Genomic DNA, 114146 nt, shown 5'->3' with positions numbered 1-114146 from the left:
TGTGCAGCTCACGCAGGCGCGCCAGCACGCGCGTGCCGATCTTGCCGACCCCGAGCAGCACCACGTGCCCGGACAGCCCGCGCGGCGGCCGGCGCAGCGCGGACCCGCTGCGGAACGTACCGAGCGCCTCGAGGACGGCGGCGAGCAGCACCGGAAGGAGCAGCAACCCGATGAGCCCGGAGAAGAGTTGAAGGACCTGTTCCCCCATCGGCCGCCCGATCGCGGGGTCGTTGATGCCGAAGAGGTCGAGCAGCGTCAGGTAGGTCGCACGCAGCGGATGGTCCCCGGTAACCAGCATCGACGCGACCGCGAGACCGACCACGCACGCCACGAGCCCGGCGAACGACCACCGCAGCCGCCGCGACATCAGTGAGCCGAACGGCACGACGCTGCGCCCCGGGGGCGAGGAGGGACCGGAGTAGGAGACGTTCTCCAGTACGACGGTTCCGCGCCCGGTCGCGGCGGCCACCGCCTCTTCGTCGGGCAGCAGCCGGGGGCCCTGCGTACCGCTGCTCTCGGACCCGTCGGCGCCCGCGGGGTCGCTGGCCGTGGTGGACAGCAGTGCCAGCGTGCACAGTCCGGGATCGGCGACCTCTCCGGGCGCGGGCGGCGGCCGTTCCACCGCGCGCAGCATCAGCCCGTCCGTCTGGACGACCTTGCTGGTGCCGGCCACGGCGGTCGCGGCCAGCGCGGGCGCGGCGGTGTCGGCGTCGGACAGGACGGTGGTGGACGCGTCGAACCCTTCGCCGCCATCGTCAGCGCCGTCGGCTCCCGCGGCGGCCAGCGCCGAGGCCTGGTCGAGGAGCGCCTCGATGTGGTGGCCGAGGCGACGGTTGTAGAGGCGCAGGACCAGCCGGATCCGCGGGTTGAGCCGCCGGGCGGTGAGCGCGGCCCGGATGTTCGTCTCGTCGTCGTCGTACACCAGCGCCAGCGCGGCGGCCCGCTCCACACTGGCCTCGGCGAGCACCGCCTCGGTGAGTTCGGCGGCTTCCAACACCCTTTCCGTGCCGGGTGGTTCGGACGTCCGGGCGGTCGCCGGGTCACCGTTCCCGGCGGCCCGGTTCACCGCGGCGGACACCCGGTCGAACAGAGCGGTGGCCCGTGTCCGTCCCACCACCGGCGGCCGCACACTCCGATGGGCGGGCGGCACGACCAGGGTCACCTGCTCCCCGTACACTCCGCGCAGTTCGGCGGCCAGCCGGTGCGCCAGGGCGTCGTCCCCGGCGACAACCATGTGTGCGGTGGCGTCGGTTGAAGCGTTCGACGCGCCTGGCGCGCTCTGAGACGGAAGGTTCCCCACGAGGGAGAAGACTGCCTCACCGGCACCGGTGGTTCCACCAGGCACGGGGAGGCGGCCGCCGTACGACCGTGATCAGTGTCGTACGTAGAGGGGTGTGCGGAAGTCCTCGGTGAACCCCGACCTGAGGTAGAGGCGTTCGGCGGTGGAGCCGACCTCGGTCTGCAGGGCGAGCTGTTCGCCGCGCTCGTGGGCCTCGGCGCTGATGGCGGTGAGGAGCAGACCGGCGTAACGGCGGCCCCGGTGGGCGGGGCGGGTGGCGACGGCGTAGATGCCCGCGAGGCCGTGGGAGTGCAGGGCCAGCGCGACGGCGGCTCCTTCGCCCTCGGACCGCAGGAGGTAGAAGGTCTGGTCGGCACGGGTGTAGTTGCGCAGGGCGTTCCGGGTGAAGTCCTCCTCCCACCAGGCGGTCTGTTCGGGGGTGTCGCCGGGCTCGGCGAATCCGGCCGCTTGGGTCAGGGCGAACTCCCGCGCCTGTCCGTCGTCGTCGACGACGGTCAGCGTGACACCGTCGGGCAGCTCCGGCCCGTCGGGCGCGGCGGGAGCGCGCAGGTAGGACAGTTCCCCGGCCCGCTTGAACCCGGCCTGCTCAAGGCGGGCCGGCCAGCCGTTTCCGCTGAAGGGGAACACCCGGACCGTCTTCGCCCCGGCCGGAATCGGCACGTCCTCGCCGAGCGGGGCCCACCACGAGAAGAACTCCTCATCGCCCTCCAGGGCAAGGGTGTCGGCGGTGATCTCCACCGATCCGCGGTGTGCCGCCATGAAGGCGAGGTGATTGGCGACGGGCGCGGGCAGCCGGTCCGCCGCGGTGAGGGAACGGTCGGGGTACGCGGTCATGCCAATCTCCTGTCGCCTGAGGGGTGCGTGGGGACGCACACCCTGTGGGGTACGCATCCTCGTACACCGCCGCCCAACTCCCGTCGCTGTCCGCATACTTCACCGGCGCGCCCGCGCCCGTGCCTCCCGCGGCGGCCGGACGAACTGCAACTCCAGCGTGGCCGGCGGTTGCGCGATCCCCGGCCCACCGGCGGCCGCCCACTCGATGAGTTCCTCGGTGCAGTCGTCCCCCATCGCGAACCCGATCCAGGTCACCTGCCCACCGCCGCGCCGCCCGGCCCCCGAGGGCTGTACGACGACGACATTGGCCTGGTCGCACGGCCCGAGACAGTCCGAGGTCCGCACGGCGAACCGCCCCCCGGACGCCTCCGCCCCGGCGCGCAGCCGCTCCAGCTGCCAGGTGTGGTCGTCGGCCGGGTACTTCCGCGGGTTGCCGCAGCAGCACCCCCGGCAGACGACCAGGGTGCAGGGGCGGGACGCGGCGGCCCCGACGGCGACCGTACGGGACCGCTGGCGCGGGGCGTTGACTGTCACCGGGGGAGACCTTTCGCAGGGGAGCCGATCATCACCGTACGAGACCCCTCGCCCACCCGACAGGCCGCCCCCACAAGGCCGCTCGCCCACCCGACAGGCCACCCCCACAGGGCCGTTCGCCAAGGCGCGGGCGACCCGGCGCGACAAACTCAGGCGAACTTCCGCTGACGTACTGCCGAACTCCCCATGACGGCATGGACAGTTGACGGACCTCTGGGCGCAAGCTTCTCCCCGCACCATCGGCATGACCTCGACATGTGGTCGATGCGTCCCGACAGTAAGGAAACGCTTGTGAGAGCGCACCGCACCCCACGGAGAGCCGCGGCCCTCGCCCTGGGCACCGCACTCGTCAGCCTCCTCGCGACGTCCCCCGCGGGGGCGGGCACGTCCGGTCTGCCGGTGGTGACCGCCACCAGCGAGGCCGCCGCGCTGTACGACGACGAGGCGGGCGGCAACTCCGACGCGGACGACCCGGCGATCTGGCGGAACGCCGCCGACCCCGGGCGCAGCCTCGTCGTGGCCACCGCCAAGGAAGGCGGACTGAAGGTCTACGACCTGGGCGCCCGCCTGGTGCAGTCGCTGTCCGCCCCGAAGCCGCCCGCCGAGGACGACGCCCCGGGCCGCTTCAACAACGTCGACCTCGTCTCCGGCCTGCGCACCTCCGCCGGCCGCACCGACGTGGCGGTGGTGACCGACCGGGGCAACGACCGCCTCCGGATCTACCGCATCGACCTGTCCCGTCCCGGCGGCCCCCTGACCGATGTCACCGACCCGGCGGCCGCGCCCGTGTTCTCCGCCGACCAGAGCGAGATCAACGACCAGCGGACCGCGTACGGCCTGGCCACCTGGACGAACAAGGCGACCGGACGGACGTACGCGCTGGTCAGCCAGCGGGAGCGGACCCGGCTCGCGCTGCTCGAGCTGGTTCCGGCGGCGGGCGGCAAGGTCGGCTACCGCAAGGTGCGCACACTGGACCTGCCGTCGTCCTTCAAGCTGCCCGACGGCACGTCGTGGAGTGCGTGCGCAGAGCCCGGCGAACTCCCGCAGGTCGAAGGCATGGTCGTCGACCCGGCCACCGGCACGCTCTACGCGGGCCAGGAGGACATCGGCATCTGGCGGCTGCGCGCCGACCTCACCGGCAAGCCGGTCCTGGTCGACAGGACGAAGGAGTTCGGCGTCCCCGGCGTCTACGACGAGGCGACCGAGGAGTGCGTGCTTGGCGCGGACCCCGGCTACGGCGGCAAGCGCCTGTCGGCCGACGTCGAGGGCCTGACCCTGCTCCAGCAGCGGGGTGGCGCCGGATACCTGCTCGCCTCCAGCCAGGGCGACAACACCTTCGCGCTGTACGACCGTGACGTTCGTAAGAGCAACGCCTACGAGGGCGGCTTCCGCGTCGGTGCCGCCTCGGAGACCCTCGACAGCGTGGAGGAGTGCGACGGCGCCGCCATCCTGAACGCCCCGCTGGGCAAGCGTTATCCGCGCGGCCTGCTCGTCGTGCAGGACGGCCAGGAGACCCCGGAGGTGCCGGACGGGGAGGGCGGCACGCGTACGGCGACGGGCTTCAAGTTCGTCGACCTGGGGGCCGTGGTGGACGCGGCCGGCCTGTGACGTAGGTACCCCGCCGGCCACCCCGGGCTTGAGAGGCTGCTGCCCGTCCCCGCCTCTCAGGCCCGGGCGCGCCCGGCCAGGGCCTCTTCGCGGTCCCGCGCGACCGACCGGATGCGTTCGCGCAGCCCCTCGGCGTACAGCCGCATGTTCTTGTACGCGATGTCCGTGTCCGGATAGCGGCTGGCGAACTGCAGGCCCTCGTGGAGCCGGGTGACCCAGGCGCACACCTGGTCGCCGTACGAGATCCGGATCAGTCCGTACGCCTTCAGGTCCTGCCACCGTTCCGACCCCGGGGTGTCGCGCGTGTCGACGAGCGAGACGATCGAGTACAGGTCGGGTGAGGTGGGCCGGAAGTCGGAGCCCAGCAGCCGCAGTACGCGGGCGATGGGCATCCGCGACAGCGGCCGGCCCTCGCGCAGCGCGGCGCGAACCATCCCCAGCGCGCTGTCGAAATCTGCCGCCCGGGCCACCGGAATCTCGATCGGCGCGCCGCCCACGTACCAGCCCATCGAGTCCGACCACTTGGACTTCGCCCTGGTGTGGAACGGCACGACGGTGCGGTACACCTCCTGCCCGCCGATCTCGCGGACGATGAGGGCGGTGGCCGCGAGGATGCCGACCAGGCTTCCGCCGTACGGCCTGCAGTACGCCTCGAAGGCGGCCGCGTCCGCGTCGTCCACGAGCATCTCGTGCATCAACTTCTGGGCGGGCAGCGGACCTTCGGGTTCGAGGCCGAGGTCGACGGGGAAGCCCGGCAGCTTCCCGTCGCACTGGGCGATGAACTCCCGCCAGCGGGCGACGATCGCGTGCGTGTCGTCGATCTCGTCGGCCTGCGCACGCTCGATCGCGCAGAAGTCGACGTAGCTGGCGATCGGTGCCGTGGCGACGGCGCGGCCTTCGAGGCCCGCTTCGTAGAGCTCGTGGATCTCGGCGGCGATGCGGTGGAGCGAGTACGCGTCGACGTTGCTGTGGTCGAACGCCATGTAGACACTCGCGCCGTCCTCCCGGACGACCGCCGTGTAGATGAAGTTCGGCCAGCTGAGCGCGTCCGCCGCGACGTCGAAACGGTCCTGCAGATACCGGGTCAGCGTGGCCGCTTCGGCGAAGTCGCCGACGTCCTCGCGGTGCAGCACGACCGCGTCGGCGTCCAGCGTGAACCGGCGCATCTCGTCACCGCTCCACCGGAAACCGCTGCGCAGCGTCTCGTGCCGAAGTGTCCAGTCCCGCAAGGCGTGTTGCAGCACGTCGAGGTCGACCTGCCCCGGGATGTCGAACGCGGTGCCCAGCCAGGTGGGCACGAACAGCCCGTCGTCCCGCACCGATCGGGCCGTCCGCACATGGGACTCCTGCACATACGCCGGTGGCCGGGAATCCTCCGGCAGGCCGGCCGCGGCCTCGACGGTCCTCGGATGCAGCGTCCACTCCACGAGACATCCGGGCCGGATCTCGCAACGCTGGATGTCGGTCATTCGCACGGGGCTCTCCGATCGCATGCCCCTGGGATGCGGGTAGGGCAGTTGAGGGGCGGATTCGCCCGGACCAACGATTCGGATGATCGGAAAGAAACGCCGTGGCGGGAAGGCGGTACCCGTCAGATGTATCCGTCACACACCGGTGAGGTACTGGTCACAGGTGCAGCATCGACATGATCTCCGGGCTTCGCACGCCCGTGGACACCTGGGGAAGGTCCTGGCCCGGCCGCATCCAGCCCGCCTCCTCGGCGGCGGCGACGGCGGCTGCCTCGGCCGCGTCCGCACTGGCGTTCAACGTCTCGTTCACGCCCAGGCCTTGGGCTCCGGCGGCCTCCGCGGCGGCCCGGGACGCGTGAACGGCGGCGCGGCAAGCGGCCACCGACAGCTCGCCGTCGCGGTCGTGGAGTTGGCCCATCTGGGCGGCCTGAGCGGCGGAGGCGGCGGCGTTCCTGGCACAGCGCGAGTCCGCCGCGGGCGCGGGGGCGCTCTCGGAGAGGACGGCGAAGGCCTGAGCGGCGACGCGGGCGGCGTGGGCGGCCTTCCAGGCGATCTCTTTCGCCGCCGGTCCGACTTCTGCCGTTCCGCCGGCTGCCGCCCCGCCTTCCGCCGGTCCGCTGGCTGCCGTTCCGCCTTCCGCTGTTCCGTCCTCCGCCGTTCCGTCCTCCGCCGTTCCGTCCTCCGCCGTTCCGGCTTCGTGTAGCTCGGCGGAGCCGTGCCGCTCGATGTAGTGGCAGATCGCGGCGGCCCGGGACGCGGCACTTCGGGTGCGTGCGGCGTGACTCGACCTGAGCGTCTGCTCGGGCTCGTTGCCCTTCGGGTCGCTCATCTCCGCCTCCTCCGTCGGGACGACAGTGCCCGGCAGGATGGCAGGTACGGCGCGAAGAGACCAGAGCCGCGCGGCCGGTTCAGGCCCGCGCACGGAGCGCCGTCAGCCGTCGGCGGGCGCCTGACGGGAGGGCGGCAGCAGGAGGTCGCGCTCGGGATGCTTCTCGCCGGTGACGCTTCCCCGGATCCCGAGGTCCTGCCGGGCGGCCTCGTGGAAGGCGTTGATGGCGCGGAAGGCGGTTCGGTTGCGTCGGCGCCAGTCGTCTAGGCTTCCATCGATCTTCCCGGTCGCCTGCCAGACGATCTCCGCGACCAGCACGTTCAGTTCGTGCCCCTCCTCGATGGCGTCGTCGCCGCCGAGAAGCATGACGCGCTCGAAGGAGCCACCCCATACGCGGCTGGCCTCCGAGAGATCCTCACGCAGCTCGTGCTCGGACCTCTCGCTCTCGGCCAGGCCCTCCCGGACCTCGTACAGCCGGACGGCCGTGGCGATCCTCGCCTTCACGGCGTCCACGTAGTCCCCGTACGCGTCGATCTTCTTGTCGTCCCACCGCGTGAGGAGCTGGTAGCGGTTCCGGCTCCTCTCCATCAGGTAGGTGGTGACGTGTGTCATCAACGCACCGAGCAGTACTGCGGCGATGGTCACGAACTGCTCGCCGGTGCTCAACTCGTCCCCCAGTCATGCCTTCCGAAAACGACTGGATGATCTTACGAGGGTGGGCGGCCGTTGGTCCGCGACTTGCCGAAGTGCCAGTGGCAACCCCCTAGTTGAAGAGCCCCAGCGCGTTGTCGAGGGACCACACCTGCCAGCTCATGGCGAAGAGTGCGACGGCGGAGATCAGGGCCATCATGAGGTTCTGCCCCTGCTCGGCCCAGTCGTGGATCATCAGTACGAGGTAGATCAGGTTGAGCAGGAGGCCGCCGACGAGGGCGATCGGCGTCAGGAATCCGGCGATCAGACCGAGGCCGAGGGCCAGTTCCGCGTAGGCGACGACGTACGCCATCAGGCGGGGCCTCGGCGCGACCACGCGGTCGAAGCCGAGCCGTACGAAGGGCCATCGGTGCTTGGCGGCGATTCCCCCCGCCCACTTGATGCCGCCGCCCGTGAACCAGTCCTTCTTGTCCTTGTGACGCCAGCTCTCCAGCCACCACAGGCCGACGCCTATGCGCAGGACCGCGAACCACTCGGCACCGCTGAGCCATGTCGTCTGCATCTCCGACGTCCCTCCCCGGAATTCCTTCTATCTGATGGATCGTCAGTTGAGCGGACTCGGTTCGAGATCGCAAGGGTTGGAAGGGGTGCTTGCTCTTGCTGTCGGGGGAGTGGTCCCCTAGCCTGAATCTGATGGATCGTCAGATATGGCGTCGGGCAGGGGCCGGAGAACCGGCAGGCAGCAGGGGGTTGGGCGTGGTCAGTACCGAGAGCGGCACCGGGGATCTTCCCAGGGTCATCAGCGTGGACGATCACGTGATCGAGCCCGCGCACCTCTTCGAGACATGGCTCCCGAGCAAGTACCGCGACAAGGGTCCGCAGCCCTTCACCGCCGGTATCGGTGACCTCCAGTACATCGGCGGGAAGTACCGGTTCACCACGGATCCCAAGGGCCAGATCACCGACTGGTGGAGGTACGAGGGCGAGGTCTTCCCGTACAAGCGCATCATCGCGGCCGTCGGCTTCTCGCGCGACGAGATGACCCTCGACGGCATCACGCGCGAGCAGATGCGGCGCGGCTGCTGGGACCCGAAGGCGCGCCTGGAGGACATGGACCTCAACCATGTGGAGGCCTCGCTCTGCTTCCCGACCTTCCCGCGGTTCTGCGGGCAGACCTTCGCGGAGGCCAAGGACAAGGAGGTCGCGCTCGCGTGCGTCCGCGCCTACAACGACTGGATGGTCGAGGAGTGGTGCGGCGACAGCGGAGGGCGGCTCATCCCGCTGTGCCTGATCCCGCTGTGGGACATCGACCTCGCCGTCGCGGAGATCAGGCGCAACGCGGCCCGTGGCGTGCGGGCGGTGACCTTCAGCGAGATCCCGACGTACCTGGGGCTGCCGTCCATCCACTCCGGCTACTGGGACCCGTTCTTCGCGGTGTGCGAGGAGACCGGGACCGTGGTCAACATGCACATCGGCTCCTCGTCGCAGATGCCCGCGGCCTCGCCGGACGCACCACCGGCCGTACAGGCCTCGCTGAGCTTCAACAACGCGATGGCGTCGATGATGGACTTCCTCTTCTCCGGGGTCCTGGTGAAGTTCCCGCGCCTCAAACTGGCGTACAGCGAAGGGCAGATGGGCTGGATCCCGTACGCCCTGGAGCGCGCCGACGACGTGTGGGAGGAGCACCGGGCGTGGGGCGGGGTGAAGGATCTGATCCCGGAGCCGCCCTCGACGTACTACTACCGGCAGATCTTCTGCTGCTTCTTCCGGGACAAGCACGGCATCGCGTCGATCGAGACCGTCGGCGTGGACAACGCGACCTTCGAGACGGACTACCCGCACGTCGACTCGACTTGGCCGCACACGAAGGAAGTGGCGGCGGACCACGTGGCCGGTCTCTCCGAAGAGGTGACGTACAAGCTGTTGCGGGGGAACGCCATCCGGATGCTGCAACTCCCCTTTGACCAGGGCAAGTAGACGTCAGGGGCACCCTTGATTCAGTTGATTGTCCGGCGGGCAGTCAAGTGGGGAGGTCGGAAGTCTGCTGGATTCCGGCCGGCTCGTCGGCCCGCTCCGAGGGACGGCGCCCTCTTGCCAACTGGAGTGCGAATGAAGGTCTCCGTCGACCGCGACGTGTGTTACGGCTCCGGTGACTGCGCCCACCGGGTCCCCTCCGTCTTCGCCCTGGCGGACTCCGGATACGGCACCGTCCTGCCGGGCCAGGAGGACAGGGGAGACGATCCACAGGTGCGGGAGGCGGCCGACTGGTGTCCGTCCCAGGCCATCGTCATCGCCGAGTAGCGCCCATCGCCGAGTAGCGCCGGAGGGCCTGGCTTCTCCGGCTCCAGTGCGCCCCGGAAGGACCGGCGCGCTACGGTTTCCGCTGGACCCGGCGGAGAGGCGAGCGGATGCGTGATCCCATTTCAGGGGCTGTTTCAGCGGCTGTTTCGGAGGCTTTGGTCACCCTCGGGCGCCGGTACGTCCGTGCGGCCCCGGGCTCGTTCGGAAAGGCGCTGCTGGCCACGCGTTTTCTGAACGCCCATCTGAGGGAGCACCCGCGCCGGCGGGTCGTCGAGACGCGATCCGGCGCCCGGTTCGCCGTCGACACCCAGGACCTGATCCAGCGCTACCTGTACCTGTTCGGCGTGTGGGAGCCGCACATGACGAACTTCCTCCAGAGCCGCTTGAGGCCGGGCGACGGTTTCATCGACGTCGGAGCCAACATCGGCGTGTTCAGCGTGCTGGCCTCACAACTCGTCGGCGATGAGGGCCAGGTGGTGGCGATCGAGGCCTCGCCGGTGTTCCATCAGCGGCTGTTGCAGGAGGCCCGGCTCAACGACTGCGGCAACCTCCGCGCGGTCAACTCCGCGGTGTCGGACAGCCGCCAGACACTGACATTCGTGCTGGCGAGCTCGCGCAACATGGGGGCGAACAGCATCGTTCCCTACGACGGCCCGGCGGAATCCACGTTCGAGATCGAGGCGCTCCCGCTGCCCGAGCTGCTCGATCCCTCGGAGATCGCCAACGCCCGGGTGATCAAGATCGATGTGGAAGGCGCGGAGGGAAAGGTCGTCCGCGGCCTGGCGCCCATGCTGGACAAGCTCCGGCCGGACGCCGAGATCTGCATCGAGGTCACGCCCGACCGGATGGCCCAACTCGGCGACTCCGCCGATGAGTTGATGAAGACGATGACGGGCGCCGGCTTCCACGTCTTCCGGATGGAGAACGACTACGCCCCGGGGAGCTACCCGCCCGCACTCAAGCGAGCGCACCGTGTTCCGATGCGCTGGCGCGGGCCCCTGCTCGGCGAGAGCGACCTGATCTTCTCCAGGCTGGATGTCGAGGCGCTGCTCTGAAGGCGGTGAACCGCCCGCTGTGGAGCTCGGGTCAGTCGGAGACGGGGAAGCGCCAGCCGAACGAGGCCAACGCCCTGGCCCTGGCCTCCACCACGGCCATACGGGCTTCCCGTTCGGCCGGATCGACGTGCGAGGCCTGCCCCGTCGCCTGCCCTTCCCACTTCCGGTAGAGAAGCCCGACCTCCGCCGAGAACCACCCGCGGCTGACGGCGCTCAGCGCGAGCAGGAGACCGGTGTCCTCGGATGCGGGCAGCGCCATCCAGCCGCCGAGGGCGAGCACCAGGTCACGCCGTACGAAGAGCGTCGCGGGGTGCACCTGCGCGCGGAAGCCGTTCGCCTTCCAGAAGTCGAGCACGGCACCGCGCTCGACGGGCCCGTTGTCGGGGTCGCCCGGGAAGCCGGCGGTGGAACCGTCGGGCAGAAAGTCCAGGACCCGGGAGGTCGCCCAGCCGATGGTGCGGTCCCCTTCGAGGGCGGCCAGGTCGCGGGCGAGCGCACCCGGAGCGAGCTGGTCGTCGGCGTCCAGCACCTTGACGTACTCGCCGTCGGCCTGGGCGAGCGCGATGGTCCGGGCGACGCCCGGACCCCCGGGCCGGCCCTGGCGGAAGGTCACGCGCTCGTCCTCGGGCACGTGCGGGGCGACGGTGTCCGTCCTCCCGTCCTCCTGGATCACCCAGTGCCACTCCCAGCCGTCCGGAAGCACTTGCTCGCACAGCGACTTGTAGGCCTCCGTCAGGAAGTGGGCCGAGGGCCCGTGGACGGCAGTGACGATGATGATGCGCCGGCTCACGGCAGCACTCACCACCTTTCCAGTGGAGTGGTGAAGAGCAGCTCGGTGCGATCGCCGGGCAGGATGATGTCGGAGAGGTCCACGACGCGGTCGTCGAGGTCGTGGGAGGTCTTGCGCAGGACGAGCACGGACGTTCCGCGCGGCAGCTCCAGTTCGTCCGCCTCCTCCGGTGTCGGCGGCCGGGCCGTGACGCGTTCCTCGATGCGGTCCAGCTCGATGCCGACGGTGTAGAGCTGGTTCTGCGAGCCCCCGGGCCACGGCTCCTTGGTCTCGTCCAGGAGATCGGGATTCCCCGCGATCATGTCGCGGACGAGGTAGGAGGTCACCAGGTTGAAGGGTGCGGTCTCGGCGGCGTAGCGCGTCCGGTAGGTGCGTTCGACCAGCGCGGTCCCTTCGGGGACGCCCATGGCCTCGGCGATGTCCTGGGGCGCCTCGATCTCGCGGTAGGACGCGTGGAAGACGAGGTCGTCCAGTACGAGGCCGGTGTCGTGTTCGGTGGCCCCGGTCTGCGCCCGCTCCGCCACCGGCTCGCGCACCCGGCCCTTCTCCCACTGGTGCCGGGAGTTCGCGCGCCGCGCCATCGTCCGGGGGCGCCGGACGAAGTTGCCGCGGCCGTGCTGCTTGTCGATCAGGCCTTCCTCGTGCAGAACCCGGAGCGCGTTCTGAACGGTGGGCACGCTTCTCTTGTAGTGGCCCGCCAGGTCCGTTTCCGACGGCAGCCTGTCGCCGGGCTTGCGCCTGCCTTCACGGATGGACCGGCGCAGGTCGTCCGCGATCACCTCGTACGCCTTTGGCACAGCCGCTCACCGATCCGTCGCGGGGGGCCTCAGCCTACGACTCCTAAAGAGGTCTTGACGAGTCGGGAGACGGCTGTGAAGGAGCCGGTCCGGTGTCGCAGGGCATGCAAGAACCCGACCGCTGGAGACGGGGGATGCACCAGCGATCGGGTCCAACCCAAGCGTAACAAGGCTGCCGGGGCGGCGGGAGTCGACTGCTCAGCCGCGTTGAGGCGTTGTGATCGGGATCACGTACCTCGGTGCGTGACCCGGGCCGGTGGCCGACGCCGGGTTCCGCCGCCGTTCGCGGGCCTCCGCTACTGGTCGCACGGAGACTCGTACGAGAGCCGGGGCAGATACTCGTGCCATTTGTCCGGTGTCAGAACACCCCGAGTGGTCGAGCAGATACGGCGAATGGCCTCGTCGACGTCGAGGTTCCAGAGCCGGACGGTATCGGCTCCGCTGGATACGCCGAGCGTGTGGCTCTTGGCGCTGAACGAAAGGAAATTGCCGGTTTTGGCGTTGGGGCTCATCGACTGGCCGATCGGGGTGGCCCTGGACGGCACGGTGACGTCCCAGAGCCGGACCGTGTTGTCGTTGCCGCCGCTCGCCAGCCTGGTGCCGTCCTGGCTGAAGGTCAGCGACACCACCGATTCGGTGTGGCCCGTGAGCGTGGACTCCAGCCGGGGCGCCCGGTCCTTGGAGGAGTCGGTGACGTCCCAGAGGCGGACCGTGTTGTCGTCGCTGCCACTGGCCAACGTACGGCCGTCCGGGCTGTAGACGAGTGCGTTGATGGGCCCCAGATGTCCCGTGAGGGGTGCGCCGAGCAGTGTCGCGTGGCGTGGGTCGGCCACGTTCCAGAGCCGGATGGTGACGTCCGCGCTGCCGCTGGCCAACGTACGGCCGTCCGGGCTGAAGGCGAGGGAGTTGACGTACCCCTTGTGGCCGGTCAGGGGCGCGCCGAGCCGGACAGGGTGGGACGGGTCACTGACGTTCCACAACTGGATGGTGCGGTCGTCATAGGCGGTCGCCATCGTGCGCCCGTCCGGGCTGAAGGTCAGCGCGGCCGCGAACCGTGTCCGCAGGGCGACGGGCTCTCCGTAGGCGACGGGCCGGGACGGGTCGCTGACGTTCCACAGCTGTACCGCGCGGTCTCCGGTCACCACCGCGAGTATGCGGCCGTCGGGGGAGAAGACCGGCTCACGCAGCTCACCCTCCCCGGGCATGAACGGATCGCCCAGCGACACGGGCCGGTCGGGATCCTCCACGTTCCACAGCCGGACCTTCTCGTCGCGCGCGGCCGTGGCGAGCACCTTCCCGTCCGGGCGGAACGCTCCGATGCGGCCGATCATGTCCGATGTCGGTATCGACCACAGGCGGACCGTGTTGTCGCCGCTCCCGGTGGCCAGGGTCCGTCCGTCGGGGCTGAATCCCAGGGCGTACATCTCACCGCTGCTCCCCGCGAGCGGCTCGCCGACCTGCGAGGGGTACGCCGGATCGCTGACGTTCCACAGACTCGCCGTACTGTCCTGGCTGGCCGCGGCGAGCATGGTTCCGTCAGGGCTGAAGGCCACCGACCAGATGGGACCGGTGTGGCCGGTGAGCGGCGCGCCGAGCGGTTTCGCGTGACGGGGGTCGGCGACGTCCCACAGCCGGACGGTGTTGTCCGCACTGCCGCTGGCGAGGGTACGTCCGTCGGGGCTGAAGGCCACGGAGTGCACCAGGCTCGTGTGTCCGGTCAGCACCGTGCCGATCCGCACCGGATGACGCGGATCGGCCGTGTTCCACAACCTGACCGTGTTGTCGTCGCCCCCGGCCGCCACCGTCCGTCCGTCCGGGCTGAACGCCACGGAGCGTACGGCGTCGGTGTGGCCGGTCAGAGCGCCGAGTTTCTTCGGCCGGCTCGGATCGCGCACGTCCCACAGACCGACGGTGTGGTCTTCGCTCGCGGACGCCAGAGTGTGTCCGTCCGGGCTGAAGGTGATCAGGTAGATCGTGCCGTCATGGCCGGTCAGGGGCGTGCCGAGCGGGCGCGGGTGGCCGGGCTCCCGCACGTCCCACAGCCGGATCGTGCCGTCGTCGGCAGCGGTGGCGAGAGTGCTGCCGTCGGGGCTGAAGACCGCGCTGCTCACCCAACTCGTGTGGCCGGTGAGGGGTTTGCCCAGCGGCTTGGGCCGAGTCCGGTCCGATACGTCCCACAGCCGCACGGTCCGGTCGTAGCTGGCGGTGGCCAGGATCAGTCCGCTCGGGCTGAACGAGGTGAGGTACACGGCGCCGGTGTGCCCGAGGAGCGGTGTGGCCAGCGGCGCGTTCACGATCGAGATCAGCCGGTTGTTCGCGCCCTCGTCGTCCGGCCGCAAACGGTGGGCCACCAGGTCCAGTTGAGCCGACAACGACGGGTCCGTGTACTGGACGCGATCGGCTTCGGCGATCACCTGCTCGAACACCGCGTCGTTCCGCTGCTGCCACGCGACCACCGCCGAACCGACGGCCAGCATCGCAAGGACGACCAGGGCCGACACCGCGCCGCGGAAGATCCAGACCGTGCGCTTGCGCAGCCTGACCGAAGCGGCCAGGAACTCCACCGCGCTCCGGGTCAGGAAGGTGTTCCCGGCGGTTTTCGCCCAGCCACGGGCCTGCTCCAGGCGGGAACCCCGGTAGAGGAGTGACGTGTCGCGGTTCGAGCCCTCCCAGGCCCTGCCGTCATCCTCCAGTTGCTGGCGCAGCAGGTTGCTGTTCTTGTCCTCGCCGATCCAGTCGCGCAGGCGCGGCCAGGCGTGCAGCAGCGCCTCATGGGTGATCTCCACGGTCTCCGCGTCGAGCGTCACCAGCCGGGCGCGAACCAGCGCCTCGAGCGATTCCTCCGTCTTGCCGGGGTCCGTCGACTCCTCCGCCAGCTGGCGCCGCGTCCCCCGCCGCCGGGTGGCCTGGGTGTCCTCGCCCAGCCGGACCAGCCGGAGCAGGAGCAGCCTCGCGGCCGTACGCGCCGCCGGATCGAGGCCGGACCAGGCCTGCTCGGCGGTCGCCGCCACCGCCCCCTGGATCCCGCCCGCCGCGCGGTAGCCGGCCAGCGTGAGCCTGCCCGCCTTCCGCCGCTGCCAGGTGGCGAGCAGGGCGTGGGACAGCAGCGGCAGCACCCCCGCGTCGTGCGCCCCACGCGGGCCGTCGGCGCTCAGCTCCCGGACGATCAGTTCCGCAAGGCCCGGCTCCAGTTCCAGACCCACGGCCTTGGCCGGCCCGGTCACCGCCTCGCGCAGCTCCGCGGTGGCCAGCGGCCCGAGCACCATGTGCCGGTGCTGGAGCGCGTCGGCCAGTTCGGGATACCCGAGACACTGCTCGTAGAAGTCGGCGCGTATGCCCAGGACCACGAGCACGGGGGCCGGGTCGACGGGGACACCGGCGTCCGCGGGGGCGGCGGGCGAGCACGCGGCGTGCAGGAGCTGGATGAAGGTGCGCCGCTGAGCCTCGTCGGAGCAGAGGGTGAACGCCTCCTCGAACTGGTCCACGATGACGACCGGAGGGTCGGCGGAGGACGCCTCGCGCCGGGCCCACGCGCTGACGGCCATCCGCACCTCGTGCGCGAAACGCGGAGTACAGGGGTCCTCGGCCGGGTGCTCCTCCCCGTCCTCCTCGTCCCTCGCGGTGGAGAGGACCTGCGCGAGTTCAGGGATCCGCCGGGTCAGCTCCGCGAGCGGATCGCCGCCCGGCACGAGCTGCAGAACCACCCTTGCCCGGCCGTCGTCGTCCCCTCGGGCCCCGTTGCGCAGCGCGGGCACCAGACCGGCGTTCAGCAGAGACGACTTACCCGCCCCCGAGGCACCCACGAGCATGACAAGGCCGCCGGTCTTCTCCGCTGCGTCGAGCTGAGCGATGAGAGCGTCCGTGCTCCGCTCACGGCCGAAGAACCACCGGGCGTCCTGCTGACGGTAGGAAGCCAGCCCCCGGTACGGACACACGGCCGGGGCCTCGACCGCGGCGTGTTCCTCCGCTTCCGCGGACGCCGGGGCACGGTCGCCGACGGGGACGGCAACCGCTCGCTCCCAGAGGCGCTGCCACTGGACCGGGTCGTACAGGCCCGGGGACACCGGCACGGGCCGCAGGCGCCGCGCATCGGGTATCAGGATCTGCAGCACCGCCGCGAGCGCGGCGAACTGGGCAGGTACGTTCTTGGCCCGTCGCCAGTCGCTGATCCGCTGGGCGGACACCCGCACGGGCCGCCCGCGTTCATCGACCCGATGCAGCCGTACGACCGCCTCGGCCACGCGACTGAGGGGAGGATTGCCGGCCTCCTTGTAGAGCAGCGCGAGACGCTCCGCGAAGGCAATGCGTGCCCCTGAGTCGGAACTCAAGGCCTCCACCCCTTACTTCCCCCGCAGCTGGTCATCCGGACCGGAAAACTCACCTTATACGGCTGACCTGCGGCTAAGCCGCTCGTCCGGCTCCGGAACCTCCTCCGCGCGACCCACAACTGGCAGGATCACGCCCCAGTAGCGAACCAACCGCGCGACGCCCGGCCAAACCACCAGCTCAGCGCTCGGAGACCAACTCATGACGCTGCGTTTTCGGTCAACTTCCACTGAAGTGACGAAACGGCGGCGACGGCCCCGTAGCGAGGCCCTGTAGAGATCCACGGAGCCGACCCCAACCGCGACCGCCATCGCACCGACAAGGGCCCGGCTCCTCCTCGACCCACCCGACCCGCCCCTGATCCACTCGATCCGCGCCGGTACGGCATACGGCACGGACCGACTCCGCCCGCACCGTTCGGTACCGGTCCCCACGTGGGGAGGGACCGGTACCGAACGGTGCGGCATGTTTCGGGGCGAGGGGACCGGCATACGCCGGTCGGGCGCGAGCAGTGATCACACCTAGCTCACACCCCCCCGGAGATGCCCCCGGAAAACACATCAGGCCCGGTTCCCGTCTCCGGAAACCAGGCCTGACCTGGTGCTAAAGCTGTCGGGGTGGCGGGATTTGAACCCACGACCTCTTCGTCCCGAATAAGGTCCGGGCAAGATCTACACCCGATGTCCGTGGCGTCCGCGCAGCTCAGGACATTGGTCTTAGCTGGTCTGGCCCTGCGCTCGGAGGCAGCTGGGAGAAGATCTTCTCCCAGTTTTCTCCCGAGGCTTTGGACGCTAGAGCGTCTGTCAGGGCCGGTCACAAGGAGCCGTCTGGGCGCCAAGATAGAGGTTGGCATGACCGAGGGCCTGGACTGGCTGTCCCTGCGTAACCCCCACCGCACCCGGCTCTAACCGGAGCGCGAAAAAACGGCCACCCGTCCGAATCTGGGTGCGCTACCAGGGCCGGACACGCGACGGTGCATCGCTGGATCCGTCGCGCGAAGGGAGTGCAAGTACGCGCTACCGGGCATGCTGGTTGGAGTTAAGCCGACTACATCTGGATCTGGTTGGCCCCGTCGATCCGCGAACAATGGCGCTTTATAGTAAGGAGTTCAGGTCATGTCAACAGGCGTGGAAGTCTCATTCGACAGCTTGGATGGTCTCCAACTCCAGGGAACCATGCTCATGCCAGATGAAATCCTTGGAAGCCCCACAGTGCTAGTCCATGGCGGGGGAGTAAATCGAGACGAGGGAGGGTTCTTTACTCGATTGGCCATTGCGCTTAAATCTTCCGGTATGCCTTGTCTGCGATTCGATTTCCGTGGGCATGGTGAGAGCCAGGGTGATCAGGAGAGTTTAACCCTCCTGGGAGTATCTAACGATATCCGCACTGCTGTAGACTACTTGATTTCCGTGACCGGGAAAGAGAAGGTGAACATCATCGGTGCGAGTTTTAGTGGTGGCATCTGTGCGTTTTATGCCGCACATTTTCCGGATTCGGTCCAGCGGCTCGTTCTCTTCAACCCACTAATGGACTACAAGAAGCGCTTCATTGACGATAAGCCATACTGGAATAATGGATATATCGACGCGGAAAAAGCGGAAGAATTGCGAAGGCAAGGGGCGATCGAGCATTCGCCCACGTTCAAGCTCGGACGCCCGTTGCTGAATGAGGTTTTCTATGTAAAGCCAAAGAATGAACTCCCCTCGATTCAGGCGCCTACATTGATCGTTCATGGTACGAAAGACACCTTCATCCCCATCCAGTCGTCTCGTGAAGTGCTAGATAATTTCGGCGGCGGCGCGCGACTTATCGAGATTGACGGGGCGCAACATGGGTTTGCTGTGCATGACGACCCTAAATATCTGAATCCCCAGACTCAGGCATGGCAAAGTCGTGTAATCCGCGACGTGGTGGAATGGCTGAAAGACTAGCCGTAGAAATGGTTCAATAACTCCCTTACGCTGTCTCGATCTTTCCAGCGATAAAGCTGCTTGACGAGTCTATAAACCTCCTCGCCTGTGCGAGCCGAGTAAGTTTCGCGCGCCAAAGAGAGCGCTTGTATCCCCATATGGGCGGCTGCATCGGGAGCTCCCGACCTCGCCAACGCACCACTCTGAAGTGCCAGAAAATAGCCGTAATCCCGGTGAGACATGTTTTCGGGTGATAGGTATCTGTCAAATAGATCCAAACATGCGTCGAGTTGCCCAGATTCCCTATAGCTGAGTGCAACTTGAAGGCTAAATAGCGCCTTGTTATAGTGTGCGCTGATCCCACTCTGCTCGCTTTCCTGGAGTAGCAACTCGCGGGCTTGGCTCAGCTTTGCAGCGATGGTCGTGGGTTTTGCGCCGGTCATTGCTAGAGCGCGAGCCTCTTGCTGCACGGCCTCAGCCTGCACCCGGAGGGGGAGATTCCATGGTCCCTCTTGGACCGCTTGCGCCATTGTCAGCATGTGCAATGCATCGCGCTCATCCCAAGCGGCCTGGCTTTTCTTGAGCAAGACGTAGCCTTGCATGGAAAAATCGCTTGCTTCTTGAGCAAATTCCAAAGCCCGGTCTCGCCAGTAGGTTGCTTGTACAGGCAACGCCAAGTCGCGATAGAGCCATGCGGCGAACTCGGAACTTTCGGCGGCGACCCTGAGTAGGCTCCGACGGAAAGCGGGCTTAACCTGCCTGATCAGTTCATCAAGAGAAGCGATCTGCCCCATGATGGCCGGAACGATGCTCTTAGGCCCTTCGGCTCCGTCATTTGCTGCACAATACTGGAGCTGGCGCTGGAAGTGCTGAGCGACCTGATCATCTGCATATCGCCTAGCGTTATTTAGAGCCGCCACGACATGCCTGAGTTCATCCATGCCAATTACTGGTGAAGAAAATGCTACCAGTCCATGCCTTAGGAATGTGCGGCGAAGCACTTCGCTCATACCTTCCAGGTCGCTGATAGGTGATGTGTAGGAGATGCGATTCGTATCGTCTCTCTGCTCCTCCATCTGGGGTAAAGAAAACCATAGCAGATGGTGTGGAACTTTGAGCTGCTGTGCCCACTGCGCAAGTCGAGTCAAATCATTTACGGGAGGGCCCGTTTCGATGCGACTCAATTGAGATTGAGTTAGATGGAACCACTCTGCTGCAACTGATTGCGGTATGGCCTTACCGTGGAAGTGGTGAGTCCGGAATGCTCGCAATATGTGCCCTATGTGATGTGATTCCAGTGCCTCCCTCATGTCTGAGGAATTCCAAAAATCTGGTGGGACATCCGGAGTCTCCCCGTTGGCTTGACGTAAAATGCGCGAACAGCTAGAGCAGAAGACTCCTTTATTGTCTCGTGCAAGTCGAGCCCGACACTTATGGCACGTGCGCACTGCTGGAGACCGACTCACGATGTGCTCCATTGAATAAGATCGGCAGATGATATCGGATTGGCCGCGAAGAAGTATGCACATCATGCATAGATTCATGCGGTAATGCATATGGGGTATCGGTAACTGGCATCAGGCTGGTTACATGTTCTTCCATCACAGCCAGGACAGAGATAATTCACGGTCGCAGGATCAGAGGCCGTTCGCCAGCTCTGGTCGCTTCCCACCGAGCGTTGTTGCTGCGCTCATCGTGACTGGTGGACTGATTGCAGCAGCTCTGCTTCTCGGAGTGGCTCTAGTTGCACAAGCTCTCCTGAGTGGGTCGATAACAGGGGCGGTGTTCATTTGGCTCCTGAAGCAGGCATTTGGAGGAGATGACCATAAGCGCGGGTAGCAGCCCACCAGGACAACTGTCCAAGTCTTGGCAGCTACTCAGAATAGGGTTTCTCGCGAACATGCATGCTGGAAACTGTTAGCCCAAGTCATCGGTGACAGCTTCAGTGCCAAGGCGGATCACGCCTGTCGAAACTCCGGTGCGGCGCAGGATGGCGCTCTGGGGGGATGTGCGCGCGTAGCCCAAAAACCTCGTCGATGGAGGGGCCGTAGCTCAACGACGCCTTCGTTCCGAACGCGGTCAGTCACTGACCTGCTCGTTCGGCTCCGGCATCGTCCATTACCGTCCGGGACCGTCTTCGTGGGGCTGCCTCGTTTGGCCCCCTCGGAGGACCCGGAGACGGACATACTCTCACGCGAAATCACGAGATCAGAGACCCGGACACAGTGTCTGGGTCTCTTTGCTTTGGGGCCGTCACGCTCGTACTGGTTCCGATGGTGAGCAAGGCGAACTACCCGCCTCACCACCGGCTCTGTACGGTGAAACCGGCCCCCACAACCAGCAGGAGGCAGCACGCAATGCGTGGTCTCGGAGATCACCTCAGCATCGGCGAGCGGATCGCGTTCTACCGCAAGCGTCGCGGCTACACGCAAGAAGTTCTGGCTGGACTGGTCGGCTACAGCACTGACTGGTTGGCCAAGATCGAAACTGGGCGCCGGAAGCCGCCCCGTATCGACATGCTCGCGGAGCTGTCGCGCATCCTGCGCGTGCCGCTCGGGGACTTGCTTGGTCAGACAATGCTCATGGAGGACGAGAGGGAACACGACGACGTTCCGGCCGTGCGCGATGCGCTCATGAGCCCGCGGCGGCTGTCTCGCTTGCTCTTCGGCCCTGAGGTGGAGGTGCAGCTCCCGACACCCGCCCCCGTGGCCGTGCGTGTGGAGCACGCGTGGAACGACTATCAGGGAGGTCGACTCGGCAGCGTCGTCGCGGCGCTGCCGGCGCTTCTGCAGACTGCACAGGAGTTGGAGGAGCGAGCGGCGCGCCGTGGCGAGGATCGTAGCGACTGCTGGGCGGTGTCGGCTCGTACGCACCACCTCGCGGCGACGACGCTCGCGAAGATCGGCGAGTCCGACATCTCATGGCTCGCCGCCGAGCGCGCGATGCGTGCCGCGGACGAGTCGGATGACCCTCTCGTGTTGGCGTCGGCCGCACGTTCTGGCACTCACGCCTTGCTGGCCAACGGCCGGTATGACGACGCGCTGGAGCTGGGCAACACGGCCGCGGCATGGCTGTCGTCTCGGGTGAGTGACAACGACCCGGCGGCACTGAGCCTGCTGGGGATGATTCACCTGCGCGCCGCTGTGGCGGCAGCACGTCACCAGGACCGACCCACCGCAACAGGCCTGTTGGACCGAGCCGAGGAACTCGCTGACGACCTGGGGTCAGATGAGAACTACTGGCAAACGGGCTTCGGACCCACGAACGTGTTGCTTCACCGGTTGTCCGTTGAGCTGGACCTCGACAACGTGTCGTACGTCGTGGAAAACGGGCGGATCAACGTGGACCACATGCCGCAGGAGCGCAGCGTGTCGCACCGAATCGACTTCGCGCGCGCCCTGTCGCTCGCCGGACAAGGCGATGAGGCGTTCGCGGAGCTGCGAACCGCTGAGCGCACATCGCCGCAGCTCGTACGCAACAATCCCAGGGTGCGCGAGACCCTGCGGGACCTCATCAAGCGGTCACCGGTCACTGGCGGCTCGCGTTCGTCCGAGGTGTTCGTGATGGCTCAACGGTGCAGGGCGGTGCAGTGAGTTCAGGCAAGCGTGGGGTGCTCGGAGTCGTAGGGTCCGCGGCTGGAGGTCTAGAGGCGCTGCGCAGCGGTCTGGTTGAGCCCGCGATGGAGCGGGGATGGCAGGTGGCCGTCACGCTGACGCCGACCGCTGGTCAGTGGCTGCGGATGAGCGGCGAGGTTGAGCGGCTGCAGAAGCTGACTGGCCTCCCCGTGCGCGATGAGCCGCGGTTGCCCGGCGACGTTCGACCGCATCCCCCGGTTGACTGCTACGTGGTCGCCCCTGCGTCCGCCAACATGGTGGCCAAGCTCGCGACAGGCCTGATGGACAACCAGGCACTGACGCAGGTGGGCGAGGCTATCGGCACCCTCGATTTGCCCGTCGTCGTCTTCCCGCGGGTGAACGCGGCGCATGCTCGCCACCCTGCATGGCAGCGCCATATCGACACTCTCAGGGCGGGAGGCGTGCACGTCGTCGATGGGCCGGACGTGTGGCCGCTGTACGAGCCGAGGGAAGCGCCGGCGGGGCGCGAACTCCCATGGGCCGCAGTGCTGGACGCAGTTGACGAAGCCACTAGATGACGAGTCGTCAACCATCCTGACCTGCAAGGAAAGAGGACCCGGACACTCTGTCCGGGTCCTCTGCCGTTCCCGGCCACATGCTCATTGGCATGTCAGGGATCACTGAGCGAAGCGGCGAACTGGAAAGCATGACTCCCGCTGAACTCGCTTTGCTCAAAGCGAGTTTGAGTGAAGCGCGCGTCAAGGTCGAACGACTGCTGAGGCGCGCGGACGAACTCACGGCTTCGGTGGAGTCTCGCTTCCCACAAGCCGCTCAAGCCGATCTAGCCGCTCGCCGAGCAGGTGGAGGGCGTCATGGATCGTGCTGAGCTCTGTCGCCAAGGCGGTGAATGCTGGGCTGCTACCCGGCTCGGTACCGAGGGGAAGGGAAGGATCGCGGACGAACGTCCCGCGACCCTGCTGAGTGAGAACCAACCCCTCGTCGCGGAGCTGCCCGAACGCGCTCTGAACAGTCATGAGTTGCACGCCAAGTTCCTTGGCGAGCTTGCGAGCTGCCGGGAGCTGGCTGCCCGGCTCGTACTCGCGGTCGGGGCCCGTGATCTTCTCGCGGTACTCCGCCGCAATCTCTTTGGCCGTGGGCGTCTGCTTGGGCGCTTCGGGGCTCTGGTCCATGGCTTCGAGAGTAGCCGGACCTAGGTCAATCTCTGATCCTTCAGCGGATCCCCTTGACAGTCAGATTGACCTAGGTCAATCTTAGGTCACGCCGGCACGCGAGGCCCGGAAGGGCTTCACCGGCTGTGTTCGCAAGTGCTTGACCTGCACGAATCGGTTCGGGATTGCCCGGCAGGAAGGCGGCTTTGGCCGCACGCCGCGGGCCCCTTATCGGCTGTTCCTTGAGAACTCAACAGTGGATCAATTCATTGGCTCAGCCGCCGTTCGCGCCGCTGAGCTGCAATGCCGCCCCGGTATCCAGCCGCGAGGGCGCGGGGTCGACTCCCGCCCGGGGCACTTACCCGCGCCGCGCTCGCGGCCTGGGGTTCTTCCGGGGCAGTCGCCGTCTCTCGAAAAGCCTGCGTCTGCCCCGGCTCCGTGTCCCTCCCACTTCAGGAGCCTTCATGCGTACGTACATCGGCCGTCAACAGGCCATCTCCCCCGAGGACTTCGCGGAACTCGCGCTCGGCACCCCCATTGAGCTGTGGCTCGGGGTCGAGGGCGAGACCGAGGAAGAGCGCGCGGCCCGCGAGGACGCGGCGCGCGACATCCTCACCGACATCCCCAACCTGCCCGATGACCTGATCCGCATCGCCGCGCAGGTCATCGAGGAGAACCCGGACCTGTTCGACGTCATCCCGCTGACCCGCACCAGCCGCCGGCGCGTGGCCCGCAGGGGGGTGGCGGCGTGAAGACCATGGCCCCCACGTCCGAGGAACTGGCCGACCACACCGGCAAGCCGCGCGCCGCAATCCATATGTCCCTCAGCTACGAACAGACGCGGCTGGGCATGGCCTTCCACGAGGCAGGTCACGCGGTGCTGGCCCTGTCCTACGGCATGCACGTCGTGACCAGCGAGGTCATCTCCTGGAACACCGACGACGACGGCGGTTGGGCGGTCACCGGCAGCACCGACCTCCGGGCAGAGAACACCTCGCCCTGGCACTTCGCCGCGCAGTGCGCGGCCGGAACCCTCGCGCAAGTCCAGTACCTCATGATCCACGGCCTGTGGACCCCCGAGCGTGCCGCCGCCTGCGCGGCCGTCCATGACCGCGAGTTGGCCGTCGACGCCCTCGCGCAGGCCGGTTACCGGCTCGGCCGCGACCACACCCCCGAGGGCGGCAAGTCCTGGGGCATGGTGCGCGGGATGGCCCGCCGCAAGGTCGCCTACCGGTGGTGGGAGATCCGCAACGTCGCGTACGCCATGAACGAGCGCGGCGTGCTCACCGGCGATGAGATCGCCGCCCTGACCGGTCTGGGCAACCCGCCGTTTCAGGGGGGTGCGGCATGACTGCCACGACCCCCGCCCCCGAGGCGCCCGTGTCCGGGGTGCCGCCGCTGACCCGCCCGGAAATGGGGCTCGCCGGTATCGGCGCACTCGCCGCGGCAGGAGTCGGCGCACTCGGTCTGATCTCCTCCTTCGACGCCGTGTCCGAGGCCGCTGCCACCTGGGGCTTCAGCTCCCCGTGGATGCTCCCTGTCGGTATCGACGTGTCCATCCCGGTGTTCACCGTCGCCAACCTGCTGTTGATCCGGATGGACATGGCGCTCGCCTGGGTGCGGTTCGTGCCCTGGATCCTCACCCTGATCACCTGCGGACTGAACGTCGCGGCCGGACACTCCCTGTCGGCCAAGGTCGCGCACGGCACCATGCCGCTGCTGTGGGTGGTGTTCTCCGAGATCGGCGCGCACATCTACGCCGTACGGATCGGCGCCGCGACCGGCCGCCGCATGGAAAAGATCCGGTTCTCCCGCTGGCTGCTCGCGTTCCCCTCTACCTTCGCGCTGTGGCGCCGCATGACGCTGTGGGAGGTCACCTCCTACTCTGAGGCACTGAGGCGGGAGCGGGAACGGCAGTTGGCCCGCGCGGAGCTGCGGCAGCGGTTCGGCTGGAAGTGGCGCTCGAAGACGCCGCGGCGCGAGCGCGTGATGCTGCGCATGGGCGAACTCGCCCCCGCCACAGAGCAGGGCACGCCCGTGCCGCCCCCGGTGGCCAAGCCGCCGGCCGATCCGGCCGACCTCAAGCCGCGCCCGCCCCGCCGGACCCCGTCCAAGGCCAAGGGCACGGCGCAGCGCACCTTCGAGGAGCTGCTCGCCGAGGCTCGCGCGGCCACCGCGGGCTGGACGGACGCCGAGCTGAACGCGGAGGCCATCCGCACCTCGGTTCACTGCTCGGCCGCCAACGCCCGCAAGCTCCGCGACCAGTTGAAGACCGAGCGCGCCGACGGCCGCCCGCTGCACTCTGTGGACACCGCCGAGGCTGAGACAGCGGACGCGGCCTGATGCCCGCCGTCTTCGGCAAGTGCTACGACCCGACCGGCGCGCTCCATGGGATCCCCACCTACCCGTGGCGCCTGGCCCCCGACGACCTCGCCACCCGCCGTCAGCTCCGCGCCAAGGGCCTGCGTCCGGGCGGTCAGCCGATCGCGGCACAGGTGATGCGGATCAACCGGCGGCGCGGCAACGTCCGCGTCGCCTACCTCTACCGCCTCGACCTGGCCAAGCCGGTCCGGCCGATGACGTCGCGCAAGTGGGGTGCGCTCGCGTTGGCGATGCTCGCCCGCCGCACTTGCCCCCGCTGCCTGCTTGATGTCGGGTACTGCATCCCGCGCTCGTACGGCATCTGCGGTCTGTGCATCAATGCCGAGGAACAGCGCGCCGCTTGACCGGCTACAGCCAGTCCAGGAAGCGGCCGACGGCTGACACTCCGCGGTACTTCACACGGTGCGCGCGGCTACAGAAACGCCGTCGACGCCACCGCCCCGGCTGCGGAACCGGCTCCTGGCACCACTTGCACGGCCGCGTCCGGATCTCTGGCTCCCCGTCCATGTCCGCACAGTAACGCCCCTCAGCGGGGTCCGTCCGCTCACCTCCTACAGCGACGGCCGGACCCCGCCCTGTCCTCCTCTTGGAAGGAACCACCTCAGTGAACCAGCCTGACGACAACGAACTGTTCAACCGGCTCGAAGCCGAGATGGCCGACGACTCCGGCGCGGAGGTAGTCGACCTCGACAAGGCCCGATCCGCCCGCGGCGGGTCGGCCGACCCGACCGCCCCCGCGTCGCCCGACTCCCGCCCGACCGAGTCGGCCGACTTGGATGATGAGGTGTCGCCCGACTCGGTCGCCCGACTCGGTCGCCCGACCGGTCGACCGGCCCGACCTTCCCTCGCCCGGCATCACCACGTACAAGCGTCGGCCGATCCTGCCGACGTGGCTGACCTCGAAGCCGGGGTTCGTGGCCACCACGCAGCGGGCCACCGCCAACGCCTTCTACGCCACCGCCTTCCACGGCATCCGCACCCCCTGGTACGCGTTGCAGCTCACGCTGAACGCGCCGCGCGGCACGGCCCGCCTGGTGAAGGACACCAACCGGTGGGTGTGGGATGCCGAGGGCGCCCCGCTGCGCGCCTACGAGGTCTACAAGGAGAACACCGCCGAATACCTCAAGCTGTCCCGGCAGCGGGACAGCCGCGTGAGGCTGCGCGTGCTGGTCACCACCGTGGCGCTCATCTTCGGCAGTGCATTCGCGCTGACCATGTACGTCATGGCACCCGGCTGGCTCGCGGTCCTGGCCTCAGCCGCGGTCCTGGTCGCCGGATTCTGGGGAGCCCCCCAGGACCACCCCGTGATCGGGCCCGCGGTGCTGAAGACGGAGATCCAGAAGCTCACCGGTCCGATCGTGCTGCGTGCACTGGACAACATCGGCAACGCGAAGCTGTCGGCCGCCCTCAAGAAGGGCGGCGACATGAACGGCATGCGCTTCACCAGCGAGATCACCCGCGACGGCCCCGGCTACCGCGCCGACCTTGACCTTCCCTGGGGCGTCACCCCGGAGGACATCATGGAGGCCCGCAAGCCGCTGGCCTCCGGGCTGCGTCGCAAGGTGGGCTGTGTGTGGCCGTCGGCCGACCCGACCGAGCATGAGGGTCGGCTGATCCTGTGGGTGGGCGACAAGCCCATGAACGAGACGACCAAGCCCGCGTGGCCGCTGTTGAAGTCGGGCACCGTGGACCTGTTCAAGCCGGTCGTGTTCGGCAACGACCAGCGCATGGGCGACGTCGCCGTCACTCTGATGTTCGCCTCGGTCGTCGTCGGCTCCGTCCCGCGCATGGGAAAGACGTTCCTGATGCGGCTGTTCCTGCTCATCGCCGCGTTGGATCCGCGCGCGGCGCTGTATGCGTTCGACTTCAAGGGGACTGGCGACTTCGGCGCTCTGGAGCCGGTCTGCCACCGCTACCGGGCGGGTGACGAGGATGAAGACATCCTCTATGTCCTCGATTCGCTGCGGGAGCTGCGGGCGGAACTGCGCAGGCGGGCGAAGGTCATCAAGTCGCTGCCGCGTTCGCGCTGCCCGGAGTCGAAGGTGACTCCGGAGCTGGCGAACGACAAGTCGCTCGGTCTGCACCCGATCGTGGCCGGGTTCGATGAGTGCCAAGTGCCCTTCGAGCACGAGAAGTACGGCGCGGAGATCGAAGAGATCGCCACCGACTTGGGCAAGCGCGGTCCCGCGTTGGGGATGACGATGCTGTTCGGCACGCAGCGGCCGGACGCCAAGTCGCTTCCCACCGGCATCTCCGCCAACGCGGTGCTGCGGTTCTGCCTGAAGGTGATGGGCCAGCCTGCCAACGACATGGTCCTCGGTACCTCGATGTACAAGGCCGGGTACCGGGCAACGATGTTCTCCCGTACCGACCGCGGCATTTGCTGGATGGCAGGTGAGGGCGACGACCCCCGCATCGTCGCGTCCGCGTTCGTCGACGCGGTCGGCGCCGAACAAGTCGTTGTCCGGGCCCGGAAGATGCGCGAGGCCTACGGCAACGTCACCGGTCACGCGATTGGTCAGGAACCCGAGAGCGGTGAGCCCGCGTTCGACCTGCTCGCGGACATCCTCAAGGTCGTGGCGGCCGATGAGGACAAGGTGTGGAACGAGAAGGTCGCCGCCCGCCTCGCCACCCTGCGCCCGGAGGTCTACGGCGGGTGGAAGGCCGAAACAGTCACCTCGAACCTGCGCCCGCACGGCGTCACGGCGCAGGACGTGTGGGGCACCACCGACAAGGGCAAGGGCACCACCCGTCGCGGCATCGCCCGCGCCGACATCACCACAGCCGTCACCCAGCGTGACGGAAAGCGGTCCGGCGACTGACCGCGCACCGCTGCTAGGTCTAGCACCCCACGGTGCTAGACCTAGCAGCCCCGCTAGCACCCCAAATCGGCTCTGATCAGCAACCTCGCACCTAGCACCCGACCTGCGAGAACGCCGGAAACCCTGCCTGGAAGGCATCCCATGACCCTCCTTCTCCTTGCTTGCACCTGCCTACTCACCGTCACTCTCGGTTACGTGAGTCTGTGTGCGTCGAGCCCGTACGGCGACTGCCGCAAGTGCCGCGGCTTCGGCTTCGCGATGAAGACCGACCGCAAGGGCCGCCTCAAGCGCGGCAAGCCGTGCCGCCGCTGCAAGGGCCACGGCAAGCGGATACGCGTCGGCCGCCACCTCTACAACCTGTGGCTGCACGTCTACCGCGACGGCAGCCACGCCCCCGCCAAGACACCTACCGCGAAGGGATAACCGATGGCCGTCACCGTCTCCCTGGTCGCTCTGTTCGGCCTGGTCCTGTTCTTCCTGCTGCGCTCCAAGTCCCTCGGCTACGGCGCCGCGTTCATCGCGACCGGCTTCGGGTTCTTCCTCGCCTCCACGGGAGCGGCCGGGCCCATCAACGAACTCGCCGTCGCCGTCATCGACGCCATCCAGCAACTGTGAGGAGCAGGCCGTGAACGAACAGATCGTGGCGCGCCACTGGCTCGCCCACATCACCCCCAAGGCCGCACCCGCTGTGGCGACGTCGACCGTGCTGATCCTGGCGCGGATCTGGAACGCCAACGGCGCCGAACACTCCGTCGGCAACGCCGTGTTGATGACCGCGCTCTCGCTCGCTGCCGCGGCGGCCGGCGCCTGCGCGAGCGTCGGCCGCGCGGGGGACCCCGTGATCGCGGGTACCGCGTTCGCCGCGTCCGGTGCGCTCGCGTTCGCGGGCGTCGCCGGATACGCCGACGGCCTGCCGCTGCCCTTGCTGCTGTGGTCGGTCGCCACCGCGGGCGCCTACGGACTCGCTGCCCGCTACTGGCGCACCGACCGCCGCGACCGCGTCACCTACGAGCGGCACGTGAGCGACCGCCGCGAGGAACGCGCCCACATCGAACGTGTCGAAACCATCCGCGGCACCACCCAAGTGGAGGTGGCCCGTACCGGCGCCGCCTACGCCGAGTCCCTCGCGCAGGCACTCACCGCCCGCGCGATGCTGCCCGGCTTCGACCCCAAGGCCCTGGAATCCGCGGGGCTTCCGGAACTGCCCGAACGCCGCGACGCGGCCTAGCTATGCCCGAGGCGGGCGCCGTCTCTCGAAAGCCTGCGCCCGCCCCGGTTCTCCGTGTCCCTCTCAGAACAGGAGACATCCAGCATGACCCAACGGACGTCATTCGGCGAGGGCCGACCGGCCCATGCCACCCCATCGAGCGCGTCGGAGGTGACGGCATGAACCGGCACCTCCTCTACGCCGCGCTGGACGCGGCAGAGCACGGCTGGGCCGTGCTCCCGCTGCGCCCTGGTGACAAGCCCCCAGCTCTGCACGGTGAAGGCGTCTGCCCCGGCCTCGGGGACTGCGCGGCCGGTCACCGCAAGTGGGAAGAGCGCGCCACCATCGACCCGGACCGCATCCGCCGTGCATGGGGCAGCCTGCTGTTCAACGTCGGCATTGCGACCGGCCCGTCCGGGCTGGTCGTCGTCGACCTCGACATGCCCAAACACAAGACCAACAGCAGTGCGGACACGCCTGACGGCGTGACGACCTTCACGGCGCTCTGCGAGCGCGCCGGACAGGCCATCCCCACCACCCGCACGGTGCGGACCGCGAGCGGCGGGTTCCACCTGTACTTCACCACCCCACCCGGCATCCGGCTCGGCAACACCGCGGGACGGCTCGGCAAGCACATCGACACCCGAGCCTGGGGAGGCTACGTCGTCGCCCCCGGCAGCATCACCCGCACGGGCACGTACGCGGTCGTCGACAACACGGCGCCCGTGCCGCTGCCGGACTGGCTGTACGCGCTTCCGACGCCCCGTCAGGCTTCGCGGGCACTAACGGCCGTGCCGTCCTCGGCTCGCGCGTCCAGTTACGCCACAGCGGGCTTCAACGCGGAAACCGCGTCGGTGCGGGCGGCTCCGGAGGGCGAGCGCAACGCCACGCTTCTGCGGGCGGCGCGAGCGTTGGGGCGGTTCATCGCGTGGGGCGACCTTCCGCGATCGGTGGTGGAGGACGCTCTTCAGTCGGCGGGGGAGTGCATCGGACTGCCGCCGTCTCAGTGCCGCTCCACCATCCGCAGCGGTCTGGACTGGTCCGTTGCCCGCAACCAGCGGCGGAGGACGGCATGAGCACCCCTCCCCGCTCCCCACTGAAGAGCCTCCCTTCCACTCCCTCCGGTCCGCGCGCCGCCGTACAAGCCGATCCCGGTCCGGCTGTGGGCGAGTCGAAGGGCGGCGCCGAAGGCGTCATTTCGGCTCTTCGTTCTGACCCGCAGCAGGGCGACGGCCGGTACCCGGTCGCGTGGCTGTACATCTGTGCACCGCGCGGCGCCGTGCCCACCGCCACCTCGAAATGCCTGTGCGGCTGGGACCGCAGCGCCGTCGGCAAAGCCCGCGTGCTCGCTCTGATCGACGACCACACCGCCCACCGCGACGCATGCCCGCTCCGCACCACCCAGGAAGGGAGGGCCGCGGCATGACCACCAAACCGCCGGCACACCCCACCGACGGCTCGGCCCTGCTCGATGAGGTCGAAGCCTTCCACCGACGCTTCAACGTCTTCCCCCTCGAAGCCGCCTACGTCGCCGTCACGCTGTGGAACGCACACGCCCACCTGCTCGACAGCTTCGACGCCACCCCCCGCATCGCATTCCTCTCGCCGGAACCCGGATCGGGGAAGTCACGGGCCCTGGAGATCATCGAAACCCTGGTGCCCAAGCCGCTCGTTGCGGCCAACGCATCCGCCTCGGTGCTCTTCCGCGCCGTGTCCACCCTGGAGACCCGCCCCACGATCCTCTTCGACGAAGTGGACACCGTGTTCGGGCCCAAGGCCGGAGACAACGAACCCCTCCGCGGCTTCCTGAACGCCGGACACCGCCGCGGAGTGGGCATGTGGCGCTGCGTCGGAGACGGAGCCAATCAGCAGGTACAGGAATTCCCCTCGTACTGCGCGGTCGCGATGGCGGGACTCGGTTCACTGCCGGACACGATCCTCACCCGCTCCGTCATCATCCGCATGCGCCGCCGCGCACGGAACGAGTACGTGGAGCCCTACCGGCAGCGCATCCACGAGAAGGAAGGCAACGCGCTGCGCGACCGGCTCTCCAACTGGGCCGAATCCGTACGCCACTTGGTCGACGGGGTGTTTCCCACGCTGCCACCGGAGGTCACCGACCGGCCCGCGGACGTCTGGGAACCCCTGCTCGCAGTGGCGGACGCTGCCGGGGGCGAGTGGCCGGAGCGGGCCCGCACCGCGTGCGTGGAACTGGTCAACGCGGCCAAGGTCGGGGACAAGGGCAGCATCGGAATCCGGCTGCTCACCGACCTGCGCGATGCCGTGTTCAACGGCATCGACCGCCTGCCCACCGTCGCCGTCCTGGACCGCCTCCACAGCCTCGAAGAGGCACCGTGGGCGGACATGAGCGGCAAGCCCCTCGATGCCCGCGGCCTGGCGCGGATGCTGCGCGAGTACATGACCGCCGACAACACCCCGGTCACGGCGCGGAACATCAAGACCGGCGGCAGCGTGATGAAGGGCTACTACGCCGCGGACTTGCACGACGCGTGGGAGCGGTACTGCCCCCCACCCCCTGAGAGTCCGCTACTTCCGCTACCTCCGCTACCGAGCAGGTCAGAGGCCTAGAAAAGGTAGCGGCAAGCCCGGATTCATCCGCTACCCGCGCTACCCCATCCGCTACCGGTCCCGCGACACCACCCGGGGCCGGTAGCGGACTTATCCGCTACCGCCACCTCTATCCGCTACTTCGATCATGCCCCTGACCAGGGCGGTAGCGGAGGTAGCGGAAGTAGCGGACCTGACAGGAAGGGGGGCGCGCTCCCTCTTCCTGCCCGCTCAACTTCACGAAGAGGAGCCATGACCTCGGGTCAGAAGAACCACCGCCTTCCCCCGACGTACTCGCCCGCCGAAATCGCTGAGGCGCTCGACTGCTCGGAGTGGTGGGTGAAGGAACAGGCGAGGCGGCGCCGTATCCCGTTCATCCGGGGTGGCAGCGGCTACCGCTTCACCGCGGACCATGTGGAGGAGATCTTCCGCATTCTTGAGGAACGCCCCGACCAGACGAACACGCAGGAGAACAGGGCCACTTCCACTCGCCGACGCACATACGCCTCCCCGGGAGCACCTGTAGTGCAGCTCCGGGCACGGCGCCCGCGGCGAGCCCGGAACGCAGCCTGACGAACAAGAAGACCGCGTTGGGGGGAGTCGAACTACGGCTCCCTCCAACGCATTTCGCTGAGAGGGAGCATGGGGTTCGTGGAGGACCGCGGCGCGTATTGGCGTGGCCGCTACAAGATCTCAACAGGCAAGTACGGAACCGTTGTTGACGACAACGGGGACACAATCCGCTTCCGCACGAAGCGCGAAGCCAAGCAAGCAGCCGATGCGGAGGAAGCGAAGGTCCGTTCAGGCAGATGGAAGGACCCAGCGTCCGGACAGATCACATTCGGCGAGTACGCCTCACGCTGGTACGCGGCGCAAGACCTTGCCGCATCAACGATGCAGAACTACCGGCGCCACCTCGAAGAGCATCTACTCCCGGAGTTCGAGGAGCGCCCGCTCGCATCAATCCAGCGCGCGGACGTCGACGTCTGGGACAAGAAGGAAAGGGCCCTGTACGCCGTATCGAGCGTGAAGACGTGGCGCGGCACCCTCCACCTGGTCCTGGAAGACGCGGTGGACGAAGAACTCATCAGCTCCAACCCGGCAACCAAACGCCGTGGCAGGGGCAAGCGCGCCGGCCGCTCGCGTGACCGCGGACCGGAAAAGGTGGTCACCGATCCACTCGGCATCCTTCTCATCGCCGAACGCGCCTCGCTCCTCTCCGGGCGCGACGACGAGTTCGTCGCCATCGTCACCAAGGGCTACACAGGTATGCGCTGGGCCGAAATCGTGGGGCTGGAGACCGAGTTCCTTCGTCCCGCAGCCGTGCGCGTGGAATGGCAGCTCTACGAACTCGACTCGGGAGAGTTCGAGCGCTGCCCTCCCAAAGACGACAGCTACCGCACCATCGACGCCCCCGCCTGGCTCCCTCGCCTCTGGGCCGGACACATAGCTCGCACCCAACCGAGCCCCTGCCCGTGCCACGGGAAGACGTACATGTTCCGTGGGCAGGGAGTCTCCCGGACGGGGGAGACCGGAGCGAAGGTGGTGGACGTTGCGAGACGCGCGGGCGTCTCCACGGGCACCGTGTCCAACGTCCTAAACCGGCCCGACGCGGTAGCCGAGTCAACCAAAGCCCGAGTGCGCGAAGCCATCGACGCACTCGGCTTCACCCGCGGCGGGGGCGCCGTCGACCAGGCCGCGCACTGGAGGCGGAACGGGTTCGCCACGTGGCTCTTCACGCCCGCTGCCTCTGGCTGGTACCCGAAGAAGGCTCCGCAGGAGGCGCGCCCCGTGCCCGTGCTCGCCGATCCCTGGCCCGGTGTGCCGGCGCGGGGGAGAGGAGCGCAAGCGCGGGCCGATGCGTGCTGGGCGCCGATTGCGAAGGGGCTGACTCCTCACGGGCTGCGGCACACGCACAAGACGCGAATGGAGGGGTTCCGCACGCCACCGAAGCTGATGGATGAGCGGATGGGGCACATCGACGGATCGGTGCAGGCGCGCTACTCGCACATCACTCGGCAGATGCGCGAGGACCTGATGGCGGCTCTCACCACTGAGTGGGAGGCAGCGCTCGATGCGCGACTGGCGATGTGCCCGACGTCTCCGGTGGCTGTGCTTAACGACCTTTTGCGTGCGCGTCTGAGAATGCGTCAGTAGGCGTCGTCTGGCAGAGAGATTCTAAGGTCCTCTCCCGGATTCCACCCAGGAGGGATCCACACAGAAAGCCGAGCACGTACTCACGTGAGCACGTGCTCGGCTGACCTGGTGTTGCACCTGTCGGGGCGGCGGGATCTGGATCCACGATCCCTTCGTCCCGAAGCAACTCGGCTGGGCACTCGACGTTGGGCTGGTGCGTATCTCATCTGCTGCGATGGCCTCTTGTCTGCGTGCCAGGCATTAGGCCCAATGCGTCCCGAGCCCCTCAACCACAGCTTTGATGCATTTTCTGCAATCTTGCGAGTGTGATACCGAAATATGTCTCAGTGCGACATCGACGGGATCCCAGTCCCCTTCATGAGCGATCTGGTTCCGTCGGTCAACCTGAAGTGTGAGTGCATTCCGCAACCGGGACTCTCGCGCTCCCGTGGCGATTCCGATATCTGTCCATACGGTGCTCGATTGAGACCCGCTGGCATCAATGGCCTCGTCGATTTTCTCCGGAGAGACAAGCGTCTTGAAGGAGAGTTTATATCTAATGAGGCTTGCCGTGGTCGGGGTTTGCAGGTCAGAGGGGGAGACTCTGAGGTAGCTCGCAATTTTCGGTACGGCAGCGGAAGTATTGGCCAGGCGATCCAGATATATTTCAACGGACTTTTCGTGAACGAAGGCGTCCAGGGACGACACCGCTAGCAGGACGCAGGCTCGAAAGATGGACTCCGCGGATTCGGCACTGCCCGTTTCTGCTTGCGATGTCGCAACGGCTTCAAGATCCTCCACTTTACTGTTGAGCAGTACGAAGAGGGAATCGGCATCCTGAATTGTCATTTCAGTGCTACCCCTGTGCCGCCGCAATCTTTACGATCTTGTCCGCGATATCTCGAAAAATTACTCGAAGGCTTTCGATCTGCCGCAGGGAACCCTGAAGTACGACTCCCGCTTGATTTAGCTGGTCAGGTGTCAACGCAAAGACCGGTACGCGATGGTCTTGAGACTTCGGCAACAGGCTGTTGAATTCCTGAATCTTTCCTAGTACGAGGTCCTCAGACATTCCAGCTTCAGAATAGACGCTCTTTGGGAGGAGGAGGCCGGAAGAGTTAAGTGCGGGAACGAAGGTGTCGCGAAGCGCGTCAGAAACCTTATCGATCCATTGCTGGAATGGGCCCGTGGGGTCGCCATAAGGGTTGTCTTGTGTGGGAGCCCTATAAAGGCGATACCTCTGGATCACTGCCCCCGCGTACCGTAGCTTTGGGGCCGGGAAGGCGTAGGTGGCAGTCCTCAGAACCTCGTTATCGCTGGCGGAGATCGCCCACCTATTCCACCGCGGTAGAACCCGTGCCAGAGAGCGGAGAGCCATAATGGAGAAGAAGTCGGGCGAGGTGGGTACAAATAGCAGGTCGCTGGAGCAGACGATATTTTGGTTGAGAGCCCCAAGGCTGGGGCTCATGTCGACCAAAACGTAGTCGATGTCAAGGGCTTCAGCGGTCTGATGAATTAGATAGTGGAAAGCGCCTGGAATATTCTTCAAAGCGACAAGGGACCCCGAGAGTTCCTGGGCAATACTCAAAGAAACTTCATACTCCCCAAGCTGAAGATGTCCGGGGAGAATGTAGAGGCCGGGTCGCTCCGGAATTTCGATACAGTCGACTGGTTCTAGAAGGCGCGGTTCGGATTCAAACGCTGGCTTCAATGCGCCATAGAGCGTCTTCTCGGTGTTATGTTCGAAGAAATCGTCTTTTTCTACCTGAGTCGCAGAGAATCGCTCGCTTTGGGCGTCATCCGAGATGTCAGGCTGAGGGGGTTCAACCATGCCGAGTGCGACACCAGTGAGATTGCTTTGCGGGTCCGCGTCAACCATGATTACGCGTTTCCCGAGTTCTGCGAGCATCCAACCCAAGTTAAAGGTCGTCGTGGTCTTACTGACCCCGCCCTTGTGGTTAAAGATGGAAATAATCTTCGTCATCGATTCGGATTCCCCCCGCGAGTCGACATGGATGCAAAAATAGAGGATCGCGAGACTCTCGAAAAGAGCTACATGTAGATCCTGGGCGGCTAGCGTAGCTCCTCCACTGCATTGTGGCACTGGAATCGCAGACTCTCCTGTGGCCGTAGATCCGCTAGTCCGCGGTGCACTCATCCGTGCCGACCGTCCCAGCCGCAGCGGGTTCTCCCACCTGTCGGCGCGCGCCCAGGTCGTGTGCGGACCTTGATGGGGAGGGAGGTTTCTACCGCTCCGCCAGTTGGTGTGCGCCATTGCGGCGCCGCGCTGAGGCCCCTGCGGGTGCACATTGGGTGCGTCGACGAACCTTCGTTGGCCAGTTGGCCATGTACCCCATCGTTTCCGACGGTTGTTCGCGCGAGCTGTTGCATGAGCGTCGTTGGGCGACGTCTGGGAGAGGGAGTCCAAGATCTTCTCCCAGATTTCTCCCAAGAGACCCCCGGAAACCACTCAGGGACCCGACCCGCTAAGCGGATCAGGCCCCTGACCTGGTACTTCACTGTCGGGGTGGCGGGATTTGAACCCACGACCTCTTCGTCCCGAACGAAGCGCGCTGCCAAGCTGCGCTACACCCCGATTGTCGCTGCCTTGGCGGCGACGTCGTTTACTTTAGCCCACCGGTGGCCGGAGACGAAATCCGGTTTTCGGGGCGTCTGACGCGGCGGCGGACCGGGTCGGGGCGGATGTGGTCGAGGGCGACGAGGAGGAGGGCGAGGGCGTAGAAGGCGAGGCCGAGGAGGAGTGCGTTGGCGAGGACGCCGGGGTAGCCGTGCTGGTCGACGTCCACGAAGGGGTAGAGGTAGCGCGCCGGGGTGCCCGGCGACATCATCGCGCCGCGGGCCAGGGAGAAGGTCAGGTACGCGAGGGGATAGAGGAGCCAGGTCGCCGCGTGGCGGAAGGCCAGCGGGGCGGGGCGGGTGAGCAGGAGCCAGTCGGCCGCGGCCGCGATCGGTACCACCGTGTGGAGGAGGTTGTTGGCCACCGCCTGCCAGCCGGTGGGCGGGGCGACGTCCCCCGTCATGGAGAAGACGCCGGACTGGTTCGCCAGGATCAGGTGGTAGACCAGGCCCGTGATCGAGATGTAGAGCAGGGTGCCGCCCGTCACCGCACCGGGCAGTGGCCGGCGGGCCGCCCACGCCCGCCGGGCCGAGGCGGCGAAGACCACCGCCACGAGCAGGCTGCTCTGGATCGTGAAGTAGCTGAGCACGCGGGCCGGGCTGCCCAGGGTCAGGTCGATGGCCACGCCCGCCGCCGCCGCGAGGGCCACGAGGATGCGGAAGGCCGCCGCCGGCCGACGGCGCGAGGGGGCCACCACAGCCGTCGCGGGGACGATGGAGGGAGGTGGCGCGGGCATACCCGGTATCGCGGGGAGGTCGGGTATGTCCTTGGGTATCGGGGCGATCATGGCCCCACGCTAGGACGGATCGACAAATCGGGCGATACGGGTCACCCGCGTGGGTTACGGCCCACTACCCCCGCGCCACCAACGTCAACAACGAAGCCTCGGGCGGGCAAGCGAACCGCACCGGCGTGTACCGGCTGGCCCCACATCCCGCCGACACGTGCATGTACGACGTCCGCCCCTCCGCCGTATGCGTGGACAGGCCCTTCACTCGGTCCGTGTCCAGGTCGCAGTTGGTGACGAAGGCGCCGTAGAAGGGGAGGCAGATCTGGCCGCCGTGGGTGTGGCCGGCCAGTATCAGCGGGTAGCCGTCCGCGGCGAACGCGTCGAGCGCGCGCAGGTACGGGGCGTGGACCACGCCCATCGAGAAGTCGGCCGACTCCGAGGGGCCGCCGGCCACGCGGGCGTACCGGTCCCGCTTGATGTGGGGGTCGTCGAGGCCGGTCAGCTCCACGGAGGCGCCCTCGATCTTCAGCTCACCGCGGGTGTTCGTCAGATTCAGCCAGCCCGCCGTGTCGAAGCCGTCGCGCAGCTCCTCCCACGGGTTGTGGACGGCGCCGACGACTGGCTTGTTGCCGTTCAGACCGTGCTTGCCCTGGGCCTTCTCGAACAAGTACCGGGCGGGGTTGCGGAGTGTGGGGCCGTAGTAGTCGTTCGACCCGAAGACGTACGCCCCCGGGAACTCCATCAGCGGACCCAGCGCGTCCAGCACCTCGGGCACGCCCTCCGGGTCGGAGAGGTTGTCCCCGGTGTTGATGACGAAGTCGGGGCGCAGGCCGGCCAGCGAGCGCAGCCAGCGCTGCTTCTTGCGCTGGCCTCTCACCATGTGGATGTCGGAGAGCTGGAGAACGCGCAACGGCCGCATGCCGGGCGGCAGCACCGGCACCGTCACCCGTCGCAGCCGGAAGGAACGGGCCTCGAAACCCGCCGCGTACAACAGACCGGCGGCGCCGACCGCCGTGATTCCCAGGGGTACTCCGTATCGCGCGCGCATACGCCCATCGTGTCAGACCCCGGCAACTCGCCGTGCCCGCCTGTGGACAACCTCGGACGCACGACGAGCACCCCCGAAATCAGCAGGCGACCGTCTCCCCACACCTGCGACAATCGACGGCATGACCACCCTTAAGTCGAAGCTCAAGGAAGACCTCAACGCCGCCATCAAGGAGCGCGACGAGCTCCGCTCCTCGACGCTCCGGCTGACCCTCTCCGCGATCACCAACGAGGAGGTCGCGGGCAAGACCAAGCGTGAACTCTCCGACGAAGAAGTGCAGAAGGTGATCACCCGCGAGGCGAAGAAGCGCCGCGAGGCCGCGGACGCCTTCGCGAAGGGCGGGCGCCCCGAGTCGGCCGAGCGGGAGAAGGCGGAGGGCGAGATCCTCGCCACGTACCTGCCCAAGCAGCTCAGCGACGAGGAGCTGAACGCCATCGTCGCCCAGGCCGTCGAGGAGGCGAAGTCGGCGGGCGCCGAGGGGCCGCGTGCGATCGGCCAGGTCATGAAGATCGTGAACCCGAAGGTGGCCGGCCTGGCGGAGGGCGGCCGCGTCTCCGCCCTCGTCAAGCAACTCCTCGCGGGCGGCTGAACGGACGGCGATACGGACGGCGATACGGACGGCTGAACAGGCAGCCGAACGACCCGTCCACCCGTACGCCGGTGGGGGCGCCCCTTGTCACAAGGGGCGCCCCCACCGGCGTATCGACATCAGACTTCAAGCAGGCAGCACCTGGTTCCCGGAGGAACTGGAGGAACTAGCCGTCCCGCCCACCGTTCCCGTTGCCACCATCGCCCTGCCCCTGGATGAAGCCCTCGGGGAGAGAGATGGTGGGCGTCGGCGTGGTGCCGCCGGTAGTGGTGCCCCCGGTCGTGAGGCCGCCGTCGATCAGACCGCCGTTGTTGCCGTTCCCGTTGTCGTCGTCCCCGTTGTCCCCGTCGTCGTTGCCCTTGTCCTTGTCCTTCTGGGGATCGGGGATGTTGACGAGGTTGAAGGACGGGGAGTCCTTGCCGTCGAGGGCGCCGGTCATCGCGTCCTTCCAGATGGGACCCGGCACCTGGCCGCCGTAGACCTTGTCGTGCCAGACGCCGCCGATCGTGATGTTCTCCATCTCGACCTTCTGCGTGGCGCTGCCGACCCAGACCGCGCCGGCGAGGTTCGGCGTGTAGCCGACGAACCAGGCGTTCTTGCGGGAGTCGGTCGTACCCGTCTTACCGGCGTTGGCGCGGTCGGTGAGACCGGCGGCCTGACCCGTACCGGAGTCGATCACGCCGCTCAGGAGGGTGTTGACGGTGTCCGCGGTCTTCTCGGACATCGCCCGCGAGCAGGTGGACTTCGGCACGTCGAGGGACTTCTGCTTGTCGCCGACCTTCTGCGTGATCGACTCGATGGCGACCGGGGTGCAGTACATGCCCCGGGCGGCGAAGGAGGCGTACGCGGTGGCCATCGTCAGCGGCGAGAGGCCCACCGCGCCGAGGGCGATGGACGGGCTCTCCGGCAGCTTTTCGCCGTTGCCCTGCGTGACGTGCAGCTTGTCGGTCATGTTGACCACGGGGCACAGGCCGATGTCGGAGATCATCTGCACGAAGTAGGTGTTGACCGACTTGGCCATCGCCTCCTTCAGCTGGTACGGCCCGACCTCGGACTCGGCCTCGTTCTCCACCGTGTCGCCCTGCGTGTTGACGTACGGATCGGTGCCACACCTCTGGACGGGGCTCGGGTAGTCCATCTCGTACGGCGACGCGTACTCCTGGGTCGCGGGCCGGCCCTCCTCCAGGGCGGCCGCGGCCACGAACGGCTTGAACGTCGAACCGGTCGGGAAGCCGAAGTTGGAGCCGCCCATGGCGTAGTTGACCGAGTAGTTGTACTCGGTCTCGTTCTTGCCGTAGCCGTACGGCGTCGCCTGGCCCATGCCGACGATCTTGCCCGTGCCCGGTTCGACCAGGGTGGCCGCCGCGGTGACCTTGTCCGTCTGGTTGACGTGGTCCTTGAGCGAGGCCTGCACCGATTCCTGTGCCTGCGGGTCGAGCGTCGTACGGATCGTCAGGCCGCCCTGGTTCCAGATCTTCGCCCGCTCCTCCTTGGTCTCGCCGAAGACCGGGTCGCTGAGGAAGACCTTCTCCACGTACTTGCAGAAGAAGGCCGCGCCTTCGACCGCCGTGATGCAGCCGTTGTTCGGCTTGCTGACCTTCAGGCCGAGCGGCGTCTTCATGGCCTTGTTGGCTTCCGCCTGCGAGATGTCGTTCGTCTCGGCCATGCGCTGCAGGACGGTGTTGCGGCGCTTGGTCGCCTCCGCCTCGTCGTTGACCGGGTCGTACCGGCTGGGCGACTGGACGATGCCCGCGAGCAGCGCCGACTCCTGGAGGTTCAGCTTCTTGGCGGGCTTGGAGAAGTAGCGCTGAGCCGCTGCCTCGATGCCGTACGCCTGCTCGCCGAAGAACGTGATGTTCAGGTAGTTCTCGAGGATCTTCTTCTTGCCGAGCTTCTCCTCGAGCTGGATCGCGTACTTGAGCTCGCGGATCTTGCGGCCGAGGGTCTGCTGGGTGGCCTGGGCGACCTTCGTCGGGTCGTCGCCGGCCTCTTCGACGAAGTAGTTCTTCACGAGCTGCTGCGTGAGCGTGGAGGCGCCCTGGGACACTCCGCCGCTCTGCGCGTTCTGGTTCAGGGCGCGCAGGACACCCTTCAGGTCGATCGCGCCGTGCTCGTAGAAGCGCGAGTCCTCGATCGCGACGATCGCCTTCTGCATGTACGGCGAGATGTCCTTGAGGGCGACCACGGTCCGGTCACGCGAGTAGACCGTGGCGATCTGGCCGCCCTCGCTGTCCAGGATCGTGGTGCGCTGACTCAGCTGCGGACTCTTCAGGCTGTCCGGAATCTCGTCGAAACTCTGGACCGAACCCTTGGCCGCGAGTCCGAGCGCGCCCGCCGCGGGCAGCGCGATTCCCGCCATGACCGCCCCCGCGAGCACGCTGACACCGAGGAACTTGGCGGCCTGCTGGAATGGCGACAGACCACCGCCCGAGCGCTTCTTTGGCATGAGGGCAGCCTAATCCCTAATTACGGGCGTCCCGAGGGGCAGGTGGTTCTCGGGATGTTCGAGTACGAGACCGTGACATCCAAGGGCAGCCGGGCGGGCTACGCCTCAACGTAGACCGGGTGCGCGGTCCAGATGCTCACTGCGCACCAGCGGCTCTACGACTGCGCCGTGTTCGGAGGCCTCATCCCGAGAACTTGACGGCATGGCAACGCGAGCTGTCTACGTTCTCAATCGCCGGACACGCGTATAGGCCTTGGCCTAAGCTGCTCTCAACTGTCACAGCAGTGCGGCTACGTATCAATACGTCCGGCGACCCCGAATCGTTCCGGAGGTTCCCTAATTTTTGTTGGGGGCGTGTCCGAATCCGCCTTGTGTGTCACCCGGCGTCCGTTGTGACTCAACTGAACTGTCCCGGTTTGCCGGGATACTCACGTATGTCCTCAGGTCACTCCCCCGGGTGATCTGCCGCTTACGCATAGTCCGTTCGGGCCATTCAAGATTGGGCCCGAAGGGGGTGTTGCGCTGTGCCCACCTTCCGTAACGTCCTCAACTGGCGGCGGTGAATATGCCGCTGCCGCCGTGGGGGAGCCTCGATTCGGGAGAGGACGGCGCCGGTATGGGCTGGGTAACCGACTGGAGTGCGCAGGCGGCCTGCCGCACTACCGATCCGGATGAACTGTTCGTTCAAGGAGCAGCGCAGAACCGGGCGAAGGCAGTGTGCACCGGATGTCCGGTGCGCACGGAGTGCCTCGCCGATGCGCTCGACAACCGCGTCGAATTCGGCGTGTGGGGTGGCATGACCGAGCGGGAGCGCCGCGCATTGTTGCGCCGGCGCCCCACCGTCACCTCTTGGCGTCATCTGCTCGAGACCGCGCGTACGGAGTACGAGCGCGGTGCGGGCCTGCTGCCTCTTGATGAGGAAGAGGTGTACGAGCGCTACTTGGCGGTGGGCTGAGGGCGTTTCCCTCAGTCCCCGCAGCAGTCCCTGTAGGCCATGGCCACGGCTGTGCATGTCACGGCTGTGCCTGTCACGGCCCCGCAGATCATGGCCTCGCAATGACCATGCAGGTCATGGAAGGCGCCGCGTCAGGCGCCGGTTTCGGGCAGCTCCGGCCTACCGGCCGCGAGCCGGATCCCGATGTCCCGCAGCCCTGCCAGGTCGTGCACGTCGCCGGGCAGCGCCGCCACTTCGGCCACCGCCACCTCGGGGTGGAGGGCGGTGAAGCGGTCACGCGTGCGCTGCTCGCGGGAGAGCAGCTGCATGCGCTCGGCGTGCAGCCTCAACAGGCCTGCGGTGAGCTGTTCGACGGTCCGGCCGGTGTCTGTGGTCCGATTCCCGTTCGTGGCGGCGGTCCTGTCCGTGGCGGCGGGGGAGCCTTCGTCGGGATCGTCGGCGGCGTCGGGAGCTGGTGCCTCGGAAGCGGGAGATTCTGAACTGTCGTACGTGTCGGGAGAGTTACGAAGTCCAGCCTTCCCGCCCCCCTGATCCACAATGCGGGCCTCGGCAAGATTTTCCGCGGCTTCCAGATCACGGTCCGCCGCGGCATCGGGTCCGAGGTTTTCCGCGGCGGCGAGTGCCCGCTCGGCCGACAGCTGAGCGGCGCCGCTGCCGTGCACCCGGTTGAGCACCAGACCGGCGAACGGCATGTCCTCGGCGGCCAGCCGCTCCACGAAGTACGCGGCCTCGCGCAGCGCGTCCCGCTCCGGGGCCGCGACCACCAGGAACGCCGTGCCGGGCGCCTGGAGCAGCTTGTACGTGGCGTCCGCGCGCGTACGGAACCCGCCGAAGGTCGTGTCCATCGCGGACACGAAGGTCTGTACGTCCTTGAGGAGTTGCCCGCCGAGCAGCTTCCCCAGGGTGCCGGTCATCAGCGACATCCCGACGTTCAGGAACTTCATTCCCGCCCGGCCGCCCAGCTTCGCCGGCGCCGTCAGGAGCCGGATCAGCCGTCCGTCCAGGAAGGACCCGAGCCGCTTGGGCGCGTCCAGGAAGTCCAGGGCCGAGCGGGACGGCGGCGTGTCGACGACGATGAGGTCCCATTCCTCCCGCGCCCGCAGCTGCCCCAGCTTCTCCATCGCCATGTACTCCTGCGTGCCCGCGAAGCCCGCCGAAAGCGACTGATAGAAGGGGTTGTTGAGGATCGCCGCCGCCCGCTCGCGGTCCGCGTGCGCCTCGACGATCTCGTCGAAGGTGCGCTTCATGTCGAGCATCATGGCGTGCAGTTCGCCGTCCCCCTCGACGCCCTTCACCCGGCGTGGGGTGTTGTCCAGGGAGTCGATGCCCATGGACTGGGCGAGGCGGCGCGCCGGGTCGATGGTGAGCACGACGACCTTGCGGCCGCGCTCGGCGGCGCGCAGCCCCAGCGCCGCCGCTGTGGTCGTCTTGCCCACGCCGCCCGAGCCGCAGCACACCACGATGCGGGTCTTCGGGTCGTCGATCAGCGGATCGACGTCCAGGAGGCGTGCGTTTCCCAGTGCACGGGTGGAGTCGTGCGCGTGGGCGGAGTCGCGTGCGCGGGCGGATTCCTGTGCGCGGGCGGAGTCGCGTGCGCGGGCCGGGTCCGAACTCATGAGATCCCTTGCTGACGCAGTTCCTTGGCCAGTTGGTACAGGCCCGCCAGATCCATTCCCTCGGCGAGCAAAGGGAGTTCGTGCAGCGGCAGGCCCTGTTCCGTGAGCACCGCCCGCTGCTCGCGCTCCAGGGTGTGCCGCTCGGCGTACTCGGCGGCCTGCTCCAGCAGCGGGTCCACCAGCCGCTCGGCGAGTCCGCCACGCCGGGCGCCGCCGAGTCCGGCCGCGGAGAGCGACTTGGCGATGGCGGTACGGGGGGCGGCGGCGGTGAGTTCCAGATCGGCGTCGTCGAGCAGCGCGGGCCGCACCATGTTCACGATGATCCGCCCGACCGGCAGCTTCGCGGCCCGCAGTTCGGCGATGCCGTCCGCGGTCTCCTGTACGGGCATCTCCTCCAGGAGCGCCACCAGGTGAACGGCCGTCTCCTTGGACTTGAGGACCCGCATGACGGCCTGTGCCTGATTGTGTATCGGGCCGATCTTCGCGAGGCCCGCCACCTCGTCGTTGACGTTCAGGAAGCGGGTGATGCGCCCCGTCGGCGGCGCGTCCATGACCACGTAGTCGTACGCGAACCGCCCGCTCTTGTCCTTGCGGCGTACGGCCTCGCACGCCTTGCCGGTCAGGAGTACGTCCCGCAGACCCGGCGCGATGGTCGTCGCGAAGTCGATGGCGCCGAGTTTCTTCAGGGCGCGGCCGGCGCCGCCCAGCTTGTAGAACATCTGGAGGTAGTCCAGAAGGGCCAGTTCGGGGTCGATGGCGAGGGCGTACACCTCCCCGCCCCCGGGAGCGACGGCGATTTTCCGCTCCCCGTAGGGCAGCGCTTCTGTTTCGAAGAGCTGCGCGATGCCCTGCCTGCCCTCGACCTCGACGAGAAGGGCGCGCTTGCCCTCCGTGGCGAGGGCGAGCGCGAGGGCGGCGGCTACCGTGGTCTTGCCGGTACCGCCCTTGCCGCTGACGACCTGGAGCCTGCTCACGTATTCGAGCCTAACCAGTCGGCCGCCGTACTACGCAGGAGGCTGTGGACAACGTGTGCGCGAGGCCTTGGACGACACCCGCGAAAGGCCGTGCCCGGCAACGGCTACAGTCGGCGACATGACCAAGTGGGAATACGCAACCGTGCCTCTGCTCGTCCATGCCACGAAGCAGATTCTGGACACCTGGGGCGAGGACGGCTGGGAGCTCGTCCAGGTCGTGCCCGGGCCGAACAACCCCGAGCAGTTGGTGGCCTACCTGAAGCGGGAGAAGGCATGAGTGGCGCCATCGAGGCCAAGCTGGCGGAACTCGGGCTGACACTGCCCGAGGTCGTCCCGCCGCTGGCCGCGTACCAGCCTGCCGTGCAGTCCGGTGTGTACGTCTACACCGCGGGCCAGCTCCCGATCGTGGAAGGCAAGCTTCCGCTCACCGGCAAGGTGGGCGCGGAGGTCACGCCCGAGGAAGCCAGGGACCTGGCCCGCACCTGCGCCCTGAACGCGCTCGCCGCGGTCAAGTCCGTCGCGGGCGACCTGGACCGCATCGCGCGTGTCGTGAAGGTCACCGGCTTCGTCGCCTCCGCCTCCGACTTCACCGGCCAGCCCGCCGTCCTCAACGGAGCCAGCGAACTCCTCGGCGCCGTCCTGGGCGACAAGGGCGTCCACGCCCGAAGCGCGGTCGGCGTCGCGGTCCTCCCGCTGGACGCGCCGGTCGAGGTCGAGATCATGGTGGAGCTCTCCAGCCCGTCCGGCGTTTGAGGACGAGCGCGTCAGCGCGATACGGGGGTCTGGGGGCGGAGCCCCCAGGTACGGGATGGGCAGGGGCGGAGGGGGCGAAAAAACTCTCGGTCCCGCCCCCGCCGCCGGGCAGAGGGATCCCCAAGGGCGGCCACTCGAACATCCGCCCGGCTCGGGATAGCCTCCGCCCATGGCGAATGGGCAGTGGTTCCCCCCGGAGTGGCCCGACCGCATCCGCGCACTCGCGGAGGGCACCCTCACACCGGTCGCCCCGAAGCGGGCGGCCACCGTGATGCTGCTCAAGGACGGGCCGACCGCCCCCACCGTGCACATGCTGCGCAGACGCGCCTCCATGGCCTTCGCCGGAGGCGCGTACGCGTATCCCGGCGGCGGCGTCGACCCGCGCGACGACGAGCACCACATCCGCTGGGCGGGCCCCACGCGCGCGTGGTGGGCGAAAAGGCTCGGCGTCGACGAGACCTCCGCCCAGGCCGTCGTCTGCGCCGCGGTCCGCGAGACGTACGAGGAGGCGGGCGTCCTCCTCGCGGGCCCCACCCCGGACACGGTCGTCGGCGACACCACGGGCGACGAGTGGGAGGCGGACCGCGCCGCCCTGGTCGCCCGCGACTTCTCCTTCGCGGAGTTCCTGGACCGCCGGGGACTCGTCCTCAGGTCGGACCTCCTGGGCGCCTGGGCCCGCTGGATCACCCCGGAGTTCGAGACCCGCCGCTACGACACGTGGTTCTTCGTGGCCGCCCTCCCGGAGGGCCAGCGCACCCGCAACGCCTCCACGGAGGCCGACCGCACGGTGTGGATCAACCCGGCGGACGCGGCAGCCTCGTACGACAAGGGCGAGCTGCTGATGATGCCGCCGACCGTCGCGACCCTGCGCCAGCTCACCGCGTACGACACCGCCGCCGACGCCCTCGCCGCCGCACCCGACCGCGACCTGACCCCCGTACTGGCGAAGGCCCGCCTGGAGAACGGTGAAGTGGTCCTCTCCTGGCCGGGCCACGACGAGTTCACCAAGCACATCCCGACCGGTGGAGCCTCCGCATGACCGACGCAGCCGCCCTCCCCGGCCAGCCGCGAGGCGGGGTGCTCTCCGGCCCCGCCACCCCGCGAGCCGTCAACGTCCTGGCACCCAACGCCTCCGCGATGACCCTGGACGGCACGAACACCTGGATCCTGGCCGAGCCGGACTCCGAGCTCGCGGTGGTGATCGACCCGGGGCCCCTGGACGACGTACACCTGCGGAATGTCGTGGACACGGCCGAGAAGGCCGGCAAGCGGATCGCGCTGACGCTGCTCACGCACGGGCACCCCGACCACGCCGAGGGCGCCGTGCGGTTCGCCGGGCTGACGGGCACGAAGGTGCGGGCGCTGGATCCGGCGCTGCGGCTCGGGGACGAGGGGCTCGGCGCGGGGGAGGTGATCACCACCGGCGGCCTGGAGCTGCGTGTGGTGTCCACCCCCGGCCACACCTCCGACTCGCTGTGCTTCCATCTCCCGGCCGATCAGGCCGTCCTGACCGGGGACACCGTCCTCGGCCGCGGTACGACCCTGGTGGCCCATCCCGACGGCCGTCTGGGCGACTATCTGGACTCCCTGAGGCGCCTGAGGTCACTCGCGGTGGACGACGGCGTCCACACCGTCCTGCCGGGCCACGGACCCGTCCTCGAAGACGCCCAGGGCGCCGTCGAGTTCTACCTCGCCCACCGCGCGCACCGCCTCGCCCAGATCGAGACGGCGGTCGAGAACGGCCACCGGTCCCCGTCCGAGGTCGTCGCCCACGTGTACGCGGACGTGGACCGCTCCCTGTGGCCCGCGGCCGAACTGTCGGTCCGCGCCCAGCTGGACTACCTGCGGGAGCACGGCCTCATCTAGGCCCCCTACGGCTGGTCGGGCCTCGGGGCCTTCACGCCATGCACGCGCGCGTACTCCTCGGCGAGCCACGGCCCGAGGTCGTCGACGTACGACCGCAGCACGGCGAGGTCGCCGCCGGGCTCGTAGCCGAGGACGGCCGCTGCCCGCATCTCGTCGGCCCGCTCCGGGTAGTACGCGGCGAACGCCTCGGCCATCTCCCGCAGGTCGCTGGTCCAGCCGTTCCAACGCGGCATGACGAGCGTGAACCCGGTCCGTACGAGATGGCGTGACATGTAGCGCACCAGCGGTCGGCGGGCCTCCTCGGTGTCGGCGGCATCGGCGATCCGCTCGCGCCAGCGCGGCAGGAACAGTGCGAGCTCGCCGTTCGTCTCGCGGGCGAGGAGGGAGTCGGGGCGGTAGCGCGGCAGGTACTCGGCCAGATCCTCGCCAAGGAGGCGCGTACAGAGGCAGGCGACGAACCAGCCGAGGTCGTACCTCTCCAGGTCGCTCAGCAGCCGCGTACGGCTGACCAGGAGCGTTCCGGACCCGTCGATCTGCGCGAATTCCTTGTCCAGCGCCTCGTCGAGGGAGCGGGCGTCCGCACGGTCCTCCTCGGTGGGCTCCTCGCGCAGCACGAGCAGCAGATCGAGATCGCTGCGCCCCACGCGCGCGGTGCCGCGCGGAATCGACCCGTACAGGTACGCGCTGTCGAGCCGCGACCCGAAGACGTCGAGGACCCGGTCCCGCGCCATGGCCACCACGGGCCGGAACTCCCGCGGGACGCGCCCGAGGGCGCCCTCGGGCGCGATGTAGCCCTGGGCGTCGAGCCCCTTGTTCTGCATGCGACCACTGTGCAACGGCGACGCGACGCCGTCAGGTCATTTCCAGCGGACGACGCGGCGATACGTGAAGGGCCCCACCTCGCGGCGGGGCCCTTCAGTAAGAAGACGTACGGCTGGTGCCGGCGCCAGTGCTAGCGCGACCGCTTCGCGAGCCGCTCCACGTCCAGCAGGATCACGGCACGCGCCTCCAGGCGGAGCCAGCCGCGGCCCGCGAAGTCGGCGAGGGCCTTGTTGACCGTCTCGCGGGACGCGCCGACCAGCTGGGCCAGCTCCTCCTGCGTGAGGTCGTGCACGACGTGGATGCCCTCTTCGGACTGCACGCCGAAGCGGCGGGAGAGGTCCAGGAGGGCGCGGGCGACGCGGCCCGGGACGTCCGAGAAGACCAGGTCGGACATCTGGTCGTTGGTCTTGCGCAGGCGCCGGGCGACGGCGCGCAGCAGGGCGGCGGCCACCTCGGGCCGCGCGTTCAGCCAGGGCTGGAGGTCGCCGTGGCCAAGGCCCAGCAGCTTGACCTCGGTCAGCGCGGAGGCCGTGGCCGTGCGCGGACCCGGGTCGAACAGCGACAGCTCGCCGATCAGCTCACCGGGGCCCAGGACCGCCAGCATGTTCTCGCGGCCGTCGGGGGAGGTGCGGTGGAGCTTCACCTTGCCCTCGGTGACCACGTAGAGGCGGTCCCCGGGGTCGCCCTCATGGAAGAGAGCGTCGCCGCGAGCGAGGGTCACCTCACTCATGGAGGCGCGGAGCTCCGCGGCCTGCTCGTCATCGAGCGCCGCGAAGAGCGGGGCGCGCCGCAGAACGTCGTCCACGAGTTCTCTCCTTGTCGACCTGCTCAGGGGATCTTGCTCCCCCTTGGTACCAGGGGACCGTGTTCCCCATCTTGCCGGACGGTCCAAACAGTGTGATCAGTCACAAGTCTGCCGCACTGGTGTCCCGGGCAGTGCGGCAGGGGGCCAATTGGGGGCTGATCTCATGGGTCCGGGGCGGATGTCAGTGCCGGGCTTTAGGCTGGCCGGGTGTCCAAAACGCCGGTGAGAGCACAGGCCAAGGGGGCTGGGCGGGTGGCTGTACGTCGCGATTCTGCTGTGGGCGAACAGCCCACGGACGGTACCAAGAAAACGACAAAGGGAGCAAAGGGGGTGCCGGTGAAGGTGACGGCTGCGACGCCCGCCAAGAAGGCGACGCCCGGGAAAGTGACTCCCAAGAAGGCGACGGCTACGACCAGGAAGTCGGCCGCCGCCAAGAAGGCCACCCCCGCCAAGCCCGCGCAGTCCGCCAAAAAGGCCACTCCTGCCAAGCCCCCGCAGAAGGCCCCCGCGCCAGACACCGCCTTGGTACGCCGAGCCCGCCGCATCAACCGCGAACTCGCCGAGGTGTACCCGTACGCCCACCCGGAGCTCGACTTCGAGAACCCCTTCCAACTGGTCGTCGCCACCGTCCTGTCGGCGCAGACGACCGACCTGAGGGTCAATCAGACGACTCCGGCGCTCTTCGCCAAGTACCCGACCCCAGAGGACCTGGCCGCGGCCAATCCGGAGGAGGTCGAGGAGATCCTGCGTCCGACGGGGTTCTTCCGGGCCAAGACCAAGTCGGTGATAGGGCTCTCCAAGGCGCTGAGGGACGACTTCGGGGGCGAGGTCCCCGGCCGCCTCGAAGACCTCGTCAAGCTCCCCGGCGTGGGCCGCAAAACCGCCTTCGTGGTGCTCGGCAACGCGTTCGGGCGCCCCGGAATCACCGTGGACACCCATTTCCAGCGGCTGGTCCGCCGCTGGCAGTGGACCGCGGAGACGGAGCCCGACAAGATCGAGGCGGCCGTCGGCGCGCTCTTCCCGAAGAGCGACTGGACCATGCTCTCCCACCACGTGATCTTCCACGGCCGCCGCATCTGCCACGCCCGCAAGCCCGCCTGCGGAGCCTGCCCCATCGCCCCGCTCTGCCCGGCGTACGGCGAGGGCGAGACGGACCCGGAGAAGGCGAAGAAGCTCCTGAAGTACGAGAAGGGCGGCTTCCCGGGCCAGCGCCTCAACCCCCCGCAGTCCTACCTGGACGCGGGCGGCATTCCGGCGCCCCCGCTGGGCACACCTCAGGGCGCTGGATGACGGCCCCCGCCGGGAACACCCCAAGGCGCTGCACGACGGCTCCCGCCGGAGACACCCCCGGGCTCCGGACGACGGAACGAACACGGCACCGGCAGGCGTTGGGAAGAGCAGAACGGGGGTGGCGATGACGCACGCCAGCAACACGCAGGGCGGTCGGTTGGCCGGCAACACAGAAGGCGGCCCGGTGGCCGTGAGCAAGGACGGTCTGCCCGACTGGCTCGATCCGGTGGTGCACGCCGCCGAGACGGTGGAGCCGCTCCAGCTGAGCCGCTTCCTGCCCCCGAGCGACGGAGCGGGGCGGCAGTCCGCCGTCCTCATCCTGTTCGGCGAGGGCGAGCGCGGCCCCGAGCTGCTGCTCATGGAGCGCGCCACCTCCCTGCGATCGCACGCGGGGCAGCCCTCCTTCCCCGGCGGCGCTCTCGACCCCGAGGACGGCGACCCGAAGGCCGACGGGCCGCTGCGGGCCGCTCTCCGCGAGGCCGAGGAGGAGACCGGGCTCGACCCGAGCGGCGTCCAGCTCTTCGGCGTGCTGCCCAAGCTCTACATCCCGGTGAGCAGCTTCGTGGTCACGCCCGTCCTGGGCTGGTGGCGCCGCCCGACACCGGTGGGCGTGGTCGATCCGAACGAGACGGCGCGCGTCTTCACCGTCCCCGTGGCGGATCTCACGGACCCCGCCAACCGCGCCACCGCCGTGCACCCCAGAGGCCACAAAGGCCCGGCATTCCTGGTCGAATCCGCCCTCGTCTGGGGCTTCACGGCGGGCATCATCGACCGGATCCTGCACTATGCGGGCTGGGAGCGCCCCTGGGACAGGGAGAACCACGTCCCGCTCGACTGGCGCGCATGACAGGGTGGCCCCTGTGCTGTGTCTTCCTGGGGGACGCCGCACCCGTCAGCGGCTGCGCCGCGGGTCGGACCCCCAGCCGAGACGGAGTGACCGCAGAGTGATGAGGCGAGGCTTGAAGCAGTGAACGTGCTGGACATCCTGTTGCTGGTCGCCGCCGTGTGGTTCGCGATCGTGGGCTATCGCCAGGGCTTCGTCGTCGGCATCCTGTCCGTGATCGGCTTTCTCGGGGGCGGCCTCGTCGCCGTCTACCTGCTGCCGGTCATCTGGGGCGCGGTCACCGACGACGCCGAGGTGAACACGACCGCCGCCGTCGTCGCTGTCGTCGTCGTCATCGTCTGCGCCTCCGTGGGCCAGGCCCTCACCACCCACCTCGGCAACAAACTGCGCCGCTACATCACCTGGTCCCCGGCCCGCGCCCTGGACGCGACGGGCGGCGCCCTCGTCAACGTCGTGGCGATGCTCCTGGTCGCCTGGCTGATCGGCTCGGCCCTGGCCGGCACGACGCTGCCGACGCTCGGCAAGGAGGTCCGCAGCTCCAAGGTGCTGACCGGCGTGTCACGGGCCCTGCCCAACCAGGCCGACACCTGGTTCGCCGACTTCTCCTCGGTCCTCGCGCAGAACGGCTTCCCGCAGGTCTTCAGCCCGTTCGCCAACGAGCCCATCACCGACGTCCAGCCCCCCGACCCGGCCCTCGCCAACAGCGCGGTCGCCATCCGCGCCCAGCGGTCCATCGTCAAGGTCATGGGCACCGCCCCGAGTTGCGGCAAGGTCCTCGAAGGCACCGGCTTCGTCTTCGGGGCCCGCCGTGTGATGACCAACGCCCATGTGGTCGGCGGAGTCGACGAACCCACCGTCCAGATAGGCGGCGAGGGCAAGAAGTACGACGCCACGGTCGTCCTCTACGACTGGGAGCGCGACATCGCCGTACTCGACGTGCCGAGCCTGGACGCGCCCGCCCTCCAGTTCACGACCGAGGACGCGAGCAGCGGCAACAGCGCGATCGTCGCCGGCTTCCCGGAGAACGGCGCGTACAACATCCAGCCCGCGCGCGTGCGGGGCCGCCTCACGGCCAACGGCCCGGACATCTACCACCGGGGCACGGTGCGCCGCGACGTCTACTCGCTCTACGCGACCGTCCGCCAGGGCAACTCCGGCGGCCCGCTGCTCACCACCGACGGCAAGGTGTACGGCGTGGTCTTCGCGAAGTCGCTCGACGACGCCAACACCGGGTACGCGCTCACCGTGGACGAGGTCCAGGAGGACATCATCAAGGGCCGTACCGCGAACCAGCAGGTGGACAGCGACAGCTGCGCGCTGTGATGCCTGAACCGTGCCGCGTGAGGCCTGAAGTGTGTCCGTGAGCCCTGGAGGGGGTCCGCGTGAGCCCTGGAGGGTGTCAGCCGCGAGGATGGCGCAGCCGCACCGAGACCCAGCGGGCCCGACGGCGCAGAATGCGCGGGATCCCCACCAGGGGATGATCCGTGCCCGGCAACTGCGGGGTGCCCCTCTGATGGGAGCTCAGGCCCGCGGCCGAGCGGCGTGTGCGTGCTGCGTCACTGTAGTCGTGCGTCCAGCCCATACCCCGACGTCTGCCCCCGCCCCAAGGTCGATAACCGCCCCCTGGCCCCCCAATTGGCCTATGCGTAAGGCATTTGGCTGTTCGTAGGACAGGCGTTCCCGTCCGGATACCGGACGCCCGGGTGGCCTGGGTGAACGGCCTCACCGATCAGGCTCGGGATCCTTCAGCCAGTTGACCAATTCGGTCGAAAACGCCACCGGATCTTCCTCGTGCGGGAAGTGCCCGAGCCCGTCGAACAGCCGCCAGCGGTACGGCGCTTCGACGTACTCGCCGGAGCCCGCGGCACTCCGCGTCCGCATCACCGGGTCGAGCGAGCCGTGCAGATGCAGCGTCGGCACCCGGACCGGCCGCTTCATGCGCCGGTTGAACTGGATCCCGTCCGGGCGGGCCATGGACCGCACCATCCACCGGTACGGCTCGATCGCGCAGTGCGCCGTGGAGGGGATGCACATGGCGCGGCGGTACGTCTCCACGGCCTCGTCGTCAGGAAGGCGCGGCCCTGACCAGTCCCGTACCAGACGGCCCACCAGCGCCCCGTCGTCCGCGACGAGTTGGCGCTCCGGGATCCACGGCCGCTGGAACCCCCAGATGTATGAACCCGCGGCCGTCTGCTTGACGTCGGAGAGCATGGCGTAGCGCCAGCGCCGGGGATGCGGCATCGAGGAGACCACGAGCCGGCGTACGAGCTTGGGGCGCATCACGGCCGCCGTCCACGCCAGATATCCGCCCAGGTCGTGCCCGACCAGCGCGGCGTCGGGCTCGCCGAGGGAACGGACGACTCCGGTGATGTCGAGCGCGAGGTTGGCGGGGTCGTAGCCGCGGGGCGTGCGGTCGCTGCCGCCGACTCCCCGCAGGTCCATGGCGACGGCGCGGAAACCGGCGTCGGCGAGCGCCACCAGCTGATGGCGCCACGTCCACCAGAACTGCGGGAAGCCGTGCAGCAGCAGGACGAGCGGCCCGTCGCCCATCTCGGCGATGTGGAAGCGCGCGCCGTTGGCCGCCACGTCCCGGTGGATCAGGCCTTTTCCGCCAGGGATGTCGAGCTTTACGACCGAAGTGGGTTGCGCCGAAGGTGTGGCGGGGTCCGTCATGAGGACGAGCGTGCCACAGCCTCGATGGCCTCGGGCACACGATCCTGTGCGGGCAGCTCGCGCGGGTGCGGCTTGGCGTTCTGCAGGACCCCCGCCGTCTCCTTCACCGAGGCCGCGACCTTCTGCGGGCCCTTGCTCTTCTTGGCCTTCTTCGCGAAGACCACGCCGATCAGCGCGAGCGCGGCGGCGACCAGCACGTTCGCCGCGAAGGAGAGCAGGAAGCAGATCGCGAGGTTCCAGTCGCTCCAGGTCCGGATGCCGTACGCCAGGGCGAAGCTCAGCATCGGCAGGGAGAAGATCAGCACCGCGCCCGCCACCGCGAACGCGCCACCGCTGATCGCCCCGCGCTTCACGTCCTGCTTGAGCTGCGCCTTCGCCAGCGCGATCTCGTCGTGCACCAGCGAGGACATCTCGGTCGTCGCCGAGGCGAACAACTGGCCGATGCTGCGTTCGGCTCCGACCGGACTGCCGTCGGGTGCACTCATCGCGTTCTCCCTCTCCTGCATGTTTTTGTACGGTCGTGTCAGATCATGCCGGACCGTCGTCCCCGTCGCTTGCCCCGCCCGTCACTTCGGCAAGCCTTCGGTGCTCGGCGGCCTTGCGCTCGTAGATCTCGGCCATCCGCAGGTGGTACGCCGGGTTGTCCTGTTCGTAGATGTCGGGGATGCCGTCGAGGTCGTCGTCGCGCTCCTCGGCCTCGACCAGCCCCCGGTACTTGGCGTTGCGTATCTTCAGCAGCGTTCCGGCGCATACGGCCGCGATGAGGGAGCCGACGAGGACGGCGGCCTTGACCTCGTCGGTGAGCGCCGGGTTCCCGTCGAAGGCGAGTTCGCCGATCAGCAGCGAGACGGTGAAGCCGATGCCCGCGAGGGAGGCCACGGCGAACACGTCCGGCCAGGCCAGGTCGTCACTGAGCGAGGCCCTGGTGAACCGGGCCGTCAGCCAGGTCCCGCCGAAGATGCCGACCGCCTTGCCGACGACGAGTCCAAGGACGACACCGAGCGTCTCGGGCCGCTGGAACACATCCCCCAGTACGCCTCCCGAGACCGCGACCCCGGCGCTGAACAGCGCGAACAGCGGCACGGCGAGGCCCGCCGACAACGGCCGCACCAGATGTTCGACGTGCTCGCCGGGTGAGTGCGCCTCGCCCTCGTGCCGGGTGCAGCGCAGCATCAGGCCCATCGCGACACCGGCGATGGTGGCGTGGATGCCGCTGTTGTACATCAGCCCCCAGATGACGAGGGCGAGGGGCACGTACACGTACCAGCCGCGTACACCCTTCCTCAGCAGCAACCAGAAGACGCCGAGGCCGACGACCGCGCCGGCGAGGGCGGCGAAGTTCAGGTCGGCGGTGAAGAAGACCGCGATGATCAGGATCGCGAAGAGGTCGTCGACGACGGCGAGCGTCAGCAGGAAGGCGCGCAACGCCGACGGCAGGGACGTACCGATGACCGCGAGGACGGCGAGCGCGAACGCGATGTCGGTCGCGGTGGGCACCGCCCAGCCGTCGAGAGAGCCGCCCCCCAGCACATTCGTCAGGGCGTAGACGAGCGCCGGAACCACCATGCCGCACAACGCGGCGGCGACCGGCAGCAGCGCCGCCTTCGGGTCCCGCAGATCGCCGGCCACCAGTTCGCGCTTGAGCTCGATACCGGCGACGAAGAAGAACACGGCGAGCAGTCCGTCGGCGGCCCAGTGCTGCAGGGAGAGGTTCAGACCCAGCGCGGCGGGACCGATGTGGAAGTCGAGGACGCTCTGGTAACTGTCCTTGACCGGAGTGTTCGCCCAGATCAGCGCCGCGATCGCGGCCACGAGCAACAGCACGCCACCCACGGTCTCGGCACGCAGCGCGTCCGCCACGAAGTTCCGCTCCGGCAGGGACAGACGGCCGAGGAACTTGCGGTTGGTGGTGTGGGGCGCGGGGGCGGGCACGGGAGACCTCCGGTCGGGCGGGCAGGACGAATCACATGCCGACCAGACTTCCCGGCGCACCTTGAGGATCTTGTCGCGTCACTGACGCGCTCTTCATCCTACCCAAGGCTCGACCGGACCTATCCGGTGATCTTCACGTTAAGTGCAAATGGGGTGCTTGGCGCGTTTGGTGGGGGCGTGAGGGTTTTTCGCCCCCACCGGCAGATCTTTCAGTCCCGGCCAGGGAGAGATCTTTCAGCCTGTCCGGCGTTTGAGGACGAGCGCGTCAGCGCGATGCGGGGGTCTGGGGGCGGAGCCCCCAGGAAGCAAGGGACGGGTAGGGGCGGAGGGGGCGAAGAAAACCCGTGATGTCCGTCGTGCGGGGCAAAGCCCGGCGGGGTGCAGGGGCAGAGCCCCGCAAGGATGGGCGTGCGGAGCCCCGCCGCCCGCCGGGGTGTGGGGGCGCGCAGGGCCCCCACACCAATCAGGGGCGGGTGGGCGGGGAGAACCCCTCAGTCCTCGCTCGGTGCCGCCGGCAGCTTCGCCTGGATCATGTTCATCACCGTGGAGTCGGTCAACGTCGTGACGTCACCGAGCGCCCGGTTCTCCGCCACGTCACGCAACAGCCGCCGCATGATCTTGCCGGAGCGCGTCTTAGGCAGCTCGGCCACCGGCAGGACCCGCTTGGGCTTGGCGATCGGCCCGAGCACGGTGCCCACGTGATTGCGCAGGTCCGCCACCAGCCCTTCGTCCTCGGCGGAAGCCGTCCCACGCAGGATCACGAAGGCCACGATCGCCTGCCCGGTCGTCTCGTCCGCCGCGCCCACGACCGCCGCCTCGGCGACCGACGGATGCGAGACGAGCGCCGACTCGACCTCGGTCGTCGAGATGTTGTGCCCGGACACGAGCATCACGTCGTCGACCCGCCCGAGGAGCCAGATGTCCCCGTCCTCGTCCTTCTTCGCCCCGTCCCCGGCGAAGTACTTGCCCTCGAACCGCGACCAGTACGTGTCGAGGAACCGCTGATCGTCCCCCCAGATGGTCCGCAGCATCGAAGGCCACGGCTCGGTGAGTACGAGGTAGCCGCCACCCCCGTTGGGAACCTCCCGCGCCTCGTCGTCCACGACGGTCGCCGAGATTCCCGGCAGAGCCCGCTGCGCGGAGCCGGGCTTGGTCTCCGTCACCCCCGGCAGCGGCGAGATCATCATCGCGCCGGTCTCGGTCTGCCACCAGGTGTCGACGATGGGCGTCCGGTCGCTCCCGATGTGCTTCCGGTACCAGATCCACGCCTCGGGGTTGATCGGCTCACCGACCGATCCGAGGACCCGCAGCGACGACAGATCGAACTTCGCGGGGATGTCGTCGCCCCACTTCATGAACGTACGAATGGCGGTCGGCGCCGTGTACAGGATCGTCACCCCGTACTTCTGCACGATCTCCCAGAACCGCCCCTGATGCGGGGTGTCCGGCGTCCCCTCGTACATCACCTGCGTCGCGCCGTTCGAGAGCGGCCCGTACGTGATGTACGAGTGCCCGGTGACCCAGCCGATGTCGGCCGTGCACCAGTACACGTCGGTCTCCGGCTTGAGGTCGAAGACGGCGTGGTGGGTGTACGAGGCCTGCGTGAGATAGCCGCCCGAGGTGTGCAGGATGCCCTTCGGCTTCCCGGTCGTCCCGGACGTGTAGAGGATGAACAGCGGGTGCTCGGCCTCGAACGCCTCAGGCGTGTGCTCGGCGGACTGCCGCTCGACGATCTCGTGCCACCACACGTCACGGCCGTCGGTCCAGGCGACCTCCTGCCCGGTACGGCGCACCACGAGCACCTTGTCGACCCCGTCGACCCGGCTGACCGCTTCGTCGACGGCGGGCTTGAGCGCGGACGGCTTGCCGCGCCGGTAGCCACCGTCGGAGGTGATGACCAGCTTGGCGTCGGCGTCCTGGATCCGGGTGGCGATCGCGTCCGCCGAGAACCCGCCGAACACGACCGAGTGCGCGGCACCGATACGAGCGCAGGCCAGCATCGCGACGACGGCCTCGGGGATCATCGGCAGGTAAATGGCGACCCGGTCGCCCTTCTCGACCCCCAGCTCGGTCAGCGCGTTCGCGGCCTTGCTGACCTCGTCCTTCAGCTCGGCGTAGGTGATGGCGCGGCTGTCGCCCGGCTCACCCTCGAAGTGAATGGCGACCCGGTCACCATTCCCCGCCTCCACGTGACGGTCCACGCAGTTGTACGCGACGTTCAGCTTGCCGTCCTTGAACCACTTGGCGAACGGCGGATTCGACCAGTCCAGCGTCTCGGTCGGCTCGGTGGCCCAGGTCAGCCGGCGGGCCTGCTCGGCCCAGAAGCCGAGCCTGTCAGCCTTGGCCTGCTCATACGCCTCCGCGGTGACATTGGCGTTCGCGGCCAGGTCGGCGGGCGGCGCGAACCTGCGCTCTTCCTTCAGCAGGTTGGCCAGGCTTTCGTTGCTCACGACATCTCCCTTTCCCAGGGTGTCCGTTGTGTCCCGGGCCACAGCTCATCAGACCCGGGGGCCTGGTGACAAGGGCCGACCGGAAATTGGTTTAGACCTATTGAGGCTGCATGCTAGCGGCCGGGCGCTCTTCAGAAGGACGCACTCTGGGGCACGTACGGCTCGGCGTTCGGGTTCACCCGCCAACGCTTCCCGGACTGCGGCCAAGAACAGCCGAAATCCCCCTGAAGCGAGGGGGACTCCGAGGGAAACGCACACGGGACGAGCCCGCCGCCCCGGCACACGACCCACACCAACATGGTGCGCGGCCCCGCCAACTGGGACCACGCACCACGCCCAGACCACCCGTACCGGCGTACGAGGATCATGTGCGCCCGCGCAGGAGATCACGCGTCACCCGGCCCACGAGGTCACGCGTCACGCCGTCACGCCGTCACGCGTGACAGGTTGGGACAGGTCGTCACGCAGGATGCCGCAGATCCTCCGCCGCGCCCACGTGATCGAACAGCTCGGCCCCCTCGCCGTCGGCCAGTAGGTACGCCTGCGCTTCGCCCACGTGGAAGTACATCCCGTGCAGTTCGAGCACACCCTCCCGCAGGGCCCGCGCCACGGACTCGTACGCCCGCAGATGCTCCAACTGCTGCACCACGTTGGTCAGACAGAGCTGCTCCACCGCGTCGGCGGGCGCCCGCCCGGCCAACCGCGCCCACGGCCGGTCCTTGGCGGCCATCCGCTCCAGGCTCGGCAGCCCGTGCCGCAGCCACCGCTTGAGCGGCGTCATCGCGCCTCCCGGCTCCGCGTTCATCAGGGCCTGCATCGCCCCGCACCCGGAGTGCCCGCACACCGTGATGGACCGCACCTTCAGCACGTCCACCGCGTACTCGATCGCCGCGGCCACCGAGTCGTCCCCGCTCTCCTCCCCGGGCAACGGCACGAGGTTGCCCACATTCCGTACGACGAAGAGGTCACCCGGACCACTGGACGTGATCATCGAAGTGACGAGCCGCGAGTCGGCACAGGTCAGGAACAGCTGGGACGGCCGCTGCCCCTCCCGTGCCAGCCGCGCCAGCTCACCCCGCACCAGGGGCGCGGTGTTGCGCTGGAACGCGCTGATGCCGCGCGCCAGTTGGTGCCCGCTCTCTCCACGCTCCCCGTCCCGCGCGAGTCGACCCGAGGAAGCCGTCGCTTCACCCGGCTCACCGGGCTCTCCCTGAGGGCTGCCCAGGGATACGGACTGCGGGCTCGCGGAGGGCTCGCAGTGGTGGTTGCGCCAGGGCGTCCAGGGCCGGCACCGGCAGTGTGCGGAGCCCGCGGGCTCGGCGATCCGCGCTCCGGCCCGTCCGGTGAGCTCGACGGTGCCACCTTGCGCGGAGTGCGCGTTCTGCCAGTCGTGCAGCGCCTCGAACGCCGCGTGGTCCATGAACGAGCCGTCCAACTCCACGACGGCGCTGGACCCTCGGGGCATCTGGTGCAGCGTGCGGCTGAGCCGCGGCACTGCGAGGAACGTCAACTGCCCTCGTACGCGTACGTAATGGACTCCTTCCCTCTCTTCGTGCGTGATGCGGGTGCGGGCGAGGCGGTGCAGGGCGACGCCGACGGCCACGGAGACCCCCAGCACCACGCCCTCGAGAACTCCGAGGACGACGACGCCGAGCGTGGTGACGGCGTACACCAGCACCTCGCGGTGGCGGGTGACCGTGCGAATGTGGTGCAGGGACACCATCTGGATGCCGACGGCCATCACCAGGGCGGCGAGCGATGCGAGCGGGATCAGCTCCAGGATCGGGACCATCAGCAGCGCGGCAACTACTACGAAAACGCCGTGCAGCATCGTGGAGTTCCGGCTCACGGCGCCGGCTTGCACATTCGCGGAACTTCGTACGGCGACCCCCGCGACCGGCAGTCCGCCGAGGGCGCCGGAGACGATGTTGGCGGCGCCCTGCCCGAGCAGTTCCCGGTCGAGATCGGAGCGGCCCACCCGTGCCTGCAGCTCGGGCCGTCCCGTCACCAGCTTGTCCACGGCCACGGCGCCGAGCAGGGACTGCACGCTGCACACGAGCGTGACGGTGAGAACGGCGGCCACGATTCCGAGCACCGGTCCCTCGGGCAGCCCGGCCAGCGCGTGACTGCTCCAGGACGGCAGTTCGGCCTTGGGCAGGGTCAGCCCGGCGAGCGAGGCGGTCGCGGTGGCCCCGGCGACGGCGACGAGCGCGGCCGGAACCTTGCGCAGCAGCCGGCCCACGCGCCCGGGAATCCGCGGCCAGGCAAGGAGAAGGAGCAGGGTCAGCGCGCTCATCGACACCGCTGCGGGGTCGACGTTCGCCAACTGGTCCGGCAAGGCACGGACGTTGTCGAGAACGGCGCTCTGCGGGGTGCCGCCCAGCACGATGTGGAGCTGAGCGACGGCGATGGTCACGCCGATGCCGGCGAGCATCCCGTGCACGATCGCGGGGCTGACGGCGAGCGCCGTACGGGCCACTCGCAGGTAGGACAACCCCAGTTGGGTGATTCCGGCGAGGACGGTGATGGCGCAGGTCGTGCGCCATCCGTAGAGGTGGATCAGGTCGGCGGTGACGACCGTGAGCCCGGCGGCGGGCCCGCTCACCTGGAGGGGCGAGCCGCCCAGTCGTCCGGCGACGAGTCCGCCGACGGCGGCGGCCACGAGGCCCGCCTGGAGTGGCGCGCCGGTGGCGAGGGCGATGCCGAGGGACAGAGGCAGGGCGATCAGGAAGACAGCGATCGAGGCCGACAGATCGGCGCCCGCGATACGGAATCGGCGGGGCGGAGTCGGCGGGGGGCTGTGGGGCTGGTGGATGCGCTTTTGCCGAGTCGAGTCGGCGGCGCGGGTGGGGACGCAGGCAGACATGGTTCCCGTCTCCTCCGGGGCAGCGCGGTCGCGGAACAGGTGATCCCCCGCCGGGGAGGCGGGGGGCGGGTCGCGGCCGTGGGTCACGGCGTGCAGCGGCGGGATTTTCAACGCTCGGTAAACGGATCGTAATGCAGAGTAAAGGCTTCGTGCGGAAAACCATAGCAAATGGGGCATTAATTCACCCCCTGGAGTGAAGCAGGCAATTGATCGGCTTGTCGTACTTATTCAATCTCGGCCTCGTGCGACCTTGGCGGCACTGTCGGCATATAGCCGTAGATCGCTGCATAACGCGCAAATCAACGTTGCCCAGACTGAAGGAAGAAGGCGGGCGGAAGATGGCCGTCACCCAGAGGATCGCCGCGGGCGTAGCACTCGCCGCGGCCTGCGCCACGGCGCTCGCCGGTTGCGCGCTGGACACCACCGGTTCCAAGGAAGGCGCGCATGGCGCGAAGAAGGCGGCGGGTGCTCCGGCGCCCAAGAGCGCGGTCCGCCTGATCGGCGACGGCTCCACCGCGTACACCGGCGCGCAGCCGCATCTGCCCCGGCCGGAACGGCTGAAGCCAGGTCAGAAGCCCCCGCAGTTCGTGATCTTCTCGTGGGACGGTGCGGGCGAGGACAGCCAGAAGCTGTTCTCGCACTTCCGGAAGGTCTCCAAGGCCAACAAGGCGACGATGACGTACTTCCTGAGCGGCGTGTACATGTTGCCGGAGGACAAGCGTGAGCTCTACAAGCCGCCGCAGCACTCACCGGGCAGCTCGGAGATCGGCTTCAACGACGAAGCGGGCATCGAGGAGACCGTGAAGCAGCTGCGCGGGGCGTGGCTGGAGGGCAACGAGATCGGTACGCACTTCAACGGCCACTTCTGCGGCACCGAAGGCGGGGTCGGTGACTGGTCGGTCGCGGACTGGAAGGACGAGATCGCCCAGGCGAAGTCGTTCGTGAAGTCCTGGAAGACCAACACGGGCATGAAGAAGGCGTCCCCGCTGCCCTTCGACTACGACAAGGAACTCGTCGGCGCCCGCACGCCCTGCCTGGAGGGGCAGAAGAACTTCATGAAGGCGGCCCGCGAACTGGGCTTCCGCTACGACACCTCAGGCGTCAACAACCAGGTCTGGCCCAAGAAGAAGGAAGGCCTGTGGGACCTGTCGATGCAGCTCGTGCCGTTCCCCGGGCATTCCTACGAGCAGCTCACCATGGACTACAACTTCATGGTCAACCAGTCGGGCACCACGACCCAGGGCGACCCCGACAAGCACGAGTACTGGGGCGACCAGATGCGTGACGGCCTCCTCAAGGGCTTCGACCGCGCCTACGACGGCAACCGCGCGCCGCTGATCATCGGCAACCACTTCGAGTCCTGGAACGGCGGCACCTACATGCGCGCCATCGAAGAGGTCATCGAGCGCGTCTGCACCAAGTCCGACGTGCGCTGCGTCTCCTTCCGGCAACTCGCCGACTGGCTCGACGTGCAGGACCCCGCCACCCTGGACAAGCTCCGCGGCCTCAAGGTCGGCGAGACCCCGAAGCAGGGCTGGGCGTCCCTCCTCTCGGGCCGCCCCGCCCCGGCCCCGAAGGGCGTCCCCGGGGCGCCGGCGGTCAAGCCCTAGCAGTCCCGCGTGGGCCGGTGCTCAAGCCGTGGCCACCAGCCCCTCACCGAGCACGAAGCCGGGGTCGACCTGCGCCGCCAGGTCCGCCCCGGTCCGCTCGTTGCCCCAACTGCCGGCGTTCTTCAGGTGGAAGTGGACCATCTGGCGCGTGTAGCGCTCCCAGTCGCGCCGTTCGTACATGGCGTCGGCGGCGCTCTGCAGGGAGTGCAGGGAGCGGCGGTTGCCCTCCTCCAGGAACTCGAACCGGGGCGAGCGGCCCTTCTCCATGGAGCGCACCCAGTCCGAGTGCCCGACCGTGACCAGGAGGTCGTCACCGACTTCGGTGCGGAGGAAGTCGATGTCGTCCTGGCCCTGCACCTTGTTGCCGACGACCTTCAGGGCGACGCCGAAGTCGCGGGCGTACTCCTTGTACTGGCGATAGACGGAGATGCCCTTCCGGGTCGGCTCGGCGACGAGGAACGTGATGTCGAACCGGGTGAACATGCCGGACGCGAAGGAGTCCGAGCCCGCCGTCATGTCGACGACGATGTACTCGCTCTGGCCGTCGACGAGATGGTTCAGGCAGAGCTCCACTGCACCGGTCTTGGAGTGGTAGCAGGCCACTCCCAAATCGGCCTCGGTGAAGGGGCCGGTGACCATCAAACGGACGGCGCCGCCGTCGAGTTCCACCGGCCGGGCGCACGCCTTGTAGACCGGATTCTCCTCGCGCACCCGCAGCAGTCGTGACCCCTCGCCGGGCGGGGTCGTCTTGATCATCGTCTCGGCGGACGTGATGCGGGCGTTGGTGCCGCGCAGGTACTCCTTGATCAGCGGCAGCCGCTCGCCCATCGCGGGCAGTCCGGCGGCGACCGTCTCATCGAGGCCCAGTGCGGTCCCCAGATGCTGGTTGATGTCGGCGTCCACCGCGACGACCGGCGCCCCTGAGGCCACGAGGTGGCGGATGAAGAGCGAGGACAGGGTGGTCTTGCCGCTGCCGCCCTTCCCAACGAAAGCAATTTTCATGTTCACCAAGGGTAGTCGGGTGATCGCCCTGGGTGCACTGCTCGCGTGAAGAAGACCACTCCATCGTGGGGCGGCGGGCAAGGGTGCGTAATGTCGTACTCATGAGTACGACAGGCGCGACCGCCGATCCGCTCGCGGCCCTGGGCTCGCTTCCCGGGGTGGCCGAATCCGTGGAGTCCGTCCGCAAGGCCGTGGACCGGGTCTACGGGCACCGGATCATGCGGCGTCGCAGCAACGAGATCACGTCCGAGGCGGCGCTGCGCGGCGCACGCGGATCCGCGGCGCTGTCCGGCGCCGACTGGGCCCTCGAAGAGGTGCGCCGTCGCACCGACTTCAGCGCGGACGAAGAGGGCCGTACGGTCGGCGCGGCCCTCCGGCTGACCGCGGAGGCGGGCCAACTGCTCTCCATCTGGCGGCAGTCGCCCCTTCGGGTGCTGGCCCGGCTGCACCTGGTGGCGGCCGCGGACAAGGGCGACGAGGTCGGTCGTCCGCGCCAGGACGGTGAACCGGTGGACGAGCCGCTCGTCGAGCTGCCACTGCCGGACGCCGACGAGGTCGCCGGCCGTCTCGAAGGCCTCTCCCAGCTGATCATCGCGGGCGGCTCGGCCCCCGCCCTGGTGACGGCGGCCGTGGTGCACGGCGAACTCCTCGCCCTGCGTCCCTTCGGCTCCCACAACGGCCTGGTCGCACGCGCGGCCGAACGCATCGTCCTGATCGGCAGCGGCCTCGACCCGAAGTCCGTCTGCCCGGCGGAGGTCGGCCATGGCGAACTCGGCCGCGCGGCCTACGCGGCAGCCCTGGACGGCTATGCCTCCGGTACTCCGGAGGGGATGGCGGCCTGGATCGCCCATTGCGGCAAGGCGGTTGAGCTGGGAGCCAGGGAGTCGACGGCCGTCTGCGAGGCGCTTCAGCGCGGGGCGGCGTAAAGCTCGTACTTCGTACGGCTTGAAAAACGCCCCCTACTAAGAGGGCGAAAAACTCCCTGAACAGGGTTGCGGCGGTACGAGGTCTCGTACCGCCGCTGGCATGTTCACCGGGTTACCAGGCGTCCTCGAATGTTGCCCATCAGGCCGGGAACTGTGGCCCGTTTCCTGGTGCGGCTGGCCCGTAATCGACGGGTCGACGTCGCGTGGGTGCTCGATGTTCATGCTCGGTCCGTGGGGCCTTGGTTGCGTTTAAAGGTGATCCTCTCGGATGTCCTTGGTCTCGCGGGCCGTTAACCCCTTTGTACTCCAGGTCCAGAGGAAGCGGAACCCCTGGCTGCAGTTCTTTACTTTTAGGTTCAAACGGGTTCGAAACGGGCGTGAGTGTGCTGCCCACGCACGCGTGACGTGAGCCGTGCCGCTGTGACGTGATCCGTGACGCGATCACACCACCGTCGCGCGCCGCCGGCTCGCGTACCAGACGAGTCCCGCCGTGGCCGCCGCCGCTCCTATCGCGGCCGCCGCGACGAGCGCCGGACGGGGCGGTACGGACAGGGTGGGCAGTCGCTGCTTCAGCCGGACCGGACGGTGGAAGTCCAGAATCGGCCACGAGCGGGCGAGGGCCTCGCGCCGCAGGGTGCGGTCCGGATTCACCGCGTGCGGATGGCCCACGGACTTCAGCATCGGCAGGTCGGTCGCCGAGTCGCTGTAGGCGTAGCAGCGTGAGAGGTCGTACCCCTCGGACTCGGCGAGTTCCCTGACCGCCTCGGCCTTCGTCGGCCCGTACGCGTAGTACTCCACCTCCCCGGTGAAGCAGCCGTCCTCGCCCACGACCATGCGGGTCGCCACCACGCGGTCCGCGCCGAGCAGTTCGCCGATCGGCTCGACCACCTCCGCACCGGACGTGGACACGATCACGACATCGCGGCCGGCGATGTGGTGCTCCTCGATGAGGGAGGCGGCCTCGTCGTAGATGATCGGGTCGATGAGGTCGTGCAGCGTCTCGGCGACGATCTCCTTGACCTGCTGAACGTTCCAGCCGCGGCACATCGCGGAGAGGTACTTCCGCATCCGCTCCATCTGGTCGTGGTCGGCGCCGCCCGCCAGGAATACGAACTGGGCATATGCGGTGCGCAAGGCGGCCCTGCGGTTGATCAGACCGCCTTGGTAGAACGACTTGCTGAACGTGAGCGTGCTCGACTTCGCAATGACCGTCTTGTCCAGATCAAAGAAGGCTGCTGTGCGAGGCAAGGAGTGGTTTTCCACGAGCATGAGCATAGGCGCCCACCATTCGGCGTAAGGTGAGGCGCGTGGGTTTGCCTGAGAGAGCTCTCGGGTACACCATGGAAGTCACGGATCGTTCGCGACCGTGCTAACCCGGTCTGGCTCCTCCCCCCCCCGAGTCGGACCGTGGGGACGACCCCCGCTCTCCCCCCCGGCGGGGGTCGTCGCATGTCCGGATGCATTTCTTCCCCCACTTGCGCGGCCTCGGGACCCTGTTGTCCCCGTTGAGGCCGCGCTTTTGCGTGTGCGTGATTCGTCACCGTGTGTAGCTGTGGGGCTGCTCTGGGGGAGTCGCCAGGCGGTCACCGGTATGGGTGAAGGCGATATTCACAGGCCCTGAGTTGTCCACAGAAATCGACCAAGATCCACACGATTTCCGGGATCGCTGCACCGTGATTCCAGCGCGCTCCGCTCACGGCAAGTTCATGGCCGGTTCCGTTTGTTGGGCGCGTTTGGCCGGTTCGTATCGGCCGTTCATATGGAGGCCGGTTGCCGGCTCTTCACACGAGCGGGAATCAGCGGGGCCGCAGAGGGCCCCGCGCAGGAAGCAGCGAAGGGGGCTGGAGATCGTGGCGGGAGTCATCACACACGACCGGCCGCCCGCCGCCGAGGGGCGGCAGGGCGGACCATTGATCGTCACGGAGGACGCCGAGCTACTGGACGACCTGCTGCGCCTGTGCGCGGCGGCGGGCGCCAGGCCGGAAGTCCACCACGGGGTGCCGGAGCACAGAGGCAGCTGGGAGGCCGCGCCTCTCGTGCTGGTCGGCGACGATGCCGCGCGGCGGGTGCGGGGTGCCGCGCGCAGGCGTGGAGTGGTTCTGGTCGGCCGGGATCAGGACGATTCCGGTGTCTGGCGGCGGGCTGTCGAGATCGGCGCCGACCACGTCCTGATGCTGCCCGATGGCGAGCAATGGCTTGTCGACCGCATCGCCGACGTGGCGGAAGGAGTCGGTAGGCCCGCGCTCACCGTCGGCGTGCTCGGCGGGCGTGGCGGGGCCGGAGCGTCCACGCTGGCCTGCGCGCTCGCCGTCACCTCGGCGCGTGAGGGGCGCCGCACGTTGCTCGTGGACGCGGATCCGCTGGGTGGCGGACTCGATGTACTCCTGGGCGGAGAGGGGGTCGAAGGCCTGCGCTGGCCGGCGTTCGCCGCCTCGCGGGGCCGGGTCGGCGGTGGCGCCCTGGAGGAGTCCCTGCCCGAACTGCACGCGCTGCGGGTCCTGAGCTGGGATCGCGGCGACTCCGTCGCCATTCCGCCGCAGGCCGTGCGGGCGGTCCTGGCCGCCGCCAGACGGCGCGGCGGTGCGGTGGTCGTCGATCTGCCACGCCGCATCGACGAAGGCGTCGCCGAGGCCCTCGCCCAACTCGACCTCGGGGTGCTGGTGGTCCCCGCCGACCTGCGCGCCATCGCGGCGGCCGGACGCGTGGCCTCCTCGGTCGGCATGGTCCTGCGCGATCTCCGGGTCGCGGTGCGCGGACCGTATGCCCCCGGCCTCGACGACCGCGAGGTGGCCCGGCTGCTTGGGCTGCCGCTGGTGGGTGAAGTGCCGGTCGAACCACCGCTGTTGGACGGTGGCGTGCCGCCCGGGGGATCGGCGCGAGGGCCACTCGCCCGGTTCTGCTCGGCCTTCTGGCAGCGGGTTCCCGTGGAAGGCGGGGGCGTATGAGCTGGGACGCCGCTACGGGGATGGACTGCGGTGCGGGTCTCGGCGGGCCTACGGGCCTGCTGGACGGCGTACGACAGTGGCTCGCGGAGAGCGGCTCCGAACCCACCCCCGCGCGCGTGGCACAAGCCCTGCGCGAACAGGGCCGCGTGCTGGGGGATGCGGAAGTCCTCGGTGCGGCCGAGCAGTTGCGTTCCGAACTGGTCGGCAGCGGCCCGCTGGAACCGCTGCTGGCCGATCCGTCGGTCACCGACGTACTGGTGTCGGCACCGGACCGCGTGTGGGTGGACCGGGGCGGCGGCCTGGAGCTGACGGCCGTCTCCTTCGCGGACGCGGCGGCGGTACGACGTCTCGCACAGCGCCTCGCGGCCGTTGCTGGGCGAAGGCTGGACGACGCCCGGCCATGGGTCGACGCCCGGCTTCCGGACGGCACCCGCCTGCACGCGGTACTGCCGCCGGTCGCCGTCGGCTCGACCTGCCTGTCCCTCCGGGTCGTACGGCCACGCGCGTTCACGCTCGACGAGTTGATGGCGGCGGGCACGGTGCCGCCCGGCGGGGACCAGGTGTTGAGAGCGCTACTGGATGCCAGGTTGTCGTTCCTGGTCAGCGGTGGGACCGGGACGGGCAAAACGACCTTGCTGAGCGCGCTGTTGGGGCTGGTCGGCCCCGGTGAGCGGATCGTGCTCGCCGAGGACTCGGCGGAGCTGCGGCCCGACCATCCCCATGTGGTGCGCCTGGAGGGGCGGCCCGCCAACCAGGAGGGCGTCGGGCTCGTCGCGCTCCAGGACCTGGTCCGGCAGGCCCTGCGGATGAGACCGGACCGGCTGGTCGTCGGTGAAGTGCGCGGGCCGGAGGTCGTGTCCTTGCTGGCCGCGCTGAACACCGGCCATGAGGGCGGCTGCGGAACGGTGCACGCGAACGCTGCGGCGCAGGTGCCCGCCCGCCTGGAGGCGCTGGGTACGGCTGCAGGGCTCGACCGGGCCGCGCTGCACAGCCAGTTGGCGGCGGCGCTGTCGGTGGTCCTGCATCTCGTACGCGACCGGGCCGGGCGGCGGCGGATCGCCGAGGTGCATGTGCTCGAACGGGACCCCTCGGGGCTGGTGGTGACGACGCCCGCGCTGCGGTGGGGCGCAGAGGCCTTCGTGCACGAGCGGGGGTGGGAGCGGCTGGAGGGGCTGCTCCGGGACGGGAGCGATGGGGGCGGACTGCTGTGACGGGGACAGGAGGCCTGGTGTGAACGGGGAGTGGGATGGCGATCGGTGAGATGTCCGGGATGTCGGCGGGGGCGGCCATGGTGTGCGCCGGGGCGGCGGCCTGGTTGATGGGCGGGTGGAACTCGGGGGCGCGCAGGGCGAGGTTGCTGGTGGCGGGTGGGGGAGTGGTGGGGGCCGGTCCGCCGCCCTGGGAGAAGGCGCTCGTCGGATGGCGGCGGCTGCGCGGGCGCCTGCGGGCCGAAGGGTGGTCGGTGGTCGCCGGGCTGGTGGTCGCGTTGATCGGTGCGTCCGTGGTGCCGCTGTTCCTCGGGTTGGTCGGGGTGCCCTTGCTCCGGCGGGTGCGGCGGGCCGCGGAGGCTCGGCGGGAGCTGGAGCGGCGAGGGGATGCGGTGATCGCCCTGTGCAGGGCGCTCGCCGGCGAGGTGCGGGCCGGGAGGCAGCCGGGCGAGGCCCTGCTCCGGGCCGCGCGTGACTCGGCCGGGCTCGGCGAGGCACAGGCGCTGGTGCTGGCGGCGGCGCGGTTCGGCGGTGATGTGCCGGGCGCGCTCACCGACGCGGCACGGCAGCCGGGGGCCGACGGGCTGGTGGGACTCGCCGCGTGCTGGCGTGTGGCTGTGGACCGGGGCGCGGGGCTTGCCGCGGGGCTCGACAGGCTGGAGGGGGCGCTGCGTGCCGAGAGAGACCAAAGGGCTGATCTACGGGCTCAGTTGGCCGGATCGCGGTCCACGGCGGTGATGCTCGCTGGGCTTCCGGTGCTGGGGCTCCTGCTCGGTACCGCGTTGGGCGCCGATCCGCTGCACGTGCTGCTGCACACGGGACCCGGCTTGGCCTGTCTGCTGATCGGCGGGGTGCTGGAGGGCGTGGGGCTGTGGTGGGCGATGCGGATCGTGAGAGGAGCGGAGTCGGCATGAGTACGGAGGTTGTCCACAGGCTGGGGGTGATCGTGTGGGGAGCGCTGGCGCTCGGATGGCTGGCGCGGTCGCTCTGGGCGGCGCGGCGTCGACGGTTGGTGCGGCGGAGGCTCGCCGAGTTGCTGGCCCTGGAGGCGGCGTCGAGGGGACGGCGCCTGGAGTTGCGGGGCGTCGGGCGGCGGTGGCTGCCGGTGGTGGGTGCCGTGTGCGCCGGCTGGGTGCTGGTCGGGGGGCTCGCCGGAGGTCTGGTGGGACTGGCGGCCGGGTTCGGGGTCTGGCGGTGGCGGCAGCGGCGGGGAGCTGACCCTGTCGCGGAGTACGACGGGGCGCGGGCCGCGCGACAACTTCCGCTTGCCGCCGATCTGGTCGCGGCGTGCATCGCGGCAGGCGCGGGCCCCGTAGTGGCGGCTCAGGCCGTCGGCGAGGCCCTGGGAGGGCCTGTGGGTGAGCGGCTCGCGCGAGGTGCGGCGGAGATGCGGCTCGGGAGTGAACCGGTCGCGGCGTGGCGGAAGTTGGCGTCGATACCGGGCGCCGGGCCGCTGGCAAGGCTCCTGGAGCGCGCGGGTGAGGCGGGTGTACCGGCGGCCGTGCCCGTCGGGCGCCTCGCCGCCGAGGCCCGCGCCGAGTGGGGGCGCACCGCCACGGCACGAGCGCGCCGGGCGGCCGTCATGGTCACCGCGCCTGTGGGGCTGTGCTTTCTGCCCGCGTTCCTCGCGATCGGCGTGCTGCCCGTGGTGATCGGGCTGGCTGGCGGGCTGTTGGGAGGGGGTGATGGATGACGGGTCAGGGCGACGGTGACGGTGTTCGGTGAACGGCAATTGACCAATGGGCTTGGACCTTACGGGGGTTGAGATGGGCAAGGCAGTACGGGTGCGGGCGTGGTTGCTCGGGCTGGTGCGGAGGGACGCGGGAATGGTCACCTCCGAGTACGCGGTGGGGATCATCGCGGCGGTCGCCTTCGCGGCCGCGCTCTACAAGGTGCTGACGAGTGGGCAGGTCAGCGCGGAGTTGCAGGGGATCGTGGAGCGGGCGCTCAATGTCCAGATGTGAACGGAAGACGGGGGCGGCGAGGGCGAGTCGGGTGGCGCCGGTGGTGAGCGGGCCGGCTCCGGCCGAACGAGGGGCTCCCGGCCCCCTGCGCTGCCGGGACCGCGGATACGTGACCGCCGAGGCGGCCGTGGTGCTGCCCGCGCTGGTGCTCGTCGCGATGTCGCTGGTCTGGGCGCTGCTCGCCGCGTCCGCGCAGATCCAGTGCCAGGACGCGGCGAGGGCGGGTGCCCGCGCGGCGGCCCGCCAGGACCCGCCCGACGCCGTCCTGACGACGACGCGCCGCGCGGCACCGCGGGGCGCACGAGTCGAGGTGAGCCGGGAAGGCGACCTGGTCCGGGTGACGGTCACCGCGAGCGCGCCGGGTCCCGACGCGCTGACCCTGGAGCTGAGCGATGAGGCGGCGGCTCTGGCGGAGGAGACGGTGGGGGTGAGCGGGGGATGACGGGAGGTGGTCGGCCAGGTGCGGTGGGCCGCAACTGCGCTGCTCGGGAGTCGGGTTGCTCGAATCGGTTGAGTGCGTCGGATTCGCCGAGCGCATTGGCTGGGTCTGGTGAGTCCGCTCGGTCCGGCAGACCTGCCAGATCAGAGCGGCCCGCTCGGTCGGACGGGCCGGCGAGGTCGGAGCAGTCGGCTCGGTCGGACAGGCGCGCGAGGCGCGCTAGGCCAGCCAGTCCCGCGAGGCCAGCCAGGCTTGACGGTTCAGCCAGACCCGACACGGCAGTCCGGTCCGACAGAGGCTCGGCGACCGTCTGGTCGGTCGGGGTGATCGCCGTGCTGTGCGTTGTGTTCGGGGTGGTTCTGGCCATGGGGCAGGTCGTCCTGGTCCGTCACCGGGCGGCGGGTGCGGCCGACCTGGCGGCGCTCGCCGCGGCGGACCACTGGATGGACGGCGCGACGGCGGCCTGCGCCGCGGCGGACCGAGTGGCACGGGCCCAGCACGCGCGGCTCGTCAGGTGCGCGATCGGCGGCGAGATCTCGGACGTCACGGCGGCGTCGGGCCGGGAGCCGTTCGCTGCGGAGGTCAGGTCGAGAGCGGGACCGGCGGGACCCGTGCAGTCGGCGGGATCTGCGGATCCGACGGGCCCCGCCCAGCCGGCCGAGCCACCGGGATCGGGACCCGGATCGGGACCCGGATCGGGACCCGGATCGGGACCCGGATCGGGACCCGGATCGGGACCCGGATCGGGACCCGGATCGGGACCCGGATCGGGATCGGGACCCGGACCGGCACCGCCACCGGTCCCGCCCGGCCCGCCGCAGGACCGGCCAGGTGACGTCGGTGCCCCGACCGGCTAGTCCTCCGGCGCCTCCCGCAGCAGCTCCGCGAGCAACCGAACCGCCCCCCGCTTGTGCAACGGGTCGTTCCCGTTGCCGCACTTGGGGGACTGGATGCAGGACGGGCAGCCGGCGTCGCACTCGCAGGAGGCGATGGCTTGCCGGGTGGCGGTGAGCCAGTTGCGGGCGGTGTGGAAGGCACGCTCGGCGAAGCCCGCGCCGCCGGGGTGGCCGTCGTACACGAAGACCGTGGGCAGCAGGGTGTCCGGGTGCAGCGGGACGGAGACACCGCCGATGTCCCAGCGGTCGCACGTGGCGAAGAGCGGGAGCATACCGATGGACGCGTGCTCGGCGGCGTGCAGGGCGCCGCCGAGGATCTCCGGGTTGATCCGGGCCGCGTCGAGTTGGTCCTCGGTGACCGTCCACCACACGGCGCGCGTACGGAGCGTACGAGGAGGCAGGTCGAGTTTCGTCTCGCCCAGAACTTCACCCGTGATGACACGTCGACGCAGGAAGGAGACGACCTGGTTGGTGACTTCGACGGAGCCGTAGCACAACCGGCCCTGACCCCAGGGGAGTTCGATGTCCGTCTCCAGGACGGAGATGGCGGTCGTGTCGCGGGCGACCGTCGAATACGGCGGGTTGGCCTCCTCGACCAGGGCGACGGAGTCCTCCAGGTCCAGTTTGCGCACCAGGTACGTACGGCCCTGGTGCAGGTGGACCGCGCCCTCGTGGACCGTCGTGTGCGAGGCGCTCGCGTCGACAGTGCCGAGCAGCCGGCCGGTGCCGGCCTCGACGATCTGCACGGGGCTGCCGCCCTCACCGCGGATGTCGGTCAGGTCCGCGGCCCGCTCCCGGCGCGTCCAGTGCCACGCCTTCGTCCGGCGGCGCAGCAGCTTCGCGGCCTCCAGCTGCGGCAGCAGGCCCGGGGCTGCCGGTCCGAAGAGCTCCAAGTCCTCGTCCGTGAGCGGGATTTCGGCGGCGGCCGCGCACAGGTGCGGGGCGAGGACGTACGGGTTGTCCGGGTCGAGGACGGTGGACTCCACCGGCTGGTCGAAGAGGGCCTCGGGGTGGTGGACGAGGAAGGTGTCAAGCGGGTCGTCGCGGGCGACGAGGATCGCCAGCGCGCCCTGTCCGGAGCGTCCGGCGCGGCCCGCCTGCTGCCACAGAGAGGCCCGGGTGCCCGGGTAGCCCGCGATGACGACGGCGTCCAACCCGGAGACGTCGACGCCGAGTTCGAGGGCGGTGGTGGCGGCGAGGCCGAGGAGTTCGCCGGAGTGGAGGGCGCGTTCGAGGGCGCGGCGTTCCTCCGGGAGGTAGCCGCCGCGGTACGCGGCCACACGCCGGGCCAGTGAGCGGTCGATCTCGGCGAGGCGTTCCTGGGCGATCACCGCGATCAGCTCGGCGCCGCGGCGGGAACGTACGAAGGCGATCGAGCGCATGCCCTGGAGGGTGAGGTCGGTGAGGAGGTCCGCGGTCTCGGCGGTGGCGGTACGGCGGACGGGGGCGCCCTTCTCGCCGTGCAGTTCGGTGAGAGGGGGTTCCCAGAGGGCGAAGACCAGTTCGCCGCGTGGGGAGGCGTCGTCGGCGACCTCGACCACCGGGAGGCCCGTCAGGCGGCGTGCGGCGACCGAGGGTTCGGCGGCGGTCGCGGAGGCCAGCAGGAAGACGGGAGAGGCGCCGTAGTGGGCGCAGAGGCGGCGCAGGCGGCGCAGGACCTGGGCGACATGGGAGCCGAAGACACCGCGGTAGGTGTGGCACTCGTCGATGACGACATAGCGCAGGGCACGGAGGAAGGAGGACCAGCGGGGGTGGGAGGGCAATATCCCGCGGTGCAGCATGTCGGGGTTGGTCAGGACGTAGTTGGCGTACTGACGTACCCATTCGCGTTCCTCGAAGGGGGTGTCCCCGTCGTACACGGCTGGGCGTACCGCGTTCCCCAGAGGTTGTGAAAGTTCCTTCACAGATCGGCGCTGATCTGCGGCGAGGGCCTTCGTCGGGGCGAGGTAGAGGGCGGTCGCGCCGCGGCCGTTCGGGGCCTCGGAGCCGTCCAGGAGGGCCGTCAGGACGGGGGCGAGATACGCCAGGGACTTGCCGGAGGCCGTGCCGGTGGCGACGATCACCGACTCGCCGTCCAGGGCGTGCTCCGCGGCCAGTGCCTGGTGGGCCCAGGGGTGTTCGATTCCCGCGGCCTGCACCGCGGCGATGACCTCCGAGCGGATCCGGTCGGGCCAGACTGCATGGCGGCCCTCACGTGGGGGCAAGTGCTCCGTATGAGTGATGCGCGAAGCCCGGCTCGGCCCCGAGGCGAGCCGGTCCAGGACCGTGCTCGGCGAGGGGCGGGAAGCGGTGTCCGTCGAGGGTCGATCGGATCGGTGATTCTTGGCCATCGGCATCGAGTGTGTCACTGGCGTGACGGACAATGGGGCCAAGGCGTCGTGCACGCCTGCCGGTAAGTGATTGAATGCCATCGCGGCTGGCGAACCGTCCCGGGGGCTCTGCCGAGGTGTCCCGTGGGGCGACCGCTCGATAGCAAGGTGCTGGAGGATTCGTGGACCTGTCTCTGTCGACTCGCAGTGTGTCCGGCCCTAACGGCGACCGTACGGTCGTCGAGGTCGGTGGCGAAATCGATGTATATACCGCGCCCAAGCTGCGCGAGCAGCTGGTCGAGCTGGTGAACGACGGCAGTTTCCACCTTGTCGTCGACATGGAGGGCGTCGACTTCCTCGACTCCACCGGGCTCGGCGTTCTGGTGGGCGGCCTGAAGCGCGTGCGTGCCCACGAGGGCTCGCTGCGGCTGGTCTGCAACCAGGAGCGCATTCTGAAGATCTTCCGTATCACCGGCCTCACCAAGGTGTTCCCGATCCACACCTCGGTCGAGGAAGCGGTGAACGCCACCGACTGACCCGTCCGCGGGCCGCGAGCCGACGGACGGCAGAAGTCGCGCGCCCATGACGGCAGAAGCAAGGAAGGGGGGACCGGGCCCTGGTGGCCCGGCCCTCCGACAGCACGCCCGTAGCTGAGGGGGATGCATGGCCACCGTTGAGCTCCGCTTCAGCGCGCTGCCCGAGCACGTCAGGACCGCCCGACTGGTGGCGGCAGCGGTGGCGCGCAGGGCCGGAGTGGACGAGGCCGTACTCGACGAGGTCAGACTCGCTGTCGGCGAGGCCTGTACCCGTGCCGTCGGACTGCACCAGAGCAGCGGCATCTCGGCGCCGGTGCGGGTGCTGCTGATCGAGGAGGAGAAGCAGTTCTCCATCGAGGTCGGCGACGAAGCGCCGCGCACGGCTCCCGGTGAGTCGGTGCCCGGCGCCTCCCCCGGCGACCCGGACGCGGAGACCGAGGAGGACGAGATGGGGCTCGCGGTCATCAGCGGCCTCGTCGACGACGTCGAGGTCACCGCCGGGGAGAACGGCGGACTGATCAGGATGAGCTGGCCGACCACGCCGCCGGCCCCGCTCGTTCCCTGACATCCCCGTCTCACCCCCTGACTCCACCCCCACCTCCAACCTCGTAAGTGACGACGTGGGTAACCAGAAGGGCCCTGCTGAGCAGGGCCCTTCTGCATGTCCGGCACTCGCACGGCCGGCTCGTTCGTCTCACGGGCCCCTTTTCGTGAATTGATTCACGATCATTCACGCGATTATTTGATCAAGCGTCAACGGTTTTGGGGCATTACCTCTTTCGAGCCCCATGGATACCCGGCGATCATTTGCTGAAGAGCATGTGAAGGCGAATTCCGTTTACCGCCCACTGTTTTGATCAGGTTCCGGTACCTACAATCCGTCCACATCTTGAGCTCAGCACAGGCGTCAAGGAGGACGAATGGCGGGGCTTTCTACCCCTCAGCAGTTTGACCACCCCACAACCTTCGCAGCCGCAGTACTGACGGATGACAACCGTCTGATCGTGATGGTCATCGGAGTCGTCGCGCTCGCGGCGCTCGTGGTCGCCGGGGTCCTGGTGCGCCAGGTACTCGCGGCGGGCGAGGGCACCGACAGCATGAAGGAGATCGCCAAGGCGATCCAGGAAGGCGCCAATGCCTACCTGGGACGGCAGATGCGCACCCTCGCGGTATTCGCCGCCGTGGTGTTCTTCCTGCTCATGCTGCTTCCGGCGGACGACTGGAATCAGCGTGCCGGACGGTCGATCTTCTTCTTGATCGGCGCGGCGTTCTCGGCGACCACCGGCTATATCGGTATGTGGCTCGCCGTACGGAGCAATGTCCGCGTGGCCGCCGCGGCAAGGGAAGCGACTCCGGCGGAGGGTGAGCCCGAAAAGGATCTCACCGCCGTCTCGCACAAAGCCATGAAGATCGCTTTCCGCACGGGTGGCGTCGTCGGCATGTTCACGGTGGGGCTCGGTCTGCTGGGCGCCTCGTGTGTGGTGCTGGTGTACGCGGCCGACGCCCCGAAGGTCCTCGAGGGCTTCGGTCTCGGTGCCGCGCTGATCGCGATGTTCATGCGTGTCGGCGGCGGCATCTTCACCAAGGCCGCCGACGTCGGCGCCGACCTGGTCGGCAAGGTCGAGCAGGGCATTCCGGAGGACGATCCGCGCAATGCCGCGACCATCGCCGACAACGTGGGCGACAACGTCGGCGACTGTGCCGGTATGGCCGCGGACCTCTTCGAGTCCTACGCCGTGACGCTCGTCGCCGCGCTGATCCTCGGCAAGGCCGCGTTCGGCGACGCCGGGCTCGCGTTCCCGCTGATCGTGCCCGCGATCGGCGTACTCACCGCGATGGTCGGCATCTTCGCAGTGGCGCCCCGGCGCTCCGACCGCAGCGGCATGTCCGCGATCAACCGGGGGTTCTTCATCTCCGCGGTGATCTCGCTGGTGCTGGTGGCCGTGGCCGTTTACACCTATCTGCCGGGGAAGTACGCCGACCTCGACGGCGTCACGGACGCGGCGATCACGGCCAAGGACGGCGACCCGCGGATCCTCGCGGTCCTCGCCGTCGCGATCGGCATCGTCCTGGCCGCGCTGATCCAGCAGTTGACCGGCTACTTCACCGAGACCACCCGCCGTCCCGTGCGGGACATCGGCAAGAGTTCGCTCACCGGCGCGGCCACCGTCGTCCTCGCCGGTATCTCCATCGGTCTCGAGTCGGCCGTCTACACCGCCCTGTTGATCGGCCTCGGCGTGTACGGGGCCTTCCTGCTCGGCGGTACGTCGATCATGCTGGCGCTCTTCGCCGTGGCGCTTGCCGGCACCGGTCTGCTCACCACGGTCGGCGTGATCGTGGCGATGGACACCTTCGGGCCGGTCTCCGACAACGCTCAGGGCATCGCCGAGATGTCCGGTGACGTCGAGGGCGCGGGCGCGCAGGTGCTCACCGACCTGGACGCCGTGGGCAACACCACCAAGGCCATCACCAAGGGCATCGCCATCGCCACTGCCGTACTGGCCGCGGCGGCGCTCTTCGGCTCGTACCGCGACGCGATCCTCACGGCCGCGAACGAAGTCGGCGAGAAGGTCTCGGGGCCGGGCGCGCCCATGAACCTGATGATGGACATCTCGCAGCCCAACAACCTGGTGGGTCTCATCGCGGGCGCCGCGGTCGTCTTCCTCTTCTCGGGGCTGGCGATCAACGCGGTATCGCGGTCCGCCGGGGCAGTGGTCTACGAGGTGCGGCGGCAGTTCCGCGAGCACCCCGGGATCATGGACTACACCGAGAAGCCCGAGTACGGGCGCGTCGTCGACATCTGCACCAAGGACGCGCTGCGCGAACTGGCCACGCCCGGTCTGCTCGCCGTACTCACTCCGATCGCGATCGGCTTCTCGCTCGGGGTCGGCGCGCTCGGCTCGTTCCTCGCGGGAGCGATCGGCACCGGCACGCTGATGGCGGTCTTCCTCGCGAACTCGGGCGGTGCCTGGGACAACGCGAAGAAACTCGTCGAGGACGGCCACCACGGCGGCAAGGGCAGCGAAGCCCATGCCGCGACGGTGATCGGCGACACCGTCGGTGACCCCTTCAAGGACACCGCGGGCCCCGCGATCAACCCGCTGCTCAAGGTGATGAACCTGGTGGCGTTGCTGATCGCACCCGCGGTCGTCAAGTTCTCGTACGGCGACGACAAGAGCGTCGGGATGCGCGTGCTGATCGCGGTGCTCTCGATCGCTGTCATCGTGGGCGCCGTGTACATCTCCAAGCGGCGCGGGATCGCCGTGGGTGACGAAGGCAACGCGGAAAGGGTGGCCAAGACGGCCGACCCCGCAGTGGTGTCGTAGGGGTCGCACGGTGCCTGGCCTCGCACCTGGTCAGGGTTCCGAAGGGCTCCACTCAATGGGCGGGCGGACGGCGCGTGCACACGTGCCGTCCGCCCGCCTTGTGTGTGTTCACACCTTCTCCGTGAGCCTTCTCTCGCTTGGTGCAAACGGCTCTAAAAGGCGCCCAAGCGGACATTCGGCGTACGAATGTTGCGCGCGTGGCGTGTATGTTCCGGGGCCGAGAGCCATGGAAGGGACCAATCCGGTGAACAAGAAGCTCGCGGCCGCACTGTCCGGCGGTGCGGTACTGGTACTGGCGCTGTCGGGATGCAGCAGCGACGACAGCAACGACAAGCTCAACTCCTGGGCCAAGCAGGTCTGTGACGCGGTGCAGCCGCAGATCCAGAAGATCGCGGCAGCCAACGCCCAGATCCAGAAGGAGACCTCGGACGACAGCACGCCGGAAGAGGTCCAGAAGGCCGACTCCACGGGCTTCCAGGACATCTCCGACGCCTACAAGACGATGGCGACCGGCATCGAGAACGTCGGGCCGCCGGACGTCGACGACGGCAAGAAGAAGCAGGAGGACGCGGTCAAGGAGCTCAACGCCCTCTCCGCGTCCTACGCCGACCTGGTGAAGCAGTCGGATGCGCTCAACACCAAGGACCAGGCGAAGTTCGCCGACGGACTCAGCGGGGTCGCCGAGCAGTTGGGCAAGCTGAGCAAGACCGGCAACGACGCTCTCAAGAAGCTCGAAGAGGGAGACGTCGGCAAGGCGATGGCGACGCAGGAGAGCTGCAAGTCGGCGTCCGCGTCCGCCTCGCCTTCGTCGACCGAGGGCTGATCCGGACGCGCCGATTCTCCTGGGCCGATCCCGGGAGGGCGATCGTTCGTCAACCGAAAGAGGGCCCGGTACGCGTGCGTGCCGGGCCTTCGGTGTGCCCTGCGCGGCTCACGGGGCGGACTTGTCCACAGGCCTACGAGGGGTCGGCGCGGGCTTGTCCACAGGTGCACGCCCCCGTCGGCGGAAGCCGACACAATGGGGGATGTGAGCCACACCAGCCAGTCACCCCTGCCCTCGTCCGGTCGCATCGATGTCGCCGCCCGGTTGCGGGACGCCCTGCTCGGGGCCTCCTTCACCGTCGACGGCCTGCTCGACCTGCTCGGCGCCCCCGCGTACGCGGCGCTGGCGCGCAGTGAGACCGTGCCCGCGCTCCGGGCCACCCGGGGGGACACCCCGCTGGAGACGCTCGTACGGCTGTTCCTGTTGCAGCAGCCCGTGCCGCACGCGCGCGTGGCGGACGTTCTGCCGGTCGAGGGCTGTGTGGAGGCCGGCTGGCTGGCGCGGGTGGGCGGGGGCGAGGTCGCCGCGAGTGTGGACATCCGGCCGTACGGAGGTTCCGACGGGCAGGACTGGTTCATCGTGTCCGACCTGGGGTGTGCCGTCGGTGGCGCGGGCGGCATCGGCAGCCGGGACGAAGGCGTCGTGCTCGGCGTGGGCGGAGCCTCCACGACCCTTGCGGGCATCACCGTGCGTACGCCGGTGGAGTCGGCCCTCGACCTCGGCACCGGCTCCGGGATCCAGGCTCTGCACGCCGCACAGCACGCCACACGCGTGACCGCGACCGACCTCAACCCGCGTGCGCTGCACATCACGGCGCTGACCCTCGCGCTCTCCGGCGCGCCGGCCGCCGATCTGCGCGAGGGCTCCCTCTTCGAACCGGTCGCCGACGAGACGTACGACCTGATCGTCTCGAACCCGCCCTTCGTGATCTCGCCGGGCGCCCGGCTCACCTATCGCGACGGCGGAATGGGCGGGGACGATCTCTGCCGGACGCTCGTTCAGCAGGCGGGGGCACGTCTCAGGGACGGGGGGTACGCGCAGTTTCTGGCCAACTGGCAGCACGTGGAGGGGGAGGACTGGCAGGACCGGCTCCGGTCGTGGGTGCCGCGCGGCTGTGACGCGTGGATCGTGCAGCGCGAGGTCCAGGACGTCACGCAGTACGCCGAGTTGTGGCTGCGCGACGCGGGCGACCACCGGGTGGATCCCGCCGAGTACCAGGCGCGGTACGACGCCTGGCTGGACGAGTTCGAGGCGCGCAAGGTGAAGTCGGTCGGCTTCGGGTGGATCACGCTGCGCAGGACGGCCGCCGCCCAGCCCTCGATCACCGTCGAGGAGTGGCCGCACTCCGTCGAACAGCCGCTCGGTGAGACCGTGCGCGCGCATTTCGAGCGCGTCGACTACCTGCGGGCGCACGACGATGCCGCCCTGCTCGCCGGGCACTTCACGCTCGTGGCCGAGGTCGTCCAGGAGCAGGTCGGGCTGCCCGGCGCCGAGGACCCGGAGCACGTGGTGCTGCGTCAGAACCGTGGGATGCGCCGGGCGACGAAGGTGGACACGGTCGGCGCGGGCTTCGCCGGCGTGTGCGACGGCACGCTGAGCGCCGGCCGGATTCTGGACGCCATCGCCCAACTGGTCGGCGAGGATCCGGTGTTGTTGCGGGACCGGACGCCCGCGCAGATCCGGCTGCTGGTGGAGCAGGGGTTCATCGAGCCGGTGGGATGAAGTGGTGAGGGCGTCCCGGCGGCATCGTGCCCGAGGCGTATCCGTACCGCTGAGTGCGTACGACTTCTGGCATCCCGAAGCCGGGCAGCGACAAGTTCGCGTCGAGTTGGGCGCCCGGATCCGAACCGGCCGCACAGGAAAAACGGGTGGGAAGTCGCCCGCATCGGGCGATCGCATGGGGCTCATGAGGTGTCGGCCGCCTGGTGTTCACCATGGGTTCTTGTGCTCGCCGCCGGGGCCTGTCAGCGTCCCGACCCTGGAGACTCGGGCGGAAGGGCGTAACCGTGGAAAGCGGACCGGCGATCTTCGCGGGGGTGGTGTTCGCGCTGTTCGGAGGCGGACTGCTGGCCTGGACCGCGACCAGGGTGCGCCGTGGCGAGCCCGTCGCCGTCGGTGTGAACCGCGTCGCATCGGCGACGCTTGCGAGCGTCGCCGGAGTGGGGGCACTGGCGCTTGCGATCTGGTGCATCACGCGCGCGTGAGGGCATCGACTTCGGTAACTGGGAGGTCACACTCCGGATAGTGCCGAAACGGCTGGTCGACACTCCGGGCGGCAGGAATGGCGGTAGTCGGGTTACCGTTCGAGTGGCCGTTGCGGGCTTTTCCCGTTTGACACGGGGGCGGGATGTACCGTCACACTCCGCAGCGTCAGCACGACCCGACCCCCGGGAGCAAGGCCTGGGGAGATCCCCCGCGTCGACCGGAGAGAAGAGCGAAGTTGTCCCCGACCAGCGACACCGCACACGGCGGCCGCCGACTCGTCATCGTCGAGTCGCCTGCCAAGGCGAAGACGATCAAGGGCTATCTCGGCCCCGGCTATGTCGTCGAAGCGAGCGTCGGGCACATCCGTGACCTTCCCAACGGCGCCGCGGAGGTGCCCGAGGAGTACACCGGCGAGGTGCGCCGCCTCGGCGTGGACGTCGAGAACGACTTCCAGCCGATCTACGTGGTCAACGCTGACAAGAAGGCGCAGGTCAAGAAGCTCAAGGACCTGCTGAAGGACTCCGACGAACTCTTCCTCGCCACCGATGAGGACCGCGAGGGCGAGGCCATCGCGTGGCACCTCCTCGAGGTCCTGAAGCCCAAGGTTCCCGTCCACCGGATGGTCTTCCACGAGATCACCAAGGACGCGATCCGCAGCGCCGTCGCCAACCCGCGCGAGCTCAACCAGCGCATGGTCGACGCCCAGGAGACCCGCCGCATCCTGGACCGCCTCTACGGCTACGAGGTCTCGCCGGTCCTGTGGAAGAAGGTCATGCCGCGCCTGTCGGCCGGCCGTGTGCAGTCCGTGGCCACCCGCCTCGTCGTCGAGCGGGAGCGCGAGCGCATCGCCTTCCGCTCCGCCGAGTACTGGGACCTGACGGGCACCTTCGGCACCGGTCGCACGGGTGACGCCTCGGACCCCTCGCAGCTGGTCGCCCGCCTCACGGCCGTCGACGGCAAGCGCGTCGCCCAGGGACGCGACTTCGACTCCCTCGGCCAGATCAAGGGCGCCAACACGCTCCACCTGGACGAGACGAACGCCCGCGCGCTCGCCGCCGCCCTGGAGAACACGGACTTCGCGGTCCGCTCGGTCGAGTCCAAGCCGTACCGCCGCTCGCCCTACGCCCCGTTCCGTACGACGACGCTCCAGCAGGAGGCCTCGCGCAAGCTCGGCTTCGGCGCGAAGGCCACCATGCAGGTGGCGCAGAAGCTGTACGAGAACGGCTTCATCACCTACATGCGTACGGACTCCACGACCCTGTCGGAGACGGCGATCACCGCCGCCCGCACCCAGGTCACGCAGCTGTACGGCGCCGACTACCTGCCGGACAAGCCGCGCACGTACGCCGGAAAGGTCAAGAACGCCCAGGAGGCGCACGAGGCGATCCGCCCCTCGGGCGACCGTTTCCGTACCCCGGCCGAGACGGGCCTGACCGGCGACCAGTTCCGGCTGTACGAGCTCATCTGGAAGCGGACCGTCGCCTCCCAGATGAAGGACGCGGTCGGCAACTCCGTCACCGTCAAGATCGCGGGCAGGTCCGCCGACGGCCGCGACGCCGAGTTCAGCGCGTCCGGCAAGACGATCACCTTCCACGGCTTCCTCAAGGCGTACGTCGAGGGCGCGGACGACCCGAACGCCGAGCTGGACGACCGCGAGCGCCGGCTGCCGCAGGTGGCCGAGGGCGACCCGCTGTCCGCCGAGGAGATCACGGTCGACGGGCACGCCACCAAGCCCCCGGCCCGCTACACCGAGGCCAGCCTCGTCAAGGAGCTCGAAGAGCGCGAGATCGGCCGCCCGTCGACGTACGCGTCGATCATCGGCACGATCCTCGACCGCGGCTATGTGTTCAAGAAGGGCACGGCCCTCGTGCCGTCCTTCCTGTCCTTCGCCGTGGTCAACCTGCTGGAGAAGCACTTCGGGCGCCTCGTCGACTACGACTTCACCGCCAAGATGGAGGACGACCTCGACCGCATCGCGCGGGGCGAGGCGCAGTCCATCCCGTGGCTGCGGCGCTTCTACTTCGGCGAGGGCGACGCGAGGGGTGCCGCCGAGGCCGGGAACGGCGACGGCGACCACCTCGGCGGCCTCAAGGAGCTCGTCACCGACCTGGGCGCCATCGACGCCCGCGAGGTGTCGTCCTTCCCGGTCGCCGGCACCGACATCATGCTGCGCGTCGGGCGCTACGGCCCGTACGTCGAGCGCGGCGAGAAGGACTCCGAGAACCACCAGCGCGCGGACGTGCCCGAGGACCTGGCCCCCGACGAGCTGACGATCGAGCTCGCCGAGGAACTGCTCGCCAAGCCGAGCGGCGACTTCGAACTCGGTGCCGACCCGGTGACCGGCCACCAGGTCATCGCTCGCGACGGCCGCTACGGCCCGTACGTCACCGAGGTGCTCCCCGAGGGCACCCCGAAGACGGGCAAGAACGCCGTCAAGCCGCGTACGGCCTCGCTCTTCAAGGCGATGTCGCTCGACACGGTGACGCTGGACGACGCACTGAAGCTGATGTCGCTGCCGCGTGTGGTGGGCAAGGACGCCGAGGGCGTGGAGATCACCGCGCAGAACGGGCGCTACGGGCCGTACCTGAAGAAGGGCACGGACTCGCGGTCCCTCACCGCCGAGGACCAGCTCTTCACGATCACGCTCGAAGAGGCGCTGGAGATCTACTCCCAGCCCAAGCAGCGCGGGCGGGCGGCCGCCAAGCCGCCGCTGAAGGAGCTGGGCGAGGACCCGGTCAGCGGGAAGCCCGTCGTCGTCAAGGACGGCCGTTTCGGGCCGTACGTGACCGACGGCGAGACCAACGCGACCCTGCGGTCCGACGACAGCGTCGAGGAGATCACCCCGGAGCGCGGCTTCGAGCTGCTCGCCGAGAAGCGGGCCAAGACGCCGGCCAAGAAGACCGCGAAGAAGGCTCCGGCCAAGAAAACGGCCACCAAGAAGGCACCCGCCAAGAAAACCGCTGCCAAGAAGACGACGACTTCGAAGACGGCTGCCAAGAAGGCACCCGCCAAGAAGGCCGTCGCGAAGAAGACGGCGGCTTCGGAGGGCTAGAGCTTCGGAGGGCCAGCGCTTGCGGGTGCCTTCCCGGCAACCGTCCTCCATGTGCCCGACACGTGTGCGCCCCTACACCTTTTGGTGTGGGGGCGTCCGTATGTTCGGCCACCCCTTCGGGGAGTCAGTGGGTCCGGATAGGCTGTCAGGATGACGCGAGCCGAGCAGCCAACGGCCCACACCCCGGCCCCCGACGACGCCCTGGTCGCAGATTCCCGGGAGCGCGCCGTGCGCGCCCTGCTGCGCCAGCCGCAGTTGAAACGGCTGTGGAGCGCCCAGCTCGTGGGAGGTGTCGGTGACGCCCTGGCCCTGCTGGTCCTTGTCGTCCTGGCCCTGCAGGCGGCGATCTCCGAGGGTTCCTTCGGCGGTGGCTACCGCGGAGTCGCCCTCGCCGTGGCGGCCGTCTTCGGGGCACGTGTTCTCGCGACGCTGCTCTTCGGGGCCGTACTTCTCGGGCCGCTGACCTCGCTGACCTCCCAGGAGGGGCTGCTCGACCGGCGCTGGACCATGGTCGGGGCGGACGGCGTGCGGGCCGCGCTCATGATCGTCGCGCCCCTGTGGATCGACTGGACCCCGGATGACGCGCTCGCCGTCATCCTGGTCGTCGCCTTCGTGACCGGAGTCGCCGAGCGGTTCTGGACGGTGTGCCGGGAGAGTGCGGCGCCCGCGCTGCTGCCCGCCCCGCCGCTGGAGGGCGCCACGGTGCGCCCGCTGCCGGACCACATGGACGCGCTGCGGCGCCTGTCGCTGCGTACGGGATTCCTGGCGGTGCCGATCGCGGCCGCCGCGCTCGTGGTCGTGTCCCTCGTCAACAACCTGCTGGGCGCCGGGATCGCCTGGTTCGGCCTGCACCAGGCGGCGCTCGCCTCGTACGTCGCCGCCGGGCTGTTCGCCGCCTCGCTGTCGGTGCTGACCTTCCTCGAGCTGCCCGACGCGCGCACCCCGCGCGCCAGGTCGCCGCTGGAGGGCCTGCGCCGCCCCAAGACGGGCACGGTCGTCGACACGGGCCGTACGGGCGCCATTCCGCTCCTTGTGCTGGCCTGTGCCGCCGTCGCCGCGGCGATCTCGGCCGCCGTCGCCGTCTCCGTGCTGCACGCCAAGGACCTGGGCGGCGGACCGGTGACGTACGGGCTGCTGGTGCTGGCGCTGACCGGCGGTGTCGTCATCGGCATCCGTACGGCCTCCTCGGTGGTGCCGTCGCTGTCGCGGCGCAGGCTGCTCGCGCTGGCGATCGCCTTCACCGGCATCGCGCTGCTGGCCGCCGGGCTGGTCCCTGACGTCACCACCGTGCTGCTGATCGTCGGCTTCGCGGGCGTCGGCGCGGGCGTCGCCGCCAACACCGGGCACGCGCTGCTCGACCAGGAGACCGAGGACTACCGGCGCGCGCGGACGACCGAGCATCTGCACGCGGTCGTACGAGTGTTCGTGGCGCTCGGCGCGCTGGTGGCACCCGTGGTGGCGGCCCTGATCGGTCCGCACCGCCTGGAGAGCGGCAAGTTCGTGTTCGCGCACGGCGGCGCCGCCTTCACCCTGATGCTGGTCGGCGCGCTGCTGCTGCCGGTCGCCGCGCTGGTGCTCGCCAAGGCCGACGACCGCTCCGGGGTGCCGCTGCGGCACGACCTGCGGGACGCGCTGCGCGGCGGCGACGACCCCGCCCAGGCCACGGCCGTCTCCGGGTTCTTCATCGCTCTGGAGGGCGGTGACGGGGCCGGGAAGTCGACCCAGGCGGAGGCGCTCGCGGAGTGGATCCGCGCCAAGGGCCACGAGGTCGTGGTGACCCGGGAGCCGGGCGCCACACCGGTGGGCAAGCGGCTGCGGTCGATCCTCCTCGACGTGTCGTCGGCCGGTCTTTCACACCGGGCGGAGGCGCTGCTGTACGCCGCCGACCGCGCGGAGCACGTCGACACGGTGGTGCGGCCCGCGCTGGAGCGGGGGGCCGTCGTGATCTCCGACCGGTACATCGACTCCTCGGTGGCGTACCAGGGGGCGGGCCGCGATCTGTCGCCGACCGAGATCGCGCGGATCTCGCGCTGGGCCACGGACGGACTCGTTCCGCATCTGACGGTGCTGCTTGACGTCTCGCCGGAAGCGGCGCGTGAGCGGTTCACGGAGGCGCCGGACCGGCTGGAGTCGGAGCCCGCCGAGTTCCACGCGCGCGTGCGGTCCGGTTTCCTGACGCTCGCCGCCGCCGACCCGGGGCGCTACCTCGTCGTCGACGCCGCCCAGGAGCCCGAGGCGGTCACCACCGTCGTACGGCATCGGCTCGACGTGATGCTGCCCCTCTCCGAGGCCGAGGTGAAGGCCCAGGAGGAGGCTCGCAAGGCGGCCGAGGAAGAGGCCCGGCGCAAGGCCGAGGAGGAGGCCGCGCGCAAGGCAGAGGAGGAGCGCCTGGAGCGTGAGCGCCAGGAGCAGCTCGCCAGGCTGCGCGCGGAGGAAGAGGAGCGCAAGCAGCGCGAGCTGGAGGAGGCCCAGCGGCGCGAGGCCGAGCGCCAGGCGGAGGAGGCCAGGCAGCGTGCCGAGGAGGCCCGCCGCCGTGCCGAGGAGGAGCAGGCCCGCAAGCTGGCGGAGGAGCAGGTCAGGGCCGCCGAGCAGGAGCGTCTGCGCAGGCAGGCCGCCGAGGAGGCGCGGCTGCGCGCCGAGGCGGAGGCGCGCCGCTTGGAGAAGCAGCGGAAGGCCGAGGAGGCGTTGCTGCGGGCGGAGGAGGCTCGGCGGGGGGCGGCGGAAGCGGCGGCGGCTTCGGCGGCCGCGGCCGCTGCGGTGGCTGCCGAAGCTGCGGCGGTGAAGGCTGCCGCTTCCGGTTCGGCGGGTTCTGCTTCGGCGGCGCCCGACAACGAGACGACCGTGCCTACGCCGGTCGTGGCGCCGTCGGGCGGGTCTGCCCGGGCGGTGGACGACACGGCGGTGCTGCGGCCGGTGCGGGGTGATGAGGGCCGGGGCGGTGTGCGGTCCGGTTCCGGGGCGGGTGCTCGTTCTGGTTCGCGGTCCGACTCCGAGGAGACGGCCAAGCTGCCGCAGCCGCCTGTGCCTGAGCGGGCTGCGGACGAGACGGCGGTGCTGCCGCCGGTGACTTCGGGGTCGGCGGACGAGACGGCTGTGCTGCCGCCGGTGCGGGACAGGGCTGCGGACGAGACGGCCGTGCTGCCGCCGGTGACTTCGGGTGCTGCCGATCAGACGGCTGTGCTGCCTCCGGTTCGGGACGCGGGTGCGGGCAAGTCAGCGAGTGATCCCTCGGATCGGGTGCCGCCGGGCTACTTCCGCGACGAGCGCGCGGCCCAGGGGTCCGAGGACTCCGGCGACCGTACGCGCGAGCTGCCCCAGGTCGACGCCGAGGGCACCCTGCGTCGACGCCCTCGCTCTGACTGGGCGGAGGAGACACCGCTCGACGATCTCCCGACGCTGGCGGACGAGTTGCTGGGCCCGCGCGAGGACGACGACTGGGACGAGGGGCGGGGGAGGGGCGACCAGCGCCGCTGAGATCCGGCGGGCTGCGGTGCGGGAACCGGCGGACGCAGCTGTTGGGACCGTTGGCCGCAGTTGTTGAGATCGGCGGCCGCGGTTGTTGGGCCGGCGGCCGCGGCTGTGAGACCGGTGGCCGCAGCTGTTGGAGCCGGTGGCTGCGGCAGCTGAAGGGTAGCGGTCGTAGCCGTTGGCCCCCGGTCCGGGGACCCGTTGTCAGTGGCGACCCGCACAATGGATCCGGCAAGGCGAAGTGCGACGGAAGGGCGGTGCCCCGTGCCCGTGTGGGACGACCTGGTGGGCCAGGAGAAGGTGAGCGAGCAGCTCGCCGCCGCTGCCCGTGATGCCGACGCCCTCGTCACGGCGATCACCTCGAACACCCCGCCGCCCGAGGCGTCCAAGATGACGCACGCCTGGCTGTTCACCGGCCCGCCCGGCTCGGGCCGTTCCACGGCGGCGCGGGCGTTCGCGGCCGCGCTCCAGTGCGTGAGCCCCGACCGCGCGCTGGGCGGCATCCCCGGCTGCGGCTTCTGCGACGGCTGCCACACCAGCCTGGTCGGCACCCACGCCGATGTGCAGATCGTCCGCACCGACATGCTCTCCATCGGCGTGAAGGAGACCCGCGACCTGGTCCGCCGCGCCCAGCTGTCCCCGGCCACCGGCCGCTGGCAGGTCATCGTCCTGGAGGACGCCGACCGCCTCACCGAGGGCGCGGGCAACGTCCTGCTGAAGGCCGTGGAGGAACCCGCTCCCCGTACGGTCTGGCTCCTGTGCGCCCCGTCCATCGAGGACGTCCTGCCCACCATCCGCTCCCGCTGCCGCCTGCTCACACTCCGCACCCCGCCCGTGGACGCGGTGGCCGACATCCTCGTACGCCGTGACGGCATCGAGCCCGGCGTGGCGGCGGTCGCTGCCCGCGCGACGCAGGGCCACATCGGCCGGGCCCGCCGCCTTGCCACGGACCCGCGCGCCCGCGAGCGCCGGGCCGCCGTCCTCAAGCTGCCGCTCCGGATCGACGACATCGGCGGCTGCCTCAAGGCGGCCCAGGAGCTGATCGACACGGCGTCCGAGGACGCCAAGCAGCTCGCCGAGGAAGTCGACGTGAAGGAGACCGAGGACATGAAGGCCGCGCTCGGCGGGGCACAGGGCGGCCGTATGCCCCGTGGCACCGCGGGCGTCATGAAGGAGCTCGAGGACAACCAGAAGCGCCGAAGAACGCGTACGCAGCGCGATGCACTGGACCTGGCCCTGATCGACCTCACCGGGTTCTACCGCGACGTCCTCGCCCTCCAGCTCGGCTCGCGGGTGGCCCTCGCCAACACGGAGTCCGAGGACGTCCTGGAGCGGCTGGCCCGCGGTGGCCCACCGGAGGCGACCCTGCGCCGCATCGACGCGATCGCCGCGTGCCGCGAGGCCCTCGACCGCAATGTGGCTCCGCTGCTCGCGGTGGAGGCGATGACGATGGCGCTGCGGGCGGGCTGACGGCGTCCCGGTATCCCCGGCATCGGGGTCTCCGGCTCCGGGCTTCCGGCTTCCGGCTTCGGGCTTCCGGGGTCTCCGGGCCTCCGGCTTCCGGCTTTTGGGCCCTACCGGCGAGGTCTGCGTGGTCCGTGTACCCAGTGATGCAGGCCTGGTCGGCGTGACTGGTTGACCGCGTCACTCAAACGAGGCGCTTGGGCAACTGATGGTGATCAACTGGTCGCGCAAGGTTACGCTCGCGAGATGTACATCAGGCGCACTCCTCGGCCGGCCCGGTCCGGCCGGCCGATCAGTTCCCCTAGGCCGCCCCGTACGCCGTCGCGGTCCCTCCGGGTGGGCGGCGTGCTGCTGGCCGCGACCGCACTGCTCGTCTCGGCCTGCTCCTCGGGGAGTTCGACCACGGCGTCGACGGCGGACTCGGCGCTGGCCGCGCTGCCCAGTTCCACACCGGCGGCACTGTCGCGGTACTACGGGCAGAAGCTGACCTGGCGTACCTGCGGTGTGCCCGGCTTCGAGTGCGCCACGATGAAGGCGCCGCTGGACTACGCGAAGCCGGCTTCGGGCGACATCCGGCTGGCCGTCTCCCGCAAGAAGGCCACGGGTCCGGGGAAGCGTCTCGGTTCGCTGCTGGTCAACCCGGGAGGGCCGGGCGGCTCGGCGGTCGGCTACCTCCAGGCGTACGCCGGCATCGGCTACCCCGCGGAGGTCCGCGCCCGCTACGACATGGTCGCCGTCGACCCGCGCGGCGTGGCCCGCAGCGAGCCGGTCGAGTGCCTCACCGGCCGTGAGATGGACACGTACACGCAGACGGACACCACCCCCGACGACGGGCAGGAGACGGACCAACTGGTCGACGCCTACAAGCAGTTCGCGGAGGGGTGCGGGCAGCACTCGCCCGACCTGCTGAGGCACGTCTCCACGGTGGAGACGGCCCGCGACATGGACATGCTGCGGGCCGTCCTTGGCGACAAGAAGCTGACGTACGTGGGGGCGTCGTACGGAACGTTCCTCGGGGCGACGTACGCCGGGCTCTTTCCCGACCGGGTGGGCCGGCTGGTCCTGGACGGCGCGATGGATCCCTCGCTCAGTGCCCGCAAGCTGACCGAGGGGCAGACGGCGGGCTTCGAGACGGCCTTCCAGTCGTTCGCGAAGGACTGCGTAGGCCGGAGCGACTGCCCGCTGGGCGGCAAGGGCACCAGTGCGGAACAGGCGGGCAAGAACCTCAAGGCCTTCTTCCAGCAGCTCGACGCGGCTCCGATCCCGGCGGGCGACGCGGACGGCCGCGAACTCGGCGAGGCGCTCGCGACGACGGGTGTGATCGCGGCGATGTACGACGAGGCGGCCTGGCAGCAGCTGCGCGAGGCGCTCACCGCGGCGATGAAGGAGAAGGACGGCGCGGGCCTGCTCTCCCTCTCCGACAGTTACTACGAGCGCGACGCCGACGGCAGGTACGCCAACCTGATGTTCGCCAACGCGGCCGTGAACTGCCTCGACCTGCCGGCTGCCTTCTCCCGCCCCGACCAGGTGGAGAAGGCGCTCCCCTCTTTCGAGAAGATGTCCCCCGTCTTCGGTGAGGGCCTGGCCTGGGCCTCCCTGAACTGCGGGTACTGGCCGGTGAAGCCCACGGGCGAACCCCATCGCATCGAGGCGAAGGGCGCCGCCCCGATCCTCGTGGTCGGCACCACCCGCGACCCCGCCACCCCGTACCCCTGGGCCCAGGGCCTCGCCTCCCAGCTCTCCTCCGCCACCCTTCTCACCTACGTCGGCGACGGCCACACCGCCTACGGCCGCGGCAGCGACTGCATCGACTCCACGATCAACCGCTACCTCCTCAAAGGCACCCCCGCCACCAAGGGAAAGCGCTGCTCATAGCCCTGCCGCACGCCCCGGAAGTGGTCTCCCGGGGCGTGTTCGGAGCACCCCTGGAAACTGTGTAGACTTACCCGCGTTGCTGATCGCACCATAGTGCGGACGGCGCGCCGCCTTAGCTCAGATGGCCAGAGCAACGCACTCGTAATGCGTAGGTCTCGGGTTCGAATCCCGAAGGCGGCTCTGAGGAACCCCAGGACTCACTCGCCGTGACCTGGGGTTTCTTGTTTCTGTTGACCTTGAAATCGATGTAAATCGGGTGACGGTGGTCTGTGCATCGTAATGCGTAGGTCGGAGGTACCGTTTCCGTGACGGGACCCAGGTGTTGAGCCACCTGAACTGGGGTTTTACGTGTTTCGACTGCTGGTGCTGGCTCACCTGAACGGTCTCCGGTGGACGAGTGGTGGACAGCCGTGCAGTGGCAGTGCAAGTAACGGCCAAGTACGTCGTGATGGGAGCTGTCCTTCTGGCCTTGGCGACAGCTGGCCCGCTGTCCGCCGACCTAGGTGGCTTCGGACAAATCAAGGTGCTGGGCTTCGGCTCCACCCAACTCGGGACAGTCCGCAGTCCCCACCGAACCCGGAACGGTTCACACGCGGCTGATCGTCTGTTAGTAAGCGGCAGGTCGCCAGCCTTGACGGTCAGGCGGCGGTCTGTTCGCGGCGTACGGCGTCGGCGATGTCGACGAGGTCCCACATTCCGACGGCGGGCCGGGCGTGCCGGTGGCTTGGAGGGCGGCTCGGGTGACGCCGCGGCGGCGGGCCCACTCGCGGAAGGCGCCCGCTGTCAGGCCGAGCGAGTACGTGGACTGGGCGGTGGTGACGAGAGGCCGGCTGTCCTTGCCCGATGAGTTCATGCATCGAATTGTGACGCTTCTCCGTCGCCTTCCTCGGCGCGAAGCTCCTCCATGCGGCGTTCGATGATCGCTGTACGTGTGAGAGCGGCGGGCAGTTTTGTGGAGAGTTCCAGCTTCGCGTCGGCGATCTGTTCGGGCGTCAGATTCTTCGCCCCAGTCAGGTCCGTTCCGTCAAGCCAGGTGTTGGTGAGGTCGGCACCCAGCAGGTTGCAGCCGGGCATGCGGGCGTTGATGAATGACGCTTCTGCTAGCTGTGCATCAGTAAGATCCACACCTCCCATGGAGGCGCCCGCAAAGATGGCCCGCTCCGCTTGGGCCTTCCAGAGCGCGGCCTTGCTCATGTGCGCCGCGTGAAGGTCTGCCTCCGTCAGGTCGGCCCCGAAAAAGTCTGCTTGGTCGAGGATGGCTCGGTTGAAGGAAGCCCTGCGCAGCGAGCTTCGGGCCAGGCTGGCTCGCTGAAGCAATGAGCTGCGAAGATCGACGCCATCGAAGTTGGCGTCCGCCATGCTGGCGCCGCGGAGATCAGTGCCGCGTAGATCGATCACCTGCGGGTTGCGGATGGGGCGTCGGCCGAGGACCGTGAGTGCCGCCTGAACGTCGTCGTCGGGCTATTCACTGCTGTCGTCGGGCTCGTCTTCATCGGTCTTGCCAGCGCGCTGGCGGATGAAGGCGGCCAGCACTTCAACGATCGTGGGGTGGTCTTTCTCCGAGTCGCGGATGATGCGTTCCAAGGAGTAGATGCCGCCGAACCTCTCGGTGAGGTTGTCCGAAGCCAGGAGCTTGATCGCTTCGACGTACCGCCCGGTGACCTGTCCCTCGCGACTCAACTCCGCCTGCTCGCGGTCCTTCTCGCGGGTGTGCTCGAACAGTGCCTCGGTGTGCGCGAACTGCTGCTGCGCGAGGGCGAACTGCTTCTGTGTTTCTCCGAGCTGTTCTCGCGCGACCCCGTGGTTCCTGTAGGCCAGGTAGAGGCTTCCAAGTGCAATGAGGCCAGCGAGTACGGCAACGAGTGTTGTGCGGAAGCCGGTGATGAGGATCCCGGCACCGGGCTGAAGAGTCTTGTCCCGAGCGTTGTCGCCTTCGACTGCCCACGGCAACCAGCTGAGCACGACGATCAAGCACCAGAAGACCGCCACCGCGACCAAGACTGCGGTAACGGTCTTCGCTGCCGAGAAAGCGACCTGCTTCACCTTCGGCTTCATGCCGATCAGCATGGCCCGCCCGGCGACACCACAACCGCCGAACACCGATGTCCAGAGTAGAAGTTGAGGTTGGATTAGTTGCTCGCACAGCGGCCGTCGGCCGGAGGGGAGCAGAGCGTCGTGAGCCATCTGGATTACGAGCAGGTCCTGCACCGGGTGGACCGCATGGCGGCCCAGATAGACAAAGCCGAAGAGCTGGCCCAGGGCGGCGACCGTAGGCTGTGGCGGACGCTGTTTGATCTGCGCCTCGCGGTCCATCGGCTGCAGAGAGAGATGCGGGGCGGGCAGGCCCTCGGCGAGGCTACCGACAACCCCGCCGGGAACGATGGCTCCCCCGGCGAGTAAACGGCCCGCGCAGACGCAGGAGTCAGCGGGCGAGCCGGCTCGCGCGCGAGGCACGCCGCTCGCGGGAGAGGAGTCCGCGCTTCTCAAGCTGGTTGAGCTGGTGGAGCACCGATGACGGGCTGCTCAGCCCGACCTGCTTCCCGATCTCGCGGATGCTCGGGGCCTCGCCGTGTTCGGCGATCCACTCCCGTATGCACCGGAGGATGCGCTCTTGGCGGTCGGTGAGGGGGTAGATCATGACCGGTTCCTGGCTCGCCCGGCCGTCAGGAGCGTGATCGGCAACAGGATGAGCATGGTCGTCCAGTAGGCGAGCGTGATGAAGATCGGCTCGCCGATGAACAGCATCAGGAGGAAGGCGAGGATGTCGCCCTTGACCACCTGCAGTTCAAGGAGGGGCAGCCGTCCCCCGATCAGGAGGATCGCGCTGCACCAGGTCGCCCATATGCCCATAGTCACCGCAGCGAGCAGGGCCGAGCCCTTCACCCAGCCGGGCCGTACGGTGCGATCGGCTCTGACCCAGCCGGGCCGTACGGTGTTGTTCATGGGGCCTCCCGAATATGACACTGGCATGCGGCGAGTGGAAGTGCCTCAGTGTCGCGGCCGGGCGGAGCCTGTGAGTCCGCTATGGATGGTCGTAACGGCTTCGTTACGGAAAGATTTCTTCAGCTACTCGCGGTAACAGCAGGCTCCAGGGGCGGCGCGCTGGCGGCGCCCCTCTCGGGGAGGGCCGGGTCGTGCGCGGGCTTCGTGGCCGTGTCGTGAAGCTGCCAAGTGCCGCTCTGTGCAAGGGTGTTGACTCCGCGACCACCCGCAGTCCCGTGTGACACTTCCGGCGCACGGCGCGCGGTGCCGCTGTGGTCCTCCGGCCAAGGGGACCCGCGTGGCGGGACCGGCGCCGGGGTCCACCGTTGCCCGGGGTGCCGAGATGACTGGTGGGCCAGGCTCGGTCCGCGATCCGGACATCGTCGAGTTGTCGCCATGGGTCCGGAATCGGGCGGCGTATCCGGCCGTGGTGGGAGATGAGAAAGCTCTCCTCTTTCATCAACGTGTTCGAGTGAGACAGCAGACTGGCCCGATGACGCTTCGGAAAGTGAGTGTGGTGATCACTGTGGTGTGCGCCTTGGCGGCCGGGGGAGCGGTGGTCGGGCGTCTGTGGGCCGGTGGTGGCGATCCGCCGTCGCTTGGCCCGGGAGTCGTCGTGTCGGGAAGCGGCAGTGATGGGCCGTTACCGGGCCCGACGTCGCGATCAGCCTCTGCCACCTCCGGAGCGTCGTCGTCTCCCGTGTCACCGGCTGCGTCACGGCAGTCGTCTTCGCCCAAGGCTCCGCCGTCGGAGCCCGGCGGGCAGCCTGTCAGCACGCCGCCACCCCACAGCAGCGATGACATCAGCTCTTCTCCCAGCACGACGACTCCCACGCCGAGCAGCAGCGGGAGCGCCAGTGGTGGGGGCGACGACGGCGGTGACGACGGCAACGGCGGTGGCGGGGGGGATGGGTGAGCGATGCGCAGGCGCACGCCGAGCGCGCGGTCGCGCATCGTGGGATGGATGCTGCTCCTGGTGGGTGCGGCCCTGGCCGCGCCGACCTTCGGTATCACGGTGATCTGGCAGGCGCAGCTCGATAGACAGGTGGACGAGCAGCTGCGGCGGGAGGCGGACAAACTGCGCCGGTTCGCCAAGACGGCGCGCGAGCCGTCCAGCGGGCGGCCCTTCCCCGATGCCGCTTCGCTGCTGACCGCGTTCATGACAGTCAACCTGCCGAGCCGTGAGGAGGCGTTCTTCAGCATCGTGGACGGCCGTGCCGACCGGCGCAGCCCGAATGAGGTGGCGGCCCGGCTGGACCGCGATGAGGCCGTCGTCAGGCGGCTGGCCAGAGTCCGTGGCACGGAGATCGGCTGGCTCGACTCCCCGGCCGGGAAGGTGCGTTACGGGGTCATTCCGGTGCGCGTGGAGGGCGACCCGCACGATGTGCGGCTGGTGGTGCTGGAGTTCCGGGACCGTCAGCTGAGCGAGGAGCGCCAGGTCGGGAAGCTGTTGCTGGTCACCGGCGGTGGTGCGCTGCTCTGCGCGGGCCTGGCCAGCTGGCTGGTGGCCGGCCGGGTCCTGGCGCCGATCCGGCTGGTCCGGCAGACCGCCGAACGGATCGGTGAGTCCGACCTGACACGGCGGCTGACGGTTACGGGAACCGACGATGTGGCGGCGCTGGCCCACACCTTCAACCACATGCTGGACCGTCTGGAGAGTGCCTTCACCACGCAGCGCCGGTTCCTGGACGAGGTGGCGCACGAGCTGCGCACCCCGATCACGGTGGTCCGCGGGCACCTGGAGCTGATGGACGAAGACGAGGAGGCCCGCGCCGGGACACGGGCACTGGTCGTGGACGAACTCGACCGGATGACACGCATCGTGGGGGACCTGCTTCTGCTGGCCAAGGCGGAGCGCCCGGACTTTCTGACCTTCGGTGAGACGAACCTCACCGATCTGATCGTGGATGTGGTCGCCAAGGCGCGGGCCCTGGGGGACCGGCACTGGAGAGTCGCGGCGGTGTCCGAGGCCACCGTGCTCGTCGATGGCCAGCGGCTCACCCAGGGGCTGATCCAGCTCGCGGCGAACGCGGTGCGGCACACGCGGGACGGCGACCTGGTGGAGATGGGCTCCGCGGTGCGTGAGGGCCGCGTAGTGCTGTGGGTGCGTGATTCCGGGCCGGGCGTCGGGCCCGAGGACCGGGAGCGAATTTTCGGCCGCTTCGCCCAGGCGGGCCGTGTCGCTTCACCCGATCCCGCGGGCACGGGGATCGGCCTCGGGCTTGCCATCGTCCGCGAGATCGCGCAGGCGCACGGCGGCACCGCCTGGGTGGAGGACGCCGGGGGCGGGGGTGCCCGATTCGTCATCGACCTGCCTGCTCACTTCCCTTGGCAGAGAGGACACCATGAACAACCGGATTCTCATAGCGGAGGACGAGGCCAGGATCTCCGCCTTCGTCGAGAAGGGCCTGCGCAGCAACGGCTTCGTCACCACGGTCGTCGCTGACGGGCTCTCCGCGTACGAGCAGGCGCGGGTTGGCGGCTGCGCCCTGCTGATCCTGGACCTGGGGCTCCCGGTCTGCGACGGGTTCACCGTGCTGCGCAAGCTCCGCGAGGCCCGCGTGGCCATCCCGGTGGTCATCCTGACGGCCCGGGACAGCGTGTCCGACGTCGTCGCCGGGCTGGAGGGCGGCGCCGACGACTACATCTCCAAGCCGTTCGCCTTCGAGGAGCTGCTGGCACGGGTGCGCCTGCGGCTGCGCGGGGAAGGCGCCCCGGAGGCGACACTGCTGCGCGTCGGCGACCTCGCCCTCGATCTGCGCACCCGCCGCGCGCACGTGGACGGGCGGGTGGCGGAGCTGTCCTCGCGGGAGTTCGCCCTGGCCGAGGTGTTCCTGCGCAATCCCGACCAGGTGCTGACCCGCGAACAGCTGCTCAGCCGCGTCTGGGGATTCGACTACGACCCGGGGTCGAACATCGTCGACGTCTACGTGCGCTACCTGCGCCGCAAGGTGGGAGCTGGCAGGGTGGAGACCATCCGCGGCGTCGGCTACCGGCTGCGCGCCTGACCAGCGGGCTATCTGCCGAATAAACCTCTTTGTCGTGTCCATGAGAACACTCTCACCGTGGTCTCACAGGTAACTCACGCCACCCTCACAGTCTCTTCACTGAGCGGCATCCACCGGGGATGTCCGGAGTCAGGAGACGTGAGGATGAGCGACCTTTTTCAGCGGGCTCGGTCCTTTCGACATCGCATAGAGCCCAACGGGGAACTGTTCCGGCGGTTCGCCGCCGGACAGTCCCCCACGACCCTGTTCATCAGCTGCTCGGATTCGCGCGTGGTCCCTACCCTCATCACCCGCGCCGCCCCGGGCGAACTCTTCGAGCTGCGCAATGCGGGCAACATCATTCCGCCGTACCGGCCGAGCCGGCGGTCGGGGGAGGCCGCCACCATTGAGTACGCGGTCCAGGTGCTCGAGGTCTCCGACATCATCGTCTGCGGGCATTCGCACTGCGGCGCCGTGGGGGCCCTGGCCCGCGGTGAGGATCTGACCACGCTGCCCAGCGTGGCGGGCTGGGTGGCGTTCGCCCGGCCCTCGCTGGCCTCGCTGCTGGGCACCCCGCCCGAGGACGCGGCGATGTCGAAGATCGTGCAACGGCACGTCACCGCCCAGCTGGAGACGCTGCGCGGCTACCCCCAGGTCGAGCGCAGGAGGGCCGAGGGCCTGCTGAACCTGCACGGCTGGTTCTACCGGGTGGACACCGGAGGGGTCTGGGAGCGCGACGACATAGAGGGGACCTTCGGCCGGCACTGACACCGCGCCCCCGCTCGCCACTCCCACCCGCACCGGGCAACCGGTGTGAGTGAAAGGAGCATTGTGTCGAACGCACGAAATCGCAGTGCACGCCATGCGCGAAGGGCTCCCGGTCAGTCGGCCGGTTCCGCCGCCCCCGGCACGGACATCGTCGCCTCACTCGTCGTCTTCCTGGTCGCCCTCCCGTTGTGCATCGGCGTCGCGGCCGCCTCCGGCGTCCCGGTCGCCCTCGGCATCATCTCCGGGATCATCGGCGGCCTGGTCGTCGGCTTCCTGCCCGGCAGCCGTCTCCAGGTCAGCGGACCGGCCGCCGGACTCGCCGCGCTCGTCCTGGAATTCGTCGGCGCGCATGGTCTGGCCCTGCTCGGCCCCGTCGTCCTGGTCTCCGGCCTGATCCAGATGGCGCTCGGCGCGCTCCGCATGGGGCGCCTGTTCCAGTCCATCTCACTCGCCGTGGTACAGGGCATGCTGGCCGGCATCGGGCTCCCCCTCATCCTCAGCCAGACCTACGCCCTCACGGACTCCAAGCAGCTCGGCTCGGCCCTGAAGAACATCGCCGGCCTCCCCGACCTGATGACTGCCGTCTTCGCCGAACCGCACAAGCGCTACGCCCTCATCCTCGGAGCCCTCTCCCTGGCCTTGTGCTTCCTGTGGAAGAAGGTTCCCGCTCCCCTCGGCAAGCTGCCCGCCCCGCTGGTCGCGGTCATGCTCGGCTCGGTGCTCGCCGCTCTGCCCGGCTTCGACGTCAAGCGCGTGGAGGTCGGCAACCTGCTGGGGGCAGTGCACTTCGCCGGGCCGAGCGGGTTCGCCGGACTCGCCGAACCCGAAGTGATCACCATGGTCATCACCTTCGCTGTCATCGCCTCCGCCGAAAGCCTCTTCAGCGCCGCCGCCGTCGACAAGATGCACGACGGGCCGCGTACCCAGTACAACGCGGAGCTGTTCTCCCAGGGCGTCGGCAATACGCTGTGCGGGTTTCTGGGTGCACTGCCCATGACCGCGGTGATCGCCCGCAGCGCCGCCAACGTACAGGCCGGAGCCAAGACCAAGGTCTCCCGCATTCTGCACGGCGGATGGCTGCTCGGATTCGGGCTCCTGCTCCCCGGCCTGCTCGGGCTCATCCCCGTGGCGGTGCTCTCCGGGATCCTCGTCCACGCCGGCTGGAAGCTCTTCGACCCCCCTGCCTTCCCGAAGATGTGGCGGACCGACCGCGGCGAGGGCATCGTCATGATCATCACGACCCTTGCCATCATGGTCGCCAACCTGCTCGAAGGAGTGGTGGCCGGCCTGGCCGTCGCCATCGTCCTGGTCGCCCTGCGCATGTCCCGGATCACCATCCACAAGACCACGGACAACGGCACCGTACGCCTGGAGATGCACGGCAACGCGACCTTCCTGCGGCTGCCGCGCCTGATCGAATCCCTGGAGTCGGTCGCGAACGAGCGAAGGGTCCAGGTGGACCTGACGCGCGTGCAGCACCTCGACCTCGCCTGCCGCAGCCAGGTCGAGGAATGGGCACAGCAGCGCCGCAAGGCGGGCGCCGAAGAGGTGCAGGTGCTGCTGCCGGGAGCCGAACCGCAGGCGGACGCCCCTGCCCGGCATTCCGAACAGGAAGCCGACACCCGGGAGTTCCAGGTGCCCATCCCCGGGCCCCGCCGGCCACAGGACGTCAGGCCCCCCGCTGCACCGGGCCGGTACGACCCCGCCGGGGTCCCCGAGCACGGGTATGCCGCGCAGGTTCCGGTGTATGTGCAGCAGTACGCGGCTCCTCCGCACCACTACCCGTACAGCCACGGCATCGCGCCAGAGCCCGCGTACTGGACCCCGGAGGACGACCGCGCCGCGCAGGCCTACTGGGATGGAAATCAGAGGTGAGGTGGCTTGTGAGGATCGCTCTCAATAGGGCGTGGAACGCCGAGAGAAGACCCGACACGGGCTGGACGGGGATCCGTCCCGTGTACCGGCCGCACCTGGTGGACTTCGCGAGGCCTGCGCAGCCCCCGCCCGCACTCCTCCGGCTGCCGACGCGTCGCCACCTCCGGACGGGCGGTCGCAAGGAACCCGGCGTGTCAGAAGACGACCAGTTCTTCCTGCTGATGTGCGGCATGTATCAGTTCCTCACCGCACCCGAGGACGCGGCGGGGCCGGCGGCGAAGGCATCCGCCCCGCGAGCCCCGGCCCGCTCCGAAACCGATAGCCCGGCGCCCCCTGGCGGCGCACCGAATCTCCGCCCGCGGATTTGACCCTCCCGTGCAGGTCCGTGCAGGCGGCCAGGCCCCGGTTGTCTAACCCGACTCCCCCAGCCGGGGCCGCGGGAGCCCCTCCTGCTGTCGACGAGGAGGGGCTCTCGCGCGAGCAAGCTCACGGGATCACTCGGCCCCCGCCCCCGGGGGATGTGGTTGCGCTCCTCACCTCGCACCCTGCGAAGGCGGTTGTCCCGTACCTCATGTACGACTCTTCTCCGCGATCGCTCAAGGACCACGCCATGCAGCATGCGGCACAGAGCAGCCGCCCGGATCAGCCTGGCCGCGATCCAGCGCTCCCGGGGGCCACACGGCCCCCGGGGTTCCGTACGCCCCGCCGTGGGCCCGGCCCTTCAAGTGTCCGGAGCCCGCCTGGCAGGAGACGAAAACGCCGATGCCGACCATCGGCACCACGGCCCATCACAGCTGACTGGTTCAACGAGTACCGCCGTGTCGAGTACGCCAAGACCCGCGCAGCACTCGGCGGGCGCCTGGTGTACAGCCTGCCAATCCGCGCCGGGACCGCCGCGAGCTGATGCGCCCTGCGGTGCCTCGACAGCCAATACCCCTGCCCATCCGGCCCGGTTCAAGGCCGGCGGGATCGAGCTGATCCACGCCCAGCGCGCGACTTCGGCCGCGTGGAGCCCCAGCCGAAGTCCCGGGCGGGCCGACCGGCTTCGCGGGACACCTCCTCTCCGCTCCAGGAGCATCGCTCATGCACAATCCCCTCACCACCACCCTGCTGACCAACCTGTGCACCCTCACCGGCCGGCCCACACCCACCCGGGAGGAGATCCGGCTGCGGCCGACATCGGGATTCGAGCGGGTGACCTTCCCCGACGGCCGGACGGCGATCTTCAAGTACGCCGAGAAGCCCTTCCACAGCGAGGATCTGGCCCTGCGCCTCGCGCACCTGCGCGGTATCCCGGTGCCGCAGGTCCGCTCCTCCGTCGTACGCGACGCCTGGCTCGGAATGCTCCTCGAAGACCTCGGCACCCCCGTCCGTGACGCAGACGATCCCGACGGTGCCGCCGCCGCAGTCGTCCTGCACAGTGCTCCCGCGGCGCCCTTCCTGCCCGTACTCCATGAGGCGGGACTCCGCGCCCTGCCGGACCGGGCGCTCGGCCATCTCGACCAGCTCCGCAGGCCGACCGCTGGCAGGACACGGGCGACATCAAGGAGGCCCTGGACCAGATCGCCCGGGCCGCCACCGCCCGCGCGACCGGAGCCGCCGTGGCCCCGTTCGGCTGGGTGCACGCCGAGTTCCACCCCACCAGTCTTCACATCGGCCCCACCGGCTGGCGGCTACTGGACATGGCACGCGCCTTCACCGGCCCCGGCCTGCTCGATCTCGCCAGTTGGCACACCACCCTCCATGCCCCCGACCCGCTACGACTGGGGGCCTTCCTTGAGCAGTACGTCACCGCAGGCGGCGCCCCGGACGTACTCGCCCAGCGTGGCGGCGGCCTGGCCGCGGAAGCGTGGGCCGTGGGCTGGCACCGGATGTGGGTCACCGAGCGGTTCCTGGAGCAGATCGTCCGATGGCTCGATGCCCCGGCCACTGATCTCGCCTCCATCAAGGTCGTCCGCCGGCACCTCATCGACGTACTCCAACTCCTGGAGGTCTAGGTGCCTGCCCAAGTCTCCGCCTGGCACTTCCAGGCCTTCCAGCGAAGTGCCGCCGGGCCCGCTCAGGCCCTGCCCGTACCCAAGCGCATGGAGTGGACCACCCGCCGTGGCCTCGGTCCCGGTGCCGAGATCCTCGGCAGGGACCTGCGGCAAAGGAGTGTGCTGGAACTCGGCTGCGGTCCTGGTCGCAACGTCGCTCACCTCGCCGCCCGCCACGGCGCCATCGTCACCGGGGTGGACCTGGTGGGTCTGCAGGTGCGCCGCGCCCGCTCCCACTACGGGCGGCTGGACAGAATCACCCTCGTGGCTGGCCACGCCGTGACCTTCCTGCAGGCCACCGGGGGACAATACGACGCGATCTACTCGGTGTTCGGCGCCATAGGCCTTGTCTCCCCGGAACTGCTGCTGCCCGCCATCGCCGAACACCTGAGGGCCGGACGCATCCTTGCCTTCTCTGTCCCGCACCCCGCGCGTGGAGGTCGCCGTCCCTCGTCGGATGACCGGCCCCGCTGGGACTTCGTCACTCTCCCTGACGGCTCCCGACTTCCCATCGCGCGCTGGGAGTTCGACGCCAACCGCTGGGACGCTCACCTCGCCCGTGCCGGCCTCAGGGCGACTTCGGCCAGGGAGTTGCGCGGTTCCCGACATGACCGCTGGCCGACCACTCTGCTGATCACTGCACGTAAGACCTGACGCGCATGTCCCAACACGCCTCTGCTGATGAGCCGTGCGCCTGCATACCGGCCGTAGTCCGATGGCGCCCTCACCGCACGCGCGAGACATGCGGCGGGGGCGTGCTGCATATCCATATGACGCAGCGGCGTGGAGGGCCGGAAGTCGTGGATCAAGGGTTCGTGCGTGCGAGCACTCCAAGGCAACGGGCAGCAGCACGGGCTTGGTGGTGGCTATCGCCTGCGCGGCTGACCCGCCGCTCCACCCCTATGTGGCACATGCGTGAGAACTCTCTCACTGTGATCTCACGGCTGACTCACGCAAACACCACAGGCTTATCGCATGCGACATCCGCCGGGGATGTCCGAAGGCCGGGTGGAGGTCCATCGAATCGCCGTCTGTGGACCTTGATCCCCGTCGGTCCTCAAGGCGGCAGTCCTCGGTCGCCGTACGGTGGCCCGGCGACCGAGGCGCGAAAGTCCCCTCCTGCTCGACCGGGAGGGGGTGTGCCACCGCGGCGCCCCTCCTGTACCCGCGAACGGGGCGTAAGGCTGTCCGTCGGACGCGGGAAGGCATGTTCCGGAAAGGTGTTCGACATCAGGACCCCAGCCCTCTCGCCTCGTGGCCGACACGACGACGTCGTCGGTCTCAAGTCCCCCGTGACAGGTGGCCCGCAGCGCAGCGCGTGCTACTCGTCGTTGTCGGGGCCATCCGCCGACGGCTCGACGACGAAAGTGCCCTTGCCCACCACGGTGTGGACAAGACCGCGCTCGCGCAGCTCCCGGACGGCGCGGGACGCGGTCATGCGGGCGATGCCGTAGGCCGCCGCGAGGTCCAGCTCGCCCGGCAGCCGCGAGCCCGGCTTCAGCTGGCCGCCGGCGATCTGCCCGGCGATGTGATCGGCCACGACCATGTAGACGAGCTGCGGCCCGCGCGGATCGAGCACTGGCATGTCGTTCTTACCCATACCGATCACCGTAGGGTGCCGTTGACCTGCAAAGACACACACAGGCCTCCACAGCTGCCTACAGTGCCCTATATGCTGGAAGGGAGAGCCTCCGGCGACCACTGACACGGCGCCGGGAGGTGGCCACCGCTGGGAAGGAGCGTCGACATGCACGACCCCGACCGCCACCCCGCGGACTGGCCGACGGTCGGTGGGCTGGCCGTAGACATGCAGAGTGACCGCATCGGCGTCGTAATGGGGCACGTCGGGACGAATCTCCAGCTCCGGCCACCGGGCGGCGGCCGCGAATGGGACGCCGCCCCGCAGCACGTGCGGCCCGCCGAACCCGCAAAAGAGCCCAGCGCCAACGGGGAGGCACGGTGACCACGCCGGAGAGACCCCGTCCGCAGGGAGGCACACTGCCGCGACCACGCGTGCTGACGCAGACCCCCGTTCGGTGTGTGGAGCCACCGACGGGACGGCGGCCCTGGTGCGGGCCGTCGGCGCCGGGTCCCTCCGCCGCTCCCCCGAGGCGGAGGGACCCGGTGAGGCCTCCGGCCGCACTGTCCCAGGGGGACACGGCCGGAGCGGGTCTTGCGCGTCCGAGAGCACTGCGCTCGTTGAACTCGGTGACAGACCACGGGACCCCGGCGGGCCGGGGGGCGAGAGACATGCGCACGAACCGACGGTGCCGTCAGCCCAAGCGCCTACGCCGAGGCCCTGCCTCTCCCCACCCGGCAAACGCCCGGAACAGCACGGCTACGGCCCGGCCGACGAAACCGGCCCGCACCCCGGGAGGCACCATGCGCACCAGACTCGCAGCACTCACCACCGCCACGGTCCTCGGCCTCGCGCTCACCGGCTGCAGCGGCAACGACGACTCGGTCACCACGAAGCCCGAGCCGAAGGCCACCTCCAGCAAGACCGGGTCCGACAAGTCGGAGGCCCCACAGGATCCAGCCCAGGAAGAGCCTGCCCGCATCGGCGACACGATCACCCTCGCGGGCATGGACGACGGCTCCGAACTGAAGGTCACGATCCTGAAGTACGTCGATCCGGCGAAGCCCGCCGACCCCGAGATCTTCGGACCCGAGGGCGGCAAGAAGTGGGTGGCCGCCCGCTTCCAACTGGTCAACACCGGCAAGAGCACCTACTCCGACAGCCCGAGCAACGGGGCAAAGATCGCCGACACCGGAGGGCAGCGCTTCGACAGCACTATCGGCGACATCACCGCCGGACCGGTCATGACCAGCGATCTGAGCCTTCCCGTCGGGGAGAAGGCCGTGGGGTGGATGGTCTGGGAGGTCCCCGCGTCCTCGAAGGCCGCGACGATCCAGTGGGCCATGGACTCCGGGTTCGCGGGCGCGGTCGGTCAGTGGAACGTCAAGTAGCCGCCTGGGACGCCGCCCTGCTCGTGATGACTGCGGGCTGCGGCAGTAGCGGAGGCGCCAAGCCCGCGCGCACGGTGACGCAGACCATCACCGAGACGGCGACCGGGGCTGCTGAATCCGCGCACACGGTCACCGTCACCAAGATGGCGGCCGCGCCGATCGTGACCGTGAGGCCGAAGCCGAAGCCGGCCGCGGCGACCATCCCCGGCGAAGGCACCCACGTGGTCGGCACCGACATCAAGTCCGGCGCCTACAGGACCGCCGGCGCCTCGGACCCCGGCTTGTCTCTCTCCTACTGGGCCCGCCTGGAGGGTACGTCCGGCGACTTCGACGAGATCATCGCCAACGGCACCACGACCGGGCAGACCACGGTCACCGTCAAGGCAACGACGGAGCGTTCGAGACCTCCGGTTCTGAGGTCGGGCACAAGGTCCTGAGCCACCGGTGGTTCGGACAACCTCGGAGGAGGCCACATGCTCGAAGCAAGGATCGAGGACAAGGTTCTGATCCACGCCCCGGTGGGCGCCGTCTGGCAGGCGATCAAGAACCCGCAGGTGCACGCCCGCTGGCATCCATACATCGTTCGCATCACCGGCGATCACCGTCTCGGAGCGATGCGGATCTGCTCGGTCGTACTCGGCGGGAAACCCGGCGCGACCCAGGAGCGCTGCATCGAAATCGAAGAGGACGATCAGTGGCGGATCACCTGGGCGATCGACGACGACACCTCCGGGTTCAGCCGCCGGGTCTCCGACTGGCGGGCCGGCTTCGACCTCGAACACCGCGAAGGCGGGACCCTGGTGACGGCGCACAGCACGTTCCGGCCGAACAACGTCCTCGTCTGGCTGATGAACCCCCTGATCGGGTGCAGGTTCCATCACACCCAGCGAACGATCCTCAAGCGCCTCCAGAACTTCGTCGAGGAAGGATGCTGACGATCGGTGGTGCCGGGGCCAGGCCTGCGCTCTTACGGAGCCAGGCGCAGCGCTCCCGGCACCGGATGGAGTCGGCCTGACGGCCGCCTCAACGTGCCTGGGAGCCATGAGTGCTCTCTCATCGTGATCTCACAGATGACTCACACAAACCCCGGATGGTCTTTACGCGCGACCTCCACCGGGGACGAGCGAGAGCCGGATGGAGGCCCACCCAATCGCCGTCTGCGGGCCTTCACGCCTCAAGGGTCCTCACCGGCGGTCGGCCCCGGTTGCCGGTCTGGTCACACAGCCGGGACCGCGAGTGCCCTCTCCTGTGACCGCAGGAGAGGGCACTCGCCAGCGGCCGGACGTACTGACAGCGGTGCACTGCCTCGGCTGCGCCACACCGCTACGGTCGAGAGCAAGGAGCGTCGGTGATCGCCAAGCAGACCGACATGCCTCGGGCTCTGACGCGCGAGGAACTGCTCGCGCTGCCGGCGGCCGTAGACCTGGAGACGGCGAACCGCGCGCTGTCTCTCGGCCGGAGTACCGGGTATGCGCTCGCCAAGCGTGGTCGGTATCCCTGCACGGTCCTCCGTACGGGCAACGCGTACCGGGTCGTCACCGCCGACTTGCTCAGGGTGCTGCACATTGATGTACCCAGCAGGCTGCGGTGCAGCCAGAAGACGCACCGCCCGGGTGCGGCCACGGTGGCGGCTGTCGCCGAGATCCTGCAGGACGCCGACTTCTACCTCGCCGATCTCATCGCCGCCTTCGCTTGGCCGCTGCTGCTCCAGGCCGGAGGCCTCGCCGAACTCGCCTCAGGGAAGCTGGCGTTGACCACCCGCGGGCGGGCCGCCCTGACCAAGCCGCCCCATGACACCCTCAGGCTCCTGTGGCAGCGGTGGCTGAACCGCGCCGTGCTGGATGAGTTCTCCCGTATCGAGGGGATCAAGGGCCAACGCGCGGCGGCAGTGCTGTCCGCCGCGGGGCCCCGCCGTAAGACGGTTGGCCAGGCCCTCGCCGCCTGCGCACCGGGCAGTGGACCCAGGTGGACGACCTGTTCGCGGCCATGCGCAAGAGCGGGCTCGACTTCACCGTCGCGCGCAGCGACCGCGCCCTGTGGAAGCTGTACCTGCAAGACCCGCAGTACGGCAGCCTCGGCTACGACGGATTCCACGACTGGCCCCTGCTCCAGGGCCGCTACACGCTCGCCGTCCTGTTCGAGTACGCCGCCACCCTCGGCCTCATCGACATCGAGTACGTTCCGCCCGTCGGCGCCCGCGAGGACTACCGCGACAACTGGGGCGGCGACGACCTCGACCAACTCTCCCGCTATGACGGCCTGCTCGCCCTGCGCCTGAAACCACTCGGCGCGTACGCCACCGGCCGCGCCACCGCCTACATCCCCGCGCCGATGCCCGTCGGCACAGACTGTTGCGGCATCAAGGTTCTGCCGAATTTCGACATCGTCGCCCTCGACGGACTGCGTCCTGCCGTCGCCCTGCTCCTGGATGCCTTCGCCGACAAGACCTCCGACCGGGTGTGGACCCTGAGCGCCGCCTCCCTCCTGAGCGCCCTGGACACCAAGCGCCCCTGAAGGAGCTCCGCCGTTACCTTGCCCAGGCGTCCTCGCAGCCGCTGCCGCAACCCGGAACGGTACAGCCACTCTGCTGGACGACACCGAACGCCGCCTCGGCAAGGTCCGCGACACCGGCCCGGTCCACCTCATCGAGTGCGCCGACGAAGCCCTGGCCACTCTCCTTGCGGGCGGCCGCCGCCTGCGCGCCCTCTGCACCCGCCTCGGTGAGCGGCAGCTGGCCGTCCCCGCCGAGAAGCTCCCCGCGTTCCGCCAAGCCCTGCTCGCCCAGGGCTACCCACTGGCCTGACCCGGACGGATCCGCGGGCTCAGCCTCCTGCAGGCCCTGATCGACGGCTCCCCCTGAGTAGATGGCTGTGGCTGTCCGGGGCCGAGGCTGGGCATACTGAGCGCATGGAGACACGGGTGCGGTATGCGGAGATCCGGCCGTACACGGTTCCGGAGACCCTGGATGAGCTGGCCGGTCCGACGGACGGGGTCGTGGCTTTGCCGACCGCGTTGGACTGGACACCGAAGAGTGCCTACGACCTGTCGGACGACGTTGACCTGCGGATGCTCTATGAGACGGTCATCCGCGAGGCCATGCATGTGGAGGAGCTGCGGCAGTTCCTCGACCCCGTGCTTCTCTCAGCCGTGTGGCAGAGGCTGTGGCTTCCGCCGCGGGTGCGGCTGATGTGGGAGGTGCGCTTCCCGGAGCTGGCCCGCAGGGCTGCGTAGGATTCGTCGGCATGGATCCGTTTCACTCCCGGCTCGCCCGTATCGGTCTTGGAGCCGCCGCGAGTTACGGCTTTGTCCTGGCCGGCGGGTATGCGGTGCAGGTGCACGGGTTCCTGGAGCGGCTGTCGGATGACGTCGACCTGTTCACGGACAACGCTGACCCGGTTGCCTTCTCCGAGGCAGTCGGTGCGGTGGCTGCGGCGTACCGGGCGGCAGACCTGACCGTTGAGGTGGAGAAGTCCGGTGGGGTGTTCGCCCGGTTCGCGGTTGCTGACGAACGGGGACACACGGCGAAGGTAGAGCTCGGGTGCGACTGGCGGGCTCGGCCGCCTGCTGTTTTGGAGATCGGTCCCGTACTGCACCCCGACGACGCGGTGGCCAACAAGGTGACCACGCTGTTCGGACGGGCCGCGCCGCGTGATTACCTCGATGTGAATGCCGCGCTCGCTTCCGGGCAGTACCCGGGTGATCGGCTGCTGGAGTTGGCGTCGGAGCACGATGCTGGGTTCGATCCGCGCTATTTCGCCCAGGCGCTGCGGGCGGTCGACCGTTGGCCGGACCGGGAGTACGAGGTCTACGGCGTCGATGGTGGCCAGGTGGAGGCCATGCGTCGACGGCTGCGTGCCTGGGCCGCAGAGATCCTCGGTGAACGGATCGACGAGAGATGACCCAGCCGACCCTGGCGCCAACTGGTGCGGGCTCTTTCACCGGTTATCGGTGCTTCGGCGCACGAGCAGGAGCAATGCGCCCGGGCAAGGCAGTCGGCGAGTATTCCGAATTTGAGGCTGAGGGCCAGGTGGCAGCCAGGGTGAGGTGGTACGTGGGGCTGCGCGCTGCCCGAACCCACCAGAGGGGCGCTTGTAGAGGTCCCACAGTGACTTCCGCTCGGCCCTCCGGCCGCCCGACAGTAGCGCTGACAGCCGAGTGGCAGTCTCGCGGGCGGGCCGGTGAGAGCCCCACCGGTGGACAGCCGGTGGACAGACGCCTTTGGACGGTGCATCACGGGGTGGCACGGGTCAACCTGTTGCACGTCCTCTGATCAGGTAGAACATCACCGGACAGCACGACGAAACACCACGCAACACGAACACTCATGGTCTCGTAATGCGTAGGTCTCGGGTTCGAATCCCGAAGGCGGCTCTGTAGAAGCCTCAGGACTCACTCGCCGTGACCTGGGGCTTTTGCTTTTTTCGGACGCGGTGACGACCCGGTGACGACGCGATGGTCGACGCAGCCGCGATCGACGTGACCGCGTCATGCTCCCGCGCCCTGCCCCCTCGGCCGCGCCATGCTCGCGCCACCTGCCCCCGGCCGGTTATCGGCAATAGCAGGAAATTCTATTCGCGCGATAAGAGCAGCCTGTCAAATTCGTAAGCGAATTCAGTGAATTCACCCTGTGCTGTGGCGCAACCTAGGAATGTTTTTGTTCATCTGAAGATGCATTGAGATTCCGGTAAAACTGTCGATAATCTTGTCAACAATCGTACGGACGGCGCGCAGGCGTCTGCCGTGCGCTTCTGTCCTGCCCGTAGCTGCTGATGAGCGGTCGAGGTCGCAGCGGAACGGGCTTCGTTCCAGGCTTGAAGGAGTGGTTCATGAGCAGAGAAAGAACCCGTCGAGTGCGTATGCGGCGGAATTCGCGGAGGGTGGCCGGTGCCATCACGGCGGTCGTCCTTGTCGGCGGTGGCTTTGCCGTGGCAAACGCATCGACGGATATATCGACAGGTAAATCGGCCGCAGGCGTCCAGCGCCCCGTCGACAAGCAGGCCACCGGCACCAAGGCCGTGGTCAGCGCCGCCAACGCGTTCCTGAACACGCTGGACGCCGACCAGCAGGCCGAGGTGCTCCTTGAGCTCACCGAGGCGAACGCCACGGCGTGGTCGAACCTCCCCTGCGGGTCGACCTGCCGTCCCGGCATCGAGCTCGGTTCCCTGAGCGACACTCAGCTGGCCGCCGCCGTGCAGCTGTTGAAGGTGGCCACGGGCACCGGCAAGGGCAGCGGGTACGACCAGATCACGCAGATCATCAAGGCCGACGATGTGCTTGCCTCGGTGCAGGCCACCAGCTCCGCGGGGTCGGGCCCGGCGCCCTCGGACACCGCGTCGAGCACGGCCTCGGCCGACCCGTCCGCCACGGCGGTCCCGAGCTCCACGGCCACTGACGCTCCGACCGGCGCCCCGCCCTCCGGCGGCACCGGCGGAGGCGGCTCCTTCGGCTACGGCAGTGGCCTCTACTACATGGCGTTCCTGGGCACCCCCTCGGCGGACGGCACCTGGCAGCTGCACTTCGGCGGCCACCACCTCGCCGTGAACCTCACCTACAAGAAGGGCAAGGTGGCAGGTGCCAGCCCCTTCTTCATCGGGGTCGAGCCCACCAGCTGGACCGACGACGACGGCACCACGTACTCGCCGCTGGAGGAGCAGCGCAACGGCATGCTCGCGCTGACCGGCAGCCTGAGCACCGAGCAGTTGGCCACGGCCAAGCTGTCCGGGACGTACAACGACGTGCTCCTCGGCCCGAGCGAGGACGGCCAGTTCCCGGAGACCAAGGAAGGCATCAAGGTCAGCGAGCTGTCGCCCAAGCAGAAGCAGCTGGTCCTGAAGGCCATTCACCCCTGGGTCGCCAACGTGGACGACGCCACCGCGAAGAAGCTCATGAAGACGTACGAGCGTGAGCTGAACGAGACCTACGTCAGCTACTCCGGCGGCACGGCCCTGGACACCCAGGGCGACTACGTGCGCATCGACGGCCCCGGCGTGTGGGTCGAGTTCGTCTGCCAGAACGGCCTCGTCATCCAGGGCAAGGTCCACTACCACACGGTGTACCGCGACCACACCCGCGACTACGGCAGCGAGTTCTCCTTCTCATGACCCGACCGCGAAACTGGCTGACCACAGCACTTCGCCTGGTGGCCGGGATCGCGATCGCGGTACCGGCGGCGCTCCTTCTCGGAGCGTCGCCGGCCGCCGCGCATCCGATGCCGCACTCAGTGGTCCAGCTCGACGTGTACAAGGACTCGGTCACCGCGCGCCTTGAACTGCCCGTCGGCGACCTCGCCACGGCCGGCGGCATCGATCTGACCACCATCGAGTCGCCCGCCTTGTCCACCAAGGCCAAGGCCGTCCGCACCTACCTCGCCCAGCACATCCGCCCGACCACGCTCAAGGGCGAGGCCTGGCAGGTCAGCATCGGCGCGCTGAGCCTCAGCAGCACGGAGCAGACCTCCACCGGCCCCTACCGCGAGCTGATCGCCAAGGCCGTGCTCACCCCGCCGGCCGGTGCCGACGTACGGCACTTCAAGCTGGACTACGACGTGATCGTCCACCAGGTCGTCACCCACGTGGCGCTGGTGACGGTACGACAGGACTGGGCCGCCGGTCAGGTCGGCGACGACGTGAGTGCCACCCAGGTCGGCACCGTCCGTCTCGACGTCCGGAGCATGACCGTTCCGGCCCTGACCGTCGACCTCGGTGACGGCAGCGCCTGGCGCGGCTTCCTCGCCATGGTCGAACTCGGCGGCGACCACATCCTCACCGGCACCGACCATCTGTTGTTCCTGCTCATCCTGCTGCTGCCCGCACCGCTGATGGCCGCCGGGGGACGCTGGAGCGGTCTGGTCGGCGCCCGTGCCGCGCTCGGGCGAATCGGCCGCATCACGATCGCCTTCACCGTCGGCCACTCCGTCGCGCTGGCCGCAACTGCCCTCGGTCGCCTGGAGATTCCGGTGTGGCCGGTCGAGGCGTTCATCGCCGCGAGCATCCTCGTCGGCGCCGTGCACGCGATCCGCCCGCTGTTCGCGGGCAGGGAAGCGGTCGTGGCCGGAGTCTTCGGGCTCGGCCACGGCATGGCGTTCTCCTTCGTGCTCGCCGAGATGCAACTGTCCACCGGACAGCTCGTGTTCAGCCTCCTCGGCTTCAACCTGGGCATCGAGCTGGTCCAGCTCCTCCTGGTGTGCCTCGCTCTGCCCTCGTTGCTCGTGATCGCGCGGATGCGGGTACAGCCCGCGCTGCGGGTGGGCGGCGCGCTGCTCACCGGCACGGCGGCCCTCGGCTGGCTGGCCGACCGGCTCGGCATGCCCAACCCGGTCGCCCGGGCGGCCGACAGCGCCGGATCCCACACCACGCTGATGCTGGCCGTCCTCACGCTCGCCGCGATCGCGGCCGTCGGCTGGACACTGGCCACCCGCCGGCGCGCGCTGTCCGAACCGGGCGAGGGTGTCCGCCTCCGGCTCCGACGGTTGCGAGCCGAGAGCCGAGAGCCGAGAGCCGAGAGCTGAGAGCTGAGAGCTGAGAGCGGGAGCCGGGAGCCGGGAGCCGGGAGCTCAGAGGTGGATCCTCCTGCGGTGGGACGGAGGGCGGCGTGTGCATCGGTCTTGCCTCCGGCTGCCGTGCCCCGTTACCTTGCGGCGAAGTTTGTGGACAGATACGCGGTGCGGTCCGGCGTATCGGTGTTCGGCGAGCGGAACGGGCATCGAGTGACAGGTCGCGGCAAGGGACAGCTGGAGGCGCAGTACGGCCTCCTGACGAGCATCGCCGGTGAGGCGGGAGTCTCGCTCAGCACGGTGTCGAAGGTGGTGCACCGGCGCCGGGACGTCGGCGCGGCGACGCGTGAGCGGGTCGAGGAACTGCTGGCGCGGCACGGGTTCGTCCGCCCGTGGGAGCGGGATCCCGCGACGCCCAGGCAGATCATCGCGGTGTTCCGGGACCTGTCGGGGCCGTACACCCTGGAGGTGGTCCGCGGCATCGTGGACGCGGCCGGCGGGCTCGGGATCGACGTGGTCACCGGGACGACGAGCCGACGGTCGATCTCCGGGTGGCTGCAGGAGTGCGTGGCGCTCGGTGCGGCGGGGATCGTCATCGTGATCTCGATGCTGTCCGAGGAGGACCAGCGCCGCATCGTCGAGCAGCGGCTTCCGGTCGTCCTGATCGATCCGCTCAGCGCGCCCTCGGAGGACATACCCAGCATCGGGGTGACGAACTGGAGCGGTGCCCGGGACGCCGTGAAGCATCTGCTGGACCTCGGACACACCCGTATCGGCATGGTCGCGGGGCGCTCGCACTCGCTGGCCGGGGCGGCGCGCGTGCACGGTTACCGGGCGGCGCTGGAGGAGGCCGGGCTCGCCTACGACCCGGCGATCGTCCGCTCGACCGACTTCGACTACGCCGAGGCGCTCGCCACCAGCGCGCAGATCCTGCGGGCGGACGACCCGCCCACGGCCGTCTTCGCGGCCAGCGACGCGCAGGCGCTCGGCGTGCTGGAGGCGGCCCGTCAGTTGGGGCTCGCCGTGCCGGACGACCTGGCGGTGATGTCCTTCGACGACACGCTGGTGGCGGCCATGGCCTGCCCGCCGCTGAGCGCCGTACGACAGCCTTTCGAGGAACTGGGGCGCGAGGCGACCAGGGTGCTCCTGGAGCTTGCCCAGGGTCGGGCGCCCGCGTCGCCTCGTATCGAACTGGCCACGGAGCTCGTGCTGCGGACCTCGACGTCCGTCCGCCGACGCGTCAATACCGCGTAGCCCGCGACTGTGCGAAACACTTTCGAAACGCGCCGGTGACATCGCGGTGTCGGCTCCGAATACTGGGCGTCCTACCCAGCGCACCCTCAACTCCCCTTTTATGAAACGAGGCGCGCGCTCCCCCCGGGTGAAAGGAACGCCGTGCTCGCGACAGCCCGCCCTCCGGCCGCCGCC

Annotated in this window: 99 protein-coding genes, 2 tRNA genes and 3 pseudogenes (1 of these 104 cut by a window edge); 66 read left to right on the top strand and 38 right to left on the bottom strand. The window is 69.1% G+C overall.

Annotated elements, in window-relative coordinates; all coding sequences use genetic code 11:
• From OG266_RS20245 to OG266_RS20235, 3 genes are all read right to left on the bottom strand, one after another.
• A protein-coding gene (locus tag OG266_RS20245) for an NAD-binding protein (RefSeq protein ID WP_371547578.1) crosses the window boundary here: on the bottom strand, positions 1–1234 show its 5' portion. It extends 677 nt beyond the left edge of the window; only the first 1234 of its 1911 coding nucleotides appear in the window; its start codon is at positions 1232–1234; its stop codon lies off the left edge, out of view.
• A 138-nt stretch (positions 1235–1372) separates the two neighbouring features.
• Positions 1373–2134: a GNAT family N-acetyltransferase gene (locus OG266_RS20240; protein ID WP_371547575.1), complete on the bottom strand. Its 762-nt coding sequence runs from the start codon at positions 2132–2134 to the stop codon at positions 1373–1375.
• 99 nt (positions 2135–2233) lie between these two features.
• Positions 2234–2668, bottom strand: coding sequence for a (2Fe-2S) ferredoxin domain-containing protein (locus OG266_RS20235; protein ID WP_329546342.1), 435 nt, complete (start codon positions 2666–2668; stop codon positions 2234–2236).
• 291 nt (positions 2669–2959) lie between these two features.
• Between OG266_RS20235 and OG266_RS20230 the strand changes: the two genes are divergently transcribed.
• Positions 2960–4276, top strand: coding sequence for a phytase (locus tag OG266_RS20230; protein ID WP_371547571.1), 1317 nt, complete (start codon positions 2960–2962; stop codon positions 4274–4276).
• A gap of 56 nt (positions 4277–4332) precedes the next feature.
• Here the strand turns inward: OG266_RS20230 and OG266_RS20225 are convergent, their stop codons facing one another.
• The 4 genes from OG266_RS20225 to OG266_RS20210 all read right to left on the bottom strand — a co-directional run bounded on the left by OG266_RS20225 (position 4333) and on the right by OG266_RS20210 (position 7787).
• Positions 4333–5745, bottom strand: a complete 1413-nt coding sequence (locus tag OG266_RS20225) for a condensation domain-containing protein (protein WP_266457373.1) — start codon at positions 5743–5745, stop codon at positions 4333–4335.
• A 157-nt stretch (positions 5746–5902) separates the two neighbouring features.
• The gene (locus tag OG266_RS20220; RefSeq protein ID WP_371547568.1) at positions 5903–6574 is read right to left on the bottom strand and encodes a hypothetical protein; all 672 of its coding nucleotides are present in this window, start codon (positions 6572–6574) and stop codon (positions 5903–5905) included.
• Between the two features lie 102 nt (positions 6575–6676).
• Positions 6677–7240: a hypothetical protein gene (locus tag OG266_RS20215; RefSeq protein ID WP_371547566.1), complete on the bottom strand. Its 564-nt coding sequence runs from the start codon at positions 7238–7240 to the stop codon at positions 6677–6679.
• A gap of 97 nt (positions 7241–7337) precedes the next feature.
• Positions 7338–7787 carry a DoxX family membrane protein gene (locus tag OG266_RS20210; RefSeq protein ID WP_266457365.1) on the bottom strand — a complete coding sequence of 150 codons (450 nt, stop codon included), beginning with the start codon at positions 7785–7787 and terminating at the stop codon, positions 7338–7340.
• Between the two features lie 194 nt (positions 7788–7981).
• Here OG266_RS20210 and OG266_RS20205 point away from each other — a divergent pair, with 194 nt between their 5' ends.
• From OG266_RS20205 to OG266_RS20195, 3 genes are all read left to right on the top strand, one after another.
• Positions 7982–9202 (top strand): amidohydrolase family protein, encoded by a 1221-nt coding sequence (locus tag OG266_RS20205; RefSeq protein WP_329546336.1) that lies wholly within the window; start codon positions 7982–7984, stop codon positions 9200–9202.
• A 132-nt stretch (positions 9203–9334) separates the two neighbouring features.
• Positions 9335–9526, top strand: coding sequence for a ferredoxin (locus tag OG266_RS20200; RefSeq protein ID WP_329546335.1), 192 nt, complete (start codon positions 9335–9337; stop codon positions 9524–9526).
• 107 nt (positions 9527–9633) lie between these two features.
• Positions 9634–10581: an FkbM family methyltransferase gene (locus OG266_RS20195; RefSeq protein ID WP_371547563.1), complete on the top strand. Its 948-nt coding sequence runs from the start codon at positions 9634–9636 to the stop codon at positions 10579–10581.
• Positions 10582–10612: 31 nt separating this feature from the next.
• Here the strand turns inward: OG266_RS20195 and OG266_RS20190 are convergent, their stop codons facing one another.
• From OG266_RS20190 to OG266_RS20180, 3 genes are all read right to left on the bottom strand, one after another.
• Positions 10613–11371 (bottom strand): glycosyltransferase family 2 protein, encoded by a 759-nt coding sequence (locus OG266_RS20190; RefSeq protein WP_371547560.1) that lies wholly within the window; start codon positions 11369–11371, stop codon positions 10613–10615.
• An 8-nt stretch (positions 11372–11379) separates the two neighbouring features.
• Positions 11380–12168 carry a GntR family transcriptional regulator gene (locus OG266_RS20185; RefSeq protein ID WP_371547559.1) on the bottom strand — a complete coding sequence of 263 codons (789 nt, stop codon included), beginning with the start codon at positions 12166–12168 and terminating at the stop codon, positions 11380–11382.
• 296 nt (positions 12169–12464) lie between these two features.
• On the bottom strand, positions 12465–16505 hold the full coding sequence (locus OG266_RS20180; protein WP_371547556.1) for an AAA family ATPase: 4041 nt from the start codon (positions 16503–16505) through the stop codon (positions 12465–12467).
• 1104 nt (positions 16506–17609) lie between these two features.
• Here OG266_RS20180 and OG266_RS20175 point away from each other — a divergent pair.
• Positions 17610–18425 carry an alpha/beta hydrolase family protein gene (locus tag OG266_RS20175; RefSeq protein WP_371547554.1) on the top strand — a complete coding sequence of 272 codons (816 nt, stop codon included), beginning with the start codon at positions 17610–17612 and terminating at the stop codon, positions 18423–18425.
• On the opposite strand, the gene OG266_RS20170 is transcribed toward OG266_RS20175, so the two are convergent.
• Positions 18422–19480, bottom strand: a complete 1059-nt coding sequence (locus OG266_RS20170; RefSeq protein ID WP_371547551.1) for an XRE family transcriptional regulator — start codon at positions 19478–19480, stop codon at positions 18422–18424. The genes OG266_RS20175 and OG266_RS20170 overlap by 4 nt on opposite strands.
• 1281 nt (positions 19481–20761) lie before the next feature.
• On the opposite strand from OG266_RS20170, the gene OG266_RS20165 reads away from it, so the two are divergent.
• Entirely contained in the window at positions 20762–21997 is a 1236-nt protein-coding gene (locus OG266_RS20165) for a helix-turn-helix domain-containing protein (protein WP_371547548.1), read from the top strand.
• Positions 21979–22557, top strand: a complete 579-nt coding sequence (locus tag OG266_RS20160) for a flavoprotein (RefSeq protein ID WP_371547546.1) — start codon at positions 21979–21981, stop codon at positions 22555–22557. The genes OG266_RS20165 and OG266_RS20160 overlap by 19 nt, the downstream gene beginning before the upstream one ends.
• A 216-nt stretch (positions 22558–22773) precedes the next feature.
• Here the strand turns inward: OG266_RS20160 and OG266_RS20155 are convergent, their stop codons facing one another.
• On the bottom strand, positions 22774–23169 hold the full coding sequence (locus OG266_RS20155) for a GntR family transcriptional regulator (protein WP_371547544.1): 396 nt from the start codon (positions 23167–23169) through the stop codon (positions 22774–22776).
• Positions 23170–23612: 443 nt separating this feature from the next.
• On the opposite strand from OG266_RS20155, the gene OG266_RS20150 reads away from it, so the two are divergent.
• The 13 genes from OG266_RS20150 to OG266_RS20090 all read left to right on the top strand — a co-directional run bounded on the left by OG266_RS20150 (position 23613) and on the right by OG266_RS20090 (position 34284).
• Positions 23613–23900 carry a hypothetical protein gene (locus tag OG266_RS20150; protein ID WP_371547541.1) on the top strand — a complete coding sequence of 96 codons (288 nt, stop codon included), beginning with the start codon at positions 23613–23615 and terminating at the stop codon, positions 23898–23900.
• 5 nt (positions 23901–23905) lie between these two features.
• Positions 23906–24499: a hypothetical protein gene (locus tag OG266_RS20145; protein WP_371552875.1), complete on the top strand. Its 594-nt coding sequence runs from the start codon at positions 23906–23908 to the stop codon at positions 24497–24499.
• On the top strand, positions 24496–25491 hold the full coding sequence (locus tag OG266_RS20140) for a DUF2637 domain-containing protein (protein WP_371547539.1): 996 nt from the start codon (positions 24496–24498) through the stop codon (positions 25489–25491). Before OG266_RS20145 ends, OG266_RS20140 begins: the two co-directional genes overlap by 4 nt.
• Entirely contained in the window at positions 25491–25874 is a 384-nt protein-coding gene (locus OG266_RS20135) for an RRQRL motif-containing zinc-binding protein (protein WP_371547537.1), read from the top strand. Before OG266_RS20140 ends, OG266_RS20135 begins: the two co-directional genes overlap by 1 nt.
• Before the next feature lie 435 nt (positions 25875–26309).
• A complete protein-coding gene (locus OG266_RS20130; RefSeq protein WP_371547536.1) occupies positions 26310–28352 on the top strand; it encodes a cell division protein FtsK in 2043 nt (680 codons plus the stop codon).
• Between the two features lie 141 nt (positions 28353–28493).
• Positions 28494–28775, top strand: a complete 282-nt coding sequence (locus tag OG266_RS20125) for a hypothetical protein (protein ID WP_371547534.1) — start codon at positions 28494–28496, stop codon at positions 28773–28775.
• A 3-nt stretch (positions 28776–28778) separates the two neighbouring features.
• Complete coding sequence (locus OG266_RS20120) at positions 28779–28967, top strand: hypothetical protein (RefSeq protein ID WP_371547531.1); 189 nt, start codon at positions 28779–28781, stop codon at positions 28965–28967.
• Between the two features lie 10 nt (positions 28968–28977).
• On the top strand, positions 28978–29580 hold the full coding sequence (locus OG266_RS20115) for a hypothetical protein (RefSeq protein WP_371547529.1): 603 nt from the start codon (positions 28978–28980) through the stop codon (positions 29578–29580).
• A 158-nt stretch (positions 29581–29738) separates the two neighbouring features.
• Positions 29739–30635: a bifunctional DNA primase/polymerase gene (locus OG266_RS20110; RefSeq protein ID WP_371547526.1), complete on the top strand. Its 897-nt coding sequence runs from the start codon at positions 29739–29741 to the stop codon at positions 30633–30635.
• The gene (locus OG266_RS20105; protein ID WP_371547524.1) at positions 30632–30985 is read left to right on the top strand and encodes a hypothetical protein; all 354 of its coding nucleotides are present in this window, start codon (positions 30632–30634) and stop codon (positions 30983–30985) included. Before OG266_RS20110 ends, OG266_RS20105 begins: the two co-directional genes overlap by 4 nt.
• Positions 30982–32148, top strand: a complete 1167-nt coding sequence (locus OG266_RS20100; RefSeq protein ID WP_371547522.1) for a DUF3631 domain-containing protein — start codon at positions 30982–30984, stop codon at positions 32146–32148. The genes OG266_RS20105 and OG266_RS20100 overlap by 4 nt, the downstream gene beginning before the upstream one ends.
• A 231-nt stretch (positions 32149–32379) precedes the next feature.
• Positions 32380–32700 (top strand): helix-turn-helix domain-containing protein, encoded by a 321-nt coding sequence (locus OG266_RS20095; RefSeq protein WP_371547520.1) that lies wholly within the window; start codon positions 32380–32382, stop codon positions 32698–32700.
• A gap of 69 nt (positions 32701–32769) precedes the next feature.
• Positions 32770–34284, top strand: coding sequence for a LacI family DNA-binding transcriptional regulator (locus OG266_RS20090; protein ID WP_371547517.1), 1515 nt, complete (start codon positions 32770–32772; stop codon positions 34282–34284).
• A 240-nt stretch (positions 34285–34524) separates the two neighbouring features.
• Here the strand turns inward: OG266_RS20090 and OG266_RS20085 are convergent, their stop codons facing one another.
• The 5 genes and pseudogenes from OG266_RS20085 to OG266_RS20065 form a co-directional block, all read right to left on the bottom strand.
• The gene (locus OG266_RS20085) at positions 34525–35112 is read right to left on the bottom strand and encodes a HEPN domain-containing protein (protein ID WP_371547515.1); all 588 of its coding nucleotides are present in this window, start codon (positions 35110–35112) and stop codon (positions 34525–34527) included.
• A gap of 7 nt (positions 35113–35119) precedes the next feature.
• Positions 35120–36247: a ParA family protein gene (locus OG266_RS20080; protein WP_371547513.1), complete on the bottom strand. Its 1128-nt coding sequence runs from the start codon at positions 36245–36247 to the stop codon at positions 35120–35122.
• 538 nt (positions 36248–36785) lie between these two features.
• Positions 36786–36859: transfer RNA gene (locus OG266_RS20075), tRNA-Pro, on the bottom strand.
• A gap of 33 nt (positions 36860–36892) precedes the next feature.
• Positions 36893–37688, bottom strand: a pseudogene (locus tag OG266_RS20070) (Pr6Pr family membrane protein).
• A 64-nt stretch (positions 37689–37752) separates the two neighbouring features.
• Complete coding sequence (locus OG266_RS20065) at positions 37753–38679, bottom strand: metallophosphoesterase (protein WP_371547510.1); 927 nt, start codon at positions 38677–38679, stop codon at positions 37753–37755.
• A gap of 121 nt (positions 38680–38800) precedes the next feature.
• Between OG266_RS20065 and OG266_RS20060 the strand changes: the two genes are divergently transcribed.
• Positions 38801–39268, top strand: coding sequence for a GatB/YqeY domain-containing protein (locus OG266_RS20060; protein WP_329546329.1), 468 nt, complete (start codon positions 38801–38803; stop codon positions 39266–39268).
• Between the two features lie 166 nt (positions 39269–39434).
• On the opposite strand, the gene OG266_RS20055 is transcribed toward OG266_RS20060, so the two are convergent.
• Positions 39435–41714, bottom strand: a complete 2280-nt coding sequence (locus OG266_RS20055) for a transglycosylase domain-containing protein (protein ID WP_266457341.1) — start codon at positions 41712–41714, stop codon at positions 39435–39437.
• Between the two features lie 616 nt (positions 41715–42330).
• Here OG266_RS20055 and OG266_RS20050 point away from each other — a divergent pair.
• A complete protein-coding gene (locus tag OG266_RS20050; RefSeq protein ID WP_266463939.1) occupies positions 42331–42669 on the top strand; it encodes a WhiB family transcriptional regulator in 339 nt (112 codons plus the stop codon).
• A gap of 131 nt (positions 42670–42800) precedes the next feature.
• Here OG266_RS20050 and OG266_RS20045 read toward each other — a convergent pair whose 3' ends face one another.
• Positions 42801–44285, bottom strand: a complete 1485-nt coding sequence (locus OG266_RS20045) for an ArsA family ATPase (protein WP_371547505.1) — start codon at positions 44283–44285, stop codon at positions 42801–42803.
• A complete protein-coding gene (locus OG266_RS20040; RefSeq protein ID WP_266457335.1) occupies positions 44282–45259 on the bottom strand; it encodes an ArsA-related P-loop ATPase in 978 nt (325 codons plus the stop codon). Before OG266_RS20040 ends, OG266_RS20045 begins: the two co-directional genes overlap by 4 nt.
• Before the next feature lie 118 nt (positions 45260–45377).
• Here OG266_RS20040 and OG266_RS20035 point away from each other — a divergent pair, with 118 nt between their 5' ends.
• The 4 genes from OG266_RS20035 to OG266_RS20020 all read left to right on the top strand — a co-directional run bounded on the left by OG266_RS20035 (position 45378) and on the right by OG266_RS20020 (position 47878).
• Positions 45378–45536 (top strand): DUF4177 domain-containing protein, encoded by a 159-nt coding sequence (locus OG266_RS20035; protein ID WP_003967454.1) that lies wholly within the window; start codon positions 45378–45380, stop codon positions 45534–45536.
• Complete coding sequence (locus OG266_RS20030) at positions 45533–46012, top strand: RidA family protein (RefSeq protein WP_266457333.1); 480 nt, start codon at positions 45533–45535, stop codon at positions 46010–46012. The genes OG266_RS20035 and OG266_RS20030 overlap by 4 nt, the downstream gene beginning before the upstream one ends.
• A 169-nt stretch (positions 46013–46181) precedes the next feature.
• Positions 46182–47051 (top strand): NUDIX hydrolase, encoded by an 870-nt coding sequence (locus tag OG266_RS20025; protein ID WP_371547499.1) that lies wholly within the window; start codon positions 46182–46184, stop codon positions 47049–47051.
• A complete protein-coding gene (locus tag OG266_RS20020; protein WP_266457331.1) occupies positions 47048–47878 on the top strand; it encodes an MBL fold metallo-hydrolase in 831 nt (276 codons plus the stop codon). The genes OG266_RS20025 and OG266_RS20020 overlap by 4 nt, the downstream gene beginning before the upstream one ends.
• 5 nt (positions 47879–47883) lie before the next feature.
• Here the strand turns inward: OG266_RS20020 and OG266_RS20015 are convergent, their stop codons facing one another.
• Together OG266_RS20015 and OG266_RS20010 are read right to left on the bottom strand one after the other, a co-directional pair.
• On the bottom strand, positions 47884–48699 hold the full coding sequence (locus OG266_RS20015) for a nucleotidyltransferase domain-containing protein (protein WP_371547496.1): 816 nt from the start codon (positions 48697–48699) through the stop codon (positions 47884–47886).
• A gap of 131 nt (positions 48700–48830) precedes the next feature.
• On the bottom strand, positions 48831–49505 hold the full coding sequence (locus OG266_RS20010) for a Crp/Fnr family transcriptional regulator (RefSeq protein WP_016642758.1): 675 nt from the start codon (positions 49503–49505) through the stop codon (positions 48831–48833).
• A gap of 336 nt (positions 49506–49841) precedes the next feature.
• Here OG266_RS20010 and nth point away from each other — a divergent pair, with 336 nt between their 5' ends.
• The 3 genes from nth to OG266_RS19995 all read left to right on the top strand — a co-directional run bounded on the left by nth (position 49842) and on the right by OG266_RS19995 (position 52962).
• Complete coding sequence (nth, locus tag OG266_RS20005) at positions 49842–50795, top strand: endonuclease III (protein WP_371547495.1); 954 nt, start codon at positions 49842–49844, stop codon at positions 50793–50795.
• A gap of 124 nt (positions 50796–50919) precedes the next feature.
• Positions 50920–51642 (top strand): CoA pyrophosphatase, encoded by a 723-nt coding sequence (locus OG266_RS20000; RefSeq protein WP_329546323.1) that lies wholly within the window; start codon positions 50920–50922, stop codon positions 51640–51642.
• A gap of 120 nt (positions 51643–51762) precedes the next feature.
• Positions 51763–52962 (top strand): MarP family serine protease, encoded by a 1200-nt coding sequence (locus OG266_RS19995; protein ID WP_266457306.1) that lies wholly within the window; start codon positions 51763–51765, stop codon positions 52960–52962.
• 76 nt (positions 52963–53038) lie between these two features.
• On the opposite strand, the gene OG266_RS19990 is transcribed toward OG266_RS19995, so the two are convergent.
• From OG266_RS19990 to OG266_RS19965, 6 genes are all read right to left on the bottom strand, one after another.
• Positions 53039–53221, bottom strand: a complete 183-nt coding sequence (locus tag OG266_RS19990) for a hypothetical protein (protein ID WP_266457296.1) — start codon at positions 53219–53221, stop codon at positions 53039–53041.
• 140 nt (positions 53222–53361) lie between these two features.
• Positions 53362–54312, bottom strand: a complete 951-nt coding sequence (locus tag OG266_RS19985; RefSeq protein WP_266457293.1) for an alpha/beta fold hydrolase — start codon at positions 54310–54312, stop codon at positions 53362–53364.
• Entirely contained in the window at positions 54309–54797 is a 489-nt protein-coding gene (locus tag OG266_RS19980; RefSeq protein WP_266457291.1) for a phage holin family protein, read from the bottom strand. Before OG266_RS19980 ends, OG266_RS19985 begins: the two co-directional genes overlap by 4 nt.
• Positions 54798–54840: 43 nt before the next feature.
• Positions 54841–56244: a Na+/H+ antiporter NhaA gene (gene nhaA / locus OG266_RS19975; RefSeq protein WP_371547491.1), complete on the bottom strand. Its 1404-nt coding sequence runs from the start codon at positions 56242–56244 to the stop codon at positions 54841–54843.
• Between the two features lie 491 nt (positions 56245–56735).
• Complete coding sequence (gene acs, locus OG266_RS19970; RefSeq protein ID WP_371547488.1) at positions 56736–58736, bottom strand: acetate--CoA ligase; 2001 nt, start codon at positions 58734–58736, stop codon at positions 56736–56738.
• Positions 58737–59154: 418 nt separating this feature from the next.
• A complete protein-coding gene (locus tag OG266_RS19965) occupies positions 59155–61560 on the bottom strand; it encodes a bifunctional SulP family inorganic anion transporter/carbonic anhydrase (protein ID WP_371547485.1) in 2406 nt (801 codons plus the stop codon).
• 338 nt (positions 61561–61898) lie between these two features.
• Here OG266_RS19965 and OG266_RS19960 point away from each other — a divergent pair, with 338 nt between their 5' ends.
• The gene (locus OG266_RS19960; protein WP_371547483.1) at positions 61899–63170 is read left to right on the top strand and encodes a hypothetical protein; all 1272 of its coding nucleotides are present in this window, start codon (positions 61899–61901) and stop codon (positions 63168–63170) included.
• 21 nt (positions 63171–63191) lie between these two features.
• Here the strand turns inward: OG266_RS19960 and OG266_RS19955 are convergent, their stop codons facing one another.
• On the bottom strand, positions 63192–64172 hold the full coding sequence (locus OG266_RS19955; protein WP_371547481.1) for an ATP-binding protein: 981 nt from the start codon (positions 64170–64172) through the stop codon (positions 63192–63194).
• 101 nt (positions 64173–64273) lie between these two features.
• Between OG266_RS19955 and OG266_RS19950 the strand changes: the two genes are divergently transcribed.
• The gene (locus OG266_RS19950) at positions 64274–65098 is read left to right on the top strand and encodes a Fic family protein (RefSeq protein ID WP_266457277.1); all 825 of its coding nucleotides are present in this window, start codon (positions 64274–64276) and stop codon (positions 65096–65098) included.
• 441 nt (positions 65099–65539) lie between these two features.
• Here OG266_RS19950 and OG266_RS19945 read toward each other — a convergent pair whose 3' ends face one another.
• Positions 65540–66373: an HAD family phosphatase gene (locus OG266_RS19945; RefSeq protein WP_266457275.1), complete on the bottom strand. Its 834-nt coding sequence runs from the start codon at positions 66371–66373 to the stop codon at positions 65540–65542.
• A gap of 575 nt (positions 66374–66948) precedes the next feature.
• Between OG266_RS19945 and ssd the strand changes: the two genes are divergently transcribed.
• The 7 genes from ssd (at position 66949) to OG266_RS19910 (ending at position 72511) form a co-directional block, all read left to right on the top strand.
• Positions 66949–68043: a septum site-determining protein Ssd gene (ssd, locus tag OG266_RS19940; RefSeq protein ID WP_371547478.1), complete on the top strand. Its 1095-nt coding sequence runs from the start codon at positions 66949–66951 to the stop codon at positions 68041–68043.
• On the top strand, positions 68040–69254 hold the full coding sequence (locus tag OG266_RS19935) for a TadA family conjugal transfer-associated ATPase (protein WP_371547476.1): 1215 nt from the start codon (positions 68040–68042) through the stop codon (positions 69252–69254). The genes ssd and OG266_RS19935 overlap by 4 nt, the downstream gene beginning before the upstream one ends.
• A gap of 35 nt (positions 69255–69289) precedes the next feature.
• Positions 69290–70165 carry a type II secretion system F family protein gene (locus OG266_RS19930; protein ID WP_371547475.1) on the top strand — a complete coding sequence of 292 codons (876 nt, stop codon included), beginning with the start codon at positions 69290–69292 and terminating at the stop codon, positions 70163–70165.
• On the top strand, positions 70162–70944 hold the full coding sequence (locus OG266_RS19925; protein WP_371547472.1) for a type II secretion system F family protein: 783 nt from the start codon (positions 70162–70164) through the stop codon (positions 70942–70944). Before OG266_RS19930 ends, OG266_RS19925 begins: the two co-directional genes overlap by 4 nt.
• A 73-nt stretch (positions 70945–71017) precedes the next feature.
• Positions 71018–71215, top strand: a complete 198-nt coding sequence (locus OG266_RS19920; protein WP_371547470.1) for a DUF4244 domain-containing protein — start codon at positions 71018–71020, stop codon at positions 71213–71215.
• A gap of 109 nt (positions 71216–71324) precedes the next feature.
• Complete coding sequence (locus OG266_RS19915) at positions 71325–71657, top strand: TadE family type IV pilus minor pilin (protein WP_371547467.1); 333 nt, start codon at positions 71325–71327, stop codon at positions 71655–71657.
• Positions 71654–72511, top strand: a complete 858-nt coding sequence (locus OG266_RS19910; RefSeq protein WP_371547466.1) for an Rv3654c family TadE-like protein — start codon at positions 71654–71656, stop codon at positions 72509–72511. Before OG266_RS19915 ends, OG266_RS19910 begins: the two co-directional genes overlap by 4 nt.
• Here OG266_RS19910 and OG266_RS19905 read toward each other — a convergent pair.
• Positions 72508–74961 (bottom strand): DEAD/DEAH box helicase, encoded by a 2454-nt coding sequence (locus OG266_RS19905; protein WP_371547464.1) that lies wholly within the window; start codon positions 74959–74961, stop codon positions 72508–72510. The genes OG266_RS19910 and OG266_RS19905 overlap by 4 nt on opposite strands.
• 80 nt (positions 74962–75041) lie before the next feature.
• Here OG266_RS19905 and bldG point away from each other — a divergent pair, with 80 nt between their 5' ends.
• The 11 genes from bldG to OG266_RS19850 all read left to right on the top strand — a co-directional run bounded on the left by bldG (position 75042) and on the right by OG266_RS19850 (position 91788).
• Positions 75042–75395: an anti-sigma factor antagonist BldG gene (bldG, locus tag OG266_RS19900; protein ID WP_266457251.1), complete on the top strand. Its 354-nt coding sequence runs from the start codon at positions 75042–75044 to the stop codon at positions 75393–75395.
• 127 nt (positions 75396–75522) lie between these two features.
• Positions 75523–75960, top strand: coding sequence for an ATP-binding protein (locus tag OG266_RS19895; RefSeq protein WP_266457248.1), 438 nt, complete (start codon positions 75523–75525; stop codon positions 75958–75960).
• Between the two features lie 355 nt (positions 75961–76315).
• Entirely contained in the window at positions 76316–78721 is a 2406-nt protein-coding gene (locus OG266_RS19890) for a sodium-translocating pyrophosphatase (RefSeq protein ID WP_329546311.1), read from the top strand.
• Positions 78722–78947: 226 nt separating this feature from the next.
• A complete protein-coding gene (locus OG266_RS19885; RefSeq protein WP_371547459.1) occupies positions 78948–79544 on the top strand; it encodes a small secreted protein in 597 nt (198 codons plus the stop codon).
• A 195-nt stretch (positions 79545–79739) separates the two neighbouring features.
• The gene (locus OG266_RS19880) at positions 79740–81266 is read left to right on the top strand and encodes a methyltransferase (protein ID WP_371547457.1); all 1527 of its coding nucleotides are present in this window, start codon (positions 79740–79742) and stop codon (positions 81264–81266) included.
• A 284-nt stretch (positions 81267–81550) separates the two neighbouring features.
• Positions 81551–81748, top strand: coding sequence for a hypothetical protein (locus tag OG266_RS19875; protein ID WP_266457236.1), 198 nt, complete (start codon positions 81551–81553; stop codon positions 81746–81748).
• A gap of 236 nt (positions 81749–81984) precedes the next feature.
• Entirely contained in the window at positions 81985–84801 is a 2817-nt protein-coding gene (gene topA / locus OG266_RS19870) for a type I DNA topoisomerase (protein ID WP_371547453.1), read from the top strand.
• Positions 84802–84951: 150 nt separating this feature from the next.
• Positions 84952–88275 carry a dTMP kinase gene (gene tmk, locus OG266_RS19865; RefSeq protein WP_371547451.1) on the top strand — a complete coding sequence of 1108 codons (3324 nt, stop codon included), beginning with the start codon at positions 84952–84954 and terminating at the stop codon, positions 88273–88275.
• 258 nt (positions 88276–88533) lie between these two features.
• A complete protein-coding gene (locus OG266_RS19860) occupies positions 88534–89739 on the top strand; it encodes a DNA polymerase III subunit delta' (protein ID WP_266457228.1) in 1206 nt (401 codons plus the stop codon).
• A 240-nt stretch (positions 89740–89979) separates the two neighbouring features.
• Complete coding sequence (locus OG266_RS19855; RefSeq protein WP_371547447.1) at positions 89980–91608, top strand: alpha/beta hydrolase; 1629 nt, start codon at positions 89980–89982, stop codon at positions 91606–91608.
• A gap of 106 nt (positions 91609–91714) precedes the next feature.
• Positions 91715–91788 (top strand) — tRNA-Thr (locus OG266_RS19850).
• Between the two features lie 427 nt (positions 91789–92215).
• Here the strand turns inward: OG266_RS19850 and OG266_RS19845 are convergent.
• From OG266_RS19845 to OG266_RS19825, 5 genes are all read right to left on the bottom strand, one after another.
• A complete protein-coding gene (locus tag OG266_RS19845; RefSeq protein ID WP_371547444.1) occupies positions 92216–92461 on the bottom strand; it encodes a hypothetical protein in 246 nt (81 codons plus the stop codon).
• Positions 92458–93006, bottom strand: a complete 549-nt coding sequence (locus tag OG266_RS19840) for a pentapeptide repeat-containing protein (protein ID WP_371547442.1) — start codon at positions 93004–93006, stop codon at positions 92458–92460. Before OG266_RS19840 ends, OG266_RS19845 begins: the two co-directional genes overlap by 4 nt.
• Before the next feature lie 63 nt (positions 93007–93069).
• Entirely contained in the window at positions 93070–93921 is an 852-nt protein-coding gene (locus tag OG266_RS19835; RefSeq protein ID WP_371547439.1) for a hypothetical protein, read from the bottom strand.
• Positions 93922–94030: 109 nt separating this feature from the next.
• Positions 94031–94246 carry a MarR family transcriptional regulator gene (locus tag OG266_RS19830; RefSeq protein WP_266457219.1) on the bottom strand — a complete coding sequence of 72 codons (216 nt, stop codon included), beginning with the start codon at positions 94244–94246 and terminating at the stop codon, positions 94031–94033.
• A complete protein-coding gene (locus OG266_RS19825) occupies positions 94243–94551 on the bottom strand; it encodes a hypothetical protein (RefSeq protein WP_371547434.1) in 309 nt (102 codons plus the stop codon). Before OG266_RS19825 ends, OG266_RS19830 begins: the two co-directional genes overlap by 4 nt.
• Before the next feature lie 958 nt (positions 94552–95509).
• Between OG266_RS19825 and OG266_RS19820 the strand changes: the two genes are divergently transcribed.
• The 6 genes and pseudogenes from OG266_RS19820 (at position 95510) to OG266_RS19795 (ending at position 102910) form a co-directional block, all read left to right on the top strand.
• The gene (locus tag OG266_RS19820) at positions 95510–97036 is read left to right on the top strand and encodes an ATP-binding protein (protein WP_371547431.1); all 1527 of its coding nucleotides are present in this window, start codon (positions 95510–95512) and stop codon (positions 97034–97036) included.
• On the top strand, positions 96936–97598 hold the full coding sequence (locus OG266_RS19815) for a response regulator transcription factor (protein WP_371547427.1): 663 nt from the start codon (positions 96936–96938) through the stop codon (positions 97596–97598). Before OG266_RS19820 ends, OG266_RS19815 begins: the two co-directional genes overlap by 101 nt.
• Positions 97599–97742: 144 nt before the next feature.
• A complete protein-coding gene (locus OG266_RS19810) occupies positions 97743–98345 on the top strand; it encodes a carbonic anhydrase (RefSeq protein ID WP_371547425.1) in 603 nt (200 codons plus the stop codon).
• Between the two features lie 147 nt (positions 98346–98492).
• Entirely contained in the window at positions 98493–100220 is a 1728-nt protein-coding gene (locus tag OG266_RS19805; RefSeq protein WP_371552873.1) for a SulP family inorganic anion transporter, read from the top strand.
• 1083 nt (positions 100221–101303) lie between these two features.
• Positions 101304–102217: pseudogene (locus OG266_RS19800) on the top strand (aminoglycoside phosphotransferase family protein).
• Positions 102218–102910: a class I SAM-dependent methyltransferase gene (locus OG266_RS19795; RefSeq protein ID WP_371547422.1), complete on the top strand. Its 693-nt coding sequence runs from the start codon at positions 102218–102220 to the stop codon at positions 102908–102910.
• Positions 102911–103577: 667 nt separating this feature from the next.
• On the opposite strand, the gene OG266_RS19790 is transcribed toward OG266_RS19795, so the two are convergent.
• Positions 103578–103856, bottom strand: coding sequence for a GntR family transcriptional regulator (locus OG266_RS19790; protein ID WP_371547420.1), 279 nt, complete (start codon positions 103854–103856; stop codon positions 103578–103580).
• A 147-nt stretch (positions 103857–104003) separates the two neighbouring features.
• Here OG266_RS19790 and OG266_RS19785 point away from each other — a divergent pair, with 147 nt between their 5' ends.
• The 6 genes and pseudogenes from OG266_RS19785 to OG266_RS19760 all read left to right on the top strand — a co-directional run bounded on the left by OG266_RS19785 (position 104004) and on the right by OG266_RS19760 (position 107740).
• Entirely contained in the window at positions 104004–104219 is a 216-nt protein-coding gene (locus OG266_RS19785; protein ID WP_371547418.1) for a hypothetical protein, read from the top strand.
• Positions 104220–104638: 419 nt separating this feature from the next.
• Entirely contained in the window at positions 104639–105226 is a 588-nt protein-coding gene (locus OG266_RS19780; RefSeq protein WP_371547415.1) for a DUF4352 domain-containing protein, read from the top strand.
• Positions 105211–105663, top strand: a complete 453-nt coding sequence (locus OG266_RS19775) for a hypothetical protein (RefSeq protein ID WP_371547412.1) — start codon at positions 105211–105213, stop codon at positions 105661–105663. Before OG266_RS19780 ends, OG266_RS19775 begins: the two co-directional genes overlap by 16 nt.
• Before the next feature lie 36 nt (positions 105664–105699).
• Positions 105700–106161: an SRPBCC family protein gene (locus OG266_RS19770; RefSeq protein WP_371547409.1), complete on the top strand. Its 462-nt coding sequence runs from the start codon at positions 105700–105702 to the stop codon at positions 106159–106161.
• Between the two features lie 434 nt (positions 106162–106595).
• A pseudogene (locus OG266_RS19765) lies at positions 106596–106787 on the top strand (hypothetical protein); the annotation flags it as partial.
• A 404-nt stretch (positions 106788–107191) separates the two neighbouring features.
• Positions 107192–107740: a hypothetical protein gene (locus OG266_RS19760; RefSeq protein ID WP_371553187.1), complete on the top strand. Its 549-nt coding sequence runs from the start codon at positions 107192–107194 to the stop codon at positions 107738–107740.
• Positions 107741–107753: 13 nt separating this feature from the next.
• On the opposite strand, the gene OG266_RS19755 is transcribed toward OG266_RS19760, so the two are convergent.
• Positions 107754–107996: a hypothetical protein gene (locus OG266_RS19755; protein WP_371547406.1), complete on the bottom strand. Its 243-nt coding sequence runs from the start codon at positions 107994–107996 to the stop codon at positions 107754–107756.
• Positions 107997–108133: 137 nt separating this feature from the next.
• Between OG266_RS19755 and OG266_RS19750 the strand changes: the two genes are divergently transcribed.
• The 5 genes from OG266_RS19750 (at position 108134) to OG266_RS19730 (ending at position 113972) form a co-directional block, all read left to right on the top strand.
• Positions 108134–108457 (top strand): hypothetical protein, encoded by a 324-nt coding sequence (locus OG266_RS19750; protein WP_371547403.1) that lies wholly within the window; start codon positions 108134–108136, stop codon positions 108455–108457.
• An 11-nt stretch (positions 108458–108468) separates the two neighbouring features.
• Positions 108469–109125: a nucleotidyl transferase AbiEii/AbiGii toxin family protein gene (locus OG266_RS19745; RefSeq protein WP_371547400.1), complete on the top strand. Its 657-nt coding sequence runs from the start codon at positions 108469–108471 to the stop codon at positions 109123–109125.
• 1026 nt (positions 109126–110151) lie between these two features.
• The gene (locus OG266_RS19740; RefSeq protein WP_371547398.1) at positions 110152–111327 is read left to right on the top strand and encodes a DUF3500 domain-containing protein; all 1176 of its coding nucleotides are present in this window, start codon (positions 110152–110154) and stop codon (positions 111325–111327) included.
• On the top strand, positions 111324–112733 hold the full coding sequence (locus OG266_RS19735) for a HupE/UreJ family protein (protein WP_371547395.1): 1410 nt from the start codon (positions 111324–111326) through the stop codon (positions 112731–112733). Before OG266_RS19740 ends, OG266_RS19735 begins: the two co-directional genes overlap by 4 nt.
• 198 nt (positions 112734–112931) lie before the next feature.
• Complete coding sequence (locus OG266_RS19730; RefSeq protein WP_266457172.1) at positions 112932–113972, top strand: substrate-binding domain-containing protein; 1041 nt, start codon at positions 112932–112934, stop codon at positions 113970–113972.
• The last annotated feature ends 174 nt before the right edge of the window (positions 113973–114146 follow it).

Origin of the sequence: Streptomyces sp. NBC_00554 (genome assembly GCF_041431135.1) — a bacterium.
In the GTDB taxonomy this organism is placed as follows: Bacteria; Actinomycetota; Actinomycetes; order Streptomycetales; family Streptomycetaceae; genus Streptomyces.
This window is presented reverse-complemented; position numbering and strand designations above follow the sequence as displayed.

What these genes read in the sequence shown, in the direction of transcription:
- OG266_RS20155 (WP_371547544.1), bottom strand. Translation starts at nt 23,169, where the DNA reads ATGGACCAGAGCCCCGAAGCGCCCAAGCAGACGCCCACGGCCAAAGAG.
- OG266_RS20060 (WP_329546329.1), top strand. Translation starts at nt 38,801, where the DNA reads ATGACCACCCTTAAGTCGAAGCTCAAGGAAGACCTCAACGCCGCCATC.
- OG266_RS19930 (WP_371547475.1), top strand. Translation starts at nt 69,290, where the DNA reads ATGGCGATCGGTGAGATGTCCGGGATGTCGGCGGGGGCGGCCATGGTG.
- OG266_RS19825 (WP_371547434.1), bottom strand. Translation starts at nt 94,551, where the DNA reads ATGAACAACACCGTACGGCCCGGCTGGGTCAGAGCCGATCGCACCGTA.
- OG266_RS20195 (WP_371547563.1), top strand. Translation starts at nt 9,634, where the DNA reads ATGCGTGATCCCATTTCAGGGGCTGTTTCAGCGGCTGTTTCGGAGGCT.
- OG266_RS19820 (WP_371547431.1), top strand. Translation starts at nt 95,510, where the DNA reads ATGCGCAGGCGCACGCCGAGCGCGCGGTCGCGCATCGTGGGATGGATG.
- OG266_RS19770 (WP_371547409.1), top strand. Translation starts at nt 105,700, where the DNA reads ATGCTCGAAGCAAGGATCGAGGACAAGGTTCTGATCCACGCCCCGGTG.
- OG266_RS19735 (WP_371547395.1), top strand. Translation starts at nt 111,324, where the DNA reads ATGACCCGACCGCGAAACTGGCTGACCACAGCACTTCGCCTGGTGGCC.
- OG266_RS20200 (WP_329546335.1), top strand. Translation starts at nt 9,335, where the DNA reads ATGAAGGTCTCCGTCGACCGCGACGTGTGTTACGGCTCCGGTGACTGC.
- OG266_RS19845 (WP_371547444.1), bottom strand. Translation starts at nt 92,461, where the DNA reads ATGAACTCATCGGGCAAGGACAGCCGGCCTCTCGTCACCACCGCCCAG.
- OG266_RS19960 (WP_371547483.1), top strand. Translation starts at nt 61,899, where the DNA reads ATGGCCGTCACCCAGAGGATCGCCGCGGGCGTAGCACTCGCCGCGGCC.
- OG266_RS20125 (WP_371547534.1), top strand. Translation starts at nt 28,494, where the DNA reads ATGACCCTCCTTCTCCTTGCTTGCACCTGCCTACTCACCGTCACTCTC.
- OG266_RS20015 (WP_371547496.1), bottom strand. Translation starts at nt 48,699, where the DNA reads ATGCAGAACAAGGGGCTCGACGCCCAGGGCTACATCGCGCCCGAGGGC.
- OG266_RS19990 (WP_266457296.1), bottom strand. Translation starts at nt 53,221, where the DNA reads ATGGGCTGGACGCACGACTACAGTGACGCAGCACGCACACGCCGCTCG.
- OG266_RS20080 (WP_371547513.1), bottom strand. Translation starts at nt 36,247, where the DNA reads ATGACGAAGATTATTTCCATCTTTAACCACAAGGGCGGGGTCAGTAAG.
- OG266_RS20000 (WP_329546323.1), top strand. Translation starts at nt 50,920, where the DNA reads ATGACGCACGCCAGCAACACGCAGGGCGGTCGGTTGGCCGGCAACACA.
- OG266_RS19830 (WP_266457219.1), bottom strand. Translation starts at nt 94,246, where the DNA reads ATGATCTACCCCCTCACCGACCGCCAAGAGCGCATCCTCCGGTGCATA.
- OG266_RS20140 (WP_371547539.1), top strand. Translation starts at nt 24,496, where the DNA reads ATGACTGCCACGACCCCCGCCCCCGAGGCGCCCGTGTCCGGGGTGCCG.
- OG266_RS19885 (WP_371547459.1), top strand. Translation starts at nt 78,948, where the DNA reads ATGGAAGGGACCAATCCGGTGAACAAGAAGCTCGCGGCCGCACTGTCC.
- tmk (WP_371547451.1), top strand. Translation starts at nt 84,952, where the DNA reads ATGACGCGAGCCGAGCAGCCAACGGCCCACACCCCGGCCCCCGACGAC.
- OG266_RS20035 (WP_003967454.1), top strand. Translation starts at nt 45,378, where the DNA reads ATGACCAAGTGGGAATACGCAACCGTGCCTCTGCTCGTCCATGCCACG.
- OG266_RS20220 (WP_371547568.1), bottom strand. Translation starts at nt 6,574, where the DNA reads ATGAGCGACCCGAAGGGCAACGAGCCCGAGCAGACGCTCAGGTCGAGT.
- OG266_RS19935 (WP_371547476.1), top strand. Translation starts at nt 68,040, where the DNA reads ATGAGCTGGGACGCCGCTACGGGGATGGACTGCGGTGCGGGTCTCGGC.
- OG266_RS19945 (WP_266457275.1), bottom strand. Translation starts at nt 66,373, where the DNA reads ATGCTCATGCTCGTGGAAAACCACTCCTTGCCTCGCACAGCAGCCTTC.
- OG266_RS20105 (WP_371547524.1), top strand. Translation starts at nt 30,632, where the DNA reads ATGAGCACCCCTCCCCGCTCCCCACTGAAGAGCCTCCCTTCCACTCCC.
- OG266_RS20135 (WP_371547537.1), top strand. Translation starts at nt 25,491, where the DNA reads ATGCCCGCCGTCTTCGGCAAGTGCTACGACCCGACCGGCGCGCTCCAT.
- OG266_RS19910 (WP_371547466.1), top strand. Translation starts at nt 71,654, where the DNA reads ATGACGGGAGGTGGTCGGCCAGGTGCGGTGGGCCGCAACTGCGCTGCT.
- OG266_RS19895 (WP_266457248.1), top strand. Translation starts at nt 75,523, where the DNA reads ATGGCCACCGTTGAGCTCCGCTTCAGCGCGCTGCCCGAGCACGTCAGG.
- OG266_RS19790 (WP_371547420.1), bottom strand. Translation starts at nt 103,856, where the DNA reads ATGGGTAAGAACGACATGCCAGTGCTCGATCCGCGCGGGCCGCAGCTC.
- OG266_RS20025 (WP_371547499.1), top strand. Translation starts at nt 46,182, where the DNA reads ATGGCGAATGGGCAGTGGTTCCCCCCGGAGTGGCCCGACCGCATCCGC.
- OG266_RS19985 (WP_266457293.1), bottom strand. Translation starts at nt 54,312, where the DNA reads ATGACGGACCCCGCCACACCTTCGGCGCAACCCACTTCGGTCGTAAAG.
- OG266_RS20100 (WP_371547522.1), top strand. Translation starts at nt 30,982, where the DNA reads ATGACCACCAAACCGCCGGCACACCCCACCGACGGCTCGGCCCTGCTC.
- OG266_RS20175 (WP_371547554.1), top strand. Translation starts at nt 17,610, where the DNA reads ATGTCAACAGGCGTGGAAGTCTCATTCGACAGCTTGGATGGTCTCCAA.
- OG266_RS19785 (WP_371547418.1), top strand. Translation starts at nt 104,004, where the DNA reads ATGCACGACCCCGACCGCCACCCCGCGGACTGGCCGACGGTCGGTGGG.
- OG266_RS19890 (WP_329546311.1), top strand. Translation starts at nt 76,316, where the DNA reads ATGGCGGGGCTTTCTACCCCTCAGCAGTTTGACCACCCCACAACCTTC.
- OG266_RS19855 (WP_371547447.1), top strand. Translation starts at nt 89,980, where the DNA reads ATGTACATCAGGCGCACTCCTCGGCCGGCCCGGTCCGGCCGGCCGATC.
- OG266_RS19920 (WP_371547470.1), top strand. Translation starts at nt 71,018, where the DNA reads ATGGGCAAGGCAGTACGGGTGCGGGCGTGGTTGCTCGGGCTGGTGCGG.
- OG266_RS20045 (WP_371547505.1), bottom strand. Translation starts at nt 44,285, where the DNA reads ATGAGTTCGGACCCGGCCCGCGCACGCGACTCCGCCCGCGCACAGGAA.
- OG266_RS20225 (WP_266457373.1), bottom strand. Translation starts at nt 5,745, where the DNA reads ATGACCGACATCCAGCGTTGCGAGATCCGGCCCGGATGTCTCGTGGAG.
- OG266_RS19905 (WP_371547464.1), bottom strand. Translation starts at nt 74,961, where the DNA reads ATGGCATTCAATCACTTACCGGCAGGCGTGCACGACGCCTTGGCCCCA.
- OG266_RS20050 (WP_266463939.1), top strand. Translation starts at nt 42,331, where the DNA reads ATGGGCTGGGTAACCGACTGGAGTGCGCAGGCGGCCTGCCGCACTACC.
- OG266_RS19950 (WP_266457277.1), top strand. Translation starts at nt 64,274, where the DNA reads ATGAGTACGACAGGCGCGACCGCCGATCCGCTCGCGGCCCTGGGCTCG.
- OG266_RS19745 (WP_371547400.1), top strand. Translation starts at nt 108,469, where the DNA reads ATGGATCCGTTTCACTCCCGGCTCGCCCGTATCGGTCTTGGAGCCGCC.
- OG266_RS20055 (WP_266457341.1), bottom strand. Translation starts at nt 41,714, where the DNA reads ATGCCAAAGAAGCGCTCGGGCGGTGGTCTGTCGCCATTCCAGCAGGCC.
- OG266_RS19980 (WP_266457291.1), bottom strand. Translation starts at nt 54,797, where the DNA reads ATGAGTGCACCCGACGGCAGTCCGGTCGGAGCCGAACGCAGCATCGGC.
- OG266_RS20165 (WP_371547548.1), top strand. Translation starts at nt 20,762, where the DNA reads ATGCGTGGTCTCGGAGATCACCTCAGCATCGGCGAGCGGATCGCGTTC.
- OG266_RS19780 (WP_371547415.1), top strand. Translation starts at nt 104,639, where the DNA reads ATGCGCACCAGACTCGCAGCACTCACCACCGCCACGGTCCTCGGCCTC.
- OG266_RS20170 (WP_371547551.1), bottom strand. Translation starts at nt 19,480, where the DNA reads ATGGAGGAGCAGAGAGACGATACGAATCGCATCTCCTACACATCACCT.
- OG266_RS19835 (WP_371547439.1), bottom strand. Translation starts at nt 93,921, where the DNA reads ATGGACCGCGAGGCGCAGATCAAACAGCGTCCGCCACAGCCTACGGTC.
- OG266_RS20130 (WP_371547536.1), top strand. Translation starts at nt 26,310, where the DNA reads ATGAGGTGTCGCCCGACTCGGTCGCCCGACTCGGTCGCCCGACCGGTC.
- OG266_RS20150 (WP_371547541.1), top strand. Translation starts at nt 23,613, where the DNA reads ATGCGTACGTACATCGGCCGTCAACAGGCCATCTCCCCCGAGGACTTC.
- OG266_RS20090 (WP_371547517.1), top strand. Translation starts at nt 32,770, where the DNA reads ATGGGGTTCGTGGAGGACCGCGGCGCGTATTGGCGTGGCCGCTACAAG.
- OG266_RS20030 (WP_266457333.1), top strand. Translation starts at nt 45,533, where the DNA reads ATGAGTGGCGCCATCGAGGCCAAGCTGGCGGAACTCGGGCTGACACTG.
- OG266_RS19815 (WP_371547427.1), top strand. Translation starts at nt 96,936, where the DNA reads ATGAACAACCGGATTCTCATAGCGGAGGACGAGGCCAGGATCTCCGCC.
- OG266_RS20095 (WP_371547520.1), top strand. Translation starts at nt 32,380, where the DNA reads ATGACCTCGGGTCAGAAGAACCACCGCCTTCCCCCGACGTACTCGCCC.
- OG266_RS20110 (WP_371547526.1), top strand. Translation starts at nt 29,739, where the DNA reads ATGAACCGGCACCTCCTCTACGCCGCGCTGGACGCGGCAGAGCACGGC.
- OG266_RS20020 (WP_266457331.1), top strand. Translation starts at nt 47,048, where the DNA reads ATGACCGACGCAGCCGCCCTCCCCGGCCAGCCGCGAGGCGGGGTGCTC.
- OG266_RS19750 (WP_371547403.1), top strand. Translation starts at nt 108,134, where the DNA reads ATGGAGACACGGGTGCGGTATGCGGAGATCCGGCCGTACACGGTTCCG.
- OG266_RS20085 (WP_371547515.1), bottom strand. Translation starts at nt 35,112, where the DNA reads ATGACAATTCAGGATGCCGATTCCCTCTTCGTACTGCTCAACAGTAAA.
- OG266_RS19810 (WP_371547425.1), top strand. Translation starts at nt 97,743, where the DNA reads ATGAGCGACCTTTTTCAGCGGGCTCGGTCCTTTCGACATCGCATAGAG.
- OG266_RS19965 (WP_371547485.1), bottom strand. Translation starts at nt 61,560, where the DNA reads ATGTCTGCCTGCGTCCCCACCCGCGCCGCCGACTCGACTCGGCAAAAG.
- OG266_RS20065 (WP_371547510.1), bottom strand. Translation starts at nt 38,679, where the DNA reads ATGCGCGCGCGATACGGAGTACCCCTGGGAATCACGGCGGTCGGCGCC.
- OG266_RS20240 (WP_371547575.1), bottom strand. Translation starts at nt 2,134, where the DNA reads ATGACCGCGTACCCCGACCGTTCCCTCACCGCGGCGGACCGGCTGCCC.
- OG266_RS20145 (WP_371552875.1), top strand. Translation starts at nt 23,906, where the DNA reads ATGGCCCCCACGTCCGAGGAACTGGCCGACCACACCGGCAAGCCGCGC.
- OG266_RS20210 (WP_266457365.1), bottom strand. Translation starts at nt 7,787, where the DNA reads ATGCAGACGACATGGCTCAGCGGTGCCGAGTGGTTCGCGGTCCTGCGC.
- OG266_RS19880 (WP_371547457.1), top strand. Translation starts at nt 79,740, where the DNA reads ATGGGGGATGTGAGCCACACCAGCCAGTCACCCCTGCCCTCGTCCGGT.
- OG266_RS19925 (WP_371547472.1), top strand. Translation starts at nt 70,162, where the DNA reads ATGAGTACGGAGGTTGTCCACAGGCTGGGGGTGATCGTGTGGGGAGCG.
- OG266_RS20120 (WP_371547531.1), top strand. Translation starts at nt 28,779, where the DNA reads ATGGCCGTCACCGTCTCCCTGGTCGCTCTGTTCGGCCTGGTCCTGTTC.
- OG266_RS19955 (WP_371547481.1), bottom strand. Translation starts at nt 64,172, where the DNA reads ATGAAAATTGCTTTCGTTGGGAAGGGCGGCAGCGGCAAGACCACCCTG.